The organism is Pseudoalteromonas sp. SA25 (assembly GCF_011378705.1).
Taxonomy (GTDB): Bacteria; Pseudomonadota; Gammaproteobacteria; order Enterobacterales; family Alteromonadaceae; genus Pseudoalteromonas; species Pseudoalteromonas arctica.
This window is the reverse complement of record NZ_WTKV01000003.1, coordinates 173,014-288,356: the sequence shown is the minus strand read 5'-3', so window position 1 is coordinate 288,356 and position 115,343 is coordinate 173,014. Positions and strand designations below refer to the sequence as shown.

Below are 115,343 nucleotides of genomic sequence, written 5' to 3'. Positions count from 1 at the left end.
CAACTTTAAAAGTATTAACACCATTGTGAGTATTTTTTGCCAAACTGTAATTGTATAAGGTGTTGGCGCTTAGCTGGTTAACGTCGAGCTTTTGATTATTAATGTAAATATCGGCGCTTTGTGCGTTGTGGTTTTGTATTAATAATTGCCCGCGCCCTTTGTAAGCTTTAAACGTTCCTCGGTTATTTACATAAAACCGGCTACTTGGATTTACCTCAGGAAACGTTACAACCACTTGTGCATTAGGCAGCTCTACAAGTTGGCTCTTTGTAAGTGGTAGCACCGAGCTAATAGGCTCAGGTGGTGTACTACAACCCACAACAATAAGGCTTAACGCTGCTATAAATACTTTTTTTATATAACCACACCTTTGATTTTTTAAAGCAATAAACATGCTTAGCCCTTATTTATATAGCAAATAAGGCGCTCTTTGCGCTTTAAATTGCGCAAGCCCCGCCTGCCAGCTTTGTTTTATTTTCGCTTCTGATTGCCCTGCTTCAATAGCCAAACGTAATTTATTAGTACCCGCTAGTTTATCCATAAAGTCAGCGCGCTCAAAAAACGAGATGTTGTTTTTACTAAGCTCCGTGTACGCATTTATTAAGTAAGTTAAATTTAGGCCTGTGGTATTTACTTGTCTTAAATCGAGCCCTTGTACGGTTTGGTTTTTAAATTTAGGGTTTAAAGCAGCGCCTTTAATTGCACCCGGTGTAAAATTAAAATCACCTAATGCAACTGGCGAATAGCCAATTACTTGAAATGCAAAGTCGGTGCCTCTACCAATGCTGATAGGCGTTGCTTCAAAAAAACAAAGTGATGGGTAAAGTGCAATCGCCTGATCGTTAGGTAAGTTAGGGCTGGGTTTTACAGGCAAGCTGTAAGTACTTTTGCGAGTGTAATGATCAACAGGGATCACGGTTAATTTTAAATCGGGCGCTTTATTGATCCAGCCCTTGCCTTTGATCATTTTGGCAAGTTCGCCAACGGTCATACCGTGTAACACAGGTATTGAGTGCATGCCTACAAACGATTTAAATTCTGGCTCTAATATTGGCCCATCAACGTAGGCAATATTTGGGTTGGGTCTGTCGAGTACTAAAAATTCTATCCCCTGCTCTGCAGCGGCTTCCATCATGTAGTGCATAGAGCTTATGTAGGTATAAAAACGCACTCCGACATCTTGAATGTCAAAAATAATCACATCAACATCAGCTAAAGCAGCTCGGCTTGGTTTTTTATTTTTACCATAAATAGAAATAAGCGGAATACCGGTTTTGCTATCAACGGCATTTTTTACATGGGCGCCTGCATCGTGATCGCCGCGAAAGCCATGCTCAGGTGCAAAAATTTTAGTTATATTAATATTTTTAGTCAGCAGCGCATCTACTAAGTGAGTTTGCCCCACCGTTGATGTTTGATTAACCACGAGCCCTATACGTTTATTTTTTAACTGCGGTAAATATTTAGCATATTGCTGCGCACCTACCACAGGAGAGTTATTAGCTTCGTTGGCTTGTGTGCTGGAAATAAAAATAGCGCTAAAAATAAAAAATAACGTAATAAGTAGGGTTTTAAACATACTGCAATATCCTTTTAAACAAGGCGTTTAAAATAACATAGGTAATATTAAAGAGCAGCTTTAGAAAAGGGTTAAGTGGGCTTGAGCAGATACAGTGATTAGAAGCTGGCGCTTCTCACGCGAGCAAGCTCAGCGTCTACAACGAATGAATAAACTCGGAGTTTAGATTTAAATATTAGAGCTAGTTTTACTTGAAAATACCACCTCTCATTTTAAGCTTAAAGACCGTATTTAACCTTCTTAGAGCTAAACGCTTCTAGTTATTTAATTTCTTGATCAATGAACCACTTAAAGATCTATTACACAAAGAGAAGCGAAAGAGAAGTAAATGAGAAGACATAAGCCCGGGTTTATTAGTTTAGCTTAGCTTTATTACTACCTCTAAAAGCGCAGCGCCTCTTAACCTCTTTGTGAATAAATTACTTATTTCTGGCGTTGCCAACGAATAAAATCTTATAAATTATATTTTTGAGGGGGGAATAGAAGCTAGCGCTTCTCACGCGAGCAAGCTCAGCGTCTACAGATTGCTGTCTGTTATTTCACTTTATTTTAGGCACAAAAAAACCGACTTAATGTCGGCTTGTTTATGAAAGTGGTGGGCGCAGGAGGATTCGAACCTCCGACCGCTCGGTTCGTAGCCGAGTACTCTATCCAGCTGAGCTATGCACCCACTTTCATAGATTGCTTATTTAAACTCTAAGCAGAGCGTATAAATTCAGACATAAAAAAACCGATTTCCATCGGTTTATTTTTCTTACACTTAAAAGTGTATGAAAACATGAAAGTGGTGGGCGCAGGAGGATTCGAACCTCCGACCGCTCGGTTCGTAGCCGAGTACTCTATCCAGCTGAGCTATGCACCCACTTTCATTTTTACTGTTACTTGTTTTTACTCTAAGTGAGAGTCTATAAAGTGATGGGCGCAGGACGTATCTTGTAAGAATGAACCTCCGACCGTTTGGCTTTAGCCAACACTTTACTTTTTTATACTCTAAGTATGAGTCTATAAAGTGGTGGGCGCAGGAGGATTCGAACCTCCGACCGCTCGGTTCGTAGCCGAGTACTCTATCCAGCTGAGCTATGCACCCACTTTATAGTTTGCTTATTTAGACTCTAAGCGAGTTATTAAAGTATGGTGGGCGCAGGAGGATTCGAACCTCCGACCGCTCGGTTCGTAGCCGAGTACTCTATCCAGCTGAGCTATGCACCCATACTTTAAAACTTTACAAAACACGCCATTAAAAGAAATGGTGGAGAGGGAGGGATTCGAACCCTCGATAGAGCTACAAACTCTATACTCCCTTAGCAGGGGAGCTCCTTCGGCCACTCGGACACCTCTCCGTCTTGTGGGGCGTATAATAAAGATTTCAGAAAATATGTCAAACACTTTTCTACCAAAAACGACTATATGGTTATAGATTGCACATATGCTTGGTTTAAAAGTGTAATTAGTTTGAAATTTAAGCGGGTTACGTATTTTTATTTGAAGGATTAACACCTAGCACAGGAACTAAGTCATCAGTTAACTGAGCCAAATACTGTTCTTGGTAACCTAATTGTTGAAATTCAGCAATACAAGCACGGTAGTAAGCATTTCTTTCTTGCTCTGATGTGCATTCTTCTGATAAATCATCTACTCGTTTGTCTTTCATACTATTATTCTAAGTCCTTTAAGAATCTATATTTAGCTGCTAAATACCAAGCAGTGTAAATTTCGTGCGTATTCTAGCTAAAACCTTTACATAAATACAACATGTGTTTAAAAAACAATCATACTAAAAAGTTATAGCACTGTTAGTTTTAATATTAAAAACTGCCAATAACAATAAATTAGCGAAGCTGAATTGCACATTAACCAGCACTAATAACTACATTTAATTTTTAGTGTAGTACTTATTAATTAAAATACTAATGCAAAGCAAAAAAAACGCCGCTATTAAGCGGCGTTTATTAACTTACTTTGTTCTACCCAAAGCTTAGTCAGCTTGTGGACGCATATGCGGGAACAAAATAACGTCTTTAATTGTTGATGAGTCAGTAAACAACATTACTAAACGGTCAATACCAATACCTTCACCTGCAGTTGGCGGTAAGCCGTACTCAAGTGCGCGTATGTAGTCTTCATCGTAATGCATTGCTTCATCATCGCCTGCGTCTTTCTCTTCAACTTGGCGAGTAAAGCGCTCAGCTTGGTCTTGTGCATCGTTAAGCTCAGAGAAACCATTTGCAAGTTCACGACCGCCAACAAAAAATTCAAAACGGTCTGTAACAAATGCATTTTCGTCGTTACGGCGTGCAAGTGGAGAAACTTCCCACGGGTAGCCAGTAATAAACGTAGGTTGAATAAGCATGTGCTCTGCTGTTTCTTCAAATATTTCACACAAGAACTTACCTGGACCCCAAACACAATTTTCAGGAATTTTAACGTGTACTTGTTTAGCGTACGCTTTTAATTCGTCAAAGTGGTTTTCTGGGTCGTTAAATACCGCAGCATCAAACTCAGGGTTATATTTTAATATTGCATCGCTCATGCTTAAACGTGTAAACGGTTGGCCAAAGTCGTATTCAACTGAGTCAATTACTTCGCCGTTTTCGTCTTTAGTTGTATTAACTACAACTGCACTACCTAGTACGTTTTCTGCAACCGTACGAAGCATGTCTTCGGTGATGTTCATCAGGTCGATGTAATCAGCGTATGCTTGGTAAAATTCAATCATTGTGAATTCTGGATTGTGACGCGTAGATAACCCTTCGTTACGGAAGTTACGGTTAATTTCGAATACACGGTCAAAACCACCTACCACTAAGCGCTTTAAGTAAAGCTCAGGCGCTATACGTAAGTACATGTCGATATCAAGCGCGTTATGGTGAGTTACAAACGGACGCGCAGATGCACCGCCAGGTATAACCTGTAGCATTGGTGTTTCTACTTCCATAAAGTCACGGTCTGCTAAAAAGCGACGAATGCCTTCAACTACTTGTGAACGAATACGGAATGTTTCGCGCGTTGCTTCGTTAGTAATTAAATCAACGTAACGTTGGCGGTACTTTGTTTCTTGATCTGATAAGCCATGGAATTTTTCTGGTAACGGACGAAGTGACTTAGTTAATAGTTGGTACTCAGTCATTTCTACGTATAAATCGCCTTTACCTGATTTATTTAATGCGCCTTTAACACCAATAATATCGCCAGTGTCTAGTTGACCATATTTTTCTTTAAGATCTTTTTGAACATCTTTAGATGCATACGCTTGTACGCGACCTTTCATGTCTTGAATTACAAAAAACGGTCCACGCTTTGCTAAAATACGGCCAGCGATAGACACAACTTCTTGCATCTCTACTAATTCTTCTTTGCTCTTATCACCAAACTGGGCTTGCAAATCAGCCGTGTAATGCTCACGACGGAATTGGTTTGGATGACCGTTGGCTGGGCAATTTTCGCGTATAGCGTCTAACTTGCCGCGACGCTCAGCGATTAACTTGTTTTCGTCTTGGATTTTATCAGTCATTTTTTAGCTCTTTATTAGCTTGGTGGTTATAGGCCAGATTTAAGGCTGGCTTCAATAAATTTATCTAAGTTACCGTCAAGTACCGATTGGGTATTGCGGTTTTCAACGCCTGTACGTAAATCTTTAATCCGTGCGTCATCAAGTACGTATGAACGAATTTGACTACCCCAACCAATATCAGATTTAGCATCTTCTTGCGTTTGTTTTTCAGCATTTTGCTGTTGTAGCTCAAGCTCAAATAATTTAGCTTTTAACTGCTTCATCGCTTGGGCTTTATTTTTATGCTGCGAACGCTCGTTTTGACACTGCACTACGGTATTTGTTGGTACGTGAGTGATACGAACCGCCGATTCGGTGGTGTTAACGTGCTGACCACCCGCGCCCGATGCACGGTAAACGTCTATACGCAGGTCTGACGGATTCATATCAATTTCAATATTATCGTCAACTTCTGGGTATACAAACGCAGAAGCAAATGAAGTATGACGACGACCACTTGAGTCAAATGGGCTTTTACGTACTAAGCGATGTACACCAGTTTCTGTGCGTAACCAACCGTAAGCGTATTCGCCAACAAAGCGGACAGTTGCGCCTTTAATACCAGCAACATCACCGTCGGTCGCTTCAACTAGCTCAACTTTAAAGCCTTTAGCCTCGCCCCAACGTAAATACATACGAAGTAGAATATTACACCAGTCTTGTGCTTCAGTACCGCCAGAACCTGATTGTAAATCAAGGTACGCATCGTTTGAGTCATGAGGACCTGAAAACATACGACGAAACTCTAAACCTTCTAACTGCTCGTTTAGATCAGTTAATTCGCTTTGCGCTTCGTCAAAGGTATCTTGATCTTCAGCTTCTACAGCAAGCTCAAGTAAACCTTCAACATCATCAGTACCGGCTACAAGGTTGTCGATTGTTTCAACAACAGCTTCTAATGCTGATTTTTCACGGCCAAGCGCTTGTGCGCGTTCAGGCTCATTCCACACGGCTGAATCTTCAAGCTCGGCGTTAACTTCTTCTAAGCGTTCTTGTTTAAGAGCGTAGTCAAAGGTACCCCCGAAGCAATTCAGTACGTTCGCGAATTTCCTTGATTTGATTAATCACAGGATTCACTTCAAACATGTACATCACTCCAAAATGGCTAGGTAATTGCGCCCCTTTAAATGGGATTTTCGCAATAAATTATCGTCAAATGATAAAAACGCCCGATTTTAACAAAAAACCGCGCGCTTTATTAGCATTTTATGCATGATATTACATATTTTTTAGTGTACTTTTTCAAGCTCTCTAACTATTAATTGCAGCGTAAATTTACCTCTAAACTCATTTATATCGAGCTGGTACGCTACTTTTACAAACTTCGCCTCAGTATCTGGCCATTCTTTTACATCAATACCAAAAGCAATGGCATCAACTAAACGACCAGATTGGTGCTTTAACACGAGCTTTAAATGCTTTTCGCCTACTATGCGCTGCTGTATTACTTCAAAGGTATGCTCAAACACCGGCTCAGGGAATTGCTGACCCCACGGGCCCGATTGCTTTAATAGCTGGGCAAATTCCATCGTAAAGCAGTCGTTTGGCAGCTCGCCGTCGGTAAACACAATACAGCGTTTACTTTCTTCACTCAGTTGCGCGCTAACGGCGGCATCAAACGCTTTTTTAAAGTCGTTAAAGTGCTGCTCGTTAATACTTAAACCAGCAGCCATTGCGTGGCCACCAAATTTATTAATTAAGTGTGGGTCGGCTGTATTAAGCCCTTCGAGTAAATCGCGCATGTGTAGCCCTTCAATAGAGCGGCACGAGCCTTTAATTTCACCGTTTTCGCCACCAGCAAATATAACGGTTGGGCGGTGGTATTTTTCTTTTAAGCGACCAGCCAAAATACCAATAACACCTTGATGCCAATCGTCTTGAAACAAACAAATAGCATCAGGGATGTTATCGTCGCTAAATGCGAGTCTATCAAGCACGGCTTGCGCTTCGGCTTGCATGCCTTGTTCTATTTCGCGCCTTGCAAAGTTTAAGCTATCGAGCTCGCCGGCTATACTACGCGCTTGGTTTATATCGGTGCTGAGCAAGCACGCTATACCCAAACTCATGTCGTCTAATCGCCCTGCTGCATTTAAACGCGGCGCAAGTGAAAAGCCAAAGTCGCTTGCGCTTAAGCGCGCAGCATTGCGGTTAGCCACTTCAATAAGCGCGGTAATACCAGGGCGTGTTTTACCACTGCGAATACGTGCTAAACCTTGGTGTACTAAGGTACGGTTATTTGCATCAAGTGCCACTACATCGGCAACCGTACCAAGCGCTACAATGTCGAGTAAGTTAGCTAAATTAGGCGGTGGTTGTTGCTCAAAATAACCCAAATCTCGCATTACGCTTCTCAGCGCTATTAATAAGTAAAAAGCAACGCCAACGCCTGCAATAGATTTAGACGGAAAATCACATTCATGTCTATTTGGATTTACTATTGCATCGGCATTTGGCAGCTGCTCACCTTGTAAATGGTGATCTGTTACCAGCACTTTTATGCCAACCGCTTTTAAAATATCAATACCGGCAATACACGATATGCCGTTATCTACTGTGATCACTAAATCAGGTTTTATTTGTACTATTTGCTCAGCAAGCGCGGGGCTTAAGCCATATCCTAAGCTAAACCTGTCAGGAATTAAGTAATCTAAATGCTTAAAGCCAAACATCTCAAGGCCTTGCATTAAAGTTGCAGTGCTTGTTGCGCCATCGGCATCAAAGTCGCCAACTATTAATATTTGGCTTTGCGCTTTTAATGCTTCAATTAATAAGTCGCTGGCTTTGTCGATGTCTTTAAACAATTTAAAGTCGTGAAGCGTAGCTACGCTGTTATTTAGCTCTTCGGCATTGAATACATTGCGGTTAGCATAAATTTGTTTAATTACAGGGTGTAAATTACTCGGCAGATGCGAGTCGTCAACGTTTTCACGCGCAATGATTAGTTTTTTCATGCAGGGTTTTAACTTATTGAGTCGTATTAAAAAGACAAAAAAAGGCCATTAAGGCCTTTTTAATAATAACTAAGCGTTTAATTACGACGCTTTGTTAGCTTCTAATGCTGCTTTTAGTGCTGCTGCTGGCTGGTAACCAGGGATCATTGTACCATCTTCTAAAATAATAGCGGGTGTGCCGCTAATACCAAAGCTTTGACCTAATTGGTAATGCTCTGCAACCGGTGCGCTACAGCCTGCAACTACTTTAGTGCTTGTGCCCGATTTAGCTTCTGTTAGTGCTTCTTGCTGATCGCGTGCACACCATACATTCATTAAATCTGCGTAACCTGAACCTTGTAAGCCACCACGTGGAAACGCTAAGTACTTAACGGTAATACCCGCATCAAGTAAATCGTCTAACTCGCGGTGTAATTTACGACAGTAACCACAGCTAATGTCAGTAAATACAGTAATGCTGTGTTTTTCGTTTGGCGCTTTGTACACAATCATCGATTCTTCGTATTCTTTAAGACCTTCAACACGCACGCCATTTAATGCTTGCTCTGTTAGGTTATTACGATTATTTAAATCAATTAACGTACCTTGCATTAAATATTGACCGTCTGGACTTGCGTAAAGCACGCCCTTGTTAGTAATCAATTCTTTTAAACCCGTTACTGGACTTGGATTAATTTGCTTTACAGTTACACCAAGCTCGGCAAATTTAGTAATAATAGGATCATTAGCATCTGGTGTTACAGCAACGCCATTTGCAAATGCACTAATACTTGTGCACAACATGGCACCTGCTAACATTAATTTTTTCATAACTTCTCTCTATCCTAAAAATACTTAATATATTGACCGGCTTAATGATATTTACTTTCAAACTTACGCACGCGGGTGATGCTCTGCATGTACCGACTTTAACCGTTCATTGGCAACATGGGTATAAATTTGCGTCGTTGATAAATCGCTATGGCCCAACATCATTTGTACCACACGTAAATCTGCCCCATGATTTAATAAGTGCGTAGCAAAAGCATGGCGCATAGTATGGGGCGATAATGGAGACTCAACTGCTGCCAAAATAGCATAGTGTTTAATTCTATGCCAAAAGGTTTGTCGCGTCATGCCTACTCCGCGTTTAGATGGGAACACAAAATCGGTGGCATGTTTTATCATTTGCGCACGCCCACCCTTTAAAAATTGCTCAAGCCAATACATGGCTTCTTCACCCAGTGGAACTAAGCGCTCTTTATTACCTTTACCTTTTACAAACACCACTGCTTGGCGCAAATTAATTTGCTCCATGCGCAGTCCAACAAGCTCACTTACACGCAAACCCGTTGCATAAAGTAGCTCTAGCATGGCTTTATCGCGCAGTCCCATCGCTTCTTCGGTATTAGGCGCATTTAATAATGCCTCAACTTCGGCCTCTGAGAGTGTTTTAGGTAACGACTGCCCTGCTTTTGGCTGAGAAATATTTAGCATGGGGGTGTCGCTAATTAGTTTTTCGCGCACAAAGTACTGATAAAAACGCTTTAACGCACTAATGCTACGTGCCGTACTGCGTGGTTTTAACCCTAAATCGACTCGGTGCGCTAAGTAACTTTCAACATCAAGCCCTGTTACTGTCATTAAATTTTCGCCCTTTAAAAATAGGCAAAACTTATCTAAATCACTGCGATAAGCACTTAATGTGTTTTCGCTTACGCCTTGTTCTAAGTACAGGCTATCTAAAAAGGTTTCTAAGTAGTCGCTATTACTGCTCATACTGCTGTTATTTTCAAAAGAATCGTCAGATAGCGTTGTCACATTATGCTCTCATGCTTTGCTAAGGTATCAATTAAAAATACCTTACGGTAAACTTGAGCCTATCATATCAGGCAATTACACAGTGATAAATACGATGCAAATTGGTTTATTTTTTGGTTCTACTACGTGCTACACCGAAATGGCAGCAGAAAAGATTCGCGACATTATTGGTGCCGATATAGTTACCCTGCACAATATTAAAGACGAGCCACTAAAAAATGCAGAGCAGTATGACTTTATCATCTTTGGTATTTCAACATGGGATTTTGGTGAAATACAAGAAGACTGGGAGTCAAAGTGGGACGACATAGCCGACGTAAACCTAAATGGTAAAACCATTGCTTTATTTGGCATGGGCGATCAACAAGGTTACGGGCAGTGGTTTCAAGATGCGCTAGGCATGCTACACGACGAAATAAATACGCAAACATTTACTCAACTTGGTTTTTGGCCAAACGACAGTAGTTACGAGTTTGAAGCTTCAAAAGCATTAACGCCTGATGGTAAACAGTTTGTAGGACTCGCGCTCGACGAAGACAGTCAATACGAGCTAAGCGACGACCGCATTGCAACATGGGTTGAACAGGTAATGACTGAATACGGCGAAACGCTTTAATTAATAAGCTAATAAATAAGCTAATAAATAAAAAGCAAAAAGCCCGCAACTAGTTTAGTTGCGGGCTTTTTAATTAGGGCGTGTTGATCTTTGGTGGGTGAATTTGCAGCAGTATGTTTGGTTTTTAGGCAAGGCAGAACCTATGTAGTGTGGTTATTCCCCATAAATAGGCGATAACGCAGCATAAATGCCAAACATGCACTGCCCTCTGGGTTCTTTCTAGGGGCGATCAACACGCCCTAGCAATATGAGTAATTTATTGAAACGTCATCACATTGGTTGTTTGTGGGTAGTACCCATCTGCCATAACAATGTACGGTAATAAATTACTTAACCATTTTTGCTGCACGCTTTCGCTATAGTTTAAGTAAAGCTTACCTTCGTGAATATAAAATGCTTCTGGGTCTATACCTACAGCGTTACCTTCATCAGCCATTGCATAAGCACACCAACCACCGTATTGCGGTGCATAACGTTTTGGGTTTTCTGCAAATGTCGTTTTGTTTTCTTCACTCGAAAAGTGCCAGTTGGCACCTAAATAACTAAACGTGTATTTGTCGCTGCCTTTAACGGCTTTATTTTGCGTAAAATAAGCAACGCTGTCGTACCCTTTAATAGCCGTGTTATTAAACCAACCCGTATTTACAGCATCATCCTTTGCATTTGCCCCACCGCTTATTAACAGTGCGCTAAGCATTATTAAAGCAACTATGTACTTAATCATCTTTTTTCCTTTATTATTTACTCAAAATTGAATGCCAATTAAATATAGCTGGCTTAGTGAGTAAGAAAGGCAAAGCGCAAAAATGATTTCAGTTAATACTTAATTATTTAACGTTTAGTAATTAAATAAGTAGTAAAACTTACTCTACTTTTAGCCAATATTGGTTTCGGTAAAAAAAGCCAATGTAGCCGCGTACTTCGAGCTTTTTACCTTCATCTTGCGGGGTTAGTTGTAAAGTGTAGGTTTTACCATTTGTTGGATCGAGTATTTCACCGTCTCCCCAAACACCATCATCTTGTGCTTTTACACCCGTGATTATAGTCATTCCTAAAATAGGCTGATCTTTTAACTCATCATCACATTTACTGCATATATCGTTTTGTTTTGCCGGGTTAAGAATGGTTTCAACTTTGCCGCTTAATACACCGTTGGTTTGGGTAATACGTACATACGACTTAGCTTGGTTTGTATCCTCATCAATCGTTTTCCAAAGCCCTACAGGCGTAATAGCAGCAAACACACCTTGGCTTGCAAAAATGGTGGCTGCTAACGTGCTAAGTAATGCTAATTTATTTAACTTTTTCATTGTGTTGCCTTTTAAATTAAGTGGCCAATGGTTAAATCATATCAGGTGATTTATAAACACACTATTAAAGCGCTGTACATAAAATAAAAAACTAAAAGCAAAAAACCTAAACTAATAATCATTAGTTTAGGTTTAAGGGGCAGTAGCATAAAAAAAAGTTACGTATTACCTCACTTTAAAAACAACATCCCCTATTTTTAGATTTGAATATTCAGGCTCAACTAAAGATAATTCGTTATTATCAATCATGCTTTTAAGGTATCTAATCTCTTCAGGATTTTCGACATTCATATACCTTGAGCGCCACTTACCCATGTCGAATAACCAGAAATATGCGGATATATTTTCATTACTTTCGTCAATCACTATAAAATCTAGATCATCATCTTTGTTTAAATCCATGCCAATGAAATAGTAAGTATGTTCTTTTAAAGAGTTACGATCGTAAAAATGTTGTTCAGAAAATACTGCCTCTATTAAACCTTGAGGTATTAGCGCTTGTGATGGCCAAAATACACTGCGCTCAATAAAATCATCGACTGTGTGTTCAAGCGTTAAAGCAAACTCATTATTTACATACATCCTATCGATGATAGCGTATTGCTCTGGGTGACTCGTTTCAATTTTCTGTTTTAATAACTGCATAGCTAAATAACCTTGGCGACCTAAGCTGTGCTCAAAATAGTAATAGTCAAACTTTTCTATTGTTACTTTATCTGCATCTAAACGCGCTATTTGGCTGTTTGTAGATAAAATTTGAAAATTTAATAAAGGGGAGTTAACAGCAAGCATACTTACGAGCACCACCCACCCCATCACAATATTTATTTTGCTAAGCGGCTCTAGCCAATTGTCTCGCTTTGTTATAATTCCAACAAGATAACTAAACGAAAAACACGCCAATAAAAACCAAATCAAAATGCCCCAACAACGATCTACTGTTAGCCCATGCTGCTCTACCCGTAAGTAAATTCCATAGGCAGAAATAACACTATAAACGGGAAGTAACGCAACGCTTATAAAAACGAGTCGGTGCAAGAGCATGTGATAAGGGCGAACTGATGAGTCATCTTTATAAACAGTGTTAACAAAAAACAACGTGAGCACCTGCAGCCACATTACTAATAAACTGCCACTTCCGGTCTCCCATAATTTATTGAGTCCGGTAAAAGGAAGTGTTGCTAAAAAACCGAGAGAAATAACTGATAAAACAGGCAATAAAAACTTAATTAAAGTTTGTAGTAAAAAAGCGATATTATCTTCAATGTTCAAAAGCTTTCTAAATATGACACTCGCAAAGGCAAATGCGAGCGTTAAGGTTGGGATCCAAAACCATTCATTTCTTAGTAGCTCAGAGAAAAATTCTATATCTAAAATATCAAATAAAGCCGCACCTAAATTTAGAATTCCCCAAAAAATAAGTACAAACAGCCAGCATTCTCCAAAAATTATAAAATTGCGCCAAGAGAGCTTAAACAAACGACTGTAGCTAACATTTTCTGAGCTACCAAATTGTTGTATGTACATAAGGCTTTTAAAGCCAGCAATTAAACTAGTAAAAATAAAAACTGACATTAAAGTGTTATTACTTACGTACTCTTGAGGCTCTTGCTGAAAGCCAACATACGCCCCCAATAAAGATAACAACAAGGAAAAAGGAAGGATTAAAAGCAACGACGTTTTTATATTATTTTTATTAACGGTCATTAGCATTAATAAAGGAAAGCTCATAGAAAATGTAATAAATGAGACTAACCATGTAGGGCTTGTTGCTGGCCACACATTATTTTCTATACTGCTATACAAAAGGGTAAGAGCAATAGCCTGTAATACGGCAAGTATAATTATAAAAGATTTTGGTAACTGACTATCCATATCTGTTCTCAACAATGGTTTTAGTCAGTTTGCGTTATTCGTTCCTATTTTACAATTGCTTCACATTTTCAAATAAAATGCTTTGCACAGGGCTATATAATCAGCAGTGTAGGTATTATCTAAGTTTCTAATACACAGGATTGATGATTCTATATCGCTTTTTACGTAGCTAAATGTCATTAAACTGCGGCTAATATCTTTGTTGGGCGTGGATTTTACTTGGCAATGAGTATTTAAATAAAGCCCATTTTGAGTAGCAAGCTCAATAAATAATGCGCCTTCAACGCTTGGGAGTATTAAGCTAAAGCGGGAACCACTATGGCTTAAATGTTTAAACGCATTAATTAACTCTTCAAAACTTAGGCCGTCGGTATGGCGTGCGGTATTACGCGCAGCATTATCGCCTTTTAAACTGTGATTAAAATACGGTGGATTAGAGATAACCACGTCAAATTTAACTTCACTACTAAAGCGTTGAATAGTTTGGTGCGTAATACTTATAGTTGGCCACGGGCTATTAGCTACATTTTGTAATGCTTGGGTATAGGCGCTTTCGTCAATTTCTACCGCAGTTATATCAAGCTCATTACTGCGCTGCTTACACATTAGTGCTAACAAGCCAGTGCCGGTGCCTATATCAAGTAATGACTTTGCACCGCTTAAATTAGCCCATGCGCCAAGCAAAATGCCATCGGTAGAAACTTTCATTGCACAGTGGTCGTGTTCAACTTTAAATTGTTTAAATACAAAACCAGACATTTTTTCACCTTTTCATTCACCAAGCGCAGCATAGCGCGTATAATCAGGGTAATTGTCCCTTATTTTAGACACTCTATGCAATTTTCTGAATTTGATCTTGATAACAAGCTACTCGATGCCATTAATAAAATGGGTTACGAGACGCCAACCAGCATTCAACAACAAGCTATTCCTGAAGCACTACAGGGGCGCGATATTTTAGCATCTGCGCCTACTGGTACAGGTAAAACAGCGGCATTTTTAATTCCGGCTATTCAGTACTTACTGGATTTCCCACGCCGTGACCCTGGTTTTGCGCGCGTACTCGTTATGACCCCGACTCGTGAGCTGGCTTATCAAATTCATGAACAATGTGAACTGCTAGCTAAACGCACACACCTAAAAATTGGTGTAGTAACAGGCGGTATTAACTACGGCACGCATAAAGAAATTTTTGAAAAAAATAACGATATTTTAATCGCCACACCAGGTCGATTAATGGAATACCTAGAAACCGAAAACTTTCATGCTGAACACGTAGAAATGCTTATTATTGATGAAGCAGATCGCATGTTAGATATGGGTTTCAAAAAAGAAATGAGCCGTATTTGTGACGAAGCTAAAAATCGTCGCCAATGTTTTTTATTCTCAGCAACACTTGAAGGTGACAGCGTAGAAAGGTTTGCTGAAAAAACATTAAACGACCCAGCTCTATTAGAAGCCGAATCGTCACGTAAAGAAAAAGCAAAAATTCACCAATGGGTACATTTAGCCGACGATTATCATCACAAACTTGAATTATTAGTTAATACGCTAAAAAACCCTGACGTAACTAAAGCGATTGTGTTTGTTAAAACTCGCGAACGCTTAGAAACATTGATTGGCGAACTTACAACTAATGATGTAAAAGCGGCGTGGTTACGCGGCGAAATGCCACAAGACAAACGTATGAAAGCCATGGAAAACTTCCACAGTGGCAAAACAAGCATATTAGTTGCTACCGACGTAGCTGCACGTGGTATTGATGTATCTGACATCAGCCACGTTATTAACTTTGATATGCCGCGCACTGCCGACGTATACGTACACCGTATTGGTCGTACTGGCCGTGCTGGTAAAAAAGGGATAGCAATATCGCTAGTTGAAGCACACGATATTGGTATTTTATATAAAGTAGAGCGCTACGTTGAACAAAAATTAAAACGCCGTGTAATTAGAGGTGTTGAGCCACAGCATAAAGAAGCTAAGCCACCGGCTAAAAAACGTAAAGATCCAGTAAAAATGAAAGCCAAGAAAAAGGCTAAGGTTAAAAAGAAAAAGTAACCTAAAACATTTTTATACTAAGCCGACTTTTGTCGGCTTTTTAATGCAAGCCTTGCAGGCTCTGCTGTTTGTACCTGTTACATATGTAACCCAAGCATGTAACTCATACTCATTTAAATGTAATTTTTGCCCACCTGAATTCCCACTTAATAAAATTCCCTTATATTTCATAGCGTTAACATTGGCACCGAAATTGTAACTACAAAGATAACCTAGCCGATGGAATTTCCATATTGTGGCTGCACTATTCACCGTAATGTAAGGATTAAGTTATGAACCGCTTCAAGTTAACTATCGCTTTAGTATCATTTTGTTGTTTATTTTTATTAGCTTGCGCTACAAAAGTAAGTGCAGCAACCAACATGGCCGTAGTAAGCAGTGTAGCCACTCAACCTAACTTACAACAAGCTATCACCAACACCCTACGAACTAATCCTAACCTAGCGTTAAGTGATATTCGTGTGCAGGTAAAAAATGGTGAAGTAGATTTATACGGTGAAGCACAAACTGGTTTTCAGCGCGCACTAGCTCAAAAGTTTTTAGAAAATATGGATGGTGTAAAAATCATTCGTAATAAAATTAGCGTTATTTAATACGCACCACATAAACTTATTTGTATAACTAATCATAAGCGCGGCTTGTTACTCCAACACATGCTGCGCTTTTTTATGTTTATTTTTTGTAGTTATTTCAATTTATCTAGCTGTTGAATAACATCACTTAATTTAAAACTACTTTTTTGTGAATTAAAACTTTCAACAAAAACTTCTTTAAAACTGCTTACCGTAGAATCTTCATTTAGCTCAAAAGGAAAACCCTTAAGTTCCTTTGTTTTTGGGTTAAACTTATAAACAAAATTGTCACCACTTAAACCCGCTGAAAAAACGTAATGATGATTATCAACCCATCCTGCCGCGCCATGAAATAGAGCAATATTTATTTTATCGTTTTGAGTATGTACGCCGACTTTAACTACATTATTTTTATTGAATGCGGCTTTTGTTATCTCTTTACTGGGGATAAACCAAAACCCTTTTGTATTACCCACAAACACAGCTAAATATTCATTATCAGGTGACCAAGTGATAACGTTACTTTCATAACTTTTTCTAGGGCATAAAACATCATCTGAGCTGCAAAACTCTCGTAACTTCTCTTTTTCAATATATGCCGCTTTATTTGGTAAGATTAATGTAGAGGTAAGGTTTTTGTTTTTATCGAGAAAAAGTATTTCAGCGATATTGTTATCTATATTTAATTTATAACTCACATCATATTTAGCATTATATTCGTTACCTACTGAAATAAAGCTAATAACTAGGCTTGAAAATAAAATTATTTTTGTAAACCATTTAATCTTTAACTTCATTTGTTTGTAACCCTAATATCCAAAAAAATACACCTTGTATAACCAATAATTACATAATAAATAGATAAAAGGGAAACTTACCTTATAAAAAATACGTTACAAAATCTGCTGGAGAAAATAATTAATGAATAAAGAAAAGTGACTTGAACTAATTAAAAAGCGCATTTTTACTCTGTAAAAATGCGCTGTTGGTAAGTAACTATTTCCCAATGCTTTTACCTAATGAGCTTTAACTAAATTACTCACTTTGGTTAGAGTCAGTACCGTCGCTACTGTCTTTATTTGATGATTGCTGGCTTATTTTGTCGCTTATCATAGCATCGAGTTTTTCGCCGCCTTTAATACCAAAATCTAAAGTGCGAATTGGGAATGGAATGCTAATGTCCGCCTCGTCTAGTGCTTGCTTAACGGCAACAACACCTTTATGGCGTACCGTCATAAAGTCAGGCTCGCCTGGGTATTTAATCCAAAACCATACCAGTAAGTTGATGCTGCTGTCACCAAAGCCTTCAGCGTATACGGCGGTTTCGTCTTTGCGTATTACAAAGTCAAATTCGTTAATTTTTTCGACTATAACGTCTTTTGCTTTTTCTATGTCGTCACCGTACGAAATACCCACTGGCACTTCTATGCGCCTAACACCTAAAGTGGTGTAATTTTTTAATACATTTCTAAATAAGACTTTATTTGGCACAAGTATTAATTGCCCGTAAAAGCTCTCTATTAGCGTGTTACGTAGGTTTATAGAATGTATTGAACCAAACACATCATCGGTTTCTATTACGTCACCTGTTTTAAATGGCTTACGTACACCCATTGCTATACCAGCAATTAGGTTTTCGGTCATGTCTTGAAACGCAAAACCAATTGCTAAACCCACAATACCTGCACCAGCAAGTAGCGAAGTAACGGTGCCTTTTAAGCCAACAAAATCGAGCGCTATAAATAAACCTATGCACAACACAATAACTTTAAAAATTGACGCCATTAAGTCGGCAATTTGTTTTGAGTCGAGTGAGCGGCGTAATACGTTTTTCATCAGCTTGCCAGCAAAGCGTGCCAATATTGAAAACACAATTGCGATCAGTATCGCAACTATAAAATTAGGGATATGACTTATTACAACATCAAACCACCCTCCGAGCTTTTCTTCTATTAGTTTTTCGGCTTCGTCAATTGACGGAATGCTGATCATTTTATTTGCACCTATTTAATTAGTGTTCTCATTAATATTAGATGAGATTGCAAATATAACGCCAACATCAAAAAAGCCATGCAATGCATGGCTTTTAAATTTTTTATTTAAGCTTATAAACCTAATTTTGTTCGTCGCGCATAAATACCGGCTCAAGCTCTTTAACTGTTGCCTCTGGGCTAAAGTAATAACCTGCTACCGTAAACTCTTTAAGTTGGCTTAACTGCGTTACTTTATTTTCGATAATGTAGCGCGCCATCATGCCGCGTGCTTTTTTAGCATAAAAGCTGATTACTTTATATTGACCGTTTTTACAGTCTTTAAAGTGTGGGGTAATAATTTGTGCATTAAGCGCTTTTTTATCTACCGCTTTAAAATATTCATTTGAAGCAAGGTTAACTAAATATTGTGCGTCTTGCGCTTTTAATACGTCGTTTAGTTTATTCGCGATTACGCTGCCCCAAAACTCGTATAAGTTTTTGCCACGTGAGTTTTCAAGCTTGGTGCCCATTTCAAGGCGATAAGCTTGCATTAAATCAAGTGGTTTTAATAAGCCGTATAAACCCGAAAGTATACGTAAATGGTTTTGTGCGTAATCAAGCTCGCTAGCTTTAAGCGTGCTTGCATCTAAACCGCCATATACATCACCATTAAAGGCAAGTGCGGCTTGTTTAGCATTGCTTTGTGTAAACGGCAGCGCCCACTCACTAAAGCGTGCTGCGTTAAGCCCGGATAGCTTGTCGCTAATTTTCATTAAACTGCCAATTTGCGCTGGTGTTAGTTCACGGCATACTTTCATGAGCTCTTCGCTGTGCTCTAGTAATTCAGGCTGAGTGAACTTGTCTGTTGCGGGTGGCGTTTCGTAATCAAGATTTTTTGCAGGTGAAATAACAGTGATCATAGTTAGCTATTGACTTGTAATTTATTTAGTGTCAATTTCAACATTAAATGAAACGAAAAGCACGTTTTGTTTAAATAAATCCTCTCTTAATAACCCATGCATTGCCGTTTTTTTATTGATCAGGACATAAGACCTATCAAGCATTGTCACACTGTTGCAGTATGGATTAGATATATTAAGAGTGATTAGATTTTTCTTTTAACTTGCTTGGAATGAGGAAAGCAAATGACTTCAGCTCTACAAAGGCTAAAACAACATTCATCTATTGTGGCCGACACTGGTGATATTGAAGCTATTAAAAAGCATCAACCAGAAGATGCAACTACAAACCCGTCGCTTTTATTAAAAGCGAGCGAGATTGAAGCATATAAGCCTTACTTAGATAAAGCTTGGAGCTACGCAAAAGAAACCGAGCAAGAGCCTGCTAAACAACTTGAACTAGCATGTGATTACTTTGCCGTATTACTAGGTAAAGAAATTAGCGCTATTGTACCTGGTTATATTTCTACTGAAGTAGATGCACGCCTTTCGTTTAATACGCAAGCTACGATTGATAAAGCACATACCCTACTTAGCCTTTACGAAAAAGAAGGTGTAAGCAAAGACAAAATTTTAATTAAAGTAGCGTCTACATGGGAAGGTATTAAAGCCGCTGAGCAGCTAGAAAAAGAAGGGACTAAATGTAACCTTACTTTATTATTTAGCGATGCCCAAGCCCGCGCGTGTGCCGATGCAAACGTATTTCTAATTTCGCCATTTGTTGGCCGTATTTTAGATTGGCACGTTGCTAACGGTATGGAAAAACCAACCGATCCGCTACAAGATCCAGGTGTTCAGTCTGTACGCAGCATTTTTGAATTTTACAAACGCCATGACTACAAAACAGTTGTGATGGGTGCAAGTTTCCGTAACACAGGCGAAATTATTGCACTTACAGGTTGTGACAAGCTAACTATTAGCCCTAATCTTTTAGAAGATTTAGGCAACCTTGAAGGCGCACAAGAATATTTGCTTGAAAGCGATGTTCCACAAGAGCCAAAACCAGAGCCATTAACAGAAGCACAGTTCCGTTGGTTACATAACCAAGATGCTATGGCTACTGAAAAACTAGCTGAAGGTATTCGCTCTTTTGCTGATGCACAAGAACAACTAGAGGCGCGCTTTAAAGCAATGTAATTTGCTATAATCGTGTTTTAAAAACGTCGCAATAGCGGCGTTTTTTTATGCCTAAAATACGCTACCCCTCTATATAATCTTCATATCGACTTCATATAATCTTCGTATAAACCTTCATCAATTAATCACACTTATGTAACATAACTGTCACTTTTTTATTCTATTTTAACTAGGCCTGTGGTATAGGTATTCTTGAGGTCAATAAAATCAATAGGAGAAGTTCATGGATAGCCTAAACGATATATTAGAGATATTAGAAGGACCAGATACAACAAGGAAAACCTCTCAGAAAAATAAAAAAAGAAAATGGCGTGAAATAGAAGCAATAAAAGACAAACAGCGCCTACGTAAAGAACTACAAGAACTAGACTACTTTACAGACAGTATTGCAATTGAAGAGCTCGACTTTTAATTCAATACGCCCCAACTAAACAAAAAGGCTTCCGATATATGGAAGCCTTTTTTAATGCGCTGAAAATAGCTGCATGAGATAAATTTATTATTCAGAGCTCAGGTTATTTACACCTGCCAGTTAATCGGTTTTTCACCTTGGGCTTGTAATAGCTCATTCGTTTTTGAAAAATGCTGACAGCCAAAAAAGCCTCTATGCGCCGAAAGCGGCGATGGGTGCGGCCCTTTTAAAACATGATGGCGAGCGCTATCTATGCCTTTACCTTTTTTTTGTGCATGTGCACCCCATAAAATAAATACCACACCTTCGCAGTGTTTATTAATATGCGCTATTACATTATCGGTAAATTGCTCCCATCCTAAATGCTTATGAGAATGCGCTTGCCCTTGCTCAACGGTCAATACTGTATTGAGTAAAAACACGCCCTGATCTGCCCAGCTTTGCAGGTACCCGTGTTCAGGAACAGCAAAACCGCTGATATCGACAGCTAACTCTTTGTACATATTTTTAAGCGACGGCGGCAGCTTTTTTACATCAGGCAATACCGAAAAACACAAGCCATGCGCTTGCCCTTCTCCGTGGTATGGGTCTTGTCCTAAAATTACAACGCGGATGTCATTTAGTGCTGTGGCATCAAAAGCACTAAATACTTGAGGTTCAGGCGGATAAACAGCAACACCTTCATTGCGGCGATTAGCCACATACTCTAACGTTTCCTGCATGTAAGATTGCTGTAATTCACTTTCTAAAAATGTAGCCCAATCGCTCATTGTGTACTCTTAATCTGTTTACGTGATGCATCTATTTTATCACACATGTCCGCGAGTCCATCTAGCATGCGCGGAGTAAAACGATGTAATAAATCGGCATTTACGCTAATAAATTGATCATTTTTAACGGCGGGCACTTCTGGCCACTTTTGCCAATTAACAACCGGCTGTGGTGTTTTTGATTTTTCATCAGGGATAATAATAACTTGTGGCTTAGTAACAATGACATTTTCGATACTAATTTGCGGGTAATCTGTAACGCTCTGTGCAAATACATTACTTACATGGCATGTTTCAATCAGTTGGCTTATCCATGTATTTTTACTTACTGTCATCATGGGCTCAGCCCATAACTGATAAAACCCGGTAATATTTTTTTTATCTTGCTGGCTTTTAACTATACCGTTTAGTTTTTGTGTAAATGCATTTGCCGCTTGCTGGCTTTGCTCAATATTCCCTGTAAATCCACCAAAAGTAAGTAACTCGTCGGCTACACCAGCGATTGTGGTGGGGTTACTTAAATATACTTTTATGCCCAGGCGCTCTATTTGGGCTAAATCTTCGCTTTGATTTCCGCTTTTCCACGCAATTACTAAATCAGGTTTAAGCGCCAATACTTTTTCAAGCGAGATACCGTAATAACCGCCTATGCGCTCAATACTTTGGGCCTCAGCAGGGTAGTCGGCGTAATCAACTGTGCCCACAATATTATCGCCCGCCCCTATGGCAAATAGGTTTTCGACTATATGTGGTGCAAGCGCGATTATGCGCAGCTTTTTAGAATCATTATCCTGCTCTGCAAGTGCACTGCCTGATACACTAAAAAGCAGCAGCCCAATAAAAAACGCTTTAAGCATTAGTAATCAAACCCTTCTAGCGCTTTTATGCCTGAGTCGAATGCGTGTTTTACATTACGCACTTCGCTTACAGTGTCGGCAAGGTCGGTTAAAGTACGATGCGCTGCACGCCCTGTAATAATAACTGACTGCATTGGTGGGCGGTTATTAAGCGCTGTTACCACTTCATCTAAATCAACGTAGCCGTAGGTCACCATATACGTAAGCTCATCGAGTAATACTAAATCAATACTGCTATCTGCAAGCATGCGTTTTGACTCTTGCCATGTTGCTTGGGCGGCTGCGGTATCGGCTTCTTTATTTTGCGTATCCCAGGTAAAACCGGTGTTCATTACAACAAACTCAACGCCTGCACCTTGTAATAAATTACGCTCGCCACATTCCCATGTACCTTTAATATATTGGCAAACGGCTGCTTTTTTACCATGCCCTACGCAGCGTGCTACAACGCCAAAACCCGAGGTTGATTTACCTTTACCATTGCCGGTAATTACCTGAAAAATACCTTTTACATCTTGTGCTGCAGCAACGCGCGCATCCACTTGTTCTTTTACTTTTTGTTGGCGCTGCTTGTGCTTATCGTTGTTTTGTTCAGTCATTATTGTGTCCTTCATAAATCGAGATAATTTGCTGTATGTTTAAATGCGTTTCGCACATGGTTGCTAATCGTTCTAACTGCTGCTCACGGTGAGCGGCAATACTAATTGGGTCAATTGTGGCGCTTGGTTTTACCCATTTTAAAATTTGCGATGTAGCATCGGCTTCATCAAATAAGCCATGTAAATAAGTGCCCGCAATGGCGTTATCATCGCTAATAAAGCCATCGAACATAAAACCATGTGGATGGCTTTCATCAAAGGTTAAAAATGGCTTATTAAGCGCTGTACCTTGGCTAATCCCTGCATGTATTTCGTAACCACTACAGGGTGTTTGTTGGTTATTTAAAAGCAGTGAAGCGGTTATTTTAGTTAATACTTTTTGTGCCGTCAGCGTGGTTTCAAAGTCGCATAGAGCAAGCCCAGTCACTTGTTTTAATGATGACTCAATACCATCGGGATCATTGATTGTATTGCCCAGCATTTGCATGCCGCCACAAATACCAAGTACTTTGCCACCATAGCGTAAGTGGCGCTTAATTTGAGTGTCCCAGCCTTCATTTTTCAAAAAATTTAAATCACCCAGCACATTTTTACTGCCTGGGAGAATTATCAGATCAACGTCTGGGATCGTTTGGGTATGGCGCACATAATTTATATTAATGTTTGGGTGCAAACGCAGTGCATCAAAATCGGTGTGGTTACTAATGTGGGGAACAAGTAGCACTGCAATATTAATTGTGGCGTTGGTTACATTATTATCAATTGCGACGGCGTCTTCGGCATCAAGCGCAAGATCGTGCAAATAAGGTAATACGCCAAGTACGGGTTTGTTTGTGTATTCTTCAAGCCAATCAAGCCCGCCTTGCAGCAAACCTATATCGCCTCTAAAGCGGTTTATAACAAAGCCTTTTACGCGCGCCTGTTCTGACTCGCTTAACAACGCAAGCGTACCTACCAAATGTGCAAACACACCACCTTTATCAATATCGGCAATAATAATGACAGGGCAATCTACCTCTTCGGCGTAACCCATATTGGCAATATCGTTTTCACGCAGGTTTATTTCAGCAGGGCTCCCCGCTCCTTCAACAAGGAGTAATTCAAAGCGTTTAGCTAAGCGGTTATGTGAGGTAATTACTGCATCCATCGCTACTTTTTTATAGTCGTGATATTTGCCAGCTTCCATATTACTAATGGCTTTTCCGTGAATAATCACTTGTGCGCCCGTGTCGCTATTAGGCTTAAGTAATATAGGGTTAAAATCTATTTCGGGCTCTACTTTAGCTGCTATTGCTTGCAAAGCTTGCGCACGACCAATTTCGCCGCCATCTTTTGTTACTGCGCTATTAAGTGCCATATTTTGTGGTTTAAAAGGCGCAACCTTTACCCCTCGCTTAGCAAATACCCTGCAAAGGGCTGCAACTAAAGTGCTTTTACCTGCGTCGGAAGTAGTGCCTTGCACCATCAAGGTTTTCATGGAATTACACCCTTCGCTTTCTAAAAAACAATAAACTTAAAAAGAACACACTACCAATAGCAGCAGTAATAACGCCTACGGGCAATTCTTGGTTTTTTAGCAAGGAGCGCGAAAGTACATCAACCCACACCATAAATGTACCGCCCACTAAGCTGGTTACCAGTAAGCCAGCGATGGTGCCTTGGGATATAAAAAAGCGCACAATGTGCGGTACCATTAATCCTACAAACCCAATACCACCACACATAGCCACCAGCACAGCGGTAATTAATGAGCTCAAAACCAGCATAAGTATTCTAAAGCGCTGGACCCTAACACCTAATGTAATTGCGCTTTCATCGCCAAGTAACATAGCATTGAGTTGCCTTCTAAAGCTCAGCATTACAAACGTACACAATGTGATTACCAATAAAGGTAACCAAAGCGTAGCCCACTGCGCACGAGCAAAGCTGCCCAGCGTCCAAAATAAAATAGCGGCTACCGCCTGAGGGTCGCTCCAATAAAGCAACAAGCTGGTAAATGCACTAAATAAAAACGACAGAGCAACACCAGCTAATAACATTGATTCTACCTGTGCACTTTGCTGCCTACCTGCAATAAGTATTAATAAACTCATAGCGAGTAAGCTGCCCAGCAGTGCTGCTGCCGATAGCATAAAGCCTGCGCTAATGCCTGCTAGCGCCATAAGTAACACCACGCCAAATGAGGCACCCGACGATATACCAAATAAGTAAGGATCGGCTAAAGGGTTGCGCGTTACCGTTTGTAAAATAAGCCCTGCAATTGCTAAGCCAGAGCCTGCTAAAAAGGCGAGTAATGTGCGTGGCATTCTTAGCTCGTAAATAATACGCGTATTAAAAGACGCATCATTTGAGAGTAAAAAGCTATTAAGTACGTCTTGAAGTGAAGTCTCTGCTGCGCCAAAACTAAGTGCTGCAAATAAGCTAAATAAAGCCGCTGCAGCACTTATGAATAGCGCAAGTGAGTGGCGATTATTAACTGTGCTCATATTATTTGTAACCATAAAAGTAAGTGATATGAGGGATGCTATTTCCCGACTTCGATATTTGCGGGTGGTCATTTACTTGGGCGCAGACACCAAAAACGTCGCCTAACATGTTTTCGGTTAATACCTCACTTGGCGTACCTGTATGTGTAATTTCACCGTTTTTAATAACCACTAGTTCATCGCACATTGCCGAGGCTAAGTTTAAATCATGAAACGATGCAAACACCGTCACACCCAACGATTTAGCAAGCTCCATTACCTGTATTTGGTATTTAACATCTAAATGGCTAGTTGGTTCGTCCATTATTAACAACTGAGGTTGCTGGACTATGGCGCGGGCTATCAAGGCACGTTGCTTTTCACCGCCTGAGAGCGACTCAAAGCTTTGATCACTATGATCTTCCAACCCGACTGTATTGATTGCTTGAATGATTTTTTGTTTATCAATGTTAGTTATTGAGCTAAATAACGATTTATGAGGCGTTAGCCCAAGCGCAATAACATCAAATACGCTTAAGTTAAATTGCGACGGAGTTTCTTGTAAAACAACCGCTACTTTTTTTGCGTACTCATCGCTTTTTAGCTGCCAAATGTCGGTGTTGTTAAACTCTACAACGCCATCACTAGGTTTATTAAAGCGATATAAACAACGCAATAAGCTCGATTTACCTGCGCCATTAGGTCCAATTAAACCAACAAATTTACCTGTGGTTATTTTAAGGTTTATTTTTTTGAGGATCGTTTTATTGCCAATATCCCACGATACGTTTTTAACGTTTAGTAATGGTGTATTTAATGGCGTTTGAGTGTGCAATAGTCAGTCCTAGGCTAGGGTCTGTTGATCTTTCAAGGTTAAATTTGCAACAGTCTGTTTGGTATTTAGGCAAGGCAGAGCCTATGTAGTGTGGTTATTCCCCATAAATGGGCGATAACGTAGCATTAATGCCAAACAGGCGCTGCCCAAAGGGTTCTTCCTAGGGGCTATTTACTCTTTGTTGCTCGGTTTTTACTTAGCCCACTAGGTTACAAACCTCGCGCCGCGATTAAATAGCCCCTAGTTTGAACAAATTTTAATCCGCAAAGTTCAACAGACCCTAGGTTGAACTCACTAAAAATGCGATAAAAATACTAATGCACTACAAGAAAAAATGAGTAAACCCGCTCGTTAAAAAAATTCATACTAATTGCATTAAATTAGTGATTTATTATAGCGACAGATAAATAGCTTAATAACAAGGCGGAAATTATGACATATAGTTGTTATATATGAATAATTTTTAACGAAGTTAGTAAGTTATTTAATTCGCTAGAAAGATCATGTTTTTAATAAAATTGGTATTATACCATTTGTATCTGACTTAAAGCTTTGCGCTAATTACAGTTGCGGGAACAGTCGAGGACTCGCACCTCATTCCAAATGAAGCTCTATTATGGGCGGCTAAGTAAATAATTTAAAGCAAAAAAAACCGCACTCAAAAGAGCGCGGTTAAAAAGGGAGTGTTTTAACTAATTTAGCGAATAGTTAAAACTTGTATTCCATACCTAAGCCTACGTAGTCTTGGTCAACGTTGTTGTCCATATCGAAGCTTGAGTAAAAACCAAATACTTTAATATTTTTATTTAATTTGTGATCAAGACCAACTGAAATTGCTGACTTATCGTCGCTGTCGTCAAAGTCCATATCTTGGTATTGCACTTTAAATGTGTTGTTACCCATGCTGTAAGCAGCATTTAGCAAGTAACCATCCGCTTCTGCGCTGCCATCTACTGCTTCTTGTGTTTGGTACATTGCGCCCAATTTAAAATTTTCGATTTTACCTTGGATTGATGCACGCACTACGTCGTAGCCATTTACTTCGCTATCGGCCGCAATAGAGGCGTATACAGCGCTCTTTTTAAGTGCCACGTCGCCGTATGTCACCGCCATTGAATAACCGTTATCAGCGTCTACATCATCTTCAGCTACAAAAGTAGCTAGTACTTTAAAACCTTCGTATGAGTTTGATGAATAACTAACTGTATTTCCTAAGCGGTTTTCACCTTTAAATACATTTTTAATGTCGCCTTCAAGGTCGTTAAATAAATCTAACTTACCTTGAGATTGCTTAAGCGCAGTATCGTTACGACCAATTACAACCTGACCAAACGCACCTTTTAAACCAACATATTGGTTACGCGCAGAAATATTGTCGTCGTTATCGCCTTTTGAATCAGCATCAGACACATCAACTTGAAACTCAAACTTATATACCGCTTCTAAACTATCATTTATTTTTTCAGAACCTTTAACACCAAGACGAGATGCATTACTTTTTATCTCGGTAAAAGACCCTTCGCCATCATCAGATGATTGCACTGTTACATTCGCTTTACCGTAAATGTCTACGTCGGCAAGTGCATTAAAAGATAAACCACTTAATAGTGCTAAGCATAAGCTCGATTTTACAAATTTCATGTTATTTCCTTGGATAATCACAAAAGACTAATTTTCAAAACTGCTGCATTTTGTCATTCCTAAATGACAGTAATATTACAACGGAAATATTAATGTCTTTTTTTGTTAATAAAAATGCATTAAATGTGAAATAAAAATAACATGAAAGCCTAGTAAATGGTCGTACTTACTTATCTTGCTTTAATGACAAGCTTGGCGTCATTTGCGAAAGTAAATTAACTAAGGTTTCTATTAGCTCTTTTTGCTCGTTGTCTCTGTGATACGCTATAAATACGTCTCTTGAGGTGTTTTCTACCCCTTTAACATGAAACAACTCACCTTTTTCTAAATGCCCTTCAACCAATACTCGAGGTATAAATGCACTACCACCACATTGCAGTATTAAATCAAGTGCAATACGCCCCGTGCTGGTTCTAAAGTAAGGGGGTGTTTTTCCTGTAAACTGACGCGCATGCCAAAGAGAAAAAGTAGTTCCCCAATCAACATATACATATTGATTATCAAAAAAGTTTTCGTTCGTTGCGGTGTCGTATCCGCTTACTGGAATGATTGGCAACTCACAAATTCGCTCTACCACTAATTCATCTACTTTTGGTGGATCAAATAATATTGCCAAATCGAGAGTACGCTCTAATAAAAGTCGAGTGCTCTCTTGTTGTGCTTTAACTTCTGCAACCAACGACACGCCCGGCATCGCCGATACAATATTTGTTATACCAAACTGTAAAAAAGCATCCCAAATATTAGGCGTTCCTGCTAAGCTAATTTGCTTATGCATATTGTCGGCAAGTGCAACATCTACTTTGGCCCGCTGCATGCCCGTAATAATCATTTGTGCGTGCGGTAATAAGCGCTCGCCAGGTGCTGTAAGTTGAATATTATTACGCTGGCGAATAAACAAATTAACACCAAGCCCTTGCTCTAATTGGCGAATTCTAAAGCTCACTGCAGACTGCGTAATATAAAGGTTTTCGGCCGCTTTACCAAAGTGACGCGTACGCACTACCTCAACGAATGTTTTTAATAAATCGATATCCAATTTTTTATCCTCACGATAAAAATAATTTGTTTAATAAATTGCCAAACTTGCATCATACTCCAGCTAATTAATAGGGTATGAGGATAAAGCTATGAGCAATAACATTTCATTACTACGCCAAGCATTTGTTAGCCAACGTCAATTTTATGATGATCAGAATTTTCCACGTGGTTTTAGCCGCAGCGGAAACTTCACCTTATTAGAAGCCAGTATATTAGAACAACACGGTGTTGTTTTAAGAGGCTTATACAGTAAAACAATTGAACCGCAAAACGAACATCAAGAACAGTTTGTAGCAGTAGTAACTGGCTCACAAGAACCTACTAACCCAATCGAACGTGCTTGGGTAAAATACTTAAAGCTAACGACCTGTAAAACCAAGTTTCATACTTTATTTGGCCGCTCAAAAATGTCAGGGCCGGCACCGATTAGCCAAGAGTATTATTCAGAAGCGGATAATCTGTAAGTACTTAAGTTGTTTGCTTTTTTGCGTTTTAACAGTTACAACTTGTATAAGCAAATAATTTTGCAAAATATAAACAAGGTTGTTACGTGACGCGAAAAATACTAATAGTTGAAGATACACCTGCAATGGCGCGAGTGCAAAAGCACATCGCGCTTAAAGCAGGTTATGAAGTTGATATAGCAGAGTCATTAGCACAAGCAAAAGAGCTGATAAGTAAAAATAGCTACTTTTGCGCTGTAGTTGACTTTATATTACCTGATGCCCCGTCAGGTGAAGCAGTACCCTGCACTGTTAATGCTGATATTCCAACGATTGTAATGACGGGCAATATTGATAAAAAAACCCGCGACACCGTAGAAAAATACCCAATCATCGATTACATCATTAAAGAAAACAAACAAGCATATCAATACCTTGAAAGACAATTACTTAGATTAACTCGCAACGAAAATGTAAAAGTGCTCGTTGTTGATGACTCCGCATCCACACGTACTTATATATGCAGCTTGCTTGCACGCCATAAATATCAAACTCTACAAGCTGAAGACGGTATAGAAGCACTGGCTATACTTGAAACATCTTCGGATATATCGGTAATTATTACTGATAACGAAATGCCAAACATGAATGGTGATGAACTATGCACTGAAATTCGTCGTTTATATGACAACGATGAAAAAGTGATTATAGGTATTTCAGCCGCAGACTCGTCTGATTTATCAACTTTGTTTTTAAAAAATGGCGCAAACGATTACCTGCATAAACCTTTTAATAATGAAGAGTTTTATTGCAGACTTAGCCAAAACGTCGATATGTTAGAACTTATGGCCACCATAAAACGACAGGCTAATACTGATTACCTTACTAATTTACCAAACCGCCGTTACTTTTTCGAAAAAGCTGAAAAATCACTAAAGAAAATTAAACGTGCTAAAGGTGATGGTGCTTTAGCGATGCTTGATATTGATCACTTTAAAGCGATTAACGACACATACGGACACGATGTTGGCGACGAAGTATTAAAAGGGCTCTCCATTTGCTTTAGTAAATATTTTAAAAAGTATTTAGTGGCCCGCTTAGGTGGTGAAGAGTTTGCCGTTTACTTTGCAAATGCGGATAAACAAGAAGCACTAAAAAGACTTGAAGGTTTTAGGTACTTTATAGAGGCGAACAGCCAAGAGTTTAGTAAAGAAAAAATCAAATTTACTATATCTATTGGTTTTGCAGATGGGCCTGTTTATCAAATTGATGAATTATTAAAACAGGCCGATTTAAAACTTTACGACGCTAAAGAATCTGGCCGTAATAAAGTAGTTAGCTAACAGCTCTATAAGGTTAATTATACTTCTGCGGCTGTAATAGCCGCTTTTTTACGTTTGCGTGATTGATTGTAAGAGTCCCAACTAAAAATAGCTAGCGCACTCCAAATACATGCAAACGTTACTAATCTCTCAGCGTCAAACACTTCACCGTAAAACACCACTGCCAATATAAACATTAGGCTTGGCCCAATATACTGAAAAAAGCCTAATGTAGTGTATTGCAAACGCTTAGCGGCGCCGGTAAAACACAGCAGTGGTAATGTAGTTACAATACCAGCACTAATCAGTAATGCATTAGTATGCCAATCGTTAGCTGGCAGGCTTGATGTTGCTGTAGGCACCATTAACCACCAATAAATGAGTGCAACAGGAAGTAATATAAGTGCTTCGAGTAAAATGCCAGGCAAGGCTTCAACGGGTAGTTTTTTACGTAACAAACCATAAAGCGCAAACGATATAGCTAATGAAAATGCCACTACCGGAAACGAGCCAAAACTAATTAGCTGCAGCACAACACCGGTAAAGGCCAGTGCCACTGCTACACCTTGAAACTTACGCAGGCGTTCACCTAAAAAGAGCATACCCAGTAATACATTTAAAAGAGGGTTTATGTAATAGCCCAAACTCGCATCAAGCATATGGTTATTATTTATAGCCCATATAAATAAACCCCAGTTAAACCCTAGTAATGTTGAGGTAATAACAAGCATAAGCAAAAGCTTAGGCTGAACAATAATGCGTTTAATTTTACCCCAATACTTTAAAACACTTACTACTAATACTAAAAATACAACCGACCAAACAACCCGATGCATTAAAATTTCAAAGGCAGAAACATGCTGAATTAACTTAAAATATATTGGCGCAAGGCCCCACATAAAAAAAGCAAGACAAGCAAAAATAGCACCTTTACGCTGCTCAGTATCAATCGACATAATAAACACTTAGTGATTTAAAAGGCCGCTAGTTTACTTCCCATACACGTTTTATCCAACTAAATACGTGCCTGTCCCAAAAGCAATTTGAACTGATTCCTCATTATGTAATTCCATTCGACAAACACACACTTTATTACCTGAGCGAATAAGTGTGGCACTCGCTGTAAAGCTCTCTCCTTTACCAGGGCGCAAATAATCAGTGCGCAAGTCGATAGTCCCAAGCGTGGCTAATTTTGTTTGCACACTTCCTATATCTAAATCGGTGAGCTTATCAATCACGCTTGCTGCAGCGAGCATACCGCCTACATTATCAAGTACGGCTGAAATAACACCACCGTGCAGTATTTTTTGCGCAGGGTTACCAATGAGTACATCCTGCCACGGAAACGTAATTTTGGCCTGTTCAGGGCTCAACGACTCAACCGATATTTGTAAAAACTGGTTAAACGGCATGCCATTTACAAATAATGCGCCCACTTGTTCAATTAACATTTCTTTATTCATTATTATTCTCTATGTTTAAACTGGTACGATGAGTAAAGCATAACTTAAGCAAAACTACGAGGCTCTAGTTAAATCACTTACTTAGCAACCTAACTTTAAGAAAGCAGATCTATCTTAATAAGCGGTTTCAACACTACCAGAGTTTAATTTACTTACAATAGAGTTGAGGTTAATACCAATTAGCTTAATTAAGTGATCTATCTGGATGTAAGAAAATAGTGTCTATAACAAGGCAAAAACTCGTTATTTAGTTGTTCTATATCAGAAATTTTTAACGCAGCTAGCATCAGATTTGATCCCTCAAATTGATTAAGTAGTATTGCGGATTGGTATAAGTAACTCAGCTAAAGACATCTCACTAAAAAACCACTAAAATACCCGCCAATGAATACATCAACACCACCTTCTAGCACCCTTGTGCGTAAACCCGAAACTGTCCTCAAACAAGTGTTTGGCTACAGTGAATTTCGCGACGGCCAAAAAACAGTTATTGATGCTGCTATTAACGGCCAAGACTCGCTTGTATTGCTCCCTACTGGCGGCGGAAAATCGGTTTGCTATCAAATACCTGCTTTAGTGCTCGAAGGCGTAACTATTGTCATATCTCCGCTCATATCGCTAATGCAAGATCAGGTAACGCAACTTCAAGCACTTGGGGTAAAAGCCGCTTACGTAAATAACAGCTTAGCGCGAGAAGAGCAGCAATTGGTGTATCAACAGCTTCATCAGGGGCAAATTAAGCTTTTATATGTGGCACCTGAAAAAGTATTACAACGCGAATTTTTAGAGCGTTTATCGCATTTAAATGTAAGCTTATTTGCCATTGACGAAGCGCATTGTGTGTCGCATTGGGGTCACGATTTTAGGCCTCATTACTTTCGCTTAAACGAATTAAAGCAACGTTTTGCACATGTACCCATGATGGCGCTCACTGCAACTGCCGATAAAGCCACCCGTTTTGATATCGTTGAGCAACTAAAACTACAACAGCCTTATATTCATACTGGCAGCTTTGATCGCCCCAATATTCGCTACACCATAGAAGAAAAATTTAAACCTATGGTGCAACTGCTTCGCTACTTAAAAGAGCAAAAAAGCCAGAGCGGTATTATTTATTGCACTAGTCGTAAACGCGTAGACGACATTGCTGAAAAAATTGCAGATGCAGGGCTAAACGCTGCCGCTTACCATGCAGGTATGAGTAACGAGCAACGACAATTTGTACAAACTGGTTTTGCCCGTGACGATATACAAATAGTGGTCGCAACCGTTGCCTTTGGTATGGGTATAAACAAGCCTAACGTGCGTTTTGTACTGCATTACGATATTCCAAAAAGTATCGAGTCGTACTATCAAGAAACGGGGCGTGCTGGGCGAGATGGACTTGCCGCAGAAGCTATAATGTATTTTGATCCAGCTGATATAGGTCGCGTAAGGCGCTTTTTTGAAGACATAGACGACGAACAACGCCGCCGTGTAGAAGAACAACGCTTTAACGCAATGGCAAGCTTTGCCGAAGCACAAACGTGTCGCCGTCAAATATTACTTAACTATTTTAGTGAGTATCAGCGCGAACCTTGTGGTAACTGCGATATTTGCTTAAATCCACCTAAAAGCTTTGACGGTACATTGGTTGCCCAACAAGCACTTTCTTGTGTGTATAGAGCTGACCAGCACTTTGGTCTTGGGTACATTGTTGAATTACTACGTGGTGCAAATACTAGCCGCATACGCGATAACAATCATCATGAGCTAAGCACTTACGGCATAGGTAAAGATAAAAGCAGTGAATTTTGGCTTAGTATTTTACGCCAGCTTATTCATCAAGGCTTACTTAGCCAAGATATAACGCAAGGTGCGTCACTTAGGTTAACCGAAGCCGCGCGTGCAATTTTAAAAGGTGAGTACGCACTGCAATTAGCCGAGCCACGCCTGCAAGCCAAACACGTTTATCAAGATAAGTTAGCGCAATTTAATTACGACAAAAAACTGTTTGCTCGCCTGCGCGCACTACGTAAAGAACTTGCTGATGCCGATGATGTACCACCTTATGTGGTATTTAATGATAAAACATTAGCCGAAATGGCGCAGCTTATGCCAACAAACGACAGTGAATTTTTAAAAGTGTCGGGTGTGGGTTTTACTAAGTTAAATAAGTACGGCGGCGAATTTTTAACTGCAATTCGCAATTACCTAGCTACAAATTAAGAATGTTATGACCCAAATAGAATATGACCACGCCCATAAATACATTTTAATTACACCAGTCGAGCCTCCACACGATGAAGACTTTGAACTGTGGAGCACACTCTTTTTACACTCAGACGATGTAACACTCAATGAGTATTCTGCAGGCGCCGATCGCCATCAAGTTCGCTTTACCTATAATCAGCAGACCTTTAATTTAAACTATGAGCATTACAGCCAAAGTATTTGGATTAATGCCGAAGGCCATGAAGCTGAGCACTTATTAGCCGCTTTAGCATTTTATTTAAGTTAGCTTTTAATACCCCGCACACAGGCGGTTCTAAACCAGGTTGGTTATTAACATAAGTGAATATGAGTAACAATTAATTAGTTTCAAAATCCATACCTTTTACTTACATTATAATAACAATGATGTAAGCTGATATTACGATAGTCATTTGCTACGTAGCAGTAAAGAGGTTTAATGGTGAACAAGAAATGGATAGCACAATGTTGTATTAGCTTAACGGTTTTAAGCTTTTATGTGCCTAATGCATTCGCACAACAATCTTCAACGAAAACTGATAACTGCCTTGTAGAACAGACAGATTTAAGCACAAATAAAAACTTACGCCGAGAAGTTCAAGACAAAACAACCCTCACGCACAGTAATAGTAACGCTAAAATAGCCTCAATAAAGCTCAAGCAACTTAATGTATTTAATACTGAGCTTGAAGAGGAAAATAATGCCCTATTCCGATTTGCTAACCGCGCTCATATTCAAACAGAGCCCGATGTCATTAATAACCTTTTATTATTCTCCCCTGGTGACAAGTACGATGCTAAAAAGCTTGCAGAGTCTGAGCGCCTACTTCGTAAAGAAAGCTACTTATATGATGCACAAATTAGTGCAATCGAAAACTGCGACGGTGACGTTAATGTAGAAGTGGTTACCCGTGATTTATGGACACTTTTACCTGAAGTAAACTTTAGCCGTAGCGGCGGAGAAAATAAATCGAGTATAGGTTTTAGAGAATCAAACCTGCTTGGTTGGGGGAAGCGCCTTTCTTTGTCACGCACGACCGACAGCGATCGTAGCGGTTATTTATTTGTTTACGACGATCCTAATATTTTATCTACTCGCTACCGCGGCCGTTTAGAGTACGCTGATAACAGCGATGGCAAGCGCCATTTACTTGAGCTAACCTATCCATTTTACGCGATAGACACCCCTTTTAGTTACGGTATTTTAAGCTATTCTGAGCAGCGCGAAGAATCGCTATATAAACGCGGCGAAGAGTTTAGCGAATTTGATCAAACTACCGATTTAAACCGTGCATTTATAGGACACTCTAAAGCGCTTAATAATAATTGGACCCAACGCTTAACCTTAGGTTATACCGACGAGCAGCATACCTTTGAAGCTATAGACACTACATTTGCACCACTTGCCGATGACAGAAGTTTAAGTTATCCCTTTATAAGCGGCCATTGGTTTGAAGATAACTACATAAAAGTACGCAATTTTGACAGTATATCTCGCACTGAGGATTTAAACTTAGGTTGGAATATTAAAAGCTTAATTGGCTATTCAGACGAATCATTAAGTAATGACGACAGCCGCGCAGTGTATTCTTTTAACTTTAAAAAAGCCCACTTTACTAACGATAATACCTTATGGCGTTTTAGTGCTGATATTGATGGCTATTGGAATAAAGAACAGAAAAAACTCGAAAACTTTATGGCCACCAGCCAAGTACAATATTATTTAAATACCAGTGAAGACCAATCTTGGTATGTTAAAGCCCGCGTGCAATACGCAAAAAACCTTACTGCTGATCAACAGCTTACTTTAGGCGGCGAAACAGGCCTGCGTGGTTACCCTATGGATTATCAACATGGCGACCGCAGCTTTTTAGTTAATCTAGAAAAGCGCTATTACTGGGAGTACGATTTACTACAACTATTTAAAGTGGGTGGCGCAGCTTTTGTAGATGTGGGCAGAGCATGGTTTAACGATAAAGATAATGGTGAAAACGCACATGTATTAAAAAATATAGGCGTGGGTCTTCGTTTAGCACCAAGTCGTGCAAACTCAGGAACCATGATCCACATTGATATTGCAGCCCCAGTTGATAGCTACGATGACGTAGACTCAGTACAGTGGTTAGTGAGCGTTAAAAACACTTTTTAAATAATACAAACGCGTTAAACTAATACCAATTGAATTAAATTAAATTGGTATTAAAGTTCAGGGCCTAATGTGGAAATAATAGAAGTTTTAGAATTGTTTGCATCACAATATAAGTTAATTGTAACTATAATCGCTATTTTGGTTTTCCCTCTGCTATTAAAAATAACCAAAAAATTACTCGAAAAAGCAATTAAGGGGAAAGTTGATTTACACCGAAAATATCGTGCAGAGCTCTTACTAAAAATTATACTCGCCTTTGTCGTGCTGTGTTTAGTTTTAGTATTTTGGGGTATAGAGCTGCGTGGCTTATTGGTTTTAGGCTCCTCTTTATTCGCTATGTTGGGCGTAGCACTCTTCGCTGCCTGGTCATTATTAAGTAATCTCACCGCATTTTTACTAATGTTTATTCAAAACGATTGCCGTGTTGGCTATTGGGTACGAATTATTGATGGTGCAAATCATGTTGAAGGGCGCATTGTTGAAATGGGCTTAATGAATGTAGTACTTGAGCATATTGATGGGCACCGCGTAATTTACCCTAACAATTTATTTGTGACCCGTCCTGTCATGGTCTTAAATAAAGAACCAAAGCCAACAAAAGCCCCCGTTATAAAGCGTATTATTGGACCTAAAAAACATAGTTAAAAAAGTAATAGTCACAAAAAAGCCGCAGTAAGTAATTAACTTCTGCGGCTTTTTAATGCTTTAACTAACCAAAATTAAGACTAGGGCGTGTTGATCTTTGATGGTTGAATTTGCAGCAGTATGTTTGGTTTTTAGGCAAGGCAGAGCCTATGAAGTGTGGTTACTCCCCATAAATAGGCGATAACGCAGCATAAATGCCAAACATGCGCTGCCCTTCGGGTTCTGCCTAGGGGCGATAAACTCTTTGTTACTCGGTTTTTACTTAGCCCACTAGGTTACAAACCTCGCGCCGCGATTTAATCGCCCCTAGATTGAACAAATTTCAATCCGCAAAGTTAAACACGCCCTAGCTATTAGTTATTTAGCTCAGCTGTTTTAAGCTCGTCATCTAAATCGTTTATCTCGTCAATAAAGTTCTCTAGTTGCTGCTCTACTAAACTATTGTCATTTGCAAAGTAAGCAAGGTGGAATACCGCATCACCTTCATTTACCAATGGCATAGTTTGCTGACCAATAACAATACCGCCTTTAGGCGCTAAAAGCTCAAGCTCAGAGTCACCTAGTGGGCTACTAATATAAGCAAGTACTTGCCCTTTAGTTACATGCTCCCCTAGTGATACTTGTGCACGCACAATGCCATCAACTTCGGCACGTATCCAACTAGTTGAACCTGCAATAATAGGATCTGGTAACTTTTTAGGACGCTTGCCACGGATCATTTTTAAATGACGCATAACATAATCAACACCCTGTACACCGGCCGCAATTGCGATTGGATCAAAACGCAGTGCTTCACCAGCTTCATAGGTTATAACCGGTATACCTAGGTTTGCAGCTTCACTTCGTAATGAGCCATTACGCAATGATGCATCTATAACTGCTGGCGTGCCAAATGCTTTAGCCATTTCAGCAGTTGCTTCGTCAGCTAAATTAGCGCGAATTTGCGGTAAGTTAGTTCGATGAATAGCGCCAGTATGTAAATCAATAATGTGGGTACAATGTATTGCCACTTGATTAAAAAACATATAAGCCATACGCCCAGCAAGTGAACCACGCTCAGAACCTGGAAAGCTACGATTCATATCGCGTCTGTCTGGTAAGTAACGCGATTTATGAATAAAGCCAAACACATTTACAATAGGCACAGCGATTATTGTACCGCGCAGTTGGCTTGGGTCTATTTTAGCAATTAACTGACGCACAACTTCTACGCCATTTAGCTCATCACCATGAATAGCCGCACACACCATAAGCACAGGACCTTCCATTACACCGTTAACCACTTCAATAGGAATATTAAGTGGTGAATGGGTATAAAGTTTAGCTGCCTCTAAGGCAAGTGTTTTACGCTCGCCTACGCCTACACTCTCTCCTAATAAGGAAAAAGGACGGTTAATTTTAACCTTTGCCACGTGTTGCTGTTCCTTTACTTGAAGCATTTTTTTCGATGAAATCAATCACCATGCCTGCAATGTCTTTACCTGTTGCGATTTCAATGCCCTCTAAACCTGGTGACGAGTTTACTTCCATCACAAGTGGTCCACGAGATGAGCGAAGTAAATCAACTCCCGCTACGTTCAAGCCCATTGATTTAGCCGCCGCTACTGCCGTTTTACGCTCTTCTGGAGTAATACGAACTAATGTAGCACTACCGCCACGGTGAAGATTAGAGCGGAACTCACCTTCTTGTGCTTGGCGCTTCATAGCTGCTATTACTTTATCGCCTAATACAAAACAACGTATATCGGCACCACCCGCTTCTTTAATGTATTCCTGAACCATAATATTAGCTTTCAAGCCCATAAACGCTTCAATAACGCTTTCTGCCGCTTTGCGTGTTTCAGCAAGTACAACACCAATGCCTTGTGTGCCTTCAAGTAATTTAATTACAACAGGTGCACCGCCTACCATTTCTAGTAAGTCTTTTACATCATCTGGTTTGCTAGCAAAACCTGTTACTGGCATACCAACGCCTTTGCGCGAAAGTAACTGAAGTGAGCGTAATTTATCGCGCGAACGAGAAATAGCGACTGATTCGTTTACAGGGTAAACACCCATCATTTCAAACTGACGAAGTACCGAACAGCCATAAAATGTAACCGATGCACCAATACGCGGGACGATTGCGTCAAATTCTTTTAAGTTTTCACCGCGATAGTGAATTTCTGGTTGCTCAGAGTTTATATTCATATAACAGCGCAATGCATCAATCACTTTAACTTCGTGACCGCGTGCCTCTGCCGCCTCAATTAAGCGACGTGTTGAATATAATTTTCTGTTGCGAGATAAAATACCGATTTTCATAGTTAAACCTTACGACCTAATAGTTGAGATAAAGCCGGGTCAACGACTATACGATTTTCCATGGCTGTACGCCCTAATAACATTCTAAACTTCATTGTTGCACGGCTTGTTAAAGTAAGCTCGATAGGCCAGCTGTGCTCGCCTGCATGCAATGTAGTTTCTATAAAGTAACGTAACTCTTTTTGCCCACTTGAGCTGGTTACGTACTTCATTTTTTTAACTTTTGCATTGCAAGTGACTTGCGTTTGCTCATCATCTTGCAGTGGCTGGGCCGTAAATTTAACCCATTTTTCTGAGTCAACTTCGTATTCTTCAATGTTAATTGCATGAATACATGAAGTGCGAGCGCCAGTATCAATTTTTGCTTTTATCTCGTTAATACCAAGCTCAGGTAAACTTAACCACTCACGCCAACCAACTGTGATCTTTGCTGTCATAAATGTGCCCTTAATAAAAAAGTGACTTATACGCTACAGGTAAAAAAACACCAACGAAATAAATTTATCTAGTCGATTAGTAAATTAAATTGATCTTTTTAAACAACTGGTCACACAATGCACGCCTTGCTAAATAGTACTTTATGCCACTTTACTCAGCCCAAAGGCTCTGCATATATTTTGCTATTTAAGCTTAACTTATTAAAAATAAAGGTAAGTTTAAAATACTTAAGTAGATACACTATAGTTAACGGTATTAAAAATACACTATTATGAGAAATAATTATGATTAATGGTTTACTACATGCACTTGTACTTGATGGACAAGGCGGCGCTCGCCCTATTGAAAGCACTAATGAGCTAAATAGCTGGCAACCAAGCCACGGAAAACTTTGGGTGCACATGGACTATAGCCAAAGCGAGGCTGTTGAATGGCTCAAGGCACAACCTCATTTAAACGACTACGAATTAGAGTCCTTAATTGCTGATGAAACACGCCCGCGAATTACATCAACGACTAACGGACATATGTTATTTTTACGTGGTGTAAATTTAAATCCAGCACAAAGCCCTGAAGACATGGTTTCAATTCGTTTATTTATTAGCGAAGACATTCTTATTACTACCCGCAAGCGTCGTTTATTATCGGTGCAGGATACGCTCACCTGTTTAAATGAAAATAAAGGCCCATGCAATATTTCTGAGCTAGTATGCTCTATTACACAAAAACTAACTTCTCGCATGCAAAGCGTTATTGACTCACTAGATGAAACACTCGACGAGTTTGAAGAAGAAATAGATGAACCAAGTAAAAAGTTTGATAACCAAGGTTTATCACAGTTGCGCCGTCAAACAATTGCCTTAAAGCGTTATTTAAAACCGCAAAAAGAAGCCCTTAGCTCAATGGTAAATAATCACTACCCGTGGCTGTTAGATGACGATAAAGCAAAATTAAACGAAACAACAAACTTACTTATTCGTTATTTAGAGGAGCTTGATAGCTCTATTGAACGTGCGCAAATCATTCAGCAAACAATCACTAACCAAGTGTCTGAGCAATTAAATCAGCGTATGTATGTAATGTCGGTTGTGGCTGCATTGTTTTTACCTTTAGGCTTTTTAACCGGCCTGTTAGGCGTAAACGTAGGAGGTATCCCGGGTACCGAGAGCCCCTATGCATTTAGTGCGTTTGTTATATTTTTGATTGTACTTACTGGCGGTATTGGTGTGTATTTTAAAAATAAAAAATGGTTATAAATTAAGTTTATACATTTAAAAAGCATTAAAAAAGCATTAAAAAAGCCACTCAGTTTTAAACTGAGTGGCTTTCTAAACTACTAAATAATTAGTTAGTTTTACGCGTATAACTAACGTCAGTCATTGTTACTTTAGCTTTTGTAATTCCTAAATCTTTAAAGCACTCTTTAAATGAATCTGAGTTTCCTGACTCGCCACACTCATCTAGTATATATGGGTCTTGTGATTGTAAATAATTACCAAACTTAAAGTAAGATTCTGAATCATCTTCTACCGGAATACCAAAGGTAGTACCTAATGCAGTCACATCTACATCACCGTAATTATTAACTACTTTTAGATTGAATGAACCACCACTTCTGATAGTACCTAGTGCATGCTTTTCTTCTTTACCACTGGTGTTACGCAGGCGAACATAAACGTCAAAAATCCCGTTATCTGCTACGCTATCATCAAAACCGGATTCATCAGTATCTGAAACATATACTTTTGAAATCGTACCCGTATCGCTAGCGTGGTGCTGAGAAATAATCGTTTTACCACCATCTGACATTTCAACTTTTACAGTTGCCTCAAAAACCTCATAGGTTTCGGTCATTGCAACACGTGCACTTTCTTTTACTTTATATTCATGACGCCAGCCATTCCCGTTTGGAGTGATATGACGCGCTTCTAGAGGAACAAACTCTAAAGTGTCGCTATTTACTAATGGATGAGGATCGTTACCTTCAAGGTCAAAAATACTACCGTTGGTGATGTTGCTTGCTATACCTGAGCCACTACCAGTGTCGCCACCGCCAGTATCACCACCACCTGTGTCTCCGCCGCCAGAAGAACTCCCCTTAGTTAACGAAAAGTCATCAAAACGAACATCGCTTGAGCTCTTATCATGCTTAGCAAATACTTGTAGCGTACCTGTATTAGCTGTAGTGAAAGTTTTAGATACTTTTGTCCACGAAGAAACGTTAAATTTCTCACTTTTAAACAAACCATTAAGATCGTTAATGCCGATTTGTCCCTTGCCAAGTACGTACGCACTTAACGTGTACTGAGTATTTCGATCTACATCTACATTCTGGTAAACACGCCCTGGGCTACCTTGAATTTTTAATGATTTAGAGCCCTTGTAAGCACTACCTGAAATAGCCGCTGGTTCTGTTTCATTCCAGTTATTCCAACCATCTTCAAATCCAGCATTATTAACAGTTGCCGCTTGTACAAAACTTGAGCTAGCAGTCATTGCTGCAAGCATAAATAGGGATTTTTGGTTAATCATTATCTTTATTTCTCCAAACCTGTACATGAAAAAATCTTACTACATGGCTATAAATGAGTATTTCACTTGAGCCTAGATCACCGCCTGCAAACAGGTTTTAACTTGTGTTTTTATGTGTAATTGGTAATAAGTTAAATGTAGAAAAAACCACTCCTGGTTTACAAATAAATATTACCAATGATTATTGCCAGCTGGGCTGAGACACAAGTTATATTGCTTGTAATAAATTTGCAACAATTTATTTAATAGGTAATAAGTATTAATTTCATTTAGATTCATTAAATCAACAATAAATAAAAACAAATGAAAATAAACACTTAAAACCAATCACTATCAAAAAAATAACAAACCCCAGATAAGGAACAAAATATAAAATAATGAAAAAGCATTAAATAAAACTTTAATTGGTAATTTATTAAAAATTCAAAATCGTATTTCTTGTGATAACAAAATTGGTTTTTATTTTATTTTATGCAGTAAAGCTTACGTTCAGTTTAATTAACTAGAATACCATTGGTTAACCAATTAATTTAGACTGTTTATATAAAATAAAGCAAAATAATGGCAGAACGAAATGCATTTGAAATAAGAATTTAAAGATGAAAGTATTATTATATTAGTGAAGGGTAGCTTAGAAAATTTAAGAGGTGTTTGAGCTCAGTGAAGGTGAATATTTTATTTTTTATAGATAATTTATTAATAATATTTATACAAAACATACCAATAAGTTTTAAATAAATTATTGAAAACACCTAGAAGGTTGATTCAATTTAGTTCGAATTAAAAGCTTTAGCAGAACTCGGCATGTTGCCCTTTGCGGATTGAAATTAGTTTAATCTAGGGGCGGTTAAATCGCGGCGCGGGGTTTGTAACCAAGCGGGCTCGGTAACTACTCCTGCGTTACGCTACTAGCTTACTTCCATGTGAAAATAAGTAAAAACCGAGCAAAGCTTCCGCGTCCTGTTCACTCCCCTTACCACATCCATTTAGGCAACAAAGAGTAATCGTCCCTAGAAAAAACCTGAGGGGAAGCGCATGTTTGGTAGCACGCTTTTACAGGCATTAAAAAAGACGAACACTTTGCAATGATCGCCTTTTTTATAACAGTCAGCTAATTACTCTTGAAAGTAAGTACCCCAACCATCGTACTCAACTTCGCACTCAACGGCTAGTTGCGCTAGCTTATCAACGTCTTCCATAATAACGTCTACGTCTAGCTCAGCTTCAACTACAATGTCAAAGCTCCAAATTTTGTTACCGTCTTCAAGCTCAAGCTCTGCTGGTTCTTCAACATCGTAACCCAATTTAAAAGCAGCAAGTGCAGCTTGCTCTAACTTAGGAAAGTCTTCACACACAAAGTGGTGCTCTACTTCATAAAGTATTTCAGGGTCTGACCCATCTTCAAGTAGTGAACTTACGATGTCTTCACTTATTTCACGCCAGTTTTCCATTATTTTTCTCTCACTTGAGCATCTAATTCAGTTATTTTAGCAGCCATAATGCTATGCACGCTTTTAGCATGCTCACGCGCGCTAATTTCTTTATCAAGCGGTATAGGCGCTAACATTTCGATGTGAATTGTACCATTATCCCAACGATTTAGCTTAATGGTTTTATGTGTTGTATTCATACATACCGGAATTATGGGTACATCTGCGCTCATTGCGGTGTGAAATGCGCCTGTTTTAAATGGTAGCAACCCTCTTCCATAGCTTCGTGTGCCTTCTGGAAACATCCATACAGATAAGCCATTATTTTTAATTTTTTCGGCTGCTTTTGAGATAGTTCCTGCCGCTTTAGAGCGATTCGATCTGTCTATTAATATATTACCCGACAACCAATAAAGCTGACCAAAAAATGGGATCCACTTTAAGCTCTTTTTACCCAAACTTACGCAGTTTTTTGGCACCATTGCTGGCACTGTAAATAAGTCGTAGCTATTTTGATGATTAGCAACATAAACTGCAGGACCTGGATCAACGGCATCTTTATGACGTGTTAGAACTAGCTTAACGCCAACCATTTTAGCCATTGAGCCAAACCAACCCGCTATAATATGTACATTATTAGGGTGAAATGGTCTTACAATCGAAAGTAATAAACCAAAAATACAACTGAATAATATAAACAGCAGCATAATAAAAACGCGTATAACAGCTAGCAAATGGGCTTCTCCAAAAATAAATTATAATTATTATAGCGTTATTTTGTGACACAAACGAGTCAATAGCGCACAAGTGTACGCTGAAATATTTAAGCTCTTTATTTTAAAACAAAAACGGCCTGCAAATGCAGACCGTTTTTATTTATACAAAAAAGTAATTGGCTACTCTTCGCTAATAACGTCTATTGGTTCATCATCTTGAGGAGTTAGCTCAACAACGGCTTCGTCAACACGCTGTAAGCCACGCGGTAGTTTATTACCCCTACGTCCTCGCTCACCATGATAATGCTCTAAATCACTTGGTTTAAGTGTTAGTTTACGCTTACCAGCATGAAGCGTAACACTGCTTCCTAGTGGTACAACAGCAAGCACTTTTACAAACTCTTCACGGGCTTGTACTTTAGCACCTGGTATAGAGATGATTTTATTACCTTTACCTTTGCCTAACTTTGGTAAGTCTCGCAGCGGGAATAAAAGCATTCGACCTTCGTTAGAAATAGCCATACAGTAATCGCTAGCAACATCGTTCACTCTAATAGGAGAAAGTAATATTCCACCTTTAGGGACACTTACCAGCGCTTTACCGTTTTTATTTTTACTAACTAAGTCTTTAAAGTCGGTAATAAAGCCGTAACCTGCATCTGACGCCATAAGCAATACTTGCTCGTCTTCACTCATTACCACGTGCTCAAAATTAGCGCCTGGTGTTAAGTTAAAACGACCTGTCATTGGCTCCCCTTGGCTACGCGCCGAAGGTAGACTGTGCGCATCAGTTGCAAACGCCCGCCCTGCTGAATCTAAAAATACCGCAGGTTGATTACTCTTACCACGAGCAGAGGCTCTAAAGCCGTCACCTGAGCGATAATTTAAGCCTTGTACATCTAAGTCATGACCTTTACCAACGCGTGCCCAGCCTTTGTCTGATAGCACAACAGTAACTGACTCTGACGGAATTAAATCTTTTTCGTTAAGTGCTTTCGCTTCTGAGCGCTCAATCACTGGCGAGCGACGATCGTCACCATACATTTCAGCGGCTTCTTGAATTTCTTTTTTAAGCAGTGTCGACATACGACGTTCTGAGCCCAAAATTTGCGCTAATTTATCACGCTCTTTGGCTAGTTCGTCTTGCTCACCACGAATTTTAAACTCTTCAAGTTTTGCTAAATGACGAAGTTTTAATTCTAAAATTGCTTCTGCTTGCGTATCAGTTAAATCAAAGCGTTCCATTAATACAGGCTTTGGTTTATCTTCGCTGCGGATGATTTCAATTACTTCATCAATATTTAAAAAGGCGGCTAGCAAACCCTCTAAAATATGTAGACGTGCTAATACTTTATCTAAACGATACTGCAAACGACGACGCACTGTTTCGCGTCTAAATATTAGCCACTCACTTAAAATACAGCGTAAGTCTTTAACTTGCGGGCGGCCATCTAGGCCTAGCATGTTTAAGTTTACGCGGTAATTTTTTTCAAGATCGGTGGTTGCAAATAAATGCGCCATTAATGGCTCAGCTTTAATGCGGTTTGAGCGCGGAATAATTACAATGCGTGTTGGATTTTCGTGATCTGACTCGTCACGTAAATCGGCAATCATTGGTAATTTTTTAGCGTTCATTTGCGCTGCAATTTGCTCAAGTACTTTACCACCAGAACATTGATGCGGCAGCGCTGTAATAACAATATCGCCATGCTCTTCGGTATAAACCGCACGCATTTTGATAGACCCACGACCGGTTTTATATATTTTATGAATATCGGCTTTTGGGGTAATTATTTCAGCATCTGTTGGGTAATCTGGTGCATGTACAAGCTCAAGTAATTCTTCAAGCTCTGTTTTTGGTTTATCAAGTAATAAACAACATGCACTAGCCACTTCACGTACGTTATGTGGCGGAATATCGGTTGCCATACCTACGGCAATACCCGTTATACCGTTTAGTAAAATATGCGGTAAACGAGAAGGCAGTACAACAGGCTCATCCATTGTACCATCAAAGTTTGGTGTCCAATCGACGGTGCCTTGGCCAAGCTCTTTTAATAGTACTTCTGAAAACTTAGATAAACGCGCTTCGGTATAACGCATTGCTGCAAACGATTTAGGGTCATCTGCCGCGCCCCAGTTTCCTTGTCCATCTACCAAAGGGTAGCGGTAAGAAAACGGCTGCGCCATTAATACCATCGCTTCGTAACATGCACTGTCGCCGTGTGGATGGTACTTACCAAGCACGTCACCCACTGTACGGGCTGATTTTTTGTACTTAGCGTTAGCCGACAAACCCAGTTCGCTCATCGCATAAATAATACGACGCTGTACTGGTTTTAAACCATCACCTACATGCGGTAAGGCGCGGTCCATGATCACGTACATGGAATAATTTAAATAGGCGTCTTCGGTAAAACGCCCCATTGTTTGTTGCTCAATTCCTTGCATTAGCAAGGTATCTGTATCACTCATTAAAGCTTACCTAGTTTTTCTTATAGCTTACACGGTAGATTACATTGGCGTAATCATCGCTTACTAACAGACTGCCGTCACCTAATTCTGCAAATGCAACAGGGCGTCCAAATGTTGTTTCGTCTTTCATAAAGCCAGTAATAAATGGCGTATATTTAGTTACGCGACCTACTTCAATTGTTGCTAGCCCTACTTTATAACCTGACTTTTTAGAACGGTTCCATGAGCCATGTTCAGCAACAAATAATTGTTGCTTATAGCTTGCTGGAAATTGCTTACCGTTATAAAAATGAATACCCAGTGGCGCTACATGCGCAGCAAGTGCAAGAGCTGGCGACGTGTAATCGGCAATATTTTTACCTTCCCCAAACTCAGGGTCAATAATTGCGCCGGCATGAACATACGGAAAACCAAAATGCTCACCTTCTTGCGTTGCACGGTTTAACTCATCAGGCGGAATATCATCGCCCATCATGTCGCGACCGTTATCACTAAACCATAAAGCTTGAGTAGCTGGATGAAAATCAAAACCGACGGTGTTTCTAACGCCCTTGGCTATTGTTTTTATTTGTTTTGTTTCTACATTAAGCGCAAAAATACGACCAAAACGTTCATCCTCAGCACAAATATTACACGGTACACCCACCGGAATGATTAGCTCGCCCGTTGGTGCAAAACGTAAAAATTTCCAACCATGATGACGCTCGCTCGGTAATGCGTCATAAACCACATCAAATTTTGGATCTTTTAATTGGGTATCAATATTTTTAAAGCGAATAATACGATGCACTTCGCCTACGTATAAATCGCCATCTTTAATTGCTATGCCAGAGGGCATATTTAGGCCTTTAGCCACAACAATTTTTTTATCTGCTACGCCATCACTATTATGATCAATAAGCGCATATACGTTGCCCGCTTTACGAGAGCCAACATACACAATACCTTTTTTTGAAACAGCTATTTGACGTGCATTTTCTACATCATTTGCAAATAAGCTTATTTCAAATCCCGGTGCTACGGTGAGCTTATCGAGTATATTTTTCGCCATTACAGGAGCGGTAGTCAGCCCAAGTAACAGCAAACTTCCTAGTAGTTTTTTCATTCGCCTCTCCTAGTGTTAAGCACAGGTAATTAAACGAGTGCCTTGTTACCATGATCTTCTAACCATTGACGACGATCAGGCGATCGTTTCTTAGCAAGCAGCATATCCATCATTTCCATGGTTTCTACTTCTTCATCAAGCGTAAGCTGCACTAAACGTCGTGTATTTGGATCCATCGTGGTTTCACGCAGTTGTAACGGGTTCATTTCACCCAGACCTTTGAATCGTTGTACGTTTACTTTTCCGCGTTTTTTCTCGGCTTCTATGCGCGCCAAAATAGCGGTTTTTTCTTGCTCATCAAGTGCGTAATAAACTTCTTTACCAATATCGATTCTAAATAATGGCGGCATTGCTACATACACATGCCCTGTTTTTACTAACTCTGGGAAATGGCGAACAAACAGTGCACATAATAGTGTTGCGATGTGTAGTCCATCCGAGTCAGCATCGGCCAATATACAAATTTTATTGTAGCGTAATGCCGACATATCGGTTGATTCTGGATCAATACCCAGCGCCACTGAAATATCGTGTACTTCTTGTGATGCGAGTATTTGGCCTGACTCAACTTCCCAGGTATTCAAAATTTTACCACGTAGCGGCATGATAGCCTGAAATTCACGGTCTCTTGCTTGTTTAGCAGAGCCACCAGCAGAATCACCTTCCACTAAAAACAATTCGGTACGGTCGTTATCGGCCGCGCTACAATCGGTAAGTTTACCCGGTAAGGCAGGACCTGCAGTAACACGCTTACGCACTACTTTTTTAGCTGCACGCAAGCGAGTTTGTGCATTTGAAATACATAACTCAGCTAATAACTCTGCGGTATCTGTATGTTCATTTAACCATAAACTAAACGAGTCTTTTACAACCCCCGATACAAACGCAGAACACGAGCGTGATGATAGTTTTTCTTTTGTTTGACCGGCAAATTGAGGGTCTTGCATTTTAACCGACAACACGTAACTACAACGATCCCAAATGTCATCAGGAGTTAATTTCACACCACGAGGGAGTAAGTTTCTAAACTCACAAAATTCACGCATTGCTTCAAGTAAGCCTTGGCGTAAACCATTTACATGCGTACCACCTTGCGCGGTAGGAATAAGGTTTACGTAGCTTTCAGCTATTGATTCACCACCTTCTGGTAGCCATACAACAGCCCAATCAGCGCCTTCAATTGAGCTCTTAAATTCACCTACAAATGGGTCTTGCGGTAATGTTTCAAAACCTTTAATTGCTTCAACTAAATAATCTTTTAAGCCTGTTTCGTAAAACCATTCTTGGGTTTCTTTTGTTTGCTTATTAACGAACTTAATTCGCAGCCCTGGACACAAAACGGCTTTGGCTTTTAATAAATGATTAAGTTTAGTAATTGAGTAATTTGGTGAATCAAAGTAGCTAACATCAGCCCAAAAACGAACCGTAGTGCCGGTGTTACGCTTACCGACTGTACCAATTACGTTTAAGTCTTCTACTTTATCGCCGCTTTCAAATGCCATTCTAAATTGCTGAGCGTCGCGCCTTACTGTTACTTCTACACGCGTAGATAACGCATTTACTACCGAAATACCTACGCCGTGTAAACCACCCGAAAATTGATAGTTTTTATTAGAAAACTTACCACCGGCGTGTAATTTAGTGAAGATCAATTCAACCCCAGGGATACCTTCTTCTGGGTGAATATCAATAGGCATACCACGCCCGTCATCACTTACTTCAAGCGAATTGTCTTCGTGGAGTATTACGTCGATACGAGTAGCATGACCCGCCATAGCTTCATCGACACTGTTATCGATAACCTCTTGGCCTAAATGATTGGGACGTGTTGTATCTGTGTACATCCCTGGGCGTCGTTTTACCGGATCTAATCCATTAAGTACTTCAATGGCTTCGGCGTTATAATTTTGATCACTCATAGTTTTTGTCTTTATATCCGCTAAGGCTCTAATACGTTTTACTAGTTTTATTGTTATATGCGCTAAAGCGTTAATATAGTAACTAACCTCAGTTCAGGCTAACTAGTTTTACGTGATTTTAAGAAAATCTACAATACTTGCAAAGGTGCGTTCAAATTCAACGTAGCTATGATCGCCACCAAATTCTATCAATTGCTTGCATTGCGAATAATATTTTACTGCGTGTTGAAAGTTCAACACTTCATCGCCTGTTTGCTGTAATAAGTACAGTAACTCAGGGTATGCTAATTTATCTACAGCGAGTAATTTAAGTGCCTCAATATGGCTGTTATTTAAATCGTAATGATAATCTTGATACGGATTATAATTAGGTCCAAGTAACGACTGTAATAAATTATAGGGTGCGACCGCGGGATTAATAACCACTGCAGGAATTTGATAACGCTGCGATAAATACGTGGAAAAAAAACCACCTAACGAGCTACCTAATAAAACGGTATTTGGCGTTAGTAATTGTTCAAGCTCAATTATAGCTTGTAGGGGCTCGTGGTTTAAGTTCGGTACACAATAATCAACGTCATAGTTTGCCATAAGCTCACCAAAGCGCACAGCTTTATATGATTTTTGTGAACTATTAAAGCCATGAATATAAATTACGCGTTTAGCCATACTACTTCCGTTTTTACTTCTACTTTATCTTTTTTACTCTTTATATTTAGCGTTCTGTAAGCTGGCCCCGCATTTTTTTGCTCCCACTGTGAAGTGTGCTTTACAAACTGTATTGAGCTGGCCGGGGTCGCATATATGGGCAGCCCTCTAAAGCTTTGTTCGTAATCATTGTGCACATGCCCATGAAAAAGCGCAGATACATTATTACTATTAACTAAGATATTTAAAAGCTGTGGGCCATTTTCTAATAAGTGTTTATCAAGGTAGCCGTTTATTGGCAGCGGATTATGATGACAAAATATAACTTTACTATTATTCGAGTTGACTAAAGCGTCCGTTACTTCATCTAAATGCGTGCCAGTAACCCATCCTGCGGGCGTGGGCCCTTTAGAATTAATAAGAAGTAGCTCAATCCCATTAGCAATAATATGTTTAGCCGAATTTATTTGCCCACCACTTATGCGATTAAGCATTGCTAGTTCATCATGATTACCTGGCACCCAAAATACAGGACAAGTAATGTCACTGGCATTTATAAGTTCACTAAATAATAAGTACGATTCAAAACTATGATCTTGTGTTAAATCGCCACCAAAAATAATGCAGTCTATTGATTGTTTTGCTATGTGTGCCAAGGCTTGTTCAAAATGATCTGCGGTATTTACAGTAAAGTACTCACCGCTTTTGTCTGCAAATAAATGGCTGTCAGTAATATGCGCAATGCACAAAGATGATTTATCAAATGTATATGTATCATCAAACCAAGCCATTATTTACATCCCAATTTAACGTCGCTTGTCCGTGCTCTACACAGGCCACTAACCAATCGTATAAAAAAGCATTCAGTTGATACTTTTCATCTTTTTGATGCATTTTAGGGTTAGGGTATCCATAAGATGGTTTTATGCGTTGATGGTAATCGTGATGAACAATTTCAGCCACTTTGGCATCGTGATACATGCGTACCGTTAAATACAGTGGCGTAATCCCTTTAACCATTCCTGTTAGCTGCTTAATTGAAATATCCATGGTGTATTTTGCGCTGCCATCAATTTTTGTAGCAAACTCACTGTTGCCAAGTTTAACTTCACGAATGCTTCCTATATTGCGCTCGCTCGGTAACAACTTTAATAGTCGCACATAGTTATGCTCACAAAGTGTTAAATACTTTGGGAGGCTCTGAATATATCGCTTTGTTGCTAATTGTGCTGTCAAAGTACCACCATAATATTAGTAAGAGTTTATGCCCATTTGCTTGCCATTTTTTCGCGATTTAGCGCAAGCCACTGCATACAAATAACCGTTGCCGCATTATCCATTTCACCGTTATTGAGGCGCATTAGCGCATCATCAACTGATAAAATATGAGTTTTTATATCCTCGCCTTCAGTTTCAAGACCATATACACCTGATTTCACTTGGCTTAAGTCAGTACGCGCTAAATATAAATGTAAGCGCTCAGTTGTACCACCAGGGCTTGATAGGTATGAAAGCATAAATTCAAGTTCAGTTAATTCAAGCCCAGCTTCTTCATACGCTTCTTTTTTTACAACTGATTCGTAATCAGTGCTGCCGTCAGTCATTCCGGCTATGCACTCTAGTAGCCACGGCGAATGCTTGCTTTTAATAGCGCCAATACGTATTTGCTCAATTAAAAGAACAGTATCTGATATTGGATCGTAAGGGAGTACTGCAATTGCATCGCCACGTTCTAATATTTCTCGGCTAATTACTTTAGATTTTCCACCCGCAAAAAGAGCATGTTCGAACTGGTATAAATCAACCTGAAAAAAACCTTTATAAAGGTTTTTTGTTGGCTTTAAATTCACATCTTTATGTGTAAATTGAACGAGTTTTTTATCAACCACGTACCTACCTCCTACTTATCTAAAGCTTTAAAATGCGTTAATATATTCTGTTACACTTGAACATACTGTTTTACTAATTATTTTTTTTGTTATGGAGTAAAACAGGTTAACATGCTTTTAGTACAAAAATTGTCTAAGGACCGAACCCCACATGAAAAAGAACATTCTTGCGGCGCTAGTTAGTTTATCATGCGCACTAGGTGCAACAGCAGTGAAAGCTGAAGATTTACTACAAGTTTTTGAAATAGCGACAGCTAACGATCCTACTGTTTTAAAAGCAAAAGCCCAAGCCGATGCGCAGTCTTACCAAAGCGATTTGGCGATGAGTGCACTATTACCTCAAATTGGTTTAACTATGGGTTATACAAAAAGCGATGCAACGTCGTACCAAAGCGTTGGCGACTTATCTAACCAAGTAAAAGTTGAAAGTGATACAGACCAATTCTCTCGCGGTGTGAGCTTAAGCCAAACATTATTTGATTTAGGTGCCTGGAATACGTTAGATATTGCCGACAAGCAAGCGCTTCAAGCAAGCGGCCTATACGATGCAGCTAAACAAAACTTAATTGTACGCGTTGCTGAAGGTTATTTTAACGTATTAAGTGCAAGCGATAACCTTGAATTTGTTGAAGCTGAAAAACGTGCAATTGAACGTCAACTTGAGCAAACAAAACAACGTTATGCGGTAGGCTTAACAGCAATTACAGACGTACACGAAGCGCAAGCTCAGTTTGATAACTCTGTAGCCCAAGAAATTATTGCAGGTAATGCTGTAGAAACAGCACGTGAGCAACTTCGTGAGATTACAGGTAAATATCACGAAAAATTAGACTTTTTAAATACAGATACTTTCTCAACAACTAAACCAACTAAGCGCTCAAGCGACTTTGTTAAAGTAGCTGAAGATAAAAATATAAACCTACAAGTGTCTAAAGTAACGGTTGATATTGCAAAAGATCAAATTGAATTAGCAAAAGCGGGTCATTATCCAAAGCTAACCCTAAGTGCTAGTTATGGCGATTCTCTTACAGACAATCAAATAAATGGCGCTAACTTTGATGATCAGCCACGTTCAGACTCAAGCTCTGTAGGGCTTAACTTTAGCGTACCTTTATATTCAGGTGGTGCAACAGTTGCTGCAACAAATCAGGCCCGTGCGTTTTACGTAGGTGCGAGCCAAGATTATGAAACAAATTACCGCGCAGTAACTCGCACAGTGATTACATCTTATAATCAAGTTGTTTCAGACATTGCTACTTACAAAGCGCTAGAGCAAGCGGTTGTTTCAGCTCAAAGTGCCCTTAAAGCAACTGAAGCTGGTTTTGAAGTAGGTACTCGTACCATTGTTGACGTACTAGTAAGTACGCAAAATTTGTACGATGCAAAGCGTAACCTTGCTGATGTACGTTACCGTTATGTGTTATCTACCCTTCGCCTAAAACAAGCTGCGGGTACATTAACAAGTGCAGATCTAGTTGCTATAAACCAAGGTTTAAAAGCCGCTTAATTTTCATTACTCGTGTAGTATGAACACATTGGAAGCCAGCTAAATGCTGGCTTTTTGTATTTTACAGCGCTTAGCGTTAAACTATCGTTTTTATTCTCAGAGATATTTTTGTGGTCACCTCATCTCCTTTTAAAGCATCTTTTTTGGGCCCTCGATACTGGTTAACGTGGATTGGCGTTCTATTTTTATATTTAATTTCTTGGTTACCGCAAAAACTACAATTGGCAATGGGTAAACAGCTTGGTCGCTTAGTTCATAAATTTATGAAACGCCGTCGCCATATTGCAGAAGTAAATATTAAGCTGTGTTTTCCTGATATGAGCGCAGCAGATCAAAAAGACCTTGTGCTCAAAAATATGGAAAACACCGGTATTGCAATGGTTGAGACTGGCATGGCCTGGTGGTGGCCGCAGTGGCGAGCACAAAAAGCATTAGGGTCTTTTAAAGGGCTTGAGCATTTTGAACGCGTACAAGCGTCTGGTAAAGGTGTTTTATTGCTTGTACCTCATATTCTGCATCTTGAAATGGCTAGCCGTATTATGGGCTTAGAGTGTCAGGGTGTTGGCTTTTATCGCCCTCATAACAACCCACTAATGGAATACTTTACGACTAATGGGCGCCTTCGCTCTAACGAATATTTAATCGGTCGAAAAGATGTAAAAGGTTTACTAAAAGCATTAAAAAATAAAAAGGTATGTTATTACTTACCCGATCAAGATTACGGTCGTAACCGCTGTGAATTTGTCCCATTTTACGCAGTACCTGACGCTGCAACTACAACGGGTACTCTTATGTTTGCAGGCAGTAAAAACTGCGAAACAATGAGTTTAATAACTCGCCGTGATGAAAATGGTAAATATCACTTAGAAATACTGCCAGAGCTTGAAAACTTCCCCAGTGGTGATAATAAGGCTGATGTAACACGTGTAAATCAACGCATGGAACAATCTGTTAATGCCGCACCCGAACAATATATGTGGCTACACCGTCGTTTTAAAACTCGACCTGATAAAAATACCCCTTCTTTTTATAAAAAGTAATGGTATAACAATAATAGGAACAAATAAGGTGGGTAATAATCATGTGGTTTTGGATTAGGCATTTATCATTTGCAGCTGTACTAATAGCACTCGCCGTATACTTTTTGTTGAGTGATGGTTCTTTATTTGATATTAAAAAATCTAAAAATGCAGCTGCCGAAGGATTATCACGTTTTTACTCTTCTATTCGTAACCAAGTAAAAAGTAATAAAGAACGAGATCAATTTGTTTTAAAACTTAAAACACCAGAACAAACCTTGGATAGAGTATTGGCTGAACGTGCGCGAACAGTAGATCCAATGCCTACAAATTGGACTGGAGAAGTTGAGCCTAGGCGCTTTGAAAATGGCACAACACTTAAAGACGTACTCTATCAATATGCTAAAAATGAAGGTATTGAGCTTTACTGGTATTTAAGTAAAGACTACGTAGTTAAAGATCATTTTAGAGTAGACAGCAACTTTACTTCAGCACTTTATCAAATTGGTCGTGCTATAAATGACGACTTTGAGCATGAGGTTTACACTTACTTTTGCCACAAACAAAGAGCAGCGGTTATTACAGAGTTACCATCAGAATTTGTGCGAACAAACTGTTTAAAGCTAAAGGTTTAAGGGTTTACACGTACAAAAAACCCAAGCAAGCGCTTGGGTTTTACAATTCAATTCAATTCAAAAATACTATTCCAAATATTCGTTACGTTAGTAATATCTTGTAAAAAAGCTTCTCGCGAGATCAATTTGCCTTTTTGATCCAAGCTCAGCACGTGATAACACGAGCGATAATCAATATACGCTTTGATCAACTGCTGTTTTTGCTCTTTAGTAATACAGCCTATATTTGCTGCATCCGTTAATATTCTTACGTTATCTGAATAAACGGTAAGCTGCTCAAACTCATTCGCGTGTTTAAGTACTAAATATTGCGTAATAAACTCAATATCAGCCATACCACCAATATCTTGTTTTAAATCAAATTGTTCAGTATTTCCTTTCGCTAGATGATCGCGCATTTTTTCGCGCATTTTTATTACATCGGCTTTTAACACGGTATCATTGCGCTGTTGGCAAAGAATACTTTTACGAATTTGTGAAAAACGATCTATAAGATCGTCTTGGCCCAAAATTAACCGAGCCCGCACAAGTGCTTGATGTTCCCACGTCCATGCTTGAGTTTGCTGATAGTGATTAAAGCTCTCTAAATTGATAGCAAGTAAACCTGATGCACCTTCAGGGCGTAATCGCGTATCAAGCTCATACAAAATACCCGATGCAGTACGAGTATTAAATAAATGCATTAAGCGCTGAGCGAGTTTTAAATAAAACTGGCGAGAATCTATCGGTTTTTCACCATTGGTTTGGCTTGAGCCATCATGATTATGTACAAACACCAAATCTAAATCTGAGTCGTACCCTACTTCTAAGCCGCCTGTTTTACCATATGCAATAACAGCAAAACCTTTGTTTTCATCATCAGTGCCAGGGGGCATACCAAAACGCTTAACGGTGTTATGCCATGCAATATTAACAGCTTGATCAACAATCGCTTCAGCCAATACGGTTAAGTGATCGCTTACTTTCATTACATCAAGAACACCGGTTGCATCAGCAGCAGCAATTCGTAATTGATGCGTTTGCTTAAATTGCCTAAGCGACTCCATTTGCAGTTCTAAATCGTCATGCTCTATTCGTAAAAAATACTGTCTTATTTCATCTTTATAAGCGGTTAATGGTGTCGGTTTATAAAGAACAGCCGGGTCTATTAGCTCATCCAGCAATATAGGGTAGCGAGAAATATGCTCGCCTATCCATTTGCTATGACAACACAGTAAAACAAGTTGCTTTAACGCACCTTGGTTTTCGTACAGCAATTCTAAATAAGCAGTACGTGAAATTATCTTATTAAAAATTTGGCAAACCATTGTAAAAGCAGCTGCGCTGGCATTAAAGTCATTTAACTGGCTCAATAAAACAGGCATTAATTTATCAAGGGTTTCACGCCCTCGGTTACCTATGTTGACCTTAGACAACCTTAATTTAAAATCGTTAAGGGGTGTTTGCCATTCATCTCTAGTCTCTTTTAGAAAGCTCACATCACCATGATCCCAAGCACTAATAAATGCACCTTCACAGGTATCTAGTGGCGCGGTTTCTTCACCAATAACGAGTGCAAACTCGCCGTTAACCTGCTTCATTACCTTTTCAATAGTGATTAAAGTGGCAGAAAAATCAGCTTGTTCTAATAATAAATTTAAGCGCTGCTGGTTCAATTCATCATCGGGGAGTGTTTGCGTTTGCTGATCGTCAAATATTTGTAAGTACTGTTCAACTTTTCGCAAATAAAGGTAATTGCGTTTAAGCTCGCTTGCTTCTTGCTCATCTATAACTTGGTTAAGTGCCAGCTCATTTAATGCTTTAAGTAATGATTGAGTTTGTAAATTAGCCTCTCGCCCACCTCGTACCATTTGTAGGGCTTGTACTATAAATTCAACTTCACGAATACCACCAGCGCCTAATTTTATATTATTAGTTAAGCGTTTACGGCGAACCTCTTGTGCAATCATTAACTTCATTTTACGCAAAGATTCAATCACCGAAAAATCAATATACCGGCGATAAACAAACGGCTTTAAAAGCTTAATAAATTCATCCCAATATTTATTAGGCGTGCCAATTAAGCGCCCTTTTAACATTGCGTAGCGTTCCCAGTCGCGACCTTGTTCTTGGTAGTAATCTTCAATGGCATTAAAGCTCATAACCAAAGGGCCACTTTCGCCAAACGGGCGTAGGCGCATATCAACCCTAAATACCTGCCCGTCACCGGTGGCTTGGTTAAGTGATGCAATGAGCTTTTGTGCAACTTTGGTATAAAATACTTGAGCCTCAAGGCTTCTGCGGCCACCTTGGGTTTTTGTACTGCGCGGATATGCAAAAATGAGATCAATATCAGAGGAGTAATTTAGCTCTTGTCCGCCAAGTTTTCCCATACCCAACACCATTAACGGCATTGCTTGGTTTTGCTCATCAAGCGGCTCACCATTTACTTTTGCCACCTGTGCATGCGCCCATTGGTTAGCACTATTTATTAGCATGTCAGCCAGTTGGCTTATGTAATTAATACTATCGGCAATGGGATTGTTACAGCATAAATCTAAAAAGGCGACTTTGAGCCAGTACTTTTCACGATATTGGCGAAGTACTTTATGGCACTGTACTTCATCAATGTCAGCTAAGTTAAGGTTTTTAAAAGGAGAATCTATTACTCTATTTTGTATTTCGTCTTTGCATAATAGCCAAGTATTTAAATCAGGTTGTGATTCTAAACTGCGCCAAGCAAAGTCGCTTAATGCTAATAACCTTACAACTTCACTTTGTTTACTTTGCTGCGGGTATAACTGTTCAAAGCGCATCAAGCCAAGTTTTTGTAATTGAATAGGAAGTTGCTTTACGTTACTCATCAATCCTCTCTTTTATATCATCAATAACCGTACTAGAATGATTAAAACCTAGAAAGGTTAACTTAATTAGGATCACCATGTCATATTTGTCTTTATCTAACACTAGTTTTATTGCGATTGCCATTAGTTTTGCGGTTATTTGCATAACTATTTTTTGTTTACGAGTTGTCACTCAAATCAAAGCAAAACAAGCGCTTAAAGATGAGCTAGCACAACACGACAACTTTGCCATGGGTATTAGTTTTGCATCTGAAATATCAGTTGTTATAGCCACTATGGCTTTCTTATTTGACGAAATAAGCATAAGTACCGCACAGTCAAACCCGTTAAAAGTGTTAATTATTATTATTCTTTTATTCACTTTTATAAAAGTAGGTCATTTAATTCACAGAAAATGGATACTTCACAGGTTTAACGAAGAAGCTGCCATACTAAAACAAAATGTATGTGCTGCATTGGTAGATTCAGGCATGTTAATCGCTAACTGTATTATCGCACTTGGCTTGTACACGTGGACGCACACCCAAGGATTCAGCAACTTACTTATTGCTTGTGTTAGCTTTTTTACGCTTCAGGGAATGTTTGCACTGGATAGTAAAATACGAGAACACCGTTTTGCAAAAGCAAATCAAGGTGCTTCGCTACAAAGTAACTTTAACCTAGAGAATACATCTATTGGTATAAGGTATGCTGGCAAATCAATAGGTTTAGCATTGGCTGTATATGCTGGTTTATCTAGCGCAGCATTTCAAAACGGTAAAATGGTAGAAAACATATTTACACTCGTTATGCATTGCGGTGTAATGTGGATACTGCTTTACAGCTTAACGTATGTGATAAAAGTTATCTCTTTACCAAATATTGATACGGCTCTTGAAATAGACCATCAAGATAATATTGGGGTAGCATGTATAGAGTTTGCTGTTTTTTGTGCTATAGGCTATTTACTTATTAGCATGTTTTCTCTTTAGACCTTTTTACTAAAATACAGCCATTAAAAGTCTGCATTTAAGTAATAATGGTAATTACTTAAATGCAACAAGGTCCTAGCTCTATGCCACTTGAAATAACGAATTACTTGTTAATTGACATAGACAACGAATTTAGCCGAGCATTTGCCGAATACTATGTAAATAATAATGGCATAACAAAAGCGAGTACGCTTATTGCTGCAGGCAGCAATACCCGCCAGTTAGTAAAAATGATGTTTGACGAACTTATTAAAGACTATAGTTATTGCGACCTTGAAAACGAAATAAGCGTTTCTGAATTAATTAACTATCTAAAAGAGCATCACGATTTACACGGAGTCCTTTTTAATAGCACCGATTACTTACTCGCAAGCGATAAACAACGCTTTATTTATAACTCGTTACATGAAGAGCGCTTTTTAATAAGCTTTGATGATACAGGCTATACACTAAGCCTAGTTACTGACGAGACGTTAACGGAACCTTCGCAAAATCACCACGATATAGCGCACACACCACAAGATTTAATAGACCTTGCAGAGCAACTTAATAAAAATAAATAATTGCGCACAGCTCTCAGCTTACTTACCATAGCAGTATATATTTTTACGCTAAGTAATAAGTGACGCCCTATGCGAGTTCCTCATATTTATCAAACATCGAGTATTGCCCTAAACACCCCTGTAACTTTAGATGACGATGCTGCAGGGCATATTGGCAGAGTGCTGCGCATGAAAGTAGGCGAGCATGTATCTATTTTTAATGGCGAAGGCGGCGAATACCTTAGTGAAATAATTGAGGTAACAAAAAAAACAGTCGTCGTAATGCCGTTAGAGCTTAATCCTCATGATGTAGAATCCCCGCTTAAAATTCATTTAGGCCAGTGTGTATCCCGTGGTGATAAAATGGATTTTACAATTCAAAAGTCAGTTGAACTGGGCATTACCGAAATCACCCCTATTTTTAGTCAGCGCTGTGGCGTGAAACTAATGGGCGATCGTCTTGAGAAAAAACACCAACAATGGCAAAAAATTGCAATAGCAGCGGCAGAGCAATCTGGGCGTAATTTTGTGCCAATTATTCATCCCCCCGTAGATTTAAAACAATGGCTTGCACAACAAACCAATGCAATTAAGCTCACTCTTCACCCTCGTGCTGAGCACAGCATTAAAACCATTACGGTACCTAAAGATGGCGTACGCTTTTTAGTCGGCCCAGAAGGCGGCTTTACCGACGATGAAATGGCACTAACTAAACAACTAGAATTTGTGGATATTCGCTTAGGCCCGCGCGTTTTACGAACGGAAACAGCCGCTTTAACGGTCTTAAGTGCATTACAACTTCAATTTGGCGATTTAGCTAATTGAAATAACTAAAAGCACCCTCATATAAACAGTAACATTTATAGTAAGGCACAGCGCATGGCAATTAAGTTAGGTATTATTTCAGATCCTATTAGTGGATTTAACATCAAAAAAGACACCGGTTTTGCAATGATGATGCAAGCGCAAGAACGCGGCTACGAAATTTATTATATGGAGATGGATGATTTATCTCTTCGTAAAGGTAAGTCGTACGCTACAGCGTCTAAAGCGCAAGTGTTTAATAATGCAGAAAAATGGTACGAGCTTGAAGAAAAAGCCACTATAGCCCTTGCCGACCTTGATGTTATTTTAATGCGAAAAGATCCTCCTTTTGATACCGAATACATTTACGCGACGTATATTTTAGAGCGTGCAGAACAAGAAGGTACGTTAATAATTAACAAGCCACAAAGCCTTCGCGATGCTAACGAAAAGCTATTTACAGCATGGTTTAGCGAACATACGCCAGACACACTTGTTACACGTAGCCAAAAACAAATTCGTGAGTTTTTAGCCGAGCATAAAGACATTATTTTAAAACCCCTTGATGGCATGGGTGGCGCATCTATTTTCCGCCTTAGAGAAGACGATGCCAACATTGGTGTAATTTGTGAAACGCTAACCGAGCACGGCAGCCGCTTTGCTATGGTGCAAAATTACATCCCAGAGATCAAACAAGGCGACAAGCGCGTATTGGTTATTGATGGTGAGGTTATTCCGTATTGTTTAGCGCGAATTCCACAAAATGGTGAAACACGCGGTAATTTAGCTGTTGGCGGTCGAGGCGAAGCCCGTCCACTTAGCGAGTCAGATTTAAAAATAGCGCAAGCGGTTGCACCAACGCTTAAAGAAAAAGGCTTAATATTTGTAGGTTTAGATATTATTGGCGATAAATTAACTGAAATTAACGTAACTGCACCAACGTGCGTGCGCGAAATTGAAGCTGCTTATGATATTTCTATTACAGGTATTTTGTTTGATGCCATTGAAAGAAAGCTAGATAAATAAGTATCTACCTATCGTTATTAAAAGCACTTTCGTGTCATAAATTTTAATATAGTTGTTAACTATTAATTTTTAAACTGTATGAAAGTGCTTTTTTAGTTTTAAAAACAAAGGTATGTGCCATACTCAAAGTTCATTAACTAAAAAGGGTGAAATCTATGCAGTCATTAGAAAATCATTTTTTAATCGCGATGCCGTCGATGCAAGACCCTTTTTTTAAACGTGCTGTTACCTATATTTGTGAGCACAATGAAGATGGGGCTATGGGCTTGGTAATAAACCAACCTATTGATGTTACTGTTGGCGAACTTTTAGATAAAATAGAAATTGATAACGACAAAACGCAAAACGCAGCAAAAGTAAGTGTGTTTGCAGGCGGACCCGTTAAAACTGACCGTGGTTTTGTTTTGCACTCTCCCCAATCAGGTTATTCAGCAAGCCAAAAACTCAGTAGCGATATTATGATCACTACCTCAAAAGACGTTTTAGCAAGCTTAACTACCGCACAAGCACCTGAACAATTTATTATTACATTGGGTTATTCAGGATGGGAGCAAGGACAACTCGAACAAGAGTTACTTGATAACAGTTGGTTGATCATAGAAGCCGATCCGAAGATCATTTTTGACACCCCCGTTGAAAAACGATGGGAAAAAGCAGTTTCAATGTTGGGCTTTGATATTAGCCAACTCAGCCCTGAAGCTGGTCACGCATAATAATAATTTAACCCTTAGCAAACTTAAACAAGATACACATGACAAAAAAATCGCTTAAGCCGCAAGGCGAACGCACTGTAATGGGCTTTGACTTTGGCACCAAAAGTATTGGTATTGCTATTGGGCAAGAGCTAACAGGCAGCGCGTCTAGCCTTAAGGCTGTAAAAGCACAAGATGGCATTCCTAACTGGGACCATATTGCAGTACAAGTAACCGAATGGCAGCCTGACTTAATGGTTGTTGGCTTACCACTAAATATGGATGGAACGTCACAAGAGGTTACCTTTAAAGCAAAAAAGTTTGCCAACAGATTACATAATCATTATGGCATTCCTGTGCAAACACAAGACGAGCGTTTAACGACTGCGGATGCTAAAGCGCGACTTTTTGAAAGTGGTGGCTATAAAAACTTAGGCAAAGGTAACGTAGATAATATGTCTGCGGTTATTATTTTAGAAAGTTTTTTTGAGTCTAGTTACGGTAAATAACCCGTTATATAAATAAAAAGCGCCAATTGGCGCTTTTTTTATATTAAGTATTTATATTCATTACTTTTTAAATCATTGATGGCTATTTTTATCGTCAAGGCCATCAATAGTAACGCCTTGTAAAAAGCCCGCACCTTGCTGTTCGTTATTGCGCAGTTTAATCATTAAGCGTAAATCATTTGGCGAATCAGCATGATGCAGTGCATCAGCGTAATTAATTCGCTGCTGTCTATATAGCTCAAATAATGCTTGGTCAAAGGTTTGCATGCCCATTTCTTTCGATTTAGCCATTGCCTCTTTAATACCACCAATATCACCGTTTTTAATCAGTTCAGCAACCATTGGTGAGTTAAGCAATATTTCAATAGCTGCAACACGGCTTTCACCATCAGCAGTCGGTACTAATTGCTGGGCCACAATTGCACGTAAGTTAAGTGCTAAATCGTACTTAAGCTTATCGTGTTTTTCTTTTGGAACTAAATGCATAATACGGTCAATCGCTTGGTTAGCATTATTAGCATGCAGTGTTGCAACACATAAATGACCTGTTTCGGCAAAGCTTAGTGCGTATTCCATAGTTTCTTGAGAGCGAATTTCACCAATCAAAATTACATCGGGAGCTTGGCGTAATGAGCTTTTAAGTGCTGACTCAAAGCTTTCGGTATCAAGCCCTACTTCGCGTTGAGTAATAATACTTTTACGATGCTCATGAACAAATTCAATCGGATCTTCAATAGTCAGTATATGACCACGTTGATGTCGGTTACGGTAACCAATAAGTGCGGCTAGCGAGGTTGATTTACCCGTGCCAGTACCACCGACGAACAAAACAAGGCCACGCTTAGACATAATTACATCGGTAAGAATAGAAGGAAGACCTAGCTCACTCACATCAGGTATTTGCGTAACAATACGGCGAATAACCATACCTGCTTTATCGCGTTGCCAAAAGGCAGAAATACGAAAGCGCCCTTCGTCGGTGGCAATCGCAAAGTTACATTCTTTCGTTGTATGAAACTCTGCTTTTTGCTTTTCGCTCATTGCAGATTCAACTAACTCAAGCGATTGCTCATCTGTAAGCCTATCGTCACTGAGGGCTGTTAGCTCGCCGTTTATTTTTGCACTTACAGGTAGCTGACTCGATACAAATAAGTCAGAGCCTTTTTTCTCAATCATGATGAGTAAAAAGTCGTTTAAAGATAAAGCCATAATAGTTTCTTACCCGCCAAATTGTGTTTTGTCTTGTGCTTTTTCTTTCGCTGCCGCATTTGTAACAATGCCGTGATTAACTAAATTAGTTAAACATTGATCCATTGTTTGCATGCCCACAGACGCACCGGTTTGAATAGACGAGTACATTTGTGCAATTTTATCTTCACGAATTAAGTTACGAATAGCAGGTACTGCAATCATAATTTCGTGTGCTGCAACTCGCCCGCCACCAATCTTTTTAAGCAGTGTTTGCGAGATAACAGCACGCAAAGATTCAGATAACATTGAACGTACCATTGATTTTTCTTCACCTGGGAATACATCAATAATACGGTCAATGGTTTTTGGTGCAGATGTTGTATGCAACGTGCCAAACACTAAGTGACCCGTTTCAGCAGCGGTCATTGCAAGACGAATTGTTTCTAAATCACGTAACTCACCGACCAATATTACATCTGGATCTTCACGCAATGCACTACGTAGCGCGTTTGAAAAGCTATGAGTATCGCGATGTACCTCACGTTGATTAATAAGGCTTAATTTATTATCGTGAACAAACTCGATTGGATCTTCTATTGTTAGAATATGGTGATGTTTATTTTGATTTATATAATCGACCATAGCGGCAAGTGTTGTTGATTTACCAGAGCCCGTTGGGCCTGTCACTAACACGAGTCCACGTGGGGTATCGGAGATTGTTTTAAAAATATCTGGCGCACCTAAATCATCAAGCGTTAACACTTCACTTGGTATGGTACGAAATACCGCAGCAGGCCCGCGATTAGAGTTAAACGCATTCACACGAAAACGTGCTAAATTAGGCACTTCAAACGAAAAATCCACTTCGAGATTTTGTTCATAGTCCTTGCGTTGATTATCGTTCATAATATCGTAAACCAGACTGTTTACGTCTTTGTCTGCAAGGGCTGGTATATTAATGCGGCGAACATCACCGTCTACGCGTATCATAGGTGAAACACCCGACGATAAATGTAAATCGGATGCTTTGTGTTGCACACTAAACGCTAATAATTCGGTAATATCCATTTATGACTCCACAACTAACTGATAAATATATGGTTACAATAGCAGAACGACTCACATCCGCCTACGCTAGAATTGCAGACGCGGCAAAAATTGCACAACGAAACACTAACGAAGTCACTCTGCTGGCAGTGTCTAAAACTAAACCAAGCGAAGATGTTATTGCAGCTTATGAGCATGGTCAGCGCGAATTTGGTGAATCTTATGTTCAAGAGGCTATAGATAAAATAGCTCAACTACAGTCATATAGCGACATCATTTGGCATTTCATTGGCCCTATTCAATCTAATAAAAGTGCTTTAGTGGCTGCCAACTTTGATTGGGTGCAAAGTGTTGATCGCATAAAAATAGCGAAACGATTAGATTCCCAGCGCCCAGACGATAAACAGCCTCTTAATATACTTATTCAAGTAAATATAAGTAATGAGGAAGCGAAGTCGGGTTGCCACCGCGATGAAATAGATGAACTTGCCGATTTTATTAACCAATGTGAGCACTTAACACTTCGAGGTTTAATGGCAATTCCCGCTAAAAGCAATGATCTGGATACGCAAATTCAATCTTTTGAGCAATTACAAACTTGCTTTGATAAACTAAAGACCCAATATCCTCAAGTAGATACTTTGTCGATGGGTATGAGTAACGATGTTGAAGCTGCCATTAGTGCAGGCTCAACCATGGTAAGGATCGGCACAGACATTTTTGGAACACGAACTTAAAAGGTGATAACAGATTTATGTCAGATAAAAAAATCGCATTTATAGGCACAGGTAATATGAGCTACGCCATTATTGGTGGCATGGTAAAAAACGGTTTTAACGCAAGTAACATTATTGCGACTAATCGCAACCAAGAAAAGCTTGAAAAGGTAGCCTTTGATTTCAAGGTGCAAACCACCAGTGACAATAACGAAGCCCTGCGCGATGCTGATGTAATTGTTTTGTCTGTTAAACCACAAATGATGGGCGATTTATGTAAATCGTTTCAAGAGTCGGGCGTAGATTTTAGCGATAAACTGTTTATTTCTGTTGCTGCTGGCTTAACTGTAAAACGTTTACGTGAAATGCTAGGTCAAGACGTTAAAATGGTACGTTGTATGCCAAATACACCGTCTTTATTAGGCCGTGGTGTATCAGGTTTATATGGCGCGGGCGAAACACAAAGCGAACACGAGTTTGTACAACAAGTTTTTGAATGCACTGGCATTGTTGTATGGGTCGAAAAAGAATCACAAATTAACGATATTATTGCTGTGACCGGCTCATCACCAGCTTACTTTTTCTTATTTATGGAAGCCATAGAAGAAAAAGCTAAAGCGCTGGGCTTTAATGATGAAGACGCTCGTCGTTTAGTACAACAAACAGCTCTTGGCGCTGCTGAAATGGCACTTAGCCAGCCTGATATTACTATTTCGCAACTACGTTCAAACGTAACATCTAAAGGCGGTACGACTCACGCAGCTGTTGAGCACTTAAAAGATGAAGGCTTAACTAAAACCGTTGGCGATGCAATGGATGCGTGTATTGCGCGTGCAGAGCAAATGGAAAAAGAACTTTAAAACCACTTTTTTATTGAAGGTTACACTATGAATGCCATGCAATTTTTAATCAGTACCCTGTTTGATTTGTTTTTAATGGTGGTATTACTGCGCTTTTGGCTGCAGTGGGCAAAAGCCGACTTTTATAATCCAATGAGCCAGTTTGTGGTTAAAGCCACTTCGTTTGCGGTAAAACCACTGCGTAAAATCATTCCGGGATTTGGCGGACTTGATTTAGCATCTCTGTTGCTGGCATTTATAGTGGCTGTAGCCAAAATTAGTACTTTAATGCTTGTTATATATAATGCGTGGGCAATACAGCCTGTAATTATACAAGCACTTATAACGGTACTAAAAGAAGGCCTTAACTTAGTTTTTTGGGTACTTATTATTCGCGCTATTTTAAGTTGGGTTAGCCAAGGTTATAACCCTATAGAAGCGGTTTTCCATCAGCTTACTGAACCAATGCTAAAACCAATTCGTAAAATATTGCCATCAATGGGTGGCTTAGATTTATCAGTTTTAGTACTTATTATTGGTATTCAGTTTTTGCAAATGCTGCTTATGGATTTTTTAGTCTAATATGGATTTTTTAATTAGAGGCCCAAAGGCCTCTTTTTTATATGTTTTGAGGAATACATAATGAACCGTTTAATTAAGTTTTGTTTTATTGCTTGTTTAGCATTTGCATTTAACGCGCAAAGCGAAGAAATGCAAGGCGCACAATATAAAGAGCTTGGCCCTTGGCAAGTGCATTACATCGCCTTTCCTTCTACTTTTATTCAGCCAAAAATAGCAAAAGCGTATGGCCTTGAGCGAAGCGGATACAAAGGCATTGTGAATATTTCTGTTTTAAAAAATGATGCCGAAAATACAGCCCAAACAGCAAAGCTTACTGGCACAGCTAGAAACCTACTTGGCAATAAACAAACGCTTACTTTTAAAGAAGTAAAAGAAGGTGATTCAATTTATTACCTTGCCCAAGTTGATTATACCAACGAAGAGATTTTACGCTTTGAGATTGAAATACAACAAAGTAATCAATTTCAAAAATTACAGTTTCAGCAAAAATTTTACGTAGATTAATAACATGACCAAAACTTTAGTACTTGCTACAGGTAACCCTGGCAAAGTAAATGAGCTAGCTAACATGCTAAGCCCTCTGAATATCAATGTAGTTCCACAGAGCGATTTTAACGTAGATGAAGTTGCCGAAACCGGCACTACCTTTGTTGAAAATGCCATTATTAAAGCGCGTCATGCCGCTAAAATTACTGGCATGCCTGCTATTGCCGATGACTCAGGTTTAGAAGTTGATGGCCTAAATGGAGCCCCTGGTGTTTACTCAGCCCGTTTTGCAGGCCCAGGTGCCAGCGATCAAGATAACATTGATAAATTACTCGTTGATTTAGGCGACAACCCTATTCGCAGTGCGCGCTTTTGGTGTGTACTGGTATTAATGCGCCATGCAGATGACCCTACCCCCCTTATTTGCAGTGCAAGCTGGGAAGGCGAAATTACGCTCACTCAAAATGGCAGCGGTGGCTTTGGTTACGACCCTGTATTTTTTGTAGCAGAGAAAAATTGTACCAGTGCTGAGCTTACAAAAGAGCAAAAAAATGCAGTGAGTCATCGCGGCCAAGCACTACAAAAACTATTGCTAGAGCTACAGCAAAAAGGCGGCCTGTGAACCTTCCACCACTGAGCTTATATGTGCACGTACCTTGGTGCGTGCAAAAATGTCCGTACTGCGATTTTAATAGCCACGGACAAAAAGGTGAAATACCTGAAGCTGAATATGTTCAGCATTTAATTGATGATTTAAAAGCAGATTTGCACTTAGTGCAAGGACGTAAAATTCACAGTATCTTTATTGGTGGCGGTACTCCGAGCTTATTAACTGGTGCGGCTTATACTCGTTTATTAAATGAAGTCGACAACCTAATTGGTCTTGAAGAACACTGCGAAATTACCCTTGAAGCTAACCCTGGTACAGTAGAAACAGGTCGCTTTAAAGATTACGTAAAAGCAGGCATTAACCGTATTTCTATCGGTGTGCAAAGCATGCAAAACGACAAGTTAAAAGCACTTGGTCGGATTCATGGCAGCGACGAGGCTAATTATGCTGCGCAACAAGCTAAGGAAGCTGGTTTAAATAGCTTTAACCTTGATTTAATGCATGGCTTACCAGGGCAAACACTTGACGATGCACTGAGCGATTTAAAGCAAATAATAGCGCTCGATCCACCGCATATATCTTGGTATCAACTAACTATTGAACCCAATACTCAGTTTGCTTCAAAACCACCTACCTTGCCACAAGACGAAATACTGTGGGACATTCAAGAGCAAGGGGTCGAGTTACTAGCTCAAGCAGGTTACATACAATACGAAATATCGGGTTATGCAAAACCAGGCTATCAGTGCCAACATAACTTGAATTATTGGCGTTTTGGCGATTATCTCGGTATTGGCTGCGGCGCGCATGGTAAGGTTACTGATGCAAATACAGGGCTTATTACGCGTACTGAAAAGGTTAAACACCCACGCGGCTATATGGATTTAATTAAACCGTATATGTATAAAAGCTGGCATGTAGAGCAAGACGATTTAGCGTTTGAATTTTTTATGAATCGCTTTCGCCTTGTTGAGCCTTGCCCAATTAATGATTTTAATAAACTTACAACACTGCCACTGCAAAGTCAGCAAAGTGCATTAAACCAAGCAATTAATAAAGGTTTATTGACTCAAACAGACAGCCATTGGCAGGTAAGCTTAAAAGGTCATCGCTTTTTAAATGACCTGCTAGAATTATTTGTGTAGCCCCCAGCGCTACACAAAAAATAAATATAAAACACCCTAATGGGTTTCTAACAACAAAAGGGAAAACAATGCGTAAACTTACTTTTATTGCGGCCGCAGTAAGCGTTGCACTACTTGCTGGTTGCCAGCAAACAACACAACAAGCGACTTCGGCTCCTATTGCACAAGCAGTTCAATCACAACAAAGTGAAATAGACAAAGCCAATGCATTTTTTGAAGATACATTTAACCGCGACGTAATGAGCAGTCCTGTATATCAAACATACATGGGTATTAAGCAAGATTACGATAAGTGGGATGATGGCAGCGAAGAAAGACAGCTTAAAGATTTAGCGCAAACAAAAGCTGACCTAGTTGCACTAAAAGCAATCAGCCGTGATTTATTAGATGATGCAACAAAAGTTAGCTACGACTTAAAAAAACAAGATCTTGAAAGCTCAATTGCTGACTTTAAATGGCGTTACCATAACTACCCTGTGAACCAAATGTTTGGTACGCATTCTATGATCCCTGCGTTTTTAATTAATCAGCACTCAATTAGTAATGTAAAAGAAGCTAAAGACTACATTTCTCGTTTAAATGGTGTAACTGGTGTTATTGATCAGCTTATTATTGATTTAACTGTACGTGCAGAAAAAGGCATCATTGCCCCTAAATTTGTATTCCCGCATGTTATTGATTCAAGCAAAAACATTATTCACGGTGCACCGTTTGAAAAAGGCGATGATTCTACATTGCTTGCTGACTTTAAACGTAAAGTAACAGCGCTTGAAATTAGCCAAGACGAAAAAGACTCGTTAATCAGCGATGCATCAGATGCATTAAAATCGGCTGTTAAACCATCTTACTCTAAACTAATTAATTACCTTGCACAGCTTGAAAAACGCGCAGATGATCGCGATGGCGCATGGAAATTACCTGATGGCGAAGCGTTTTATAACAACGCACTTAAGCGCACAACTACAACAGATTTAACTGCTAAAGAAATTCATGCAATTGGTCTATCTGAAGTGACACGTATTCATGATGAAATGCGTGAGATTAAAGACAAAGTTGGCTTTAAAGGCGACTTAAAAGCGTTTATGCAGTTTATGAAAACTGACAAGCAATTTTACTACCCTAATGATGCACAAGGTAAACAACGCTACCTTGATGAAGCCACTGGGCTTATTGATACAATGAAAACGCGTTTAGATGAATTATTCATTGTTAAACCAAAAGCAGGTTTAAAAGTAAAAGCGGTTGAAGCATTCCGTGAAAAAGCAGCAGGTAAAGCATTTTACCAACAGCCAGCTCCTGATGGTTCACGCCCAGGTGTTTACTACGCTAACCTTTACGATATGGAAGCAATGCCAACGTATCAAATGGAAGCGCTGGCATACCACGAAGGTATTCCGGGACACCACATGCAAATAGCTATTTCGCAAGAACTAGAAGGTATTCCTAAGTTCCGTAAATTTGGTGGCTACACAGCGTATATTGAAGGCTGGGGTTTATACTCAGAGTTCATTCCTAAAGAAATGGGCATGTACTCAGACCCTTACTCAGATTTTGGTCGTCTTTCAATGGAATTATGGCGCGCATGTCGCTTAGTTGTTGATACGGGGATTCACGCAATGAAGTGGACTCGCCAAGAAGGTATTGATTACTACGTAAATAACACGCCAAATGCAACATCTGACGGTGTTAAAATGGTTGAGCGTCACATTGTAATGCCTTCACAAGCAACAGCTTATAAAGTGGGTATGCTTAAGATTTTAGAGCTTCGTGAAGAAGCTAAAAAGCAACTTGGTGATAAATTTGATATTCGCCAGTTCCACGACGTAGTGCTTAAAAATGGTCCTGTACCACTTAATGTACTAGAAAACTTTGTTAATGAATGGGTAGCAAGCAAAAAGGCTTAAAACCAATTTAAACAATTGCTTTAAATATGAAAAGGTCGCATTTGCGACCTTTTTTGTTTTATAGTAGTAAAAAAGATTTTGGAAATAATAATGGATTTAAGCATACAACTACTTAATGCGCGTATTTCAAAGCAGCAGTTAAATGAGCTCGATAACGACTTTAGGCAGTTAAGCCCTGCTCAGCAAACTTTGCAGCTTAACCATTTATATGACAGCGCCCAACGGTTGAGTGTTAAGTATGACTTTATGCAAAACATAGCAATCCGTATATTAAGTACTAATACAGCACCTTCTCTATTTATTAACCAACTCACTAATATTGACGCATTGAGCTTTTTCACCCCAGCGCTGAGAGTAAATAAAGGCTTTTTAGTACAAGATACTCAAGGAAATAACGTACTGCATAATGTGTTTAAGCATGCCGATGCTACAAAGCTGCCATTTAACTATGTACGCTCTTTAATGTTGTTTGAATCAAATGATGACTTAGTTAAAGCGTTGGCGCAGCCCAACTCTCACGGATTAACACCAGTTGCCTGCTACATTGCCTATGCAAATAAATCGAGCACACCGGTAAAGCATGAATTCTCAGCTTTGTTAGCATTAATGGAAATAGAGCAAAAACAAAATCCTAACGCAAAACAGCAGCTTGCCAACGTACTAAAAGGGCAAAAAGTTAACGAGACCACAATTTTACTGAGCGCCGCTTACTTGCAACGCTCAACGGCGCAAGTTGCTCACTTAATCAAGGCGCTTTAATTCACTCACGACTTCTGTACGCACACTGTCTATGGCATGTGTAATAGATTGCGCAGCACTTTGGTGATCAACCATATTTGGCCAATTTGTTTGCCAGACCTTTTGTAAGTCTTTTGTTTTTAAATGTACTTTATCAACGGCTAAGTAGCTTAAGTCATGAATTAAGTTAACTTTAACCCAGCCTTTTCTAGGGCTGCCATCTATTTTGTTATTATCGTAATGTGCGGCAAATACAATAAGCTCAAGCTCGGCTAGTTCTTGTAATATTTGAAAGCTAGCAATGCGTGTATTGTTGTTCTCTTCACTTGCCTCCATTCGCCATGCATTATAACTAAAGCCTATAAATGCAAACACTACGCTCGCTATAGCAGTAAAAAAATACGAACGGGGCGCCAGCACAAACTGACCATATTTAGACTCTGACATATTATTTCCTAGGGCCTGTTTATCTTTCGAGGTTAAATTTACAGCAGTATGTTTGGTATTTAGTCAAGGCAGAGCCTATGCAGTGTGGTTATTCCCCATAAATAGGCGATAACGTGGAATAAATGCCAAACATGCGCTGCCCGAAGGGTTCTGCCTAGGGGCAATTTACTCTTTGTTGCTCGGTTTTTACTTAGCCCGCTAGGTTACAAACCTCACGCCGCGATTAAATCGGCCCCTAGATTGAACAAATTTTAATCCTGAAAGGTCAACAGGCCCTAGTCATTTAAATAATATTCAACACTGGTTACCACTCTTATATTTTTTATTTGCGGTGTGTTTGAATCTCGATTACTGATACTAAATTGTCCTTGGCGAGCTGTTTTTATTTTGCCTAATTTTGAATTAGAGTCTTTAGCAAATTTATTAGCGACTTCACGCGCTTTTTCAGTTGCTTCTTGCACCATCGCAGGTTTTACATCATTGAGGCCAGTAAAAATATATTCAACTTTTGTTTCGTAGCTATCCTGCACTATTGCGATATCTTGTTTAGCAAGCTGGCTTACTTTACTCAGCGCGTTTTGTACTTTATCTGGCGCATAAGAATAAACAATAATATTTGAGCGCACTATGTATCTAAATTGCTGATTTTCATTACTGTATTCACGTGCTTGCTTATCAATAACTGACTGACTGCCTATTGTTATTTCATCGTCGTCAAAACCATGCAGTTTTAAAAAAGCAGTTACCGCATCATTTTTTTTCTCAACTCGGCTTACTAATTTTTCAAGATTATTGTCGGCATCACTAAATTGCAGAGGCCAAATTACCGTGTCGGCTATAACTTCTCGCTCGGCCAATCCCTTAACCTGCACAGTACGTTCCATCTCTTTTACACTGAGAGCTGTGCTCTTTAAAATAAACCCTAAGCTAATTAAGCCTATACTTAAACAAATAGCCGCTATAACAATGTAAAAACCGGGGGTTTTATTCACAATAATCTCCTTGATTGATATCAATAATAAGCATCTAGACGCTCGAAATAACACAGTAAACAGGGTACATTGAGACTATAAATAACGCAAAATTTAATCAGCCTAGGAAAAACCATGAGCCTTAAGCGCATTACCCAGTTTTTTAACCCAAGCTCAGTGGCCGTTATTGGTGCCTCTAATATATCAACTCGTGCTGGTTTTGTGGTTATGCGCAACTTACTTCAGGGCGGTTTTAAAGGGCCGATAATGCCCGTTACTCCAAGCCATAGCGCAGTACATGGCGTACTTGCTTACCCCTCTATTGCTGACTTACCAAAAGTACCCGACCTAGCTGTTATTTGTACTAACAAAAATACCTTAATTGATATTATTGAGCAGCTTGGAGAGCTTGGCTGTAAAACGGCTATTGTTATTGCAGATGGGCTTTCTGGAGAGCAAAAAAGCGCACTTAAAGCATGCGCTCAAGCCAAACAGGTTACTTTGCTTGGACCCAATTGTTTAGGCTTGCTGATCCCTCATATTGGTTTAAATGCGAGCTTTTCACATACAGTAGCAAGCCCTGGTAAAATTGCATTTGTATCGCAATCAGCAGCAGTATGCTCAACCATTTTAGATTGGGCTAAAAACAAAGAAATTGGCTTTTCATATTTTGTATCAGTAGGCGATTGCCTTGATATAAACTTTAATGAACTACTCGACTTTTTAGGTCGTGATGCTAAAACCAAAGCTATTTTACTCTACATTGATAACATTGAAGATATTCGTGGCTTTATATCAGCAGCAAGAGCTGCGGCCTTTAGTAAACCTGTAATTGCAATTAAAACAGGTAAAACAAGTGCAGGCGCACTTGCAGCCGAAATTCACACCGGAGGAAAGCAAAGCTCTGATGCTGTTTACGATGCGTTATTTCAACGAGCGGGTATGCTGCGCGTAAATGATTTACGAGAGCTATTTGCAGCGACACAAACACTCGCCATGCATCCAAAATTATTAAAAGTAGAGCAACTAACAATTTTAACTAATGGTGGCGGCCCGGGTGTTATGGCCGTTGATGAGCTAATTCAAAGCTCCGGTAAATTAGCCGAGTTGAGCGCTGAAACCCGAAATGCGCTAAATAAAGTAATTCCGCAATCAGAAACCACCTCAAACCCTGTGGATATTTTTGGCGATTCAGCACCTGCGCGTTATAAGCAAGCATTAGAAATTTTACTGCACGCAAAAGAAGTTAAAAACTTACTGATTATCCATACTCCCTCAGCGCTTGCGCCCAGCGAAGACTACGCCAACATTATTGTAGAAACCTTACAAACATTACCTAAAATGGCGCGCCCTTACGTTATAACTAATTTTATGGGTGAAGACGCATCTTACGCCGCCAGAAAAGTGTGCTCAAACAACGCAATACCAACTTATAGAACACCAGAGGGTGCTGTTGGCGCGTTTATGCACTTGGTAACGTATCGCCGTAACCAAAAGCATTTAACGCAAACACCTGAGTCGAATACAGATGACGCAAAAATAAATAAAGTAGCAGCTAAAGCGCTTATTAATGAGTTTTTAGATGACGGACAAAGCTACTTACCTACCCATCAGGCAAGCCAAGTATTAAATCACTATGGTATTACATGCATTCAAACTGAGGTGGCTTACACCCCAACAGAAGCCAGAGAGCAAGCCATAGAACTTGGTTTTCCGGTCGCGTTAAAACTTATTAGCCCAAGTATTGCTTCAAAGTCTGAAGTAGGTGGTGTGGTGCTTAACTTAAACGACGCGAACGAGGTTGAACAAACTGCTTTTGCAATGCTTATCCGTATTAAAAACACTTATCCGGATGCTGTTATTGAAGGATTTTCATTGCAAAAAATGGCGCCGCGAGCAGGCGCAAATGAGCTGCGAATTGCGATTAAAACTGAGCCTAATTTTGGTCCTGTTATATTATTAGGTGAAGCAGGAACCGGCCTTGAATATGCGCAAGCCGCTGTTGCTCTGCCTCCACTAAATATGAACTTAGCAAAGTATTTAATTGCCGCAGCGCACGATAAAGGCGTACTAAAGGAGCGCATATTACCCGAAAAAGTTGATAAGTATCGTTTATGTGCACTGCTAACGCGTATTTCTCAGTTAGTTATTGATCAACCTGACATAAGCTCAATGGAACTTAATCCTATACTTGCCAGTAATGGACAGTTTTTAGTGCTCGATGCCACCATGACACTTAGCCGTTATCAAGCTCAGAGCAATCGTAAGCGCTTATCTATTCGTCCCTACCCTATTGAACTTGTTGAAGTGGTAACACTTAAAAACAACACCCAAGCTACGCTCAGACCAATAAAGCCAGAAGATGAACAAGCTCATAAAGCATTTGACGAGTCACTTAATAAAGAAGACAGATATAAACGCTTTTTTGGCGAACTACCACAATTTAACCACGATCAACTCGCTAAAATGACGCAAATTGATTACGACCGTGAAATGGCGTTTATTGTTTGCCAACGCTTTGAAGGTAAAACTCGCACATTAGGTGTGTCTCGCGTCATTATGGACCCCGATAACCTGCATGCTGAGTTTGCCATTGTAGTACGCTCAGATTGCCAAGGTTTAGGGCTTGGTCGCATACTAATGAGTGCAGCAATTAACCACTGTAAACGTCAAGGTGTGGAATCGATTGAAGGCATAACCTTACCAGAGAATACAGGGATGATTGAGCTTGCCCGTAAGTTAGGTTTTAAAATTAGTCGCGACTTTGAAGAAGGCAGTATTAACATGGTACTTAAACTTAAATAATGAATGAACCACACACTTTAAGACAAAAAATGGCTTGCCTGTTTGAAGGCACAGGCCAGTACCATCGAGCGGGACATATTCTTGATATTGCACTCATTAGCTTAATAATGATCAACGTTGTAGCCATTGTTATTGAATCAATCCCAAGTGTGGCAGAGCAGTATTACAACGAATTCTTAGTTTTAGAAATTGTCTCGGTCGCTATTTTTGCTATTGAGTACTTAGCCAGGCTTTGGGCTTGCGTAGATAAAACACGATATGCAGCAATGGAAGGGTCTCATACCAAACGTCGGCTTAGCTATTTTTTCTCTCCTTTGGCAATTGTTGATTTAATTGCGATTTTACCAAGCTTAATGATGTTTTTATTTCCTCTCGATTTACGTTTTTTACGCGTGCTCCGACTATTAAGGGTATTTAAACTCACTCGCTACTCACGCGCCATGCAGCTACTTTTAAAAGCCTTTAACGATGAAGGTAGTTCATTAATGGCTGCTTTTTTTATTATGGCCGTCGTGCTTATTTTAGCTTCATGCGGAATTTACTTAATTGAGCACGACATACAACCCGATAAATTTGGCTCTATTCCTGCGGCTATGTGGTGGGCAATGGCAACACTAACAACCGTTGGTTATGGCGATGTAGTACCTATAACGCCATTGGGTAAGTTTTTCGGCGGGGTTATCACACTACTGAGCATGGGAATGGTTGCAATACCTACCGGTTTACTGGCGTCTAGTTTTTCAGAACAAATACGTAAACGCCGCCAATTTTTTGAAGATGCCGTACATGAACAAATTCAAGATGGCACTCTTAATGATACTCAACAAGAACACCTAGAAGAACTACGCTATAAATTAGGCTTGAGTAAACTAGAAGCTAATAAGGCCATTAAAACGCAGTTGAATGAGCATAATAGCCATTTGTTTTGCAGGCACTGCGGTAAAAGGCCTTAAATAAGTACTGCTATTATTAATTAAATATATCACTCCAATTGCGATTAATAAGCGGGAGTACTTCGGTATTAGGTACCGGTTTACTAAATAAGTACCCTTGAAAATGCATGCATCCTCGCGCCTTTAAAAAGGCGAGTTGGTGCGAGCTTTCTACGCCTTCAGCTACACATTCTTTACCTAAACTATCCGCAAGCGCGAGTATTGATTGAATAATAGCTTCATCGTCAGAATCTATGCCTATGTCTTGTACAAAGCTTCTATCTATTTTTAATACATCAATAGGAAAACGCTTTAAATAAGTAAGCGATGCGTAACCCGTACCAAAATCATCCATATACAATCTACAGCCCAACTTTTTAAGTTGTTCCATGCTGTGTAGCGCTTCTTTTGAATCGCGCATTAATATTGATTCGGTTATTTCAAAAACAATTGCCTCAGACGATACTCCTGAATTACTTAACGCTTTTTTAATTTCAGGAACAAGGTCTTTAAACTCAAAATCAAGAGCCGATAAATTAATAGATAAATACAGGCTAGGTGAGGCTTTTCGCCACTCTTTTAGCTCTAATAAAGCGCGCGCAAAAGTCTGCAGCATAATTTTTGTAATTAGGCCTATACCTTCTGCTGCCACCGAAAACTCTTGAGTTTGCACAAGCTTATTTTCAGGCCAACGCAGCAGTACTTCAAAGCCTTCTGTTTTTTGACTTTCAGCGTTAATGATAGGCTGGTAGTAATTACAAAATTCTTCTTCTTGATACGCTTTAGTTAGCTGAGACTCAAGATGCAGCGCTCTTTGAACATGCTGATTCATCTCTTGCTTATAAAACTGATAACGCCCCTCTAAAGAGTCTTTTGCATGATATAACGCTATGCTCGCAGCTTTTAAAAGCGCAGAGCCTTGCTGTGCATCATCTGGTGATATAGACACACCAATACTTAAATTAACGTTTACAACTTGGCCATTAATCGTAATATTTTGATTCACACAATCCATCAACTTAGTGCATATAATGAGTACTTGTTCGATTTGCTGAATATCTTCCACCAGTACTACAAATTCATCGCCACCAAATCGAGCAACACTATCAGATGGACGCAAGGAGCACTTTAAACGCTCAGCAACTTCTTTAATTAGCTCATCAGCAACTGCATGCCCCAAAGAGTCATTAAAGTATTTAAAACGCTTAATATTTATATGTAATAAAGCGACTTTACATTCGTGAAATTTTGCTTGCTCAAGGGCGTGTTCAACGCGGTCATTAAATAACGTACGATTTGGCAACCCTGTTAAGGCATCGTAGTTGGCCAATAAGTGCAGCTCGTTTTCGGCTGATTTTTGTGCATTTATATCGGTTAAAATAATGACATAGCTATTAAGGCGCTGTTCGTTATCCGCCACTGCACTTATTTTCACAAGTACATGACGCGACTCACCACTTGCTAAAACTACACTGTCTTCACACGAAAAGTGCTCTCCAATAGATAGCTTTTGCATTATGCGTAAATAATCAAAACGATTGCTGCGCGATATACCTAAATTTAATGCTCGACTAGATAACGACTCAGCAGAGAAGTTAAAGGCGGTTTGCAGTGATTTATTAGAAGCCCGAATATTTAAATTTTTATCGAGGATAAACACCCAATCACGTGTTTGCTCAAATGCTGCCGTAAATAGTAAAGCGTGTTCTTCAAACACCATCTCACGGGTCATATTTGTGTAGGTACCCGCTACTTTTTGTGGCGTTTTATCATCCCATTCAACGACTTTTCCAAAATCCTTATACCAGCGCCAATAGCCTTTTGCATGGCGCAGGCGGTAGGTACAATTAAAGTAACCTTTATCGGTAGATAAAAACTCAAGCCACTCTAAGCGAAATAGCTGTTTATCTTGCGGATGAATTTTAGATAAATATTCATCAAGGCTCACGGTTTCATTTTCGTAGCCTAACTCACTCGCTAAGCGAGGTTGGTAAATACTTGGATTGCTTGATTCCCAATCCCAAACACCCGATTCGCTACCTTCAAGCGCTAGCTTTAGACGGGCTTCGCTTTCTTTACTTTCTTTATTTGCTGCCAATAAAATACGCTGAATTTTATTACGGCGCATAACCCACATAGCAACAAAGCCAATAAACAGCATGCCGTAAAGCACCATAAAATAAGGTGCACGCCAAAGCGGATACTTTACTTTTATTTTTAAAATAGCAGGCGAGGTATATTCGCCAGTCAGCGGATCTTTAGCCCAAACTTTTAATTGATAATTACCTGGATTCAATTTTGGAAACAATACACGGTTGTTATTTCGGGTATAACTTTTTTGTCCGTTATCGAGTTGATACTCATAAATGATGCGTTCTTGATTACTAAATGCCATGGCCGAAAATGCAACTTCAAGCCCTATATCATCATGGTTTAAAACAACCTCGTTGAGCGGTTGTTTTAAATCAAGCGATAAATCTCGTGACATTAAATCTACTCGCGTAATATTTACGTGATCAATAAGCGACTGATAGTTTTGGTTTTCCATTGGATGAAAATAAGTAAAACCTTTTAAGCTACCATACGCAATATGGCCATCTTTGAGCTGTGCCATGGCGTTGCTATTAAACTCAGCAGAGAGTAGCCCTTCTGATGTAGAAAATTGCTGAAAATGAAGTGTTTCTGGGTTTAATCGCCAAATGCCTTTATGGCTACTCATCCAGATCATGCCATCATCATCTAGCACCATATCGTATAGCAGAGTGCCTAATTTATTCCTTTCTAAATCAATTGTATGGACTAATTGATAGGTAGATGCGTCAAGGCCTATTAAACCGAAATTAGAAAGTGATATCCACAATATATTGTTGTTATCTATTAAGTAAGAAAGCACACTAATGGCTACGTTTTCATGCTGTTTTGGCACTTTATAAATCATTTTAAGTGCTAAATCACTTGGGTTTACTTGGTATAAAATACCGGCATTAAAAAATAATGGTGAATCTGGTTTATTGCTCAGCGCAGGTAAAAAGCCATGAGCTAAAAAGGGTTCAAACTGATCAAACTGGCCACCCAAACGCGTTATTACTTGAGAATCTATATTGTATATAAATACCCCATGATCTGAGTGTACAAAGTATAGATCGCCATTTGGCATTAGTGTTACGCCATGCACCCTACCGGTAATTAACTCCTGATTAGCAGGGTTATGCACTTTAGGTTCGCTAACTTGATGCGTTACAGGGTCAAAAATAAACAAACCACGGTTCGTATAAAGCCATAAATTATTTTTATAAGGCGTTATTTCATATACGGTAAACTCAGTGGTGAGTAAGTCGACTTTGTAATCTTTTAAATAAGCTTTACCAATATTTGTTTTTAAATCAACCTCGGTAATACCGTTATGCGTTGCAAGCCAAAGCTTGTCTTTATATTCGGTAATCCCCCAGATAGAGTGATGCGATAAACCATCCCCCCCGAGCAAAGTGCCATCGACATTATTAAAATGATAGCTGTCGTGAGATAAGTAAAACGCACCATCAGTCTTAGTCGCAACCCACGTACCACCCGATTTGTCTTTAGCCATATCAATAATACTGGTATCGGCAAGTGTGTACTTACTTTGGGCTATTCGAGTATTTTTAATCATCTCTCCGGTGTTTAAATCAAATTTAAACAAGCCTTTGTCGGTAGCTAAATCTATTGTTCCGTGTTCGTTTACTATGCTCCACACATTTAGGTCACTTAGTAATACTTTACTTTGAAAAGGTAAATCTGGGCGTTCAAACATTTTTGATAAGTTACTAATATCAACTTCGTATAAGCCTTGTACCGCCCCTACTAACAACTGTTTATTTTCACCTAATGCGAACGACTTAACATTATTTTGGTAAATATGTTCAGCTTCACCTTTTAAATGCTGTAGAGGTCTAACTTGCTCTGTGGCAATATCAAATACGTATGCACCATGGCTTGTACCTATAAATATATAACCATTGTAAGCAAATAGCTTTCTCACAAGGGTATTTTTATATTTAGCCGGAAGCTCAAAAATAGTTGTGATTTTTCCGGTTGCTATATCAAGCTTTGCAAAGTCGCGGCCTCGCCCAATCCAAAGTGTTTTTTTATCAACGGCCACCATACTAAAAACAGACTGATTGATAATTTCTTCTTCACTGGTAGGTTTTTCTAGAAATTGCTGATATGAATCTGTTACGGGGTCGTATCTAAATAGGCCTGCAAGTAACGAGGCTATCCAAATGTGCCCTTGAGGGTCTTGGTAAATACGATCAATGATCGCCTCTTCTAACTCACCATTAGGGCCATTTATTGGAATAACTTGATAGCCATCATAACGATTAAGCCCGGCCTCAGTAGAAAGCCAAAGGTAACCATTAGTGTCGATAAGCATTGTATTAACGTAGCTTTGCGATAAGCCTTCGCTTGGAGATAAACGTTTTACTTGTGCGCCTACTTGGCAACTTAGGATAGTTATTAAAACTACAAAGCAACTAATGATCCCATTAACGCATTTACTCATGCTTATTCCATATTATTATTTATTATTATGGGTACTCTAGAGCGACTATATTTCGATGTTTGTAAGTATCAAAAAGTACTTGTAAAGCAAGAGTATATGTTAACACCTGGTTAAAACCAATAGCACAATATAAATCAACTACGTTTTTATATGCGAAGGTATTAATCACCTTATCTTGCGACTTTAAGAGTGTTGATAATAGCTGTTTAGCAACACCTTTACCGCGATGTTCCAGTGCAACAAACACGGTAGATAAAAATAAAAACTCTGTTTTATCTTGCAGCCTACATGCTGCAACTATTTCATTATTATAGTAAGTAACCCATACCTTATCTTGTTTATTAGCCCGCCCTCTTACATTATGTTTTTTATAAAATTTATTAACGAGTGGAACTTTTAGCCCATCCAGCAACTCAACTGTATACATTTTTATATCAACACTTAGCTAAGCATTAGCGCTAAATATTGCTCAAATTTTTGCTTCAAAACCATTTGTTCAGCCATTGGACGGCTATGGATTGTATTATAAACTTGCTCTCTCGTTTTTTTATTTCGCTTAATTTGATACGCCCAAAAAGACGCTTCATAATCTAACTGAATTTGGTATTTTTCTTCACGTGGCAATAGGCATAAATTAAAACTCACAATACTTCCTCATTCGCTTTTAAAATTATTTGATTAACCCCGAAACTGGGCAAGAGGTAATCTCCTTGTTATTATACGCGTCTTATTTTATTTATTTCTGTAGTAATTGGAACTGATAATGAATAGACATTTTAGTATCTTGTTATTATTGGTAAATTTATTTTTTAGTGCCTCTTGTTTTAGTCATCAATACAACCTCACTTTTAATCGTCCGCAAAGTACACCACAAGCTGATTATGCCTTAGAGTTATTAAAGTTAGCATACGCAGATATCGGTTTTAAAATACATATAATCGATTTTAGCCACCAAAATGCTTTGCTAGCTGCAAATAATGGCGTACTTGATGGGCAGTTAGGAAGAGATGCAAGTGTTGAAAAAAATTACGAAAACTTAATTAGGGTCGATTATGAGCTCTTTAAGTTTGACTTAGTATTGTATAAAAACTGTTTACCTAGCAGTTTAGAACAGCTCGATAGCGTCGCAATTGTTGATGGCTACCCTGTCCAAGAACATTATTTAGCAAGCACACAGTTTGCAGGGAATATTATTAAAGTTAAAAGCATGAATACCCAACTTAATTTGCTTGCTCAGAAAAAAGTACAGGGAGCTTTAATGATTAATTTTATAATGCAAAACAATGAGCTACCTTCACCTCAAGGTTGCTTTGTAAAAGAAGTGCTGAATACTTATCCGCTTTATCATTATTTAAATAAGCGTAATGAAAACTTGGTAGAAAAGCTTAAAATGTCATTAATTAACTTAACTAACAATGGCACTGTGTACGCACTAAGAGCCAAGTATGGATTAAGCTTTTAAAAGTCGAACCCTTGCTGCTGCGCCTGTGTGCTTGGCACTGCATTTTGCTGCTTTTTTTGAAGATAACGTTTGTAGCGCTGCTGGCACAAACTAAGCACCTTCTTTTTTTGGTCGTTCGTTAAGGTATTCCACGAAAAGCGTTCATCCCGACTACGATAACACCCTTTGCAATACCCTCTGTTATTAACTAAGCAAATACTCTTGCAAGGACTTGGAATATCAAATATTTCAATTTGTTGCATGCATAAGTACCGCCCAGTTGAAGAGGAGGTATTAGTATAGCGTTATTTTTGAGCAAAAAAAAAGCAGCAATTTAATTGCTGCTTAATTTCATTGAGCTGTGAGTATTAATGTTCACAGCTATTAGTATTTATCTCTGTTTTACGGTGAAATGGCTTAGCGTACATAGCTAGCACTAATGGTTTTAACTCTTCAGGTACACAAGCTAAACGTTGTTCAAATGTCGCTGTATCAGGAGAGTCTATTACCGCATCTTTACAACCACCAGCGATGTAATTGCCTGGGTGTAAATAAAACGAATCAACAATTTGCCTATCAATTGTTTTAGCAAGCTCTTCAGCACTATCACATTTAGATTCAATTGGTTGCCCAAATGCTAAATGCACGTGCCCTTTAGCAGTACTAAAGCCTTCAACAATGCTCGCAATATCTTCACCAGCCGATTTAACGTACTCACCATGATGTTGCTTGTGGTAAAGCTCTTTGGCTTTAGCAATTGCACACGGCTCATATTGATAAGAAATAGAAACAGGCACTATTTTTAACTCTTTAATATAATCGCCAAACTCTTTCTTTTGTTTACGCCCATTTAATTGCAGCATTTTTAAAAGCGCAGGATCAGTTTGATCAAAACCGTCTTTTGCACGCCCTTCTTTTTGCGCAATCCAAATAGAATTTCCACCGACCACAGAATCGTAAATGTATGACGATAATTGAGTCAGTGCTTTTAACATCTCTTTTGGTGCTTTAGCAGAGCGCTTAACTATAAAGCTTTTATTTAGACGCATAAGCTCAGTAATGTAAGGTATTTGCAATAAATTATCGCCAATAGCAATACGCACTGTTTTCATTTTATGTTGGTATAAACCCCAGTTAACTAATGCAGGATCAAGCACTATGTCTCTGTGGTTTGAAATAAATAAATAGGCCTGGTTAGCATCTAACTGTTCTAACCCAGAAAAGGTAACCTTTGATGTGGTGCGTTTCACTAGTTTATCTAAGTATTGTGCCACTTCATTTTGCACATCTTCAACGGTGCTTACTTTGCCCCATTTTTTGCGTAACTGACTTCTTACCATTGGACGCGCAATAAAAGGCACTGCCGATAAAAAGCGCGGTAAATTATACTTTGCTATTACATCAATAAACGCATCATCGTTAATTAAACGTGTAAGCGACACCGCAACTTCGTCGTCGTTGTATGGGCGTATATCTGCGTATTTATCTTCTAATTCACTCATTACTACATCTACAATGTTAAAAAACGGTACGCCAAAGCGCACCGTTTATGTCTATATCCGATTATAACTCAGCCAATCTAAAATGCGAAATAACCAAAAAAACGATTTTTATTTTTAGCAACTTGCTTTAAAGCCGAGTTTAATTACCTTCTATGACCATGAGCTTGCTTAAAAGTGCAAAAATCTGATCAGTCTAGCAAAATACCATGTTCTCAATCTGCTAGTGGGCAGACCACTAATACAAAGCCCTCTAATCATTTGGTAGTAATACCATTAACAAAGCCTTTCTTTCGTAGTACCTTAAGCTCGTATTTTAGATTTTTGATGGATCGTAGGCATCTTTTTACGATTTTAACTCTTTCAGATCCACTTATTTTAGGGCTCATAATGAACATTACTATTATTGATAACGCAACGTTAGCTAAAACGTCTCTTACTGGTATTGAACAACTTGGTAAATTAACGACTTATGAACTTACTAGCCCAGAGCAAGTTATTGAACATTGCCAAGGTGCTGATGTATTAATCACTAATAAAGCCGTTTTAAATCGCGACACTATTAGCAAACTTACACAGCTTAAATTAATTTGTGTAAGTGCAACTGGTACTAATAATGTTGATCTAGAAGCCGCTAAAGAATTTGGTATTGCCGTAACTAATGTAGCTGGCTATTCAACACCTTCTGTTGTTCAACATACGTTTTCTTTAATTACTAACTTACTGGGTAACACACACCGCTATCAGGCGGATTGCCAGCAAGGCGCGTGGCAAAAAAGTGAAATGTTTTGCATACTCGATTACAGCTTTAACGACTTACAAGGTAAAACATTTGCCATTATAGGCGGTGGTACGCTAGGTAAAGGCGTTGCTAAAGTGGCTGAGGCATTTGGCGCAAATGTTATTGTTGCAGAGCGCAAAGGTGTTGCATGTCGTGATGGTCGTACGCCTTTTGAAGACGTCATTAAAACAGCCGATATAATCAGCGTACACTGTCCGCTAACAGATGAAACACGTGATTTAATTGCACTTAATGAGCTTAAAATGATGAAGCCAAGCGCTATAATCATTAATACAGCACGTGGTGGAATTATTAACGAATCCGACTTAGCTACAGCGCTTGAGCAAAACCTAATTGCTGGAGCCGGTGTTGATGTACTAACTAAAGAACCAGCTGAGCTTTCAAACCCACTTGCTAATTACAAAGGTAATAACCTTTTACTTACTCCACATATAGCATGGGCAAGCACCGAATCTATTGTGCGTTTAATTAATGAAGTAAGTTTAAATATTGCTGCATTTAATAAAGGCGAATCACGTAACCGCTTGGTGTAGTGATTTTATTGTAGTAATCAAATAAGCTAAAAAATGGCTGTTTTTACTAATACATTTAATATTTTATTAGATAAAAACAGCTTAACCCACTTAACAAACTGATTAATAACAACTTAAAAATATGGTCTACTCTTTGCTTTAATACAGCTAATAACCAATTAAAAATCTTATTAAGGTAAATAAAAATGAAAAAATCACTTTTAGCAGCCGCTTTAATCGCTCCATTTTTAACAGGCTGTGTTATTGCCGTATCAGATGGTGAAGCTGAGACTCATTGGGCTGGTAAGAATTCATCTAGCTGGCAAGCACAACATAAAAATAATCGTGAAGTTATATCAGAGCTAAAAATGGATAGCAGTTACCAATCTGTTTTAACGCAATTAAAAACGCCTAATTTCACAGAGCTATTAAAAAAAGATGACGATGTATACCAAGTACTTTTTTATGTAACTCATAGCAAGCATTCAGATTCTAAAACAACGAAAGATGAATGTACGCCACTTGTATTTAAAAATGATAAGTTAGTGGGCATTGGTGAAACCGCTTTAGGTATGATCACGCAGTAACCAATAAAAAGTGTTTAATACGAAAAATGCCAATATATGAATATTGGCGTTTTTGTATATTAAGTTTTTAGAGTGCAACTATTCTATCTCGCCCTGCATCTTTAGCGGCATATAGGCCTAAATCGGCCTCTTCTAATAACGCTTGCTCAGCATACACTTTTCCACTTTGAGTAGTGGCAATACCTATACTAATAGTGATGTGGTCTGCATTTAATGAGCCTTTATGTTCTATATTCAAAGCATTTACAGCATTGCGTAATTTGTTAGCAAACTCCATAGCTTCATGCCTATTCATTCCAGGTAATACAGCTGCAAATTCTTCACCACCATAACGAGCTATAAAGTCACTACCACGTTCACATTGAGCTGCGAGTGCTTGTGCAACATCCTTTAAACATTCATCGCCAGCACGATGTCCGTAGCAATCGTTGTAACGCTTAAAGTGGTCTATATCCATAAGTAACACCGATAGCGGGGTTCCACTGCGTTTACTTCGGCGCCATTCACGAGCTAAGTTTTCGTCTAGGTAGCGTCTATTTGGGATTTCAGTTAAGCCGTCGATTGAGGCTAGCATCTCTAACAGATCATTTTTTTGCTTTATAAGTAATTGGTTACGAACCCTAACACGCACAATAGAAGGGCTAAATGGCTTGGTGATATAATCCATAGCACCGAGCTCTAGGCCCTTAGCTTCGTCGTCATGGCTACGATTAGCTGATATAAATATAACGGGGATCGATTGAGTTATCGGATTTTCTTTAAGTTGCACAAGCACTTCATAGCCGTCAATTCCTGGCATAATCACATCAAGGATAATTAAATCAACTTGCGCAGTTTTTACAAAGGTCAGTGCTTTTTCACCACTTTCAACTAAGAATACGTCGTGTTCTACTTTAAGTGTTTTTTCAAGTACTAATCTGTTGATTGGATCATCATCTACAATAAGTACTTTAGCTCTTTTCGACATCCCTAGCCCCTACCCCTTTTATAAAAACAATTACCTGTTCTAACTGCATAATAAGCTCTTTCAGTGTTATTTCAACAGGCTTGTTAGTTGTTTTAAGTGTTCTTTCACACAATAAAGCGCAGTGAGACAATCGTCTAAAGCCTAAATTACCTGCTACACCTTTTATACTATGCACTAAGCGTACCAAATCATCCTTATTGGTTGTTTCTTCTATTTGCAATAGCTGGGTTTCGCATAAATTAGCAAATTTACCAATCATTGTATTGAGGAGTTTTTCATCCATACTAAACTGCGTTAATGCGAATGATTTTTCAAAAAAGCTTGGTTTAACTAAGTTTAAATCGGCAATTGCATCAATAAGTACCTTAGCAACAACCGGTTTAGTTAAATGCTTATTCATACCGCACTTTAAAGAACGTTCAATATCAGCGGGTTCACAATGAGCCGTTAAAGCAAAAATAGGCAGTTGCTTTGCGTCAAACTGTTGACGAATTAATGCCGTAGCTTGGCAGCCATCTATTTGCGGCATTTGCACATCCATCAATATTAAGTCAGGCTTTAAAACTTGCAATAATTCCATGCCGATAGATGCGCTTAAAGCGGTAACAACACTTACGTTTGCTTGACGTAATACACTGCTAATTATTTCTAAATTAAGTTGATTATCATCAATGGCTAATACAAGTAGACCCGATATATCAACTTTAGTTTCAGCAGTATTATATATTACGGCATTGGTACTAGCTTTAGGCTGTTGCTGAGAGTTCAAGCTAAATAGCCTTTGTCCCAATGCAGAGGCTTTAACGTGATGCGCAGCTAAATGCTCACTTGTTGGTAAATTAAGTGTGTGCTGATGATTAATAATAATTACCGATGTTTCTTTAGCTGATAACGAATCATTAATTGCTTCAACATTTAAAAGTGCAGGTAAATCGGCCGCATCGATTATTATTTGCTGAGTATTAGAGAGCTTAATTGGGTATTTGAGTACTTCATCTAAATTAATATTAGCAAGCTCTGTATAAGCATTTGTTACTTGCTTAAGCTCTTTACTTTGATCCGATAAAATAGCCAATGTATTAGTCGGTAACATCGTATTTTTAGTGGTATCAACCAAAAAACTAACGCTGAAGTAAAACTCACAGCCATGACCTTTTTTACTCTTTAAAGCAATCTCCCCTCCCATTAATGACACCGCATGTTTAACAATCGCTAAACCTAACCCAACACCATGATGTATACGTGTTGAAGACTCATCACCTTGCGTAAAGGCGTCAAATAAACGCCTCTGATCGGCTTCATCTATGCCCATACCGGTATCAATTACTTTAAAGCAAATATGCTGTTGCTCTAGGCTATCGCTTTCAATAAGTTCCATTTTTAAAGTGATAGAACCTGTTTTTGTAAACTTAACAGCATTTGTTAATAAATTACCTAATATTTGCTGTAAGCGAATACTGTCGCATATCAAATCAGGCGCTATTAACGGGTCAATATCAATAACAAATTCAATACCTTTTCCTTCGCACAATGGAGCCGTTAAACTTTCGCAGATATCCACCAGCTCAACCATGCTAAAAGATGCTTGTTTTAAATCGGTTTGCGAACTTTCTATGCGTGCAAAATCAAGCATTCTATTGAGCATTAGCAACAAGCTTTGTGCTGCATGCTTAGCTTGATCCGTTTGTTGTAATTGCTTTTGCGTTAATCCTTGCTCAATAAGCATATCGAGCAGCCCTAAAACAGCATTAAGAGGAGTGCGTATTTCATGACTTAAATTGGCTATAAAGCGACTTTTAGCAAGGGTTGCTCGTTCGGCATCTAGTTTCGATTTAGTTAATGCACTCACATCCTGAATGTGAATAACATAATAAGCTGGGTCGCGGTTTTCATCCCATACAAGCGATACACTCAATTGCAACCAACTTGTTAAGCGCCCTTGAGCAAGCGTTAAGTGGTATACGCGTTTTTTGTCATCTAGCAATTGCGCTAAAGTGCTTTTTATTTGCTGCCATTGAGTATCGTCAAACAATGCTTTTAACTGCTCACCAACCAGTACTGGCTGTTCAGAAAACTGCTTTCTTGCCGCTTTATTTACTTGTAATATTGTGTGCTCAAGCGAGAGTAAAACCACACAGTTAGCCGCAAATTCAATCGCACTTCTAAATTTAGATTCTGATGCTTTTAAGGCCAATAATGCTTGTTGCTGTTCGGTAATATCGCGACCAATACCCATAGTCCCCAACAGATGTTGGTGCTCGTTATAAAAAGGTGCAATAGTAAGTTGATACGTTTTTTTATCGGTTTCTATTCGCTGTTCGACACTGTTTCTATTTTGTAATACTTGTTTTTCAAGCGCATTTATTTGTTGATCGTTATCACCTAAATCATCTACATATTTACCGACTAATGCAGTTTGATCTTTACCGATGTACGCCTCAAATGCTTTATTGCATCCTAAGAATGATCCATCAATATTTTTAAAATAAATAAGATCTGGCACACTGTTTAGCATAGTGTTGAGCAAAGCCAAGTGGCGCTCTTTTGCTTCGTAACTGCGGCTTAGTTTTTCTGATTGCAACTGAACCTGGTCGTCCAGAGCTTTATTTGCACTTTGTAATGAATCAACTAACTGTTTGTTTTTAGTAAATACACGCTTCACTTTAGAAAACCAAGGCTGCCAGCTCAGCGGTACTTTATAATCGAGCTGCACTTCTTGCTGTGTACCGTTACTCTCTAGGTACGACATTAAGTGAGTCATTGGCTTAATAAAAATGCGCTGACTTAACCAAAAAAACACGCCAAACATAATACTTAAAAATAGCGTTAAAAATGCAAACTCTAATAGTATTTCATACTTAATTGGGCTGATTAGTTGGGGTTTGTGCTCGTAAAATGCTGCGTGAATAGGTAACTCATCCATTGGCTGCATAAAGTAATTACTATCACTAGTTAAGACTGTTTTTTTACTATGGTGCTGGGCCAAATCAGGCCAATAATTTTTTAATGCTGTTGCTTGCTCTATTAACTGTTTAGAGCTGGCGATAACTTGATGTGATTGGTTCATAAAAACGTATTCACCACTGTTCGGTGAAACCTTTTTTAACCACCCAGAAATTGCCTGAACATCATAAATCAAAATAATGTAATCGGCTGAGCCGGTGCTTCGTTGTCGGCCAATAGCAAAATACGATTTATCATTCACTTTAACAATGGGACTTGAAGTAAGTTTGTTTGGTGAAAATTTTGGCTTGAATTTTCCATTTAGAATTTCAGTAAGCATTAAACTTTGGCTTTTGTTGCGCCTGCTTACATAAGCAAAGCCATTATTATCAACATATGCTACAGCAGACAACGACTGCATTAATGCAAGCGTTGTATTAAACGAAGGCCCTAATGTAATAGCCTGCTGCCACTGCATTAATGCCTTAGCAGATAACGCAAACTCCCCCTTACCTACAATTTCAGTGCCTTGCTCACTAAAGTGACGGTAATAGTAACCATCATATTGATTTATGCCCTCGAGTAAGCTTTGGTTTACTTTTGGATAGGTCGTTTGTTCGTATAAGCTAAACATGGTGGTGAGTAGATTACTCACCGACTCCATCCCGTGAGTAACCTGTGCTGAAACATTCGTAAAATCGGCTTCGCGTTTTTCAACCGCCCGCTCAAGCTTTATATTATATAAGTGCAAGCACAGTAAAAAAGCGACAATCAATGGCACTAAAAGCGCAATAAATAATGAACGATAATAATGCTTCAGAGGTAAAAAATTCAATGTACTGCCTGCCATTTGGCTCGAAAATCAATCGATAGACTATCGAGCCAATTTGTTAAGCGCAAGTTATAAATTTTCTTCTGCAAATGACGCTAAGCGACTACGTACAACACCGTTGAGGTTTATAGTTGCGCTGCCTTCAAAGTTTTTAAAGCGCTCTACTATGTACGTTAAGCCCGATGTTACTGGCGTTAAATAGTTACTATCTATTTGCGCCAAGTTACCCGTACAAATTAATTTAGTACCTTCGCCGCAGCGAGTAATGATCGTTTTAAGTTGAGATGCCGTTAAATTTTGGCTCTCATCTAGAATTACCACCGCATTTTGTATGCTACGCCCACGCATAAAGTTAACCGATTTAAACTGAACATTAGCCTTCTCCATAATGTAGTTTCGGCTTGATATCGGATTTTCGTCGCCTTTGTGCAATACCTCCAGCGTATCGGTAATGGCTGCAAGCCACGGCGCCATTTTTTCCTCTTCAGTGCCTGGTAAAAAGCCAATGGACTCTGCTATTTCTGGGGTATTACGAGTGACTATTACTTTATCGTAAATACCTTTTTCGATGACCATTTCAAGAGCGCTGGCAAGTGCTAACAAGGTTTTACCGCACCCTGCTGGTCCTGTTAAAATAACAAGTTCAATACTTGTATCTAGCAGCGCATCAAGCGCCATTCCCTGATAAATATTTTTGGGCTTAACGCCCCATGCTTGTTGATGCATTAAACGCTCAACACCAATATCTTTTAGCGTTATGTGCTCGTCATCGTACGATTTAACACGCGCCGCAAACTGATCCCCTCCATCAAGTAAATATTCATTACAAAATACATCAGGTATTAAATTTTTAGGCACATGATGAAAGGTATCTCGTCCGTGTTGCTCGGTATTACACTCCCCTACATGGTCCCAAAAATCACCTTCAATTTTTTTATAACCACTAGTGAGTAAGCTGATATCGTCAATAAGTTGGTCGGTACGATAATCCTCAACATATTTAAGCCCGGCGCCTTTGGCCTTTAAACGCATGTTTATGTCTTTTGTTACTAATATAACTTTTGAATCACTGTGCTGCTTTTGTAAATACACGGCGCAATTAATAATACGATGGTCGTTTTCGTTACCAGGCAAACCAGAAATGGAGTCGGCAAATAAATGGTCGTTTACAATAATGAGGGTACCTGCAGAGCTCGCTTTTGCCTTTTTGTTACTCGGCAGCGCCACGCCTTGTAGCATTTGCTCGGGCGTTGCATTTTTAAGTACTTCATCTAATCCACGAATAGCGACGCGCGCATCGCGGCTTACGTCGTGTTTTCTGTCTTTTATGTGGTCAAGCTCTTCAAGCACTGTCATCGGAATTACAACGTCATGTTCTTGAAAAGACAAATAAGCGAGGGGTTCGTGAAGTAGTACGTTGGTATCTAGCACATACATTTTACTTTCAAGGTTCGAAGCTTTTTCCATAGCACTTTCCTTACGTTTTATGATTTTTATGCTATACCAAAATAACTAAGTAAAACGGGCAAAACTTAAACCTGCAATACTTAATTGCCAAGGCATAATGTAAGTTTAGTCTATTTGTCATAAAAGTCCGTTTTATTACAAACTGTAATTAGTTTTGATTTACCTAAAAAAGAGTCATAAACAAGTTGTTTTAATAGTAATAATTAACACTTACAAAATTAATTAAAAGTGAGCCAAATAGCGCCTTGCAGTGGTGTTAGCTTACAGGTAACATAGCCGCCTTTTTCATCATAGACGAGACATACATGAATTTTTCCTTAGGTCAGCGTTGGATCAGTGATACAGAGTCAGATTTAGGATTAGGCACCGTTGTTGCCATTGAAGGCCGTCAGGTCAGCATATTATTTCCTGCCAGTGGTGAGAGCCGTGTTTATTCTTCGGCAGAAGCACCTGTTACCCGTGTGGCATTTAATCCTGGCGATGTGATCAAAAGCGTTGAAGAATGGGAATTAGAAGTAGAGTCTATTGAAGTACAAGGCGAATTACTGTGTTATCACGGCACCCGTGTTGATAACGGCGAAACAGCCAAGCTTAAAGAAACCTTTTTAGATCATTTTATTAAATTCAATAAACCACAAGATCGTTTATTTGCAGGCCAAGTAGATCGTTTTGATCGCTATACACTTCGCTACCAAACGTGGTTACATAAATTTGAACGTGAACAATCGCCTATTAAGGGCTTAATTGGTCAGCGTGCTAATCTTATTCCGCACCAGCTTTATATTGCCCAAGAAGTGGGTAAACGTTTTGCACCACGCGTACTTTTATCAGATGAAGTAGGCCTTGGTAAAACAATTGAAGCGGGCATGATTTTACATCAACAAATTATTAGTGGTCGTGCAAGCCGCGTATTAATCGTTGTACCAGAAAATCTACAACACCAATGGTTAGTAGAAATGCTACGCCGCTTTAACTTACATTTTTCTATTTTTGATGAAGAGCGCTGCGACGAAGCGTTTGCAGATTCTCCAAACGTGTTCGATACAGAGCAACTAGTACTTACCAGCCTTGAGTTTTTAACCAAGAAAAAACGTTGGTTTGAACAAGCAACACTTGCTGATTGGGACTTACTAGTTATAGATGAAGCCCATCATCTAAGCATCAATAACGGCAAGCCAAGCTCAGAGTACCAACGTATGGCAGAGCTTAGCCAAGATATTCCGGGCCTTATTTTACTTACCGCAACGCCTGATCAACTTGGTCACAGCAGTCACTTTGCACGTTTGCAGTTACTCGATCCTGACCGCTTTTACGACTACGACGTGTTTAAAGAAGAAGAAGCAAATTATAAAGACGTTGCTGAAGCTGCAAATCAATTACTGCAAGAGCAAGGGCTAGACGACACAGCCAAAGCCACGCTAATTGAGCTATTAAAAGAAACCGATATTACTGATATTCTTGAAAAAGCACAGCAAGGTGATTTACCAGCGCGTAAAGAAATACTTAACATGCTGCTCGATCGCCATGGCACAGGTCGCATATTATTCAGAAATAGCCGCAGCGGCATTGATGGCTACCCAAGTCGTAAATTACACGCCTACCCTATGGCACTGCCAAAACAGTATAAAACGGCTATGTCGGTTCTCGGTAATATGGGCGGCATTCAAAACCCTGAACTAAGTGCACACCGCGCTCTTTTTCCTGAAAAAATATTTCAAGAGTTTGAAGGCGAAAGCGCAAGCTGGGGTTTATTTGACCCACGTGTAGATTGGTTAATCGACACTCTTAAAACGCTTAAGCGCGAAAAAGTACTACTTATATGTGCTAAAGCTGAAACAGCTATCAGCCTTGAGCAAATACTGCGTGAGCGCGAAGCAATTAAAGCATCGGTATTTCACGAAGGTATGTCTATTATTGAGCGTGACCGCGCTGCTGCATTTTTTGCAGACGAGTACGATAATGCACAAATATTATTGTGTTCAGAAATTGGCTCAGAAGGTCGTAACTTCCAGTTCTCGCATCACTTAGTGTTGTTTGATTTACCATTGAACCCAGATTTACTAGAGCAGCGTATTGGTCGATTAGACCGTATAGGTCAAACACAAGATGTGAACATTCATGTGCCATATTTTGAAAACACCGCTCAAGAAGTATTGCTACGTTGGTACAACGAAGGTCTAGATGCATTCGAATCTACCTCGTCAACAGGCCAAATGCTTTATAAAGAGTTCCGTGATGATCTACTTGAATATATTTCTGCGCATAACTGCGATGAAGACGAACTCGATCCATTACTTGAGCAAGTAGCACAGCAAAATGCAGTACTGCGTAAAAAAATGGAAAGCGGACGAGATCGTTTACTAGAGCTACATTCATCGGGTCAAGGTGCTGCAGATTCACTTGTAGCTGAAATCGAAAAACTCGACAATCAGTTTGAATTACCAAGCTACATGATCAACGTGTTCGACACATTTGGCGTAAGCCAAGAAGATAAAGGCGAAAATACCATTATCTTAAAGCCAACTGAGCATATGTTAAACCCATCATTCCCATCGCTTAAAGAAGACGGTATGACCGTCACCTTTGATCGCGATACGGCACTTTCACAAGAAGACGTGCACTTTGTTAGTTGGGATCACCCAATGGTGCAAGGCACCATGGATATGATTTGTGACGACGACTTTGGTAGCGCATCGGTTGCATTGCTTAAAAACAAAAAGTTACCGCCTGGTACCTTTTTTGTTGAGCTTATTTTTGTTGCAGAAGCAATGGCACCAAAAGTATTACAGGTTGGTCGCTTTTTACCGCCTACACCAATTCGTATATTGCTTGATAAAGCAGGTAATAATTTAGGTGAGAATGTGGCATTTGAAGGCTTTAATCAGCAGTTATCAGCCGTTGGCCGCCAAACAGCAAGTAAACTTGCAGGTGCATTGCAAAGTGCTGTTCACCCTATGATTACTACCGCTAAAGATATGGCACAAGAAAAACTTGAAGTTATTCGTGCAGCGTCGCTTGTTAAAATGCAAACGTCACTCAGTGAAGAGCAAGAGCGACTTGTTGCCCTTAAGCAGATTAACCCGAATATTCGCCAAGAAGAAATTACCTTCTACGATAAGCAACGCAACGACCTAACTACGTATATTGAAAAAACGCAGTTACAACTTGATGCAATTCGATTAATAGTAGTTTCACACTAGAGATTTTGGCTTTTAACCGCTAGCCTTTTAAGCTGACTCCAGAGTAAATTTGGAGTCAGCTATTAAAAGCTTAATTAACAAAATAGCTGTATCTTTTTAAACTTCATTTTTAAAACCACGTGTTCTTATTTAGATGTGAGCTAACACTACCTCTTTAGCTTTATACTAAGTCCTTTGTTGTGCTATCTATTTTTCTCAACATAGCCGTATCTAAAAACTCAAGCTGCGCTCTATACAGCTATTGTGTGAGATAGTTGATAGGTTTATTTTCCCTTGCATAAAGTTGTTTTTTTGTTAACCTACTCGCCTTCCATTTTAGTCTTTTTGAGGTGTTTATGGCGTTTCTATCTCGTTCGATATTGGCGTTGTCCATAGCGCTCTCAAGCAGCAGTGTCTTTGCTCAAGCCCAATGCGATGTTGAATTACGTCATGGTTTAATTATTACTGACGATGCGATTCGCATATTAGATAAAGGCCAGACTCGTGTACAAATTAATAACAATAACCAACTATTTATTCGCGGTTATTGGGTTGATTTAAGCGATGACGAAAGCAAAGTACTCGAACAGTTTAGTAATGGTATTCGCCACACAGTCCCCGAATTAGTAAACCTTGCTACCGATGGTGTTAACTTAGGTTTAAGCGCTATTGAACACGTAGTTGAAGGTATGTCAGATAAAGAGCCTGAAGTACTAAAAACACAACTAAAGTATGTAGAGCGCGCGCTAATGGATAAGTTTAAGCGCGGCGATGACTTCTTTTTTATAGCCCCTCAATCACTTTCGCAAATAGATGATTTTTTTACTAAAGAGATCAGCCAGCAAATTCACTCTGCAGTGCATGGATCGTTAGGTGCTATTTTGGTATCACTCGGAGATGCGTTTAAATCGCGCGAAGGTAATATAGAAGATCGTATTAACGACATGGGCCAACGCATGGATATTATCTCAAGAGAAATTGATAAGTCGCTACAAAAAAAGGCGCATCAATTAGAGCTTAAAGCTTCTGAGTATTGCGAATGTTTAAATGCACTCGATGTAACCGAGTCTCGCTTACAGGCAATAGTACCTGGTATGGCCGATTACGATTTAGTGCAAATAAAGTCTTAGTGTACGTATTCGTTTTTAGAATAAAATAACACCGAGTATAAATATACTCGGTGTTTTGCTTTATGATTGATTAAATGATTGATTTAAAATAAGCGCTTCTACTTTTTATTCTAAATTGGTGAGCCCGGTGGGATTGGCAGTACTTTAAAGTTATTTGGCCATTGCCCTTTAATTAAAAACTGATTTACTTGCTCAGCTAAATATTGCTTAAACGCACTCTCGCCAGTACTTGTATGGCTCAGCATTGAGTTTTGGTTAAAGTCTTCACTCAACTTAACTAAGTAGTAACGTAACTGCGCTTGCACTTCAGGGCTTGCACTATCGCTTGCTACTAAATCAGCCATGGTTTTTGCAGTTAAAAATTGCACGCGCTGAGTGATTTTACCTGTCATTGTATTAGGTGATGACACGTTAAACACTTGGCTATATAGCTCCTCAAGTAACTCATCTAAACTATAAAAGTCATTACTACGCGCTTGTTGCTGCGCTAAGCGATTTAAACGCTGTGCATTTAATAAAAGCGACAAGCTGTGCTGCACTGCAACCTCGGGTAATGCCATTGCATCGAGCGTTAACCCTGTGCGCCCAACTATGCTCTCGCGCGATTTAGACTCGCCATATGCTTTTGGCGGAATTAGCGATAACACAGATTCAGGAAGTAATAAGTTACTTGGCTTAAGCGTTGCAAAAATAGCGTTTACTGCTTCTTGCTGTGTTTTTTTATTAACGACTTGTGCGCCTTTTACGGGTGAGTTACCGCGTGTTTCGTATTCATAATCAACACCGGCTATAAGCTTAACCGCAGCCTCAACCTGAAAACGGTGAAACAGATAAAGCGGAACTAGTTTTTCCTCTAATTGCGATAATGAATCGCCCGTTTTAATATTATTAATACCAAACTGCGAAAGCGCTTTTTTACGTACGTCGAGTACTCGTAAAAGCTCCTGAGAAGGATTAGTGCCGTTATCCCATAGATGAGCTGTTGGATGTGCGCCACCTTTAGCACGAGCATCACTATCTGATATAAACTCAAGGCCTTTGGCTTTGTTCTCTTTTAAAATAGCAGCAAGTTCTGCGCTTTCATCTTGGTTAGTAAAATCGCTATAGCCATATTTAATTACTTGGGTATCCCACACGCCCATGCCTGTTGCATAGCCGCGCGTTACATCAAGCTTACCTTGTTCATTAAAACTAAGTAGCGGATGTGGGTAATCCATTACTGAGGCTCTATCCCCTACCGATGCTGCAAAGTTATGAGAAATACCTAACGTGTGGCCAATTTCATGTGCGCTTAATTGGCGAATACGATCAAGCGCCATTGCTTGCAAGTTTTTAGCAACTTCATTGCCTTTTAAATAAGGAGCAGCGAGTGCTTCGGCTATTAAAATATCTTGGCGAACACGCAATGAGCCGAGTGTTACGTGCCCTTTAAGTATTTCACCTGTACGTGGGTCGATTACCGAACTACCGTATGACCAACCACGCGTTGCACGGTGTACCCATTGAATGACGTTGTAACGAATATCCATAGGGTCGGCGCTACTTGGCAGCACTTTTACTATAAATGCATTTTTATATCCTGCAGCAGTAAATGCGTCGTTCCACCACTTTCCACCTTCAAGCAAAGCGCTTTTAACGGGCTCTGGAACACCAGGATCAAGGTAATAAACAATTGGTTTAACAGGTTCACTAATAGGTAAACTTGAGTCTTTTTTATTTAGACGATGACGCGGTATATAACGCACATACATAGACTCACCAAGCGGCGCTGCGTAATCTTTATGTTCTATACTCCAAAAACCTGATTGCGGATTAAACTTACGAGGCGTGTAGTTATCATCTGGTAATTGAATAAGTGAATGATGCATATGAACAGTAAGCGCATAAGGGTCGGCACTTACTTGGCGAACAAATTCACCTGGTTTTGTGCCTTTAAATGTAAGTACAGCTTCAAGCTCGGTGTTTTTTACAAATGCTTTTGAGCGATTCATATAAACGGCGCTACGTGATTCATCAAGGCTAAAGTTGCCTTGCTTACGTGCAGCAAGTGTGCGGCTTACGCCGTGTACATCACTTAATAAGTAAGGCGTGTAATCAATAAGTGCTGTGACTTTATCTTCTGCGACTACTTTAAAACCAGCAAGTATACTTGATGCAAACGCTTCTTTAATACTTTGCTGTTCGGCCTTGTTACTTGTGTTGGCACGATAGTAAGTATTTACAGCCCGCAGCATTACTTTGTCGCCAAAACGCTCAAACTGCACAAGGTGAGTATTACCAAGCTGACCTCTATCAAGGCCTATGTCGTTAGAGCCAATACCGTAAGGCAAGCTTTGCTGCAGTAAAAATTGCTGTTCAAACTTATCAACTTTTAAATATACTTTTCCGTTTTGGGTATCGTAAAAAAACGAATAATAGCCCGGAAAATGATTCATTTGCGTAGTAAATTCATCAATTGACTTAATTGCTGCGTGCGCTTGAGTTATGATAGAGCACAGCACAGTAAAGAATATGTAACTTAGTAGTGGTATTTTTTTCATAATCTTATCTTTGTTATTTGTGTTTTAAGTACGATTAGGTGGTCCCATTATAGGGTGCTATTTAAACAATACAGTTATTTAAGACGAATTTCAGCGCTCTAAGCTAATCTCTCTCACATTATGATTGGTTTTAACACGTTATCAGGAAAATAGAATGCGTAGACTCCCTCCAGTATTACTAGAAGATGGTTGTTCAAGAGAACTTTTATCATTAATTCGAACAATTTTAGCGGCATGTAAAGAAATTTCGTTTCGCGTTGGTCAAGGCGCGCTTTCTGGCGTATTAGGCTCAACCCTTGATGAAAACATTCAAGGTGAAACTCAAAAAAAGCTCGATGTATTATCTAATCAGCTGTTAAAAGATATTTTACTGGAATCAGGTACGGTTAAAGCAATCGCTTCTGAAGAAGAAGACTACACAGTAGCAGGTAACCCAGACGCTAAATTTATAGTGGCATTTGACCCACTCGATGGCTCGTCAAATACCGATATTAACTCTCTTGTCGGTACTATATTTTCTATTATGGAAGCGCCTGAAGGTTCCGACGCTGCTGATGAAAGCATTTTTATGCAGCCAGGTCATAAGCAAGTTGCAGCAGGTTACGTACTTTACGGCCCGTCAACAATGCTTGCGCTGACTACAGGTAAAGGCACGCGCATGTTTACCCTTGATAAAACACAAGGCAGCTTTTTACTTACACAAGATTTTGCCGAAATCCCTGCTGATACAAACGAATTTGCCATTAATACGTCTAACCAACGCCATTGGCAACCAGCGATGCAAAACTACATCGATGATTTGCTAGCAGGCGATACAGGCCCGCGCGCTAAAAACTTTAATATGCGCTGGATTGCAGCAATGGTGGGCGATGTACATCGCGTGCTTAGCCGTGGCGGTTTATTTACTTACCCTACCGACACCAAAGATCCTAAAAAGCCAAATAAATTACGCCTACTTTACGAAGCAAACCCAATGGCTATGTTAGTAGAGCAAGCTGGCGGTATAGCATCAACCGGTACCGAACGTATTATGGATATTCAGCCTGATGCAATCCACCAGCGTGTAGCCGTTATTTTAGGTTCTAAAAACGAAGTCGAAACGTGCTTGGGATATCATAAATAATCGCTTAAAACGATTGTCTTCAATTTAAAAAATCGCATTCAATTGAAATGCGGTTTTTTATTAGGTGAGGTTTTACACTTCGCTTTTTAAACACCAAAGCCACGTTACATGAGCGCGAAGTAAATTCGCACCTACAAGTTTATGTTTCATATTGTAGGTGAGGTTTTACACCTCGCTTTTTAAACAAATCAAATTTTTACTAACGCAACTATTTGAGCAAGCTTTTGATGATTAAGCTCTCCCATTTGCTCGCTATTACTGAGCGCATAAATAAAACCTTCATGCTCTGCACAATCAATGTCATCTCGCGATTCAATTACGTTTGCCCAAAGCTCTAAATCATCTAAGTCTATTTCGTTACTTAAACAGCGCTTAAGAACATCAATTAAAACCTTGGTTGAGAGAGTATAATGAGTTTTATTGCTATCAGCAGGGCTTGAAACGATAACCGATATAGCTTCGTCCCTTTGCTCACCAAATGTAATAAATTCAGCTAATGCTTTTTGTGTATTCATAATATTTGTTATTCTTGGCTCACTGTTACTAAAAAGAATTATAATGACTGAACTTAACTGCACTCAATGCCACAGTACTCTAACGTGTAATGTAGACGATATATCAGCGTGTTGGTGCAATGAGCTGCCGGCTATTTTACCGCTTGATATCACAGCAACAAGTTGTTTATGCCGCAAGTGCACGCTTAATAAAATAAATACTTTTTTAAAGGGTGTTTATACACAACCTATTAAAACTCAAATAGACTTTGCAAAACAATTTAGAGGTAACGACAATTTAATTGAAGGGCTCGACTACACCATGCAAAGTGGTTACATGATATTTAGTAAGTGGTTTTTTTTAAAGCGTGGTTCGTGCTGCAAAAATGGTTGTAAAAATTGCCCTTATGGTTTTAGAAAATAAAAACCATTTAATACAAATACGAGCAAACATTGGTTTTTACCTTCTCATTTTCTTCTCTTTCACTTCTTCTTGTGAATAATATTTTTAAGTACTGTTATTCACAAAGAGGTTTAGAGGCGCTGCGCTTTTAGAGTAAGTTATTGTATAAAAATAGTATTCAAATACGAGTAAGCACTGGTTTTTACCTTCTCACTTTCTTCTCTTTCACTTCTCCTTGTGAGTAATATTTTTAAGTACTGTTATTCACAAAGAGGTTTAGAGGCGCTGCGCTTTTAGAGTAAGTGATTGTATAAAAATAGTATTCAAATACGAGTAAGCACTGGTTTTTACCTTCTCATTTTCTTCTCTTTCACTTCTCCTTGTGAGTAATATTTTTAAATGCTGTTATTCACAAAGAGGTTTAGAGGCGCTGCGCTTTTAACGTGAGCAAGCTTTACATATCCAACACGTCTACTTTTCTCCCGTGGCGATGGGCAATGAATCACTTGCGCCCCACTCACTCCACGAGCCATCAAAAACACTTAAATTACTGTAACCACATTCAGTAGCAAATAACGCTAAAACACAGGCTGTAATACCTGAGCCACAGCTAAATTGTAGCTGCTGTGCATCCCCGACCACGTCATTAAATATCGCTTTAATTTCAGTAAGTGGTTTGGCTTCACCTTTATTAAGTAAATCCATAAAAGGTAACGAGCGACTATTTGGGATATGCCCGCTACGCATGCCTTTTCGGGGTTCACTTTCTTCGCCTGTAAAACGCTTATAAGCACGTGCATCTAGCAATGCAGTGCTGGGCTCATCGATTACGTCAACCACTTGTTGGCTATTAATAAAATACGCAGAGTTATAGTTTGCCGTAAAATCACCTTTACCTGACGCTTTGCTATAACCTTGTTGTGTGGCGTAATCGCTCTCTAACCACTTTTTAAGGCCACCACTGAGTACTTTAACATTGTGATGCCCCATAGCTTTAAACATCCACCACGCTCTTGCTGCGCTAAATAAACCGCCATCTTCGTATACAACTATAAACGAGTCGTTATGTACGCCTGCATTTTGCATCATGTGGGTAAACTGCTGCTCGCTGCATACCGTACTTGGTAAGGGATTTGATCTATCGGCTAATTCGTTTTTTATGTCAAAACGTTTAGCGTTAGGCAGCATTGCTTGCGGCGAATAAGTACCCAAAACACCTGGGCGCAGCATACCTGCATCAAATATCACTAATGCAGGATTATTAAGTTGATCGTGTAATTGCTGACAGCTAATTAGGTTTTTCACTACGATTCCTTATCACCATGATACTTAGCAAACTCGTCATTACCCGTAAAACGCGCTTCAATCGCTTTAATGTGTTTATCTTCAGTGTGTTTCCAAACGCCAGGAATACAATATACATGTTCAATAAAGCTAAAAAACTTATCCTTTAATAATGTATTTGGTTGCCAGCCCTGCACTACTTCGTTCATATTCTCTGCTAGCTGCTCTGCAGTGCTTGCATGCTTTACCAAACCCTCAATGTTGTAACAGGCTTGTCCAAGAGTTAAAACTCGTTTATTTAGCAGCAATGCTTCTAAGCCGACCGTTGAATTAATCGTTAATACGGCTTCAGCGCACTTAATCAAATCACTTGTTTGATTTCCATTAGCAAAAATTGCAATCGGATCTTTTTCATAAAGATGAGCGTAATGTTTATGCCACGACGGATGCTCTTTAAAAACCACTTTTAAACTTGGATCGTTTAAGCTTTTGACCGCTTTAATCACCTCGTCGTAAAACATGTCCATAGAGTTTATCCACGGAGAAAAGCTAGCTAATTGAGTATCGTGAGGTACTTGAAAAGGCGCAAATATATAGCGTTCTGGCACATCGGCGCATTCAAATTCACAGCGCTTTTTATGATCAGCTCTTGGAATTAAATCCGGCGCACAAAAATTTAACTTATTTTGTGGGTCAAAATTTAGGTAAAAAGAAGGGTTACGGCTTAACGACGCATTATAGTTAATACCGCTAGGGTCCAAGCTACTTGTATCGGGTAGTAAACCATTTTCATAATAAAACTGCTTAACACCTAATGCTTTTGCAGCCATAGCAACGGTCGTATTTGGAAGTTTATTGCCGTTCCAAATAACAATGCACTCAGGATTAGTCTCGGTTAATAAGGCTAAATACTTAGCGTATCGTAATCGTTCAAATAAAACTAACCCAGCACTGTAAACAGCAGTAATGATAGAATTATTCCAGATAGCATTACGTGCTCTTTTGCGTTTTAGCTGAGAGTTAACTACATCAGTAAAATTAACTTGAAACGCATCTTTTAAATACTTAACAGCAGAAAGCTTAGGGGCTCCCATGATATGTAATTGGCAATCCATCGACAATTTTTTGATTATTTTTCTATAGTATTTTGCGTGTACATTTTTGCGAGAGATAAATAGGTAAGCCATACAAGCTATATTTGCCAATTATTGTTTTTATGAAATAATTCTAAGTGGACAATGACATCAAAGCAAGGTTCCCTTTACTTAATAATTACTTTAAAGCCTTTATGGCTACATTTTTATAATTTCACCACGAAGTGGTGCCATTCTAGAGAGAATATCGTTTTGCAAACTATGGCTAATGTTCTGCTCATTCATTGCATTTATAAGTAAATCAACCACATGATTAAAGTCTTTCTCTGTAATATGCATACCTGTATGGATTGCTACCATAGAGTCGCCATCGTATGTACATGGGCCTTCTACTAACATACACATATGAGTAATAAACCCTTGGCGAAAGTACGCTATATTGCTGTGTTCAAAGTAATGAATTATCTGCTCGTCATTACCTATTTGATAGATAAAGCTATCAACAATTCTGCCTATCCCCGCTTTACCATCGAGCTTTTGATAAAGCGATAATTGTGTTGAGCTAGCACAACTACAAAGCAATCCTACGCATACTATAAAAATACCAACGCTTTTCATTACCAATACCCTGTTACCGATAAATACCAACCTGTTTGATCGTCAGCTCCTGCAATGCTTCCTAAATCAAGGTAAGCCGCTGTCACACTTACGTGCTTATTAGGCATCCATGCTACAAATAAGTCTTTCCAATCTTGTTCGCCTAAGTTTAAGTTATTTGATTTTTGACGATACTCAACACCTACGGCGACTTCACGACTAAAAAATAGTGCTGTGCTGCCTTCAAATAGCACTTTACCACTACCATTTTCTCCACCGTAGCCAAGCAAACCAAGTTGATTAGCTTCGCTGTATCGTGTAGTTACGTTCCAAAACCAGTTATAACCAGCAATGGCCCCTAAATGTAATTTACTAGCAGCGAGGTAGTAGTCAGTGCCGCTAGTATCTTCTGCGCCTACAAGTGTTGCAATACTGCCATCATCCAGTGATTTATGCTGAATACCTAAGCTAAGTTGTGGCCAATCACTGTAAACAATATCACCATATAAACGTATTTTAGCACCTGTAATTGATTGCTCTATTTCAGCATCAAGTGCTGGTACATCAAAGCGCTGTTGGGCATAACTGAGCTCAACGCGATTAAATAAATTAAGTTGTGCACCACATACGTCAAGTGTGTAGTCGGTTACATCTGCGCGGCTACAAAAGCCATTTACCGAAAATTCGTCATCACTTGCGTACCCAGCAAGTTGTGCCCACGGTACAATACCACCGCCGCCACTGCCTTCAATTTGAGAAACTCCCGGCGTAGCTAGCAGTTTTCCATTGCTTGCAATGCTCGGTACACTAATTATTAAAAACAAACTTGCTAATAAGTATTTAATTTTTTTCATAGTATTCCTCCAGCCATTCTTCTAATAGTTCTGCTTTTAAAGGCCTACTTAAGTAATAGCCTTGTGCATGGTCACACTGCATACTTCTAAGTAAATTTAATGAGCCAAGTGTTTCAACCCCCTCAGCTACAACCGAGAAACCTAGCTGATGCCCCAACGTAATTGATGATTGCACTATAAATTGATCTTTTTGCGATTCATCAAGTTTTAGGATAAAGCACTTATCTAGCTTAAGCTCATCAATCGGTAACATTTTTAATCGACCAAGTGATGTTTGCCCTACACCATAATCATCTAATGATATTTTAACGCCAATTGCCTTTAGGTTTTCGAGCGCTTTGATACCTTTTTCTTCGTTTTCGATCATATCGCGCTCAGTAAGCTCAATAGTGATCAGCTTAGGATCTACTTTGTACTTTTTAAGCGTACGAACTAATGCAGCATGAAAGCCCGGAAATGCTATGTCTTGCGCAGATACATTTATTGCAGCCTGTAAGTTTATATTTTTAAACTGCCAATCAGCTACTTGTGCTACAACCGTATTAACAACCCACCCAGTAAGCTCAACAATAAGCCCCGACTGCTCAGCTAAGTCAATAAACAGTTCAGGATTAACCCAGCTACCATCTTTTCGCTGCCAGCGAATAAGTGACTCAACTTTATCTATTTTTTGCGTTTTCATGTGTAATTTTGGCTGATAGGTCATAAATAGCTGACCATCATCATCACTAATAGCCTGCTTTAATTCATCAAGCATTATTAAGCGCTCTAAGTGCGCCTCGTCTTCACCATTTTGATAATAATGTATGCTCTCTTGTGTGTTTGCAGCACTTTCAACAGCAATTAGCACGCGGCGCATTAAGTCATCACTTGCAATTCCTTGGGTAGGATACTGCACAATGCCCGCACTAAAGCGTAAGTTAATTTTTAGTTTTTGAATGGTGTAGCACGCTTGTAATTGTGCCATTAAGCCAACAATCCCGCTTTTGTGTTCGCGCGCTGCAGCCGTCGGAAACACAGTTAAAAACTCATCGCCGCCAATACGAGCATGAAAGCCCCCTAACTCATCCGAAAACTCACTTATTCTGCAAGCAACCGCCTTTAGGCAGTCATCACCAATACGCGGACCGAGCTTATCGTTTATATGGCGAAGACCCTTTATGTCTATTGCAACGAGCGTGTACTCGGCTGATGAATCTAACTCATCATCAAGCACCTCAAGCATGGCTGAGCGGTTATAAAAGCCTGTTAAGGAGTCGTGTCTGGCTTGAAAGCTAATTTGTTGCTCGCGCTGATTAATATCATTACCCATGCTATCAAACGCTGCGACTAGCGTGTCTATTTCGGTACTTTGCCTTCGCCCTTTAAATTCAAAAGTATAATTACCTTGTGCAAATTGCCTTGCTATTACAGCTAGTTGAGTAAGTGGCGTAGTTAAGTTATTTGCAAATATGCTGCTCGTAATAACACCTACAAACATAGTTAAAATAGCTAAAATAATAAGTGTAAAAAGAAGTTTTTCGAAGTCACTATAACTTTGTGTTAAATCGGCGCTCAGTAAAATAATTATAGGATGGGTCAACAACGATGGTAAATCTATATCTCGGTTACGATACACCAAATACTCACCAAAAAAACGCGATGTGGTTACCGTACTAAAATAGCTAACAGGTTCAAATTGCTCAGGGCGATTAGCTAATGAACTAATAACAATATCGTCAGCGCTACCTATAAAGCTCACATCCATGCCTGTTAAGCTTTTTAGTTCATGGGCTACATTGTCATCAATTTTAAAACCCACCAAACTATAGGCCACTGTACGTGGCGCTCTTACGGGTAATAAAATAATTTGGTAAAGCTCGTTATTTAGCACCACAAAACTAGACTCTTCTGGCGCACTTAAAAGCTCTTCCATTAACGGCTTTAAGTTATGTGCAAAAGCGTCTTCGTCAGTATTGGCGGAAATTAGCCTACCCGATAAATCAAGTAGCAGCATTAATTCGGCATCAATACGCTGACTATGATTAAACAACACACTGCTTATTGTCCCGGCATCCCGCGTTGCTACAGCTTGCTTAAAACCAAAGTCGGAGGTGAGTACTTTTGCTGCGGTTAGTAGTAGGCTTTCTTTTGATTTTAAATATTGCTTATAAACATTTTGCGCTACGGTAATGTCTTGATTTACTTTTTCTTCTTGAAACTTACTCGTAGACCACCAAAAACTAAACAAGCTGACCATAGTGGTTAATAACACTAAGCCAACACATAAAATGGTTATGCGATTTCGTAAACTATTAGTCATTACCAGCCTTAAACTTACTACCAAAGGTATTTCTAGGTGCTGGGGTCGATGTGTTTACTGTTATCTGTAACTGTTTTTGAGAATTAATTGTTATCATTTTTTTATTCTCCAATGGCGCTGTTTGTAAAGGGTGCCACACACTCACTTGTGCAGGCAGCGTATTAATAGGCAAACTAACATAGCCTTTTTTATCTGTTTTATATACGGATTCACTACTCGCTACATAGATATAGCCAACCATAGAGTCATGAATATTACACCCTAAAACAACAACCCCTTGTTGCTCAAACGTAATGGGCTCTTTTGGTTGCCCTGAATATAATCTTAGTTGAAAAGGCTTAGCTTGTGAAAAAGAATAAACATGATGGCGAATATTATCGCTGTTAGGAAAGTTAACTTTTTGACCCTGTTGTACAACTAATAATTCGGGTAAAAACTGCTTATGGACTTGATCCATTATAGCAATGGGCAAATTTGATGGTGTGGCTTGTTTGTCAGCAATATTAAGCTCAACCACTGCACCTGATAACTTTTGGCCGTGTTGATCTTCTATTACTAATTCAATATTCGCACTTAAAGCAAACTGACTAAAAAACAAACCTATAGCTAAAAAGTAATGACTTTTAGCAAACTTTTGCAATGCCCGCTCAAACATAACAACACCTAAATATTAATGTTAGGTTAAGTTAATTAGAGACGAGCACTAATTGCAAGAATTATAGCCCAGTAACTAAAAATAAAGACTTAGTTACTGGCTTTGTTAGCACTTAAGTGCTGCTATTTAACAATTAATCCGTAATCGTTATCTAAAATAGTAATTACTTCTTGGCGAGGATTCTCTGGGATCACAATATCTTTACCTACAATTTTGCTCGCTATGCCAACATAGGTATTTGACACTTCAAGCATTACTGATTCTGGTAAAATATAATCTTTTGCTAATTGCTCACGCTCACTCATGCGATCTTTATTTAATAATACGTCGCTCTCTGGCACATTATTAATAAGTAATTGGCGAAAACCTTCTTTAGAATTTTCAACAATTTTACCATTTTTGTATGCAGCTTCATCCCAAATACGTGACGAATCAGGCGTGCCTACTTCATCAATATATATAAGCTGTTGCGCGCCATTTAAATCCTCTACATAACCAAACTCAAATTTTGTATCTACAAAAATTTGGTTAAGCTTCGCTAGCTCATCACTAATTAATTTAAAACCTTCAACTAACAGTTTTTCGTATTTGGTTACGTCATCTGCCGATTTAAAGTTAAATACATCTAAGTTATTAGTAATGTTAGCGCGAGTTATATTTACATCATCAACTGGCGGAATATCAGCAACGCCTTCAATAATACCTTTTGTTGATGGCGTAATTAAAACGTTATCAAGCTTTTGGTTCGCTTTTAAGCCTTCTGGTAAGTCAATACCACAAAAGTTACGTATGCCTTTAGCGTAGTCACGCCACATGCTGCCCGTAATATATTGGCGAGCAATTGCCTCTACTTTTACGGTACTGGCTTTGCGTACAATCCACACATACGGATGCGGAATATCAACAATATGATTACCCGCAAGACCCGCTTTATCAAATAACTTAAACCAATGGGCTGCCACTGAGTTTAACGCTATACCTTTACCTGGCACGCCATTTAAACCATTTTCGCCTTGCCAAATGCAATCAAATGCAGAAATTCGGTCTGAAATAACCATAATCGCAAGCTCAGTACCTGTCGGTACTTGGTAGCCTTTGTCTTTAATTAATCGTGCGCTGTCTTCATCAGTTAACCAATAAACTGAACGAACTTTACCGCTGTGTACTTCACCTTTGGTACGAATGGGTAAATCATCGTTTACGTCTAAAACTTTATAGCTAGTCATGCTATCTCCGGGGTTAGGGATGCTCTTTGAGCAAAGTATGGTATGGGGTTATATGGGCTGTATAATAATCTAGCCAACCTCAAAGCTCAATCGGATGCTTAAAACAAATAAAGGCATATATTTATAAGCGAGTCGCAATGGGGTAAACTTAATGTGCCAACCAGCCTGAGGAGATAGCTTGAACTACTTAACTGCCACTAAAAATAAAAAATACTTGATGTATATCTCTCAAAATTATTCGTACGCTATCTTGAGGCCTATTCAGGCTGCAGTACTAGCTAATGGTGGCGAAGTGCGCTGGTTTTTACAAGGTTTGGCAGTCAATCCTAATTTTTTAAAAAAAGAAGAAAAACGGCTTAATACAATAGAAGATATTCACGAATGGAAACCCGATGCAACGTTTGCACCGGCTAATTTAATACCCACTTTTTTCCCTGGTATCAAAGTAGGTGTGTTTCATGGCTTTGATGCAGGTAAGCTAGATAAAAAAGGGAATAACGATCATCTTAAAGCTAGAGGTTGTTTCGACCTGTATTGTACACAAGGCCCAAATACAACAATCCCCTTTAAAGCCTTACAAAGAAAACTAGGCTATTTCAAGGTAACAGAAACTGGCTGGCCTCCTCTTGACCGATTATTTGATGGCATCACCGAAACGCCTTATACAAATAAATCAGACACCCGACCAACCTTATTAATCTGCTCTACATTTTCAAAGCGACTATCGCTTGCACCAAAGCTATATGAGCAAATAAAACATTTTAGTGAAACCGGAAAATGGCGAATTTTAATGCAATTCCATCCAAAAATGCCAACTGAATTGGTGAGCAAATATAAGGCATTAAGCAATCAAAATTTAACGTTTATTGAGACCGACGACGTAGTCCCTTTATTAAAATCAGCCGATGTTATGTTATGCGATACATCATCAGTACTTTTAATGTTTTTAGTCCAACGAAAACCTGTGGTCACCTTTTGTAATAATGCTCCTGAGAAACACCTACTTAATGTAACAGACCCTAATAAAGTTGAAGAAGCCTTAGAGCAGGCTTTCACGTACCCTAAAACACTTATGAAAAACATTGAAAACTATTGCCAAGAGCTTCATCCATATACTGATGGGCAGTCGAGTGAACGTGTAGTTGCTGCAACAAATGAGTTTTTATTAAGTGAAGATAAACTAAAACCTAAGCCATTTAATATTATTAGGCAATTTAAAACGCGCAGAAACCTCAATTATTGGAAATGGTAAAATAAAGTAATGATCAACCTAAAAAACGTAACTTTTAAGTGGCATAAAAGCGATAGCTCACCCACGCTCAACATAAAAGAGTTAGTTATAGAAAAAGGTGTGCATATTTTTTTACACGGTCCTAGTGGCTCAGGTAAATCGACATTGTTAGCGATTCTTGCTGGCATTAATACAGCCACCAGCGGTGAGGTATCAATTTTAGACCAAAATCTAACTACATTAAGCAATACTACCCGTGATGTTTTTAGAGCGGATCACATTGGCTACATTTTTCAAAACTTTAACCTGCTTCCTTATTTAACTCCTATTGAAAATATAACGCTTGGGTGTGAGTTTTCAAAAAGCCGAAAACAAAAAATATTAAAGCAATCATCAAATAAAAACTCTGCCTTACAAAAAGAAGCGATGCGGTTATTAAATGCTTTAGGCCTTACTGCGCAGTATCACCATAAAGATGTAGCGACATTAAGTATTGGACAGCAACAGCGCGTTGCTGCAGCTCGCGCATTTATAGGCAGCCCTGAATTAATAATTGCTGATGAGCCCACATCTGCACTCGATACAAATAACCGTGAAAGCTTTATAAACCTACTGTTTGAGCAGGCAAAGCTATCTGATAGTACGCTGGTATTTGTGAGCCACGATGAAACACTAAAGCCTTTATTTGACCGCTCCATTGACCTTATAAGCTTGCAGGAACAAGTATGATTCTCGCTAAACTTGCTTACAAAAGCTTATTAAACCGCCGCGCAAGTGTACTGCTTACATTATTTACTATCGCAATTAGTGTAATGTTACTTTTAAGTATTGAGCGAGTACGAATTGATGCTAAAAGTAGTTTTAGTAATACTATTTCGGGCACTGATTTAATTGTTGGTGCGCGTACCGGCGACATACAGTTGCTGCTTTCGTCAGTATTTAGAATTGGCCATACTAATAACGGCGTAAGCTGGAAAAGTTATGAATACATAACAAGTCAGCGAGGCGTAAAATGGAGCATACCTATAAGCCTAGGCGACAGCCATAAAGGCCAAGCGGTACTAGGCACAACACTTGATTACTTTAGCCATTATCGCTTTGCAAAAAAACAAAACTTAACCTTTAACAAAGGCCACCCTTTTGCTGCAATTAACGAAGTGGTGCTAGGTAGTGAAGTTGCAAATAAATTAGGTTATAAACTTAACGACTCTATTGTTATATCGCACGGTATGGGGAACACCAGCTTTCATCATCATGACGATAACCCATTTAAAGTCGTCGGTATTTTAAACCCTACTGGCACGCCTGTTGATAAAACGCTGCATATCCCTTTGGCTGCAATCGATTTAATTCACGGCGGTAAAGCGAGCCTTGAGCATGAGCATGACGGACATAACAACCTAGTTGGGCATCCAAAACAAATTACGGCATTTTTAATGGGATTCAAATCGCCTTTATACACGCTACAAATTAGGCGCAATATAAATCAATATAAGCCAGAAGCCCTGCTTGGGATTATGCCAACCGTAACACTTAAAGAGTTATGGGAAATGCTCGCCATAGTAGAAAAAATACTTTTGCTATTCTCAGCTGTTGTCGTGTTAGTAAGCCTACTTGGCATGCTAACGACATTGCTTGCAAATTTAAGTCAGCGTCGTCGCGAACTTGCTATATTACGTTCGGTAGGCGCTCGCCCTTGGCATTTATTTACACTTATAAGTATTGAGTCACTACTGACCACTTTACTTGGTTGCCTAGTAGGTAGTGTGCTTTACTATTTAGTTATTTTTTCAGCCAGCGGTTACTTACAAAGCCATGCCGGTATAAGCGTAAATATCACAATACTCTCTTACTATGAACTGGGCTTAATCGGCGTTATTATGGCAGCCGGTTTTATTATTGGCTTAATACCCGCTACTCGCGCTTATTTTTATTCACTCAGCGATGGTATGAGTATAAAAGCATAATTTTTAGGTATTTTATGACATTTTTTAAAACAGCTTTTCAGTACATTGCTGCTATTGGCTTATTATTTATAAGCGTAGCGAGTTATGCTAATCCACCAAAAGAAATTTTTTGGGAAGACTTAATCCCTAAAAACCACGTGCAGATAGACACTCAAGCACAAGCTAATCACGAAGGTAGTGATCAAAACTGGGTGCAACCCGATTTAGATGCTCCAGTGGTAAAGGCACTTGATGGCCAATCGGTGAGTTTGCCTGGTTTTGTTGTGCCACTTGAGGGCGATAGCGAAGTAATTACCGAGTTTTTACTCGTGCCTTATTTTGGCGCCTGTATACACGTACCACCACCACCGCCAAATCAAATAGTCCATGTAACGATTAAAGGTGGTGTGCCTATAGATAGTCTGTACGACGCAATCGTTGTAACCGGAATAATAAGTACAGAAACATGGTCGGGCGAAATCGCGCAGGTAGGATATAAAATGAAAGCGGTCGGTGTAGCACCGTTCGAGCTTTAAAATAAAGGACCCGCTTTTAAAGCTGGCCCTTAAATATCATTAAATTTAGAATCGATAAAATTTAAATAACTGAATATTCAAATAACTAGGGCGTGTTGATCTTTGTGGATTGAAATTTGTTCAATCTAGGGGCGATTTAATCGCGGCGCGAGGTTTGTAACCTAGCGGGCTAAGTAAAAATCGAGCAACAAAGAGTTAATCGCCCCTAGAAAGAACCCAAAGGGCAGCGCATGTTTGGCATTTATGCTGCGTTATCGCCAATTTATGGGGAATAACCACATTACATAGGCTCTGCCTTGCCTAAATACCAAACAGTCTGCTGCAAAATCAATCACGAAAGGTCAACACGCCCTGGATAACTACTTTTGGCAATTTGAGCAAAAAATAGTACTGCGCTGCCCCAATCTAATTTCTTCCAATTCGTTTTCACACGTCATACATGGCTTGCCTTTGCGCCCATATACTAATAACTCTTGAGCAAAATACCCGGGCTTACCATCACTTTGTGCAAAGTCTTTAAGCGTTGTACCACCTTGCATAATGGCCGCAGCAAGCGTGTCTTTTATAATAGAGATAAGTGCTTGATAACGTTTGAGCGATACTTTTCCCGCTTCTCGCTTTGGATGTATACCCGCTTTAAATAACGATTCATTCGCGTAAATATTACCAACACCAACCACCACTGCGTTATCCATAATAAATTGCTTTACGGGTACTTTTTTATTGCGCGACTGTTCGTACACGCGTTTAGCAAAAAAATCATCGGTAAGCGGCTCAGGACCAAGCTTAGAGAGTAGCTTATGCACTTCACCTGGCTCTTGCCATAAGCAGCAACCAAAGCGACGAGGATCATTTAAGCGCAGTGCTTTACCGTTACCAAAAATAAACTCTACGTGGTCATGCTTTTTAAGCGGCTCACTTTTATCTACAACACGTAAATTACCTGACATACCCAAATGTAAAATAGTGCTCCCAAGTTCACAGTGTAAAAGTAAGTATTTAGCTCGTCGTTCAATACTAGTAACAATTAGCCCTTCAAGTTGATACACGTCATCTGGCACTGGCCAGCGCATACTGGCATTGTAAATATTTACCTTTGTAACAACTTGGTTTTGTACGTGGGGAGTGATGCCCATTCGGCTCACTTCTACCTCTGGTAATTCAGGCATTAATTAGACTCACTTTGTGAAAAATCAAAACTAGGAAATAACTGCTGTGCAGTTTTTAAATCGAGTGCGAGTATTCGTTGGCTACTCTTTTCGAGTAAGTAATATTGCCCATCGCCTTTATAAAGCAAATAAACCCAAGGTAAACTCTCGCCAGCCAACTCAAATGTAGCAACATATAAAGGTGCATTAGGATTAAAAACAACAGATTCGTTAACACCCATTAACTGCGCGCTTTGCCATTGGTTAATTAAATCACTAAGTTGCTGCTCAGATGCTTGCCACACAAGCGGTATGTCTTTTTGTAGTGGGGTTGTAC

The 115,343-nt window shown here is 39.2% G+C and carries 104 protein-coding genes, 5 tRNA genes and 1 riboswitch (2 of these 110 only partly in view); of the genes, 42 read left to right on the top strand and 67 right to left on the bottom strand.

The genetic code is table 11. The features are described from left to right. The 13 genes from pbp4b to xerD form a co-directional block, all read right to left on the bottom strand. A protein-coding gene (gene pbp4b / locus GQR45_RS04235; protein ID WP_165725202.1) for a penicillin binding protein PBP4B crosses the window boundary here: on the bottom strand, nt 1–394 show its 5' portion. 1,265 nt of this gene lie to the left of the window's left edge; 394 of the gene's 1,659 nt are visible here — the first part of the coding sequence; the start codon lies at nt 392–394; its stop codon lies beyond the left edge, outside the window. Between the two features lie 9 nt (nt 395–403). Then, the gene (locus GQR45_RS04230; protein WP_165725201.1) at nt 404–1,579 is read right to left on the bottom strand and encodes a DUF1343 domain-containing protein; all 1,176 of its coding nucleotides are present in this window, start codon (nt 1,577–1,579) and stop codon (nt 404–406) included. 593 nt (nt 1,580–2,172) lie between these two features. Next, a tRNA-Arg gene (locus GQR45_RS04225) sits at nt 2,173–2,249 on the bottom strand. Nucleotides 2,250–2,364: 115 nt separating this feature from the next. Beyond that, a tRNA-Arg gene (locus tag GQR45_RS04220) sits at nt 2,365–2,441 on the bottom strand. 148 nt (nt 2,442–2,589) lie between these two features. Then, nucleotides 2,590–2,666 (bottom strand) — tRNA-Arg (locus GQR45_RS04215). A gap of 45 nt (nt 2,667–2,711) precedes the next feature. After that, nucleotides 2,712–2,788 (bottom strand) — tRNA-Arg (locus GQR45_RS04210). A gap of 38 nt (nt 2,789–2,826) precedes the next feature. Continuing rightward, nucleotides 2,827–2,919, bottom strand: a tRNA-Ser gene (locus GQR45_RS04205). A 128-nt stretch (nt 2,920–3,047) separates the two neighbouring features. Then, a complete protein-coding gene (locus tag GQR45_RS04200; protein ID WP_010553261.1) occupies nt 3,048–3,230 on the bottom strand; it encodes a hypothetical protein in 183 nt (60 codons plus the stop codon). 324 nt (nt 3,231–3,554) lie between these two features. Then, a complete protein-coding gene (lysS, locus tag GQR45_RS04195) occupies nt 3,555–5,090 on the bottom strand; it encodes a lysine--tRNA ligase (RefSeq protein WP_007583775.1) in 1,536 nt (511 codons plus the stop codon). A 26-nt stretch (nt 5,091–5,116) separates the two neighbouring features. Then, nucleotides 5,117–6,215 (bottom strand): peptide chain release factor 2 gene (prfB, locus tag GQR45_RS04190; RefSeq protein ID WP_096058065.1). Its coding sequence is split into 2 segments (ribosomal slippage): nt 5,117–6,139 and nt 6,141–6,215, totalling 1,098 coding nucleotides; the frame shifts between segments, so codons are not numbered across the junction. A gap of 143 nt (nt 6,216–6,358) precedes the next feature. Continuing rightward, a complete protein-coding gene (recJ, locus tag GQR45_RS04185) occupies nt 6,359–8,080 on the bottom strand; it encodes a single-stranded-DNA-specific exonuclease RecJ (protein ID WP_007583770.1) in 1,722 nt (573 codons plus the stop codon). An 81-nt stretch (nt 8,081–8,161) separates the two neighbouring features. After that, nucleotides 8,162–8,890, bottom strand: coding sequence for a bifunctional protein-disulfide isomerase/oxidoreductase DsbC (gene dsbC, locus GQR45_RS04180; protein ID WP_007583768.1), 729 nt, complete (start codon nt 8,888–8,890; stop codon nt 8,162–8,164). 63 nt (nt 8,891–8,953) lie between these two features. Next, on the bottom strand, nt 8,954–9,880 hold the full coding sequence (gene xerD, locus GQR45_RS04175) for a site-specific tyrosine recombinase XerD (protein WP_024590718.1): 927 nt from the start codon (nt 9,878–9,880) through the stop codon (nt 8,954–8,956). A gap of 94 nt (nt 9,881–9,974) precedes the next feature. Between xerD and fldB the strand changes: the two genes are divergently transcribed. Continuing rightward, nucleotides 9,975–10,496 carry a flavodoxin FldB gene (gene fldB, locus GQR45_RS04170; RefSeq protein WP_007583764.1) on the top strand — a complete coding sequence of 174 codons (522 nt, stop codon included), beginning with the start codon at nt 9,975–9,977 and terminating at the stop codon, nt 10,494–10,496. Between the two features lie 256 nt (nt 10,497–10,752). Here the strand turns inward: fldB and GQR45_RS04165 are convergent, their stop codons facing one another. From GQR45_RS04165 to GQR45_RS04150, 4 genes are all read right to left on the bottom strand, one after another. Further along, a complete protein-coding gene (locus GQR45_RS04165) occupies nt 10,753–11,220 on the bottom strand; it encodes a YHS domain-containing (seleno)protein (protein WP_007583762.1) in 468 nt (155 codons plus the stop codon). 139 nt (nt 11,221–11,359) lie between these two features. Beyond that, entirely contained in the window at nt 11,360–11,806 is a 447-nt protein-coding gene (locus GQR45_RS04160) for a DUF2147 domain-containing protein (protein ID WP_024596176.1), read from the bottom strand. A gap of 165 nt (nt 11,807–11,971) precedes the next feature. After that, complete coding sequence (locus tag GQR45_RS04155; protein WP_165725200.1) at nt 11,972–13,681, bottom strand: DUF4153 domain-containing protein; 1,710 nt, start codon at nt 13,679–13,681, stop codon at nt 11,972–11,974. Between the two features lie 60 nt (nt 13,682–13,741). Beyond that, the gene (locus GQR45_RS04150) at nt 13,742–14,440 is read right to left on the bottom strand and encodes a methyltransferase (protein ID WP_165725199.1); all 699 of its coding nucleotides are present in this window, start codon (nt 14,438–14,440) and stop codon (nt 13,742–13,744) included. A 75-nt stretch (nt 14,441–14,515) separates the two neighbouring features. Between GQR45_RS04150 and srmB the strand changes: the two genes are divergently transcribed. Further along, nucleotides 14,516–15,742 (top strand): ATP-dependent RNA helicase SrmB, encoded by a 1,227-nt coding sequence (gene srmB / locus GQR45_RS04145; protein WP_007376476.1) that lies wholly within the window; start codon nt 14,516–14,518, stop codon nt 15,740–15,742. 272 nt (nt 15,743–16,014) lie between these two features. Beyond that, nucleotides 16,015–16,335, top strand: a complete 321-nt coding sequence (locus GQR45_RS04140) for a BON domain-containing protein (protein WP_010553266.1) — start codon at nt 16,015–16,017, stop codon at nt 16,333–16,335. A 92-nt stretch (nt 16,336–16,427) separates the two neighbouring features. On the opposite strand, the gene GQR45_RS04135 is transcribed toward GQR45_RS04140, so the two are convergent. The 3 genes from GQR45_RS04135 to yaaA form a co-directional block, all read right to left on the bottom strand. After that, nucleotides 16,428–17,111, bottom strand: coding sequence for a hypothetical protein (locus tag GQR45_RS04135; RefSeq protein ID WP_165725198.1), 684 nt, complete (start codon nt 17,109–17,111; stop codon nt 16,428–16,430). A 238-nt stretch (nt 17,112–17,349) separates the two neighbouring features. Then, complete coding sequence (locus GQR45_RS04130) at nt 17,350–18,306, bottom strand: mechanosensitive ion channel family protein (protein WP_165725197.1); 957 nt, start codon at nt 18,304–18,306, stop codon at nt 17,350–17,352. Nucleotides 18,307–18,427: 121 nt separating this feature from the next. Beyond that, complete coding sequence (yaaA, locus tag GQR45_RS04125; RefSeq protein ID WP_165725196.1) at nt 18,428–19,207, bottom strand: peroxide stress protein YaaA; 780 nt, start codon at nt 19,205–19,207, stop codon at nt 18,428–18,430. A 225-nt stretch (nt 19,208–19,432) separates the two neighbouring features. On the opposite strand from yaaA, the gene tal reads away from it, so the two are divergent. Beyond that, complete coding sequence (gene tal, locus GQR45_RS04120; RefSeq protein ID WP_007376481.1) at nt 19,433–20,383, top strand: transaldolase; 951 nt, start codon at nt 19,433–19,435, stop codon at nt 20,381–20,383. A gap of 223 nt (nt 20,384–20,606) precedes the next feature. Then, complete coding sequence (locus GQR45_RS04115) at nt 20,607–20,795, top strand: DUF3545 family protein (RefSeq protein WP_007583746.1); 189 nt, start codon at nt 20,607–20,609, stop codon at nt 20,793–20,795. Nucleotides 20,796–20,902: 107 nt separating this feature from the next. Here the strand turns inward: GQR45_RS04115 and ung are convergent, their stop codons facing one another. From ung to GQR45_RS04075, 8 genes are all read right to left on the bottom strand, one after another. After that, on the bottom strand, nt 20,903–21,565 hold the full coding sequence (ung, locus tag GQR45_RS04110) for a uracil-DNA glycosylase (protein WP_165725195.1): 663 nt from the start codon (nt 21,563–21,565) through the stop codon (nt 20,903–20,905). Next, nucleotides 21,562–22,422: a cobalamin-binding protein gene (locus GQR45_RS04105; protein WP_165725194.1), complete on the bottom strand. Its 861-nt coding sequence runs from the start codon at nt 22,420–22,422 to the stop codon at nt 21,562–21,564. Before GQR45_RS04105 ends, ung begins: the two co-directional genes overlap by 4 nt. Beyond that, nucleotides 22,422–23,021, bottom strand: a complete 600-nt coding sequence (gene cobO / locus GQR45_RS04100; RefSeq protein ID WP_007376484.1) for a cob(I)yrinic acid a,c-diamide adenosyltransferase — start codon at nt 23,019–23,021, stop codon at nt 22,422–22,424. The genes GQR45_RS04105 and cobO overlap by 1 nt, the downstream gene beginning before the upstream one ends. Beyond that, nucleotides 23,014–24,498: a cobyric acid synthase gene (locus GQR45_RS04095; protein WP_165725193.1), complete on the bottom strand. Its 1,485-nt coding sequence runs from the start codon at nt 24,496–24,498 to the stop codon at nt 23,014–23,016. Before GQR45_RS04095 ends, cobO begins: the two co-directional genes overlap by 8 nt. Nucleotides 24,499–24,502: 4 nt before the next feature. Continuing rightward, complete coding sequence (locus GQR45_RS04090; protein ID WP_165725192.1) at nt 24,503–25,507, bottom strand: iron ABC transporter permease; 1,005 nt, start codon at nt 25,505–25,507, stop codon at nt 24,503–24,505. Nucleotide 25,508: 1 nt separating this feature from the next. Then, nucleotides 25,509–26,321 (bottom strand): ABC transporter ATP-binding protein, encoded by an 813-nt coding sequence (locus tag GQR45_RS04085; RefSeq protein ID WP_165725191.1) that lies wholly within the window; start codon nt 26,319–26,321, stop codon nt 25,509–25,511. Nucleotides 26,322–26,833: 512 nt separating this feature from the next. Beyond that, nucleotides 26,834–26,968, bottom strand: a riboswitch (cobalamin riboswitch). Nucleotides 26,969–27,029: 61 nt separating this feature from the next. After that, entirely contained in the window at nt 27,030–27,962 is a 933-nt protein-coding gene (locus GQR45_RS04080; protein WP_007583738.1) for a porin, read from the bottom strand. A 166-nt stretch (nt 27,963–28,128) separates the two neighbouring features. After that, nucleotides 28,129–29,001, bottom strand: a complete 873-nt coding sequence (locus GQR45_RS04075; RefSeq protein ID WP_165725190.1) for a LysR family transcriptional regulator — start codon at nt 28,999–29,001, stop codon at nt 28,129–28,131. A 91-nt stretch (nt 29,002–29,092) separates the two neighbouring features. Here GQR45_RS04075 and GQR45_RS04070 point away from each other — a divergent pair, with 91 nt between their 5' ends. Further along, a complete protein-coding gene (locus GQR45_RS04070; RefSeq protein WP_007583734.1) occupies nt 29,093–29,467 on the top strand; it encodes a DUF413 domain-containing protein in 375 nt (124 codons plus the stop codon). Nucleotides 29,468–29,553: 86 nt separating this feature from the next. Then, a complete protein-coding gene (locus tag GQR45_RS04065; protein WP_165725189.1) occupies nt 29,554–30,789 on the top strand; it encodes a response regulator in 1,236 nt (411 codons plus the stop codon). Nucleotides 30,790–30,806: 17 nt separating this feature from the next. Here GQR45_RS04065 and rarD read toward each other — a convergent pair whose 3' ends face one another. Both rarD and GQR45_RS04055 read right to left on the bottom strand, forming a co-directional pair. Beyond that, nucleotides 30,807–31,724: an EamA family transporter RarD gene (gene rarD, locus GQR45_RS04060; protein WP_165725188.1), complete on the bottom strand. Its 918-nt coding sequence runs from the start codon at nt 31,722–31,724 to the stop codon at nt 30,807–30,809. Between the two features lie 51 nt (nt 31,725–31,775). Continuing rightward, a complete protein-coding gene (locus tag GQR45_RS04055) occupies nt 31,776–32,231 on the bottom strand; it encodes a thioesterase family protein (RefSeq protein ID WP_206008532.1) in 456 nt (151 codons plus the stop codon). A 384-nt stretch (nt 32,232–32,615) separates the two neighbouring features. On the opposite strand from GQR45_RS04055, the gene recQ reads away from it, so the two are divergent. The 4 genes from recQ (at nt 32,616) to GQR45_RS04035 (ending at nt 37,257) form a co-directional block, all read left to right on the top strand. Then, nucleotides 32,616–34,439: a DNA helicase RecQ gene (recQ, locus tag GQR45_RS04050; RefSeq protein WP_165725187.1), complete on the top strand. Its 1,824-nt coding sequence runs from the start codon at nt 32,616–32,618 to the stop codon at nt 34,437–34,439. Nucleotides 34,440–34,446: 7 nt separating this feature from the next. Next, on the top strand, nt 34,447–34,731 hold the full coding sequence (locus GQR45_RS04045; protein ID WP_007583724.1) for a DUF3630 family protein: 285 nt from the start codon (nt 34,447–34,449) through the stop codon (nt 34,729–34,731). Between the two features lie 171 nt (nt 34,732–34,902). Further along, nucleotides 34,903–36,612, top strand: a complete 1,710-nt coding sequence (locus tag GQR45_RS04040) for a BamA/TamA family outer membrane protein (protein WP_024609055.1) — start codon at nt 34,903–34,905, stop codon at nt 36,610–36,612. A gap of 69 nt (nt 36,613–36,681) precedes the next feature. Then, nucleotides 36,682–37,257: a mechanosensitive ion channel domain-containing protein gene (locus tag GQR45_RS04035; RefSeq protein WP_007583721.1), complete on the top strand. Its 576-nt coding sequence runs from the start codon at nt 36,682–36,684 to the stop codon at nt 37,255–37,257. Nucleotides 37,258–37,610: 353 nt separating this feature from the next. On the opposite strand, the gene GQR45_RS04030 is transcribed toward GQR45_RS04035, so the two are convergent. Genes GQR45_RS04030 through GQR45_RS04020 form a run of 3 tightly spaced genes read right to left on the bottom strand, consistent with a single transcriptional unit; the run spans nt 37,611 to nt 39,998 of the window. Further along, entirely contained in the window at nt 37,611–38,669 is a 1,059-nt protein-coding gene (locus tag GQR45_RS04030; RefSeq protein WP_007585786.1) for a succinylglutamate desuccinylase/aspartoacylase family protein, read from the bottom strand. Then, nucleotides 38,656–39,561, bottom strand: a complete 906-nt coding sequence (gene rimK, locus GQR45_RS04025; RefSeq protein ID WP_002961977.1) for a 30S ribosomal protein S6--L-glutamate ligase — start codon at nt 39,559–39,561, stop codon at nt 38,656–38,658. The genes GQR45_RS04030 and rimK overlap by 14 nt, the downstream gene beginning before the upstream one ends. A gap of 2 nt (nt 39,562–39,563) precedes the next feature. After that, nucleotides 39,564–39,998, bottom strand: a complete 435-nt coding sequence (locus GQR45_RS04020) for an ATP-dependent zinc protease (RefSeq protein ID WP_002961974.1) — start codon at nt 39,996–39,998, stop codon at nt 39,564–39,566. A 285-nt stretch (nt 39,999–40,283) separates the two neighbouring features. On the opposite strand from GQR45_RS04020, the gene GQR45_RS04015 reads away from it, so the two are divergent. Continuing rightward, the gene (locus tag GQR45_RS04015) at nt 40,284–41,255 is read left to right on the top strand and encodes a zinc transporter ZntB (protein ID WP_007585782.1); all 972 of its coding nucleotides are present in this window, start codon (nt 40,284–40,286) and stop codon (nt 41,253–41,255) included. 88 nt (nt 41,256–41,343) lie between these two features. Here GQR45_RS04015 and GQR45_RS04010 read toward each other — a convergent pair whose 3' ends face one another. From GQR45_RS04010 to GQR45_RS03965, 10 genes are all read right to left on the bottom strand, one after another. Beyond that, nucleotides 41,344–42,531, bottom strand: a complete 1,188-nt coding sequence (locus GQR45_RS04010; protein ID WP_165725186.1) for a polysaccharide lyase family 7 protein — start codon at nt 42,529–42,531, stop codon at nt 41,344–41,346. A gap of 1,115 nt (nt 42,532–43,646) precedes the next feature. Beyond that, on the bottom strand, nt 43,647–43,982 hold the full coding sequence (gene rraB / locus GQR45_RS04005) for a ribonuclease E inhibitor RraB (protein WP_007585369.1): 336 nt from the start codon (nt 43,980–43,982) through the stop codon (nt 43,647–43,649). After that, nucleotides 43,982–44,695 (bottom strand): 1-acylglycerol-3-phosphate O-acyltransferase, encoded by a 714-nt coding sequence (locus tag GQR45_RS04000; protein ID WP_024590693.1) that lies wholly within the window; start codon nt 44,693–44,695, stop codon nt 43,982–43,984. The genes rraB and GQR45_RS04000 overlap by 1 nt, the downstream gene beginning before the upstream one ends. A gap of 162 nt (nt 44,696–44,857) precedes the next feature. Then, the gene (gene parC, locus GQR45_RS03995; RefSeq protein ID WP_010553285.1) at nt 44,858–47,152 is read right to left on the bottom strand and encodes a DNA topoisomerase IV subunit A; all 2,295 of its coding nucleotides are present in this window, start codon (nt 47,150–47,152) and stop codon (nt 44,858–44,860) included. A gap of 10 nt (nt 47,153–47,162) precedes the next feature. Beyond that, nucleotides 47,163–48,257, bottom strand: a complete 1,095-nt coding sequence (locus tag GQR45_RS03990; RefSeq protein ID WP_010553286.1) for a PQQ-dependent sugar dehydrogenase — start codon at nt 48,255–48,257, stop codon at nt 47,163–47,165. A 29-nt stretch (nt 48,258–48,286) separates the two neighbouring features. Then, the gene (gene parE / locus GQR45_RS03985; RefSeq protein ID WP_010553287.1) at nt 48,287–50,176 is read right to left on the bottom strand and encodes a DNA topoisomerase IV subunit B; all 1,890 of its coding nucleotides are present in this window, start codon (nt 50,174–50,176) and stop codon (nt 48,287–48,289) included. A 108-nt stretch (nt 50,177–50,284) separates the two neighbouring features. Then, a complete protein-coding gene (locus GQR45_RS03980) occupies nt 50,285–50,845 on the bottom strand; it encodes a YqiA/YcfP family alpha/beta fold hydrolase (RefSeq protein ID WP_165725185.1) in 561 nt (186 codons plus the stop codon). Further along, the gene (locus tag GQR45_RS03975; protein ID WP_007585379.1) at nt 50,830–51,615 is read right to left on the bottom strand and encodes a metallophosphoesterase; all 786 of its coding nucleotides are present in this window, start codon (nt 51,613–51,615) and stop codon (nt 50,830–50,832) included. The genes GQR45_RS03980 and GQR45_RS03975 overlap by 16 nt, the downstream gene beginning before the upstream one ends. Then, nucleotides 51,602–52,060 (bottom strand): DUF1249 domain-containing protein, encoded by a 459-nt coding sequence (locus GQR45_RS03970; RefSeq protein WP_007585381.1) that lies wholly within the window; start codon nt 52,058–52,060, stop codon nt 51,602–51,604. Before GQR45_RS03970 ends, GQR45_RS03975 begins: the two co-directional genes overlap by 14 nt. A gap of 26 nt (nt 52,061–52,086) precedes the next feature. Beyond that, nucleotides 52,087–52,713, bottom strand: coding sequence for an NUDIX domain-containing protein (locus tag GQR45_RS03965; protein ID WP_165725184.1), 627 nt, complete (start codon nt 52,711–52,713; stop codon nt 52,087–52,089). A gap of 151 nt (nt 52,714–52,864) precedes the next feature. On the opposite strand from GQR45_RS03965, the gene tolC reads away from it, so the two are divergent. The 3 genes from tolC (at nt 52,865) to GQR45_RS03950 (ending at nt 55,874) form a co-directional block, all read left to right on the top strand. Then, a complete protein-coding gene (gene tolC, locus GQR45_RS03960; protein WP_024590686.1) occupies nt 52,865–54,220 on the top strand; it encodes an outer membrane channel protein TolC in 1,356 nt (451 codons plus the stop codon). A 110-nt stretch (nt 54,221–54,330) separates the two neighbouring features. Continuing rightward, nucleotides 54,331–55,260, top strand: a complete 930-nt coding sequence (gene lpxL / locus GQR45_RS03955) for an LpxL/LpxP family Kdo(2)-lipid IV(A) lauroyl/palmitoleoyl acyltransferase (RefSeq protein ID WP_024590685.1) — start codon at nt 54,331–54,333, stop codon at nt 55,258–55,260. Nucleotides 55,261–55,301: 41 nt separating this feature from the next. Next, nucleotides 55,302–55,874, top strand: a complete 573-nt coding sequence (locus GQR45_RS03950) for a toxin co-regulated pilus biosynthesis Q family protein (protein ID WP_007585389.1) — start codon at nt 55,302–55,304, stop codon at nt 55,872–55,874. A 47-nt stretch (nt 55,875–55,921) separates the two neighbouring features. On the opposite strand, the gene glnE is transcribed toward GQR45_RS03950, so the two are convergent. Next, nucleotides 55,922–58,717, bottom strand: a complete 2,796-nt coding sequence (gene glnE / locus GQR45_RS03945) for a bifunctional [glutamate--ammonia ligase]-adenylyl-L-tyrosine phosphorylase/[glutamate--ammonia-ligase] adenylyltransferase (protein ID WP_165725183.1) — start codon at nt 58,715–58,717, stop codon at nt 55,922–55,924. A gap of 77 nt (nt 58,718–58,794) precedes the next feature. Here glnE and GQR45_RS03940 point away from each other — a divergent pair, with 77 nt between their 5' ends. From GQR45_RS03940 to ruvX, 6 genes are all read left to right on the top strand, one after another. Further along, nucleotides 58,795–59,688, top strand: a complete 894-nt coding sequence (locus GQR45_RS03940; RefSeq protein WP_007585393.1) for a hypothetical protein — start codon at nt 58,795–58,797, stop codon at nt 59,686–59,688. A gap of 62 nt (nt 59,689–59,750) precedes the next feature. After that, nucleotides 59,751–60,251: a hypothetical protein gene (locus GQR45_RS03935; RefSeq protein ID WP_165725182.1), complete on the top strand. Its 501-nt coding sequence runs from the start codon at nt 59,751–59,753 to the stop codon at nt 60,249–60,251. Between the two features lie 69 nt (nt 60,252–60,320). Further along, nucleotides 60,321–61,055: a 16S rRNA (uracil(1498)-N(3))-methyltransferase gene (gene rsmE, locus GQR45_RS03930; RefSeq protein WP_007585397.1), complete on the top strand. Its 735-nt coding sequence runs from the start codon at nt 60,321–60,323 to the stop codon at nt 61,053–61,055. Between the two features lie 54 nt (nt 61,056–61,109). Then, on the top strand, nt 61,110–62,060 hold the full coding sequence (gene gshB, locus GQR45_RS03925; protein WP_007585399.1) for a glutathione synthase: 951 nt from the start codon (nt 61,110–61,112) through the stop codon (nt 62,058–62,060). A gap of 155 nt (nt 62,061–62,215) precedes the next feature. Continuing rightward, nucleotides 62,216–62,773: a YqgE/AlgH family protein gene (locus GQR45_RS03920; protein WP_007585401.1), complete on the top strand. Its 558-nt coding sequence runs from the start codon at nt 62,216–62,218 to the stop codon at nt 62,771–62,773. Nucleotides 62,774–62,811: 38 nt separating this feature from the next. Next, nucleotides 62,812–63,261: a Holliday junction resolvase RuvX gene (gene ruvX, locus GQR45_RS03915; protein ID WP_165725181.1), complete on the top strand. Its 450-nt coding sequence runs from the start codon at nt 62,812–62,814 to the stop codon at nt 63,259–63,261. 72 nt (nt 63,262–63,333) lie between these two features. Here the strand turns inward: ruvX and GQR45_RS03910 are convergent, their stop codons facing one another. Together GQR45_RS03910 and GQR45_RS03905 are read right to left on the bottom strand one after the other, a co-directional pair. Then, on the bottom strand, nt 63,334–64,470 hold the full coding sequence (locus tag GQR45_RS03910) for a PilT/PilU family type 4a pilus ATPase (protein WP_165725180.1): 1,137 nt from the start codon (nt 64,468–64,470) through the stop codon (nt 63,334–63,336). Between the two features lie 9 nt (nt 64,471–64,479). Continuing rightward, on the bottom strand, nt 64,480–65,520 hold the full coding sequence (locus GQR45_RS03905) for a type IV pilus twitching motility protein PilT (RefSeq protein ID WP_007585408.1): 1,041 nt from the start codon (nt 65,518–65,520) through the stop codon (nt 64,480–64,482). A gap of 2 nt (nt 65,521–65,522) precedes the next feature. Here GQR45_RS03905 and GQR45_RS03900 point away from each other — a divergent pair, with 2 nt between their 5' ends. From GQR45_RS03900 to GQR45_RS03865, 8 genes are all read left to right on the top strand, one after another. Further along, nucleotides 65,523–66,236: a YggS family pyridoxal phosphate-dependent enzyme gene (locus GQR45_RS03900; RefSeq protein WP_007585410.1), complete on the top strand. Its 714-nt coding sequence runs from the start codon at nt 65,523–65,525 to the stop codon at nt 66,234–66,236. 17 nt (nt 66,237–66,253) lie between these two features. Further along, on the top strand, nt 66,254–67,075 hold the full coding sequence (gene proC, locus GQR45_RS03895; RefSeq protein WP_007585412.1) for a pyrroline-5-carboxylate reductase: 822 nt from the start codon (nt 66,254–66,256) through the stop codon (nt 67,073–67,075). Between the two features lie 27 nt (nt 67,076–67,102). Next, nucleotides 67,103–67,636 carry a YggT family protein gene (locus GQR45_RS03890; protein ID WP_007585413.1) on the top strand — a complete coding sequence of 178 codons (534 nt, stop codon included), beginning with the start codon at nt 67,103–67,105 and terminating at the stop codon, nt 67,634–67,636. Between the two features lie 60 nt (nt 67,637–67,696). Then, complete coding sequence (locus GQR45_RS03885; RefSeq protein ID WP_007376526.1) at nt 67,697–68,140, top strand: DUF4426 domain-containing protein; 444 nt, start codon at nt 67,697–67,699, stop codon at nt 68,138–68,140. A 4-nt stretch (nt 68,141–68,144) separates the two neighbouring features. Next, nucleotides 68,145–68,744 carry an RdgB/HAM1 family non-canonical purine NTP pyrophosphatase gene (gene rdgB / locus GQR45_RS03880; RefSeq protein WP_165725179.1) on the top strand — a complete coding sequence of 200 codons (600 nt, stop codon included), beginning with the start codon at nt 68,145–68,147 and terminating at the stop codon, nt 68,742–68,744. After that, entirely contained in the window at nt 68,741–69,877 is a 1,137-nt protein-coding gene (gene hemW / locus GQR45_RS03875; protein WP_010553296.1) for a radical SAM family heme chaperone HemW, read from the top strand. The genes rdgB and hemW overlap by 4 nt, the downstream gene beginning before the upstream one ends. Before the next feature lie 68 nt (nt 69,878–69,945). Beyond that, nucleotides 69,946–71,781: a DUF885 domain-containing protein gene (locus tag GQR45_RS03870; protein WP_007585419.1), complete on the top strand. Its 1,836-nt coding sequence runs from the start codon at nt 69,946–69,948 to the stop codon at nt 71,779–71,781. Nucleotides 71,782–71,871: 90 nt separating this feature from the next. Beyond that, nucleotides 71,872–72,540, top strand: a complete 669-nt coding sequence (locus tag GQR45_RS03865) for a hypothetical protein (RefSeq protein ID WP_165725178.1) — start codon at nt 71,872–71,874, stop codon at nt 72,538–72,540. On the opposite strand, the gene GQR45_RS03860 is transcribed toward GQR45_RS03865, so the two are convergent. After that, nucleotides 72,523–72,966, bottom strand: a complete 444-nt coding sequence (locus GQR45_RS03860; RefSeq protein ID WP_024592832.1) for a hypothetical protein — start codon at nt 72,964–72,966, stop codon at nt 72,523–72,525. The two genes, GQR45_RS03865 and GQR45_RS03860, sit on opposite strands and share 18 nt — an antisense overlap. A 275-nt stretch (nt 72,967–73,241) precedes the next feature. Continuing rightward, entirely contained in the window at nt 73,242–73,958 is a 717-nt protein-coding gene (locus GQR45_RS03855; RefSeq protein ID WP_165725177.1) for an SIMPL domain-containing protein, read from the bottom strand. Between the two features lie 114 nt (nt 73,959–74,072). Between GQR45_RS03855 and GQR45_RS03850 the strand changes: the two genes are divergently transcribed. Continuing rightward, nucleotides 74,073–76,742: a bifunctional acetate--CoA ligase family protein/GNAT family N-acetyltransferase gene (locus tag GQR45_RS03850; protein WP_165725176.1), complete on the top strand. Its 2,670-nt coding sequence runs from the start codon at nt 74,073–74,075 to the stop codon at nt 76,740–76,742. Further along, the gene (locus GQR45_RS03845; protein ID WP_165725175.1) at nt 76,742–77,695 is read left to right on the top strand and encodes an ion transporter; all 954 of its coding nucleotides are present in this window, start codon (nt 76,742–76,744) and stop codon (nt 77,693–77,695) included. Before GQR45_RS03850 ends, GQR45_RS03845 begins: the two co-directional genes overlap by 1 nt. Nucleotides 77,696–77,711: 16 nt before the next feature. Here the strand turns inward: GQR45_RS03845 and GQR45_RS03840 are convergent, their stop codons facing one another. The 3 genes from GQR45_RS03840 to GQR45_RS03830 are packed head-to-tail and all read right to left on the bottom strand — an operon-like array spanning nt 77,712 to nt 82,859. Further along, entirely contained in the window at nt 77,712–82,214 is a 4,503-nt protein-coding gene (locus GQR45_RS03840) for an EAL domain-containing protein (protein WP_165725174.1), read from the bottom strand. Nucleotides 82,215–82,239: 25 nt separating this feature from the next. Continuing rightward, entirely contained in the window at nt 82,240–82,641 is a 402-nt protein-coding gene (locus GQR45_RS03835; RefSeq protein WP_165725173.1) for a GNAT family N-acetyltransferase, read from the bottom strand. A gap of 14 nt (nt 82,642–82,655) precedes the next feature. Continuing rightward, complete coding sequence (locus tag GQR45_RS03830; RefSeq protein WP_002962585.1) at nt 82,656–82,859, bottom strand: DUF3283 family protein; 204 nt, start codon at nt 82,857–82,859, stop codon at nt 82,656–82,658. Between the two features lie 118 nt (nt 82,860–82,977). On the opposite strand from GQR45_RS03830, the gene GQR45_RS03825 reads away from it, so the two are divergent. Next, on the top strand, nt 82,978–83,676 hold the full coding sequence (locus GQR45_RS03825; protein WP_165722137.1) for a transporter substrate-binding domain-containing protein: 699 nt from the start codon (nt 82,978–82,980) through the stop codon (nt 83,674–83,676). Here GQR45_RS03825 and GQR45_RS03820 read toward each other — a convergent pair. After that, a complete protein-coding gene (locus GQR45_RS03820; protein ID WP_007586940.1) occupies nt 83,673–83,918 on the bottom strand; it encodes a DUF1289 domain-containing protein in 246 nt (81 codons plus the stop codon). The two genes, GQR45_RS03825 and GQR45_RS03820, sit on opposite strands and share 4 nt — an antisense overlap. A 105-nt stretch (nt 83,919–84,023) precedes the next feature. Further along, complete coding sequence (locus GQR45_RS03815) at nt 84,024–85,157, bottom strand: 1-acyl-sn-glycerol-3-phosphate acyltransferase (protein ID WP_165725172.1); 1,134 nt, start codon at nt 85,155–85,157, stop codon at nt 84,024–84,026. A 387-nt stretch (nt 85,158–85,544) separates the two neighbouring features. Between GQR45_RS03815 and GQR45_RS03810 the strand changes: the two genes are divergently transcribed. Next, nucleotides 85,545–86,489: a D-2-hydroxyacid dehydrogenase gene (locus GQR45_RS03810; RefSeq protein WP_165725171.1), complete on the top strand. Its 945-nt coding sequence runs from the start codon at nt 85,545–85,547 to the stop codon at nt 86,487–86,489. Nucleotides 86,490–86,674: 185 nt separating this feature from the next. Further along, nucleotides 86,675–87,055 carry a DUF3192 domain-containing protein gene (locus tag GQR45_RS03805; protein ID WP_007586943.1) on the top strand — a complete coding sequence of 127 codons (381 nt, stop codon included), beginning with the start codon at nt 86,675–86,677 and terminating at the stop codon, nt 87,053–87,055. 67 nt (nt 87,056–87,122) lie between these two features. Here the strand turns inward: GQR45_RS03805 and GQR45_RS03800 are convergent, their stop codons facing one another. The 3 genes from GQR45_RS03800 to GQR45_RS03790 are packed head-to-tail and all read right to left on the bottom strand — an operon-like array spanning nt 87,123 to nt 93,264. Beyond that, the gene (locus tag GQR45_RS03800) at nt 87,123–88,022 is read right to left on the bottom strand and encodes a diguanylate cyclase (RefSeq protein WP_007581985.1); all 900 of its coding nucleotides are present in this window, start codon (nt 88,020–88,022) and stop codon (nt 87,123–87,125) included. Continuing rightward, a complete protein-coding gene (locus GQR45_RS03795; RefSeq protein ID WP_206008528.1) occupies nt 88,006–91,815 on the bottom strand; it encodes an ATP-binding protein in 3,810 nt (1,269 codons plus the stop codon). Before GQR45_RS03795 ends, GQR45_RS03800 begins: the two co-directional genes overlap by 17 nt. A gap of 51 nt (nt 91,816–91,866) precedes the next feature. Then, nucleotides 91,867–93,264 carry a PhoH family protein gene (locus GQR45_RS03790; RefSeq protein WP_004335475.1) on the bottom strand — a complete coding sequence of 466 codons (1,398 nt, stop codon included), beginning with the start codon at nt 93,262–93,264 and terminating at the stop codon, nt 91,867–91,869. Nucleotides 93,265–93,569: 305 nt separating this feature from the next. Here GQR45_RS03790 and rapA point away from each other — a divergent pair, with 305 nt between their 5' ends. Beyond that, nucleotides 93,570–96,464, top strand: a complete 2,895-nt coding sequence (gene rapA, locus GQR45_RS03785; RefSeq protein WP_024609042.1) for an RNA polymerase-associated protein RapA — start codon at nt 93,570–93,572, stop codon at nt 96,462–96,464. A 335-nt stretch (nt 96,465–96,799) separates the two neighbouring features. Beyond that, nucleotides 96,800–97,573, top strand: coding sequence for a YggN family protein (locus GQR45_RS03780; RefSeq protein ID WP_007581974.1), 774 nt, complete (start codon nt 96,800–96,802; stop codon nt 97,571–97,573). 110 nt (nt 97,574–97,683) lie between these two features. On the opposite strand, the gene GQR45_RS03775 is transcribed toward GQR45_RS03780, so the two are convergent. After that, nucleotides 97,684–100,113 carry a zinc-dependent metalloprotease gene (locus tag GQR45_RS03775; protein WP_165725169.1) on the bottom strand — a complete coding sequence of 810 codons (2,430 nt, stop codon included), beginning with the start codon at nt 100,111–100,113 and terminating at the stop codon, nt 97,684–97,686. A gap of 154 nt (nt 100,114–100,267) precedes the next feature. Here GQR45_RS03775 and GQR45_RS03770 point away from each other — a divergent pair, with 154 nt between their 5' ends. Further along, nucleotides 100,268–101,236, top strand: coding sequence for a class 1 fructose-bisphosphatase (locus GQR45_RS03770; RefSeq protein ID WP_007376783.1), 969 nt, complete (start codon nt 100,268–100,270; stop codon nt 101,234–101,236). 188 nt (nt 101,237–101,424) lie between these two features. On the opposite strand, the gene GQR45_RS03765 is transcribed toward GQR45_RS03770, so the two are convergent. Further along, nucleotides 101,425–101,751, bottom strand: coding sequence for a hypothetical protein (locus tag GQR45_RS03765; protein WP_165725168.1), 327 nt, complete (start codon nt 101,749–101,751; stop codon nt 101,425–101,427). Nucleotides 101,752–101,794: 43 nt separating this feature from the next. Here GQR45_RS03765 and GQR45_RS03760 point away from each other — a divergent pair, with 43 nt between their 5' ends. Then, nucleotides 101,795–102,154: a DUF5522 domain-containing protein gene (locus tag GQR45_RS03760; RefSeq protein WP_165725167.1), complete on the top strand. Its 360-nt coding sequence runs from the start codon at nt 101,795–101,797 to the stop codon at nt 102,152–102,154. A gap of 450 nt (nt 102,155–102,604) precedes the next feature. Here GQR45_RS03760 and GQR45_RS03755 read toward each other — a convergent pair whose 3' ends face one another. The 7 genes from GQR45_RS03755 to GQR45_RS03725 all read right to left on the bottom strand — a co-directional run bounded on the left by GQR45_RS03755 (nt 102,605) and on the right by GQR45_RS03725 (nt 110,145). Further along, nucleotides 102,605–103,438: a sulfurtransferase gene (locus GQR45_RS03755; protein ID WP_165725166.1), complete on the bottom strand. Its 834-nt coding sequence runs from the start codon at nt 103,436–103,438 to the stop codon at nt 102,605–102,607. Then, nucleotides 103,438–104,532 (bottom strand): capsular biosynthesis protein, encoded by a 1,095-nt coding sequence (locus tag GQR45_RS03750; protein WP_240920128.1) that lies wholly within the window; start codon nt 104,530–104,532, stop codon nt 103,438–103,440. Before GQR45_RS03750 ends, GQR45_RS03755 begins: the two co-directional genes overlap by 1 nt. A 177-nt stretch (nt 104,533–104,709) precedes the next feature. Further along, on the bottom strand, nt 104,710–105,129 hold the full coding sequence (locus GQR45_RS03745) for a group 1 truncated hemoglobin (RefSeq protein ID WP_007581961.1): 420 nt from the start codon (nt 105,127–105,129) through the stop codon (nt 104,710–104,712). Next, the gene (locus tag GQR45_RS03740) at nt 105,129–105,962 is read right to left on the bottom strand and encodes a DUF3034 family protein (RefSeq protein WP_007581959.1); all 834 of its coding nucleotides are present in this window, start codon (nt 105,960–105,962) and stop codon (nt 105,129–105,131) included. The genes GQR45_RS03745 and GQR45_RS03740 overlap by 1 nt, the downstream gene beginning before the upstream one ends. Next, complete coding sequence (locus tag GQR45_RS03735; protein ID WP_165725164.1) at nt 105,949–108,264, bottom strand: EAL domain-containing protein; 2,316 nt, start codon at nt 108,262–108,264, stop codon at nt 105,949–105,951. Before GQR45_RS03735 ends, GQR45_RS03740 begins: the two co-directional genes overlap by 14 nt. Further along, the gene (locus tag GQR45_RS03730) at nt 108,257–108,919 is read right to left on the bottom strand and encodes a methylamine utilization protein (protein WP_007581955.1); all 663 of its coding nucleotides are present in this window, start codon (nt 108,917–108,919) and stop codon (nt 108,257–108,259) included. Before GQR45_RS03730 ends, GQR45_RS03735 begins: the two co-directional genes overlap by 8 nt. Before the next feature lie 122 nt (nt 108,920–109,041). Further along, on the bottom strand, nt 109,042–110,145 hold the full coding sequence (locus GQR45_RS03725; RefSeq protein ID WP_010553317.1) for a phosphoribosylaminoimidazolesuccinocarboxamide synthase: 1,104 nt from the start codon (nt 110,143–110,145) through the stop codon (nt 109,042–109,044). Between the two features lie 178 nt (nt 110,146–110,323). On the opposite strand from GQR45_RS03725, the gene GQR45_RS03720 reads away from it, so the two are divergent. The 4 genes from GQR45_RS03720 to GQR45_RS03705 are packed head-to-tail and all read left to right on the top strand — an operon-like array spanning nt 110,324 to nt 113,858. Next, nucleotides 110,324–111,397, top strand: a complete 1,074-nt coding sequence (locus tag GQR45_RS03720; protein ID WP_206008526.1) for a CDP-glycerol glycerophosphotransferase family protein — start codon at nt 110,324–110,326, stop codon at nt 111,395–111,397. Between the two features lie 9 nt (nt 111,398–111,406). After that, complete coding sequence (locus GQR45_RS03715) at nt 111,407–112,105, top strand: ABC transporter ATP-binding protein (RefSeq protein WP_165725163.1); 699 nt, start codon at nt 111,407–111,409, stop codon at nt 112,103–112,105. After that, nucleotides 112,102–113,343: an ABC transporter permease gene (locus GQR45_RS03710; protein WP_165725162.1), complete on the top strand. Its 1,242-nt coding sequence runs from the start codon at nt 112,102–112,104 to the stop codon at nt 113,341–113,343. The genes GQR45_RS03715 and GQR45_RS03710 overlap by 4 nt, the downstream gene beginning before the upstream one ends. A 14-nt stretch (nt 113,344–113,357) precedes the next feature. Next, entirely contained in the window at nt 113,358–113,858 is a 501-nt protein-coding gene (locus GQR45_RS03705) for a DUF3299 domain-containing protein (RefSeq protein ID WP_007581943.1), read from the top strand. A 359-nt stretch (nt 113,859–114,217) separates the two neighbouring features. On the opposite strand, the gene mutM is transcribed toward GQR45_RS03705, so the two are convergent. Further along, nucleotides 114,218–115,027, bottom strand: coding sequence for a bifunctional DNA-formamidopyrimidine glycosylase/DNA-(apurinic or apyrimidinic site) lyase (gene mutM, locus GQR45_RS03700; RefSeq protein ID WP_165725161.1), 810 nt, complete (start codon nt 115,025–115,027; stop codon nt 114,218–114,220). Further along, nucleotides 115,027–115,343, bottom strand: partial view of a hypothetical protein gene (locus GQR45_RS03695; RefSeq protein ID WP_007581940.1) — the 3' portion only. The gene runs 199 nt beyond the window's last position; 317 of the gene's 516 nt are visible here — the last part of the coding sequence; its start codon lies beyond the right edge, outside the window; the stop codon is at nt 115,027–115,029. The genes mutM and GQR45_RS03695 overlap by 1 nt, the downstream gene beginning before the upstream one ends.

What these genes read in the sequence shown, in the direction of transcription:
- GQR45_RS04015 (WP_007585782.1), top strand. Translation starts at nt 40,284, where the DNA reads ATGATTAATGGTTTACTACATGCACTTGTACTTGATGGACAAGGCGGC.
- parE (WP_010553287.1), bottom strand. Translation starts at nt 50,176, where the DNA reads ATGAGTGATCAAAATTATAACGCCGAAGCCATTGAAGTACTTAATGGA.
- GQR45_RS03765 (WP_165725168.1), bottom strand. Translation starts at nt 101,751, where the DNA reads ATGAATACACAAAAAGCATTAGCTGAATTTATTACATTTGGTGAGCAA.
- GQR45_RS03910 (WP_165725180.1), bottom strand. Translation starts at nt 64,470, where the DNA reads ATGGCTTTATCTTTAAACGACTTTTTACTCATCATGATTGAGAAAAAA.
- GQR45_RS03790 (WP_004335475.1), bottom strand. Translation starts at nt 93,264, where the DNA reads ATGGAAAAAGCTTCGAACCTTGAAAGTAAAATGTATGTGCTAGATACC.
- GQR45_RS03820 (WP_007586940.1), bottom strand. Translation starts at nt 83,918, where the DNA reads ATGCAACAAATTGAAATATTTGATATTCCAAGTCCTTGCAAGAGTATT.
- mutM (WP_165725161.1), bottom strand. Translation starts at nt 115,027, where the DNA reads ATGCCTGAATTACCAGAGGTAGAAGTGAGCCGAATGGGCATCACTCCC.
- GQR45_RS04165 (WP_007583762.1), bottom strand. Translation starts at nt 11,220, where the DNA reads ATGATTAAGTACATAGTTGCTTTAATAATGCTTAGCGCACTGTTAATA.
- recJ (WP_007583770.1), bottom strand. Translation starts at nt 8,080, where the DNA reads ATGAAAAAACTAATCATTGCGCGTGAAAACGTTGACGACTCGCATCTG.
- GQR45_RS04155 (WP_165725200.1), bottom strand. Translation starts at nt 13,681, where the DNA reads ATGGATAGTCAGTTACCAAAATCTTTTATAATTATACTTGCCGTATTA.
- tal (WP_007376481.1), top strand. Translation starts at nt 19,433, where the DNA reads ATGACTTCAGCTCTACAAAGGCTAAAACAACATTCATCTATTGTGGCC.
- GQR45_RS03825 (WP_165722137.1), top strand. Translation starts at nt 82,978, where the DNA reads ATGAATAGACATTTTAGTATCTTGTTATTATTGGTAAATTTATTTTTT.
- rsmE (WP_007585397.1), top strand. Translation starts at nt 60,321, where the DNA reads ATGCGAGTTCCTCATATTTATCAAACATCGAGTATTGCCCTAAACACC.
- GQR45_RS03975 (WP_007585379.1), bottom strand. Translation starts at nt 51,615, where the DNA reads ATGGCTTGGTTTGATGATACATATACATTTGATAAATCATCTTTGTGC.
- recQ (WP_165725187.1), top strand. Translation starts at nt 32,616, where the DNA reads ATGAATACATCAACACCACCTTCTAGCACCCTTGTGCGTAAACCCGAA.
- GQR45_RS03810 (WP_165725171.1), top strand. Translation starts at nt 85,545, where the DNA reads ATGAACATTACTATTATTGATAACGCAACGTTAGCTAAAACGTCTCTT.
- GQR45_RS04055 (WP_206008532.1), bottom strand. Translation starts at nt 32,231, where the DNA reads ATGAATAAAGAAATGTTAATTGAACAAGTGGGCGCATTATTTGTAAAT.
- GQR45_RS04095 (WP_165725193.1), bottom strand. Translation starts at nt 24,498, where the DNA reads ATGAAAACCTTGATGGTGCAAGGCACTACTTCCGACGCAGGTAAAAGC.
- GQR45_RS04090 (WP_165725192.1), bottom strand. Translation starts at nt 25,507, where the DNA reads ATGAGCACAGTTAATAATCGCCACTCACTTGCGCTATTCATAAGTGCT.
- GQR45_RS03775 (WP_165725169.1), bottom strand. Translation starts at nt 100,113, where the DNA reads ATGAAAAAAATACCACTACTAAGTTACATATTCTTTACTGTGCTGTGC.
- GQR45_RS03710 (WP_165725162.1), top strand. Translation starts at nt 112,102, where the DNA reads ATGATTCTCGCTAAACTTGCTTACAAAAGCTTATTAAACCGCCGCGCA.
- GQR45_RS04135 (WP_165725198.1), bottom strand. Translation starts at nt 17,111, where the DNA reads ATGAAGTTAAAGATTAAATGGTTTACAAAAATAATTTTATTTTCAAGC.
- GQR45_RS03940 (WP_007585393.1), top strand. Translation starts at nt 58,795, where the DNA reads ATGTCATATTTGTCTTTATCTAACACTAGTTTTATTGCGATTGCCATT.
- srmB (WP_007376476.1), top strand. Translation starts at nt 14,516, where the DNA reads ATGCAATTTTCTGAATTTGATCTTGATAACAAGCTACTCGATGCCATT.
- GQR45_RS03730 (WP_007581955.1), bottom strand. Translation starts at nt 108,919, where the DNA reads ATGTTTGAGCGGGCATTGCAAAAGTTTGCTAAAAGTCATTACTTTTTA.
- ung (WP_165725195.1), bottom strand. Translation starts at nt 21,565, where the DNA reads ATGAGCGATTGGGCTACATTTTTAGAAAGTGAATTACAGCAATCTTAC.
- GQR45_RS03885 (WP_007376526.1), top strand. Translation starts at nt 67,697, where the DNA reads ATGAACCGTTTAATTAAGTTTTGTTTTATTGCTTGTTTAGCATTTGCA.
- gshB (WP_007585399.1), top strand. Translation starts at nt 61,110, where the DNA reads ATGGCAATTAAGTTAGGTATTATTTCAGATCCTATTAGTGGATTTAAC.
- GQR45_RS04230 (WP_165725201.1), bottom strand. Translation starts at nt 1,579, where the DNA reads ATGTTTAAAACCCTACTTATTACGTTATTTTTTATTTTTAGCGCTATT.
- GQR45_RS03935 (WP_165725182.1), top strand. Translation starts at nt 59,751, where the DNA reads ATGCAACAAGGTCCTAGCTCTATGCCACTTGAAATAACGAATTACTTG.
- cobO (WP_007376484.1), bottom strand. Translation starts at nt 23,021, where the DNA reads ATGACTGAACAAAACAACGATAAGCACAAGCAGCGCCAACAAAAAGTA.
- GQR45_RS03870 (WP_007585419.1), top strand. Translation starts at nt 69,946, where the DNA reads ATGCGTAAACTTACTTTTATTGCGGCCGCAGTAAGCGTTGCACTACTT.
- GQR45_RS03780 (WP_007581974.1), top strand. Translation starts at nt 96,800, where the DNA reads ATGGCGTTTCTATCTCGTTCGATATTGGCGTTGTCCATAGCGCTCTCA.
- rdgB (WP_165725179.1), top strand. Translation starts at nt 68,145, where the DNA reads ATGACCAAAACTTTAGTACTTGCTACAGGTAACCCTGGCAAAGTAAAT.
- GQR45_RS04160 (WP_024596176.1), bottom strand. Translation starts at nt 11,806, where the DNA reads ATGAAAAAGTTAAATAAATTAGCATTACTTAGCACGTTAGCAGCCACC.
- parC (WP_010553285.1), bottom strand. Translation starts at nt 47,152, where the DNA reads ATGAGTGATACAGATACCTTGCTAATGCAAGGAATTGAGCAACAAACA.
- GQR45_RS04080 (WP_007583738.1), bottom strand. Translation starts at nt 27,962, where the DNA reads ATGAAATTTGTAAAATCGAGCTTATGCTTAGCACTATTAAGTGGTTTA.
- GQR45_RS04010 (WP_165725186.1), bottom strand. Translation starts at nt 42,531, where the DNA reads ATGATTAACCAAAAATCCCTATTTATGCTTGCAGCAATGACTGCTAGC.
- GQR45_RS04115 (WP_007583746.1), top strand. Translation starts at nt 20,607, where the DNA reads ATGGATAGCCTAAACGATATATTAGAGATATTAGAAGGACCAGATACA.
- GQR45_RS03800 (WP_007581985.1), bottom strand. Translation starts at nt 88,022, where the DNA reads ATGTCGAAAAGAGCTAAAGTACTTATTGTAGATGATGATCCAATCAAC.
- tolC (WP_024590686.1), top strand. Translation starts at nt 52,865, where the DNA reads ATGAAAAAGAACATTCTTGCGGCGCTAGTTAGTTTATCATGCGCACTA.
- rapA (WP_024609042.1), top strand. Translation starts at nt 93,570, where the DNA reads ATGAATTTTTCCTTAGGTCAGCGTTGGATCAGTGATACAGAGTCAGAT.
- GQR45_RS03795 (WP_206008528.1), bottom strand. Translation starts at nt 91,815, where the DNA reads ATGGCAGGCAGTACATTGAATTTTTTACCTCTGAAGCATTATTATCGT.
- proC (WP_007585412.1), top strand. Translation starts at nt 66,254, where the DNA reads ATGTCAGATAAAAAAATCGCATTTATAGGCACAGGTAATATGAGCTAC.
- GQR45_RS03860 (WP_024592832.1), bottom strand. Translation starts at nt 72,966, where the DNA reads ATGTCAGAGTCTAAATATGGTCAGTTTGTGCTGGCGCCCCGTTCGTAT.
- yaaA (WP_165725196.1), bottom strand. Translation starts at nt 19,207, where the DNA reads ATGATCACTGTTATTTCACCTGCAAAAAATCTTGATTACGAAACGCCA.
- rarD (WP_165725188.1), bottom strand. Translation starts at nt 31,724, where the DNA reads ATGTCGATTGATACTGAGCAGCGTAAAGGTGCTATTTTTGCTTGTCTT.
- GQR45_RS04200 (WP_010553261.1), bottom strand. Translation starts at nt 3,230, where the DNA reads ATGAAAGACAAACGAGTAGATGATTTATCAGAAGAATGCACATCAGAG.
- GQR45_RS03770 (WP_007376783.1), top strand. Translation starts at nt 100,268, where the DNA reads ATGCGTAGACTCCCTCCAGTATTACTAGAAGATGGTTGTTCAAGAGAA.
- GQR45_RS03745 (WP_007581961.1), bottom strand. Translation starts at nt 105,129, where the DNA reads ATGAAAAGCGTTGGTATTTTTATAGTATGCGTAGGATTGCTTTGTAGT.
- GQR45_RS04020 (WP_002961974.1), bottom strand. Translation starts at nt 39,998, where the DNA reads ATGACAGCAAAGATCACAGTTGGTTGGCGTGAGTGGTTAAGTTTACCT.
- GQR45_RS03840 (WP_165725174.1), bottom strand. Translation starts at nt 82,214, where the DNA reads ATGAGTAAATGCGTTAATGGGATCATTAGTTGCTTTGTAGTTTTAATA.
- GQR45_RS03890 (WP_007585413.1), top strand. Translation starts at nt 67,103, where the DNA reads ATGAATGCCATGCAATTTTTAATCAGTACCCTGTTTGATTTGTTTTTA.
- GQR45_RS04040 (WP_024609055.1), top strand. Translation starts at nt 34,903, where the DNA reads ATGGTGAACAAGAAATGGATAGCACAATGTTGTATTAGCTTAACGGTT.
- GQR45_RS03735 (WP_165725164.1), bottom strand. Translation starts at nt 108,264, where the DNA reads ATGACTAATAGTTTACGAAATCGCATAACCATTTTATGTGTTGGCTTA.
- GQR45_RS03865 (WP_165725178.1), top strand. Translation starts at nt 71,872, where the DNA reads ATGGATTTAAGCATACAACTACTTAATGCGCGTATTTCAAAGCAGCAG.
- GQR45_RS03805 (WP_007586943.1), top strand. Translation starts at nt 86,675, where the DNA reads ATGAAAAAATCACTTTTAGCAGCCGCTTTAATCGCTCCATTTTTAACA.
- GQR45_RS04150 (WP_165725199.1), bottom strand. Translation starts at nt 14,440, where the DNA reads ATGTCTGGTTTTGTATTTAAACAATTTAAAGTTGAACACGACCACTGT.
- GQR45_RS03750 (WP_240920128.1), bottom strand. Translation starts at nt 104,532, where the DNA reads ATGGATTGCCAATTACATATCATGGGAGCCCCTAAGCTTTCTGCTGTT.
- fldB (WP_007583764.1), top strand. Translation starts at nt 9,975, where the DNA reads ATGCAAATTGGTTTATTTTTTGGTTCTACTACGTGCTACACCGAAATG.
- rimK (WP_002961977.1), bottom strand. Translation starts at nt 39,561, where the DNA reads ATGAAAATCGGTATTTTATCTCGCAACAGAAAATTATATTCAACACGT.
- GQR45_RS03760 (WP_165725167.1), top strand. Translation starts at nt 101,795, where the DNA reads ATGACTGAACTTAACTGCACTCAATGCCACAGTACTCTAACGTGTAAT.
- GQR45_RS03815 (WP_165725172.1), bottom strand. Translation starts at nt 85,157, where the DNA reads ATGAGTGAATTAGAAGATAAATACGCAGATATACGCCCATACAACGAC.
- GQR45_RS03715 (WP_165725163.1), top strand. Translation starts at nt 111,407, where the DNA reads ATGATCAACCTAAAAAACGTAACTTTTAAGTGGCATAAAAGCGATAGC.
- GQR45_RS03950 (WP_007585389.1), top strand. Translation starts at nt 55,302, where the DNA reads ATGTGGTTTTGGATTAGGCATTTATCATTTGCAGCTGTACTAATAGCA.
- GQR45_RS03920 (WP_007585401.1), top strand. Translation starts at nt 62,216, where the DNA reads ATGCAGTCATTAGAAAATCATTTTTTAATCGCGATGCCGTCGATGCAA.
- GQR45_RS04140 (WP_010553266.1), top strand. Translation starts at nt 16,015, where the DNA reads ATGAACCGCTTCAAGTTAACTATCGCTTTAGTATCATTTTGTTGTTTA.
- GQR45_RS04105 (WP_165725194.1), bottom strand. Translation starts at nt 22,422, where the DNA reads ATGCTTAAAGCGTTTTTTATTGGGCTGCTGCTTTTTAGTGTATCAGGC.
- rraB (WP_007585369.1), bottom strand. Translation starts at nt 43,982, where the DNA reads ATGGAAAACTGGCGTGAAATAAGTGAAGACATCGTAAGTTCACTACTT.
- GQR45_RS03990 (WP_010553286.1), bottom strand. Translation starts at nt 48,257, where the DNA reads ATGAAAAAACTACTAGGAAGTTTGCTGTTACTTGGGCTGACTACCGCT.
- GQR45_RS04045 (WP_007583724.1), top strand. Translation starts at nt 34,447, where the DNA reads ATGACCCAAATAGAATATGACCACGCCCATAAATACATTTTAATTACA.
- ruvX (WP_165725181.1), top strand. Translation starts at nt 62,812, where the DNA reads ATGACAAAAAAATCGCTTAAGCCGCAAGGCGAACGCACTGTAATGGGC.
- GQR45_RS03740 (WP_007581959.1), bottom strand. Translation starts at nt 105,962, where the DNA reads ATGAAAAAAATTAAATACTTATTAGCAAGTTTGTTTTTAATAATTAGT.
- GQR45_RS03845 (WP_165725175.1), top strand. Translation starts at nt 76,742, where the DNA reads ATGAATGAACCACACACTTTAAGACAAAAAATGGCTTGCCTGTTTGAA.
- GQR45_RS03905 (WP_007585408.1), bottom strand. Translation starts at nt 65,520, where the DNA reads ATGGATATTACCGAATTATTAGCGTTTAGTGTGCAACACAAAGCATCC.
- GQR45_RS03850 (WP_165725176.1), top strand. Translation starts at nt 74,073, where the DNA reads ATGAGCCTTAAGCGCATTACCCAGTTTTTTAACCCAAGCTCAGTGGCC.
- GQR45_RS03725 (WP_010553317.1), bottom strand. Translation starts at nt 110,145, where the DNA reads ATGACTAGCTATAAAGTTTTAGACGTAAACGATGATTTACCCATTCGT.
- GQR45_RS03980 (WP_165725185.1), bottom strand. Translation starts at nt 50,845, where the DNA reads ATGGCTAAACGCGTAATTTATATTCATGGCTTTAATAGTTCACAAAAA.
- GQR45_RS03835 (WP_165725173.1), bottom strand. Translation starts at nt 82,641, where the DNA reads ATGTATACAGTTGAGTTGCTGGATGGGCTAAAAGTTCCACTCGTTAAT.
- lysS (WP_007583775.1), bottom strand. Translation starts at nt 5,090, where the DNA reads ATGACTGATAAAATCCAAGACGAAAACAAGTTAATCGCTGAGCGTCGC.
- GQR45_RS04130 (WP_165725197.1), bottom strand. Translation starts at nt 18,306, where the DNA reads ATGATCAGCATTCCGTCAATTGACGAAGCCGAAAAACTAATAGAAGAA.
- GQR45_RS03705 (WP_007581943.1), top strand. Translation starts at nt 113,358, where the DNA reads ATGACATTTTTTAAAACAGCTTTTCAGTACATTGCTGCTATTGGCTTA.
- GQR45_RS04070 (WP_007583734.1), top strand. Translation starts at nt 29,093, where the DNA reads ATGAGCAATAACATTTCATTACTACGCCAAGCATTTGTTAGCCAACGT.
- GQR45_RS03900 (WP_007585410.1), top strand. Translation starts at nt 65,523, where the DNA reads ATGACTCCACAACTAACTGATAAATATATGGTTACAATAGCAGAACGA.
- dsbC (WP_007583768.1), bottom strand. Translation starts at nt 8,890, where the DNA reads ATGAAAAAATTAATGTTAGCAGGTGCCATGTTGTGCACAAGTATTAGT.
- glnE (WP_165725183.1), bottom strand. Translation starts at nt 58,717, where the DNA reads ATGAGTAACGTAAAGCAACTTCCTATTCAATTACAAAAACTTGGCTTG.